The 110,843-nt window shown below is 64.7% G+C and carries 112 protein-coding genes and 1 tRNA gene (2 of these 113 running past the window's edge); 53 read left to right on the top strand and 60 right to left on the bottom strand.

Annotated features, from left to right (window positions below):
* The 6 genes from hfq to dusB all read right to left on the bottom strand — a co-directional run.
* Window positions 1-52 carry the start of an RNA chaperone Hfq gene (gene hfq, locus HMP06_RS05230; protein ID WP_176496151.1) on the bottom strand. The gene continues 440 nt to the left of window position 1, outside the view, so the window shows 52 of its 492 coding nt (coding positions 1-52); it begins with the start codon at window positions 50-52; its stop codon lies beyond the left edge, outside the window.
* A gap of 266 nt (window positions 53-318) precedes the next feature.
* Complete coding sequence (gene ntrX / locus HMP06_RS05225; protein WP_176496150.1) at window positions 319-1,692, bottom strand: nitrogen assimilation response regulator NtrX; 1,374 nt, start codon at window positions 1,690-1,692, stop codon at window positions 319-321.
* A 4-nt stretch (window positions 1,693-1,696) separates the two neighbouring features.
* Window positions 1,697-3,940 carry a sensor histidine kinase NtrY-like gene (locus HMP06_RS05220; RefSeq protein WP_176498369.1) on the bottom strand — a complete coding sequence of 748 codons (2,244 nt, stop codon included), beginning with the start codon at window positions 3,938-3,940 and terminating at the stop codon, window positions 1,697-1,699.
* Between the two features lie 95 nt (window positions 3,941-4,035).
* A complete protein-coding gene (gene ntrC / locus HMP06_RS05215; protein ID WP_176496149.1) occupies window positions 4,036-5,466 on the bottom strand; it encodes a nitrogen regulation protein NR(I) in 1,431 nt (476 codons plus the stop codon).
* Window positions 5,463-6,575, bottom strand: coding sequence for a two-component system sensor histidine kinase NtrB (locus tag HMP06_RS05210; RefSeq protein WP_176498368.1), 1,113 nt, complete (start codon window positions 6,573-6,575; stop codon window positions 5,463-5,465). Before HMP06_RS05210 ends, ntrC begins: the two co-directional genes overlap by 4 nt.
* Window positions 6,551-7,483 (bottom strand): tRNA dihydrouridine synthase DusB, encoded by a 933-nt coding sequence (gene dusB / locus HMP06_RS05205; RefSeq protein ID WP_443026509.1) that lies wholly within the window; start codon window positions 7,481-7,483, stop codon window positions 6,551-6,553. The genes HMP06_RS05210 and dusB overlap by 25 nt, the downstream gene beginning before the upstream one ends.
* A 168-nt stretch (window positions 7,484-7,651) precedes the next feature.
* On the opposite strand from dusB, the gene HMP06_RS05200 reads away from it, so the two are divergent.
* Together HMP06_RS05200 and HMP06_RS05195 are read left to right on the top strand one after the other, a co-directional pair.
* Entirely contained in the window at window positions 7,652-8,800 is a 1,149-nt protein-coding gene (locus tag HMP06_RS05200) for a bifunctional 2-C-methyl-D-erythritol 4-phosphate cytidylyltransferase/2-C-methyl-D-erythritol 2,4-cyclodiphosphate synthase (protein ID WP_176496147.1), read from the top strand.
* Window positions 8,800-9,333 (top strand): CinA family protein, encoded by a 534-nt coding sequence (locus tag HMP06_RS05195; RefSeq protein WP_176498367.1) that lies wholly within the window; start codon window positions 8,800-8,802, stop codon window positions 9,331-9,333. The genes HMP06_RS05200 and HMP06_RS05195 overlap by 1 nt, the downstream gene beginning before the upstream one ends.
* On the opposite strand, the gene HMP06_RS05190 is transcribed toward HMP06_RS05195, so the two are convergent.
* The gene (locus HMP06_RS05190; RefSeq protein WP_176496146.1) at window positions 9,261-9,752 is read right to left on the bottom strand and encodes a type II toxin-antitoxin system RatA family toxin; all 492 of its coding nucleotides are present in this window, start codon (window positions 9,750-9,752) and stop codon (window positions 9,261-9,263) included. The two genes, HMP06_RS05195 and HMP06_RS05190, sit on opposite strands and share 73 nt — an antisense overlap.
* Window positions 9,739-10,659, bottom strand: coding sequence for a lipoyl synthase (gene lipA / locus HMP06_RS05185; protein WP_176496145.1), 921 nt, complete (start codon window positions 10,657-10,659; stop codon window positions 9,739-9,741). The genes HMP06_RS05190 and lipA overlap by 14 nt, the downstream gene beginning before the upstream one ends.
* Before the next feature lie 65 nt (window positions 10,660-10,724).
* Here lipA and HMP06_RS05180 point away from each other — a divergent pair, with 65 nt between their 5' ends.
* Window positions 10,725-11,354 (top strand): carbonic anhydrase, encoded by a 630-nt coding sequence (locus HMP06_RS05180; protein WP_176496144.1) that lies wholly within the window; start codon window positions 10,725-10,727, stop codon window positions 11,352-11,354.
* 44 nt (window positions 11,355-11,398) lie between these two features.
* On the top strand, window positions 11,399-11,845 hold the full coding sequence (locus tag HMP06_RS05175; protein ID WP_176496143.1) for a hypothetical protein: 447 nt from the start codon (window positions 11,399-11,401) through the stop codon (window positions 11,843-11,845).
* 124 nt (window positions 11,846-11,969) lie between these two features.
* Here HMP06_RS05175 and HMP06_RS05170 read toward each other — a convergent pair whose 3' ends face one another.
* Both HMP06_RS05170 and aspS read right to left on the bottom strand, forming a co-directional pair.
* Window positions 11,970-12,743: a polyphosphate kinase 2 family protein gene (locus HMP06_RS05170; protein WP_176496142.1), complete on the bottom strand. Its 774-nt coding sequence runs from the start codon at window positions 12,741-12,743 to the stop codon at window positions 11,970-11,972.
* A gap of 110 nt (window positions 12,744-12,853) precedes the next feature.
* The gene (gene aspS, locus HMP06_RS05165; protein ID WP_176496141.1) at window positions 12,854-14,632 is read right to left on the bottom strand and encodes an aspartate--tRNA ligase; all 1,779 of its coding nucleotides are present in this window, start codon (window positions 14,630-14,632) and stop codon (window positions 12,854-12,856) included.
* 84 nt (window positions 14,633-14,716) lie between these two features.
* Between aspS and rnd the strand changes: the two genes are divergently transcribed.
* Complete coding sequence (rnd, locus tag HMP06_RS05160) at window positions 14,717-15,892, top strand: ribonuclease D (protein ID WP_176496140.1); 1,176 nt, start codon at window positions 14,717-14,719, stop codon at window positions 15,890-15,892.
* Between the two features lie 3 nt (window positions 15,893-15,895).
* Here the strand turns inward: rnd and HMP06_RS05155 are convergent, their stop codons facing one another.
* Genes HMP06_RS05155 through HMP06_RS05135 form a run of 5 tightly spaced genes read right to left on the bottom strand, consistent with a single transcriptional unit; the run spans window position 15,896 to window position 21,747 of the window.
* Entirely contained in the window at window positions 15,896-16,153 is a 258-nt protein-coding gene (locus tag HMP06_RS05155; RefSeq protein WP_176496139.1) for a hypothetical protein, read from the bottom strand.
* A gap of 1 nt (window position 16,154) precedes the next feature.
* Entirely contained in the window at window positions 16,155-17,651 is a 1,497-nt protein-coding gene (locus HMP06_RS05150) for a Ppx/GppA family phosphatase (protein WP_176496138.1), read from the bottom strand.
* Window positions 17,652-17,658: 7 nt separating this feature from the next.
* A complete protein-coding gene (locus HMP06_RS05145) occupies window positions 17,659-19,836 on the bottom strand; it encodes an RNA degradosome polyphosphate kinase (protein WP_176496137.1) in 2,178 nt (725 codons plus the stop codon).
* Window positions 19,833-20,456 (bottom strand): HdaA/DnaA family protein, encoded by a 624-nt coding sequence (locus HMP06_RS05140; protein WP_176496136.1) that lies wholly within the window; start codon window positions 20,454-20,456, stop codon window positions 19,833-19,835. Before HMP06_RS05140 ends, HMP06_RS05145 begins: the two co-directional genes overlap by 4 nt.
* A 19-nt stretch (window positions 20,457-20,475) precedes the next feature.
* The gene (locus HMP06_RS05135; RefSeq protein ID WP_176496135.1) at window positions 20,476-21,747 is read right to left on the bottom strand and encodes a heavy-metal-associated domain-containing protein; all 1,272 of its coding nucleotides are present in this window, start codon (window positions 21,745-21,747) and stop codon (window positions 20,476-20,478) included.
* 62 nt (window positions 21,748-21,809) lie between these two features.
* On the opposite strand from HMP06_RS05135, the gene purM reads away from it, so the two are divergent.
* From purM to HMP06_RS05115, 4 genes are all read left to right on the top strand, one after another.
* The gene (gene purM, locus HMP06_RS05130; RefSeq protein ID WP_176496134.1) at window positions 21,810-22,919 is read left to right on the top strand and encodes a phosphoribosylformylglycinamidine cyclo-ligase; all 1,110 of its coding nucleotides are present in this window, start codon (window positions 21,810-21,812) and stop codon (window positions 22,917-22,919) included.
* Window positions 22,920-23,048: 129 nt separating this feature from the next.
* On the top strand, window positions 23,049-23,612 hold the full coding sequence (purN, locus tag HMP06_RS05125) for a phosphoribosylglycinamide formyltransferase (RefSeq protein WP_176496133.1): 564 nt from the start codon (window positions 23,049-23,051) through the stop codon (window positions 23,610-23,612).
* Window positions 23,609-23,986 (top strand): MmcQ/YjbR family DNA-binding protein, encoded by a 378-nt coding sequence (locus tag HMP06_RS05120; protein ID WP_176496132.1) that lies wholly within the window; start codon window positions 23,609-23,611, stop codon window positions 23,984-23,986. Before purN ends, HMP06_RS05120 begins: the two co-directional genes overlap by 4 nt.
* Window positions 23,983-24,672: a hypothetical protein gene (locus tag HMP06_RS05115; RefSeq protein ID WP_232089870.1), complete on the top strand. Its 690-nt coding sequence runs from the start codon at window positions 23,983-23,985 to the stop codon at window positions 24,670-24,672. The genes HMP06_RS05120 and HMP06_RS05115 overlap by 4 nt, the downstream gene beginning before the upstream one ends.
* A 136-nt stretch (window positions 24,673-24,808) precedes the next feature.
* Here the strand turns inward: HMP06_RS05115 and HMP06_RS05110 are convergent, their stop codons facing one another.
* The 4 genes from HMP06_RS05110 to HMP06_RS05095 form a co-directional block, all read right to left on the bottom strand.
* On the bottom strand, window positions 24,809-25,336 hold the full coding sequence (locus tag HMP06_RS05110) for a GNAT family N-acetyltransferase (RefSeq protein WP_176496131.1): 528 nt from the start codon (window positions 25,334-25,336) through the stop codon (window positions 24,809-24,811).
* Window positions 25,329-25,751: a nucleoside-diphosphate kinase gene (gene ndk, locus HMP06_RS05105; RefSeq protein ID WP_176496130.1), complete on the bottom strand. Its 423-nt coding sequence runs from the start codon at window positions 25,749-25,751 to the stop codon at window positions 25,329-25,331. The genes HMP06_RS05110 and ndk overlap by 8 nt, the downstream gene beginning before the upstream one ends.
* Window positions 25,752-25,837: 86 nt before the next feature.
* Window positions 25,838-26,278 (bottom strand): DNA polymerase III subunit chi, encoded by a 441-nt coding sequence (locus HMP06_RS05100; protein ID WP_176496129.1) that lies wholly within the window; start codon window positions 26,276-26,278, stop codon window positions 25,838-25,840.
* Window positions 26,279-26,330: 52 nt separating this feature from the next.
* Complete coding sequence (locus HMP06_RS05095; RefSeq protein ID WP_176496128.1) at window positions 26,331-27,803, bottom strand: leucyl aminopeptidase; 1,473 nt, start codon at window positions 27,801-27,803, stop codon at window positions 26,331-26,333.
* Window positions 27,804-28,015: 212 nt separating this feature from the next.
* Between HMP06_RS05095 and HMP06_RS05090 the strand changes: the two genes are divergently transcribed.
* From HMP06_RS05090 to rsmA, 4 genes are read left to right on the top strand one after another with little or no spacing between them, the layout of a single operon-like run.
* Entirely contained in the window at window positions 28,016-30,253 is a 2,238-nt protein-coding gene (locus HMP06_RS05090) for an LPS-assembly protein LptD (RefSeq protein WP_176496127.1), read from the top strand.
* A 60-nt stretch (window positions 30,254-30,313) separates the two neighbouring features.
* Window positions 30,314-31,714, top strand: coding sequence for a peptidylprolyl isomerase (locus HMP06_RS05085; protein WP_176496126.1), 1,401 nt, complete (start codon window positions 30,314-30,316; stop codon window positions 31,712-31,714).
* A gap of 7 nt (window positions 31,715-31,721) precedes the next feature.
* A complete protein-coding gene (gene pdxA, locus HMP06_RS05080; protein WP_176498365.1) occupies window positions 31,722-32,720 on the top strand; it encodes a 4-hydroxythreonine-4-phosphate dehydrogenase PdxA in 999 nt (332 codons plus the stop codon).
* A complete protein-coding gene (rsmA, locus tag HMP06_RS05075) occupies window positions 32,717-33,556 on the top strand; it encodes a 16S rRNA (adenine(1518)-N(6)/adenine(1519)-N(6))-dimethyltransferase RsmA (protein WP_176496125.1) in 840 nt (279 codons plus the stop codon). Before pdxA ends, rsmA begins: the two co-directional genes overlap by 4 nt.
* Here the strand turns inward: rsmA and HMP06_RS05070 are convergent.
* The 3 genes from HMP06_RS05070 to guaB form a co-directional block, all read right to left on the bottom strand.
* The gene (locus HMP06_RS05070; RefSeq protein ID WP_176496124.1) at window positions 33,553-34,059 is read right to left on the bottom strand and encodes a tetratricopeptide repeat protein; all 507 of its coding nucleotides are present in this window, start codon (window positions 34,057-34,059) and stop codon (window positions 33,553-33,555) included. The two genes, rsmA and HMP06_RS05070, sit on opposite strands and share 4 nt — an antisense overlap.
* A 34-nt stretch (window positions 34,060-34,093) precedes the next feature.
* On the bottom strand, window positions 34,094-35,266 hold the full coding sequence (locus HMP06_RS05065; RefSeq protein ID WP_176496123.1) for an RsmB/NOP family class I SAM-dependent RNA methyltransferase: 1,173 nt from the start codon (window positions 35,264-35,266) through the stop codon (window positions 34,094-34,096).
* A gap of 105 nt (window positions 35,267-35,371) precedes the next feature.
* Entirely contained in the window at window positions 35,372-36,829 is a 1,458-nt protein-coding gene (guaB, locus tag HMP06_RS05060) for an IMP dehydrogenase (RefSeq protein ID WP_176496122.1), read from the bottom strand.
* A 183-nt stretch (window positions 36,830-37,012) separates the two neighbouring features.
* Between guaB and HMP06_RS05055 the strand changes: the two genes are divergently transcribed.
* The gene (locus tag HMP06_RS05055) at window positions 37,013-37,987 is read left to right on the top strand and encodes an SPFH domain-containing protein (protein ID WP_176496121.1); all 975 of its coding nucleotides are present in this window, start codon (window positions 37,013-37,015) and stop codon (window positions 37,985-37,987) included.
* The gene (locus HMP06_RS05050) at window positions 37,984-38,433 is read left to right on the top strand and encodes an NfeD family protein (RefSeq protein WP_176496120.1); all 450 of its coding nucleotides are present in this window, start codon (window positions 37,984-37,986) and stop codon (window positions 38,431-38,433) included. The genes HMP06_RS05055 and HMP06_RS05050 overlap by 4 nt, the downstream gene beginning before the upstream one ends.
* A 17-nt stretch (window positions 38,434-38,450) precedes the next feature.
* Here the strand turns inward: HMP06_RS05050 and HMP06_RS05045 are convergent, their stop codons facing one another.
* The 3 genes from HMP06_RS05045 to HMP06_RS05035 are packed head-to-tail and all read right to left on the bottom strand — an operon-like array spanning window position 38,451 to window position 40,932.
* Window positions 38,451-38,765, bottom strand: coding sequence for a hypothetical protein (locus HMP06_RS05045; RefSeq protein ID WP_176496119.1), 315 nt, complete (start codon window positions 38,763-38,765; stop codon window positions 38,451-38,453).
* A 37-nt stretch (window positions 38,766-38,802) separates the two neighbouring features.
* A complete protein-coding gene (locus tag HMP06_RS05040) occupies window positions 38,803-39,270 on the bottom strand; it encodes a hypothetical protein (RefSeq protein WP_176496118.1) in 468 nt (155 codons plus the stop codon).
* A 54-nt stretch (window positions 39,271-39,324) separates the two neighbouring features.
* Window positions 39,325-40,932 (bottom strand): phosphoenolpyruvate carboxykinase, encoded by a 1,608-nt coding sequence (locus tag HMP06_RS05035; protein WP_176496117.1) that lies wholly within the window; start codon window positions 40,930-40,932, stop codon window positions 39,325-39,327.
* 167 nt (window positions 40,933-41,099) lie between these two features.
* Between HMP06_RS05035 and HMP06_RS05030 the strand changes: the two genes are divergently transcribed.
* From HMP06_RS05030 to HMP06_RS04995, 8 genes are all read left to right on the top strand, one after another.
* Window positions 41,100-41,807 (top strand): response regulator transcription factor, encoded by a 708-nt coding sequence (locus HMP06_RS05030; protein WP_176496116.1) that lies wholly within the window; start codon window positions 41,100-41,102, stop codon window positions 41,805-41,807.
* Window positions 41,776-43,392, top strand: coding sequence for a sensor histidine kinase (locus HMP06_RS05025; RefSeq protein ID WP_176496115.1), 1,617 nt, complete (start codon window positions 41,776-41,778; stop codon window positions 43,390-43,392). The genes HMP06_RS05030 and HMP06_RS05025 overlap by 32 nt, the downstream gene beginning before the upstream one ends.
* Window positions 43,389-43,814: an HPr kinase/phosphorylase gene (locus tag HMP06_RS05020; protein ID WP_176496114.1), complete on the top strand. Its 426-nt coding sequence runs from the start codon at window positions 43,389-43,391 to the stop codon at window positions 43,812-43,814. Before HMP06_RS05025 ends, HMP06_RS05020 begins: the two co-directional genes overlap by 4 nt.
* Window positions 43,811-44,764 carry an RNase adapter RapZ gene (gene rapZ, locus HMP06_RS05015; protein ID WP_176496113.1) on the top strand — a complete coding sequence of 318 codons (954 nt, stop codon included), beginning with the start codon at window positions 43,811-43,813 and terminating at the stop codon, window positions 44,762-44,764. The genes HMP06_RS05020 and rapZ overlap by 4 nt, the downstream gene beginning before the upstream one ends.
* A 13-nt stretch (window positions 44,765-44,777) precedes the next feature.
* Complete coding sequence (locus HMP06_RS05010) at window positions 44,778-45,185, top strand: PTS sugar transporter subunit IIA (protein WP_176496112.1); 408 nt, start codon at window positions 44,778-44,780, stop codon at window positions 45,183-45,185.
* Window positions 45,185-45,457 (top strand): HPr family phosphocarrier protein, encoded by a 273-nt coding sequence (locus HMP06_RS05005; protein WP_176496111.1) that lies wholly within the window; start codon window positions 45,185-45,187, stop codon window positions 45,455-45,457. The genes HMP06_RS05010 and HMP06_RS05005 overlap by 1 nt, the downstream gene beginning before the upstream one ends.
* A 116-nt stretch (window positions 45,458-45,573) precedes the next feature.
* Window positions 45,574-46,368, top strand: coding sequence for a TrmH family RNA methyltransferase (locus tag HMP06_RS05000; RefSeq protein ID WP_176496110.1), 795 nt, complete (start codon window positions 45,574-45,576; stop codon window positions 46,366-46,368).
* A gap of 49 nt (window positions 46,369-46,417) precedes the next feature.
* Window positions 46,418-47,251: an AIM24 family protein gene (locus tag HMP06_RS04995; RefSeq protein WP_176496109.1), complete on the top strand. Its 834-nt coding sequence runs from the start codon at window positions 46,418-46,420 to the stop codon at window positions 47,249-47,251.
* A 2-nt stretch (window positions 47,252-47,253) separates the two neighbouring features.
* On the opposite strand, the gene HMP06_RS04990 is transcribed toward HMP06_RS04995, so the two are convergent.
* Complete coding sequence (locus tag HMP06_RS04990) at window positions 47,254-48,003, bottom strand: AAA family ATPase (RefSeq protein WP_176496108.1); 750 nt, start codon at window positions 48,001-48,003, stop codon at window positions 47,254-47,256.
* 1 nt (window position 48,004) lies between these two features.
* Complete coding sequence (locus HMP06_RS04985; protein WP_176496107.1) at window positions 48,005-49,471, bottom strand: DNA recombination protein RmuC; 1,467 nt, start codon at window positions 49,469-49,471, stop codon at window positions 48,005-48,007.
* 79 nt (window positions 49,472-49,550) lie between these two features.
* On the opposite strand from HMP06_RS04985, the gene HMP06_RS04980 reads away from it, so the two are divergent.
* Together HMP06_RS04980 and HMP06_RS04975 are read left to right on the top strand one after the other, a co-directional pair.
* Entirely contained in the window at window positions 49,551-51,212 is a 1,662-nt protein-coding gene (locus tag HMP06_RS04980) for a formate--tetrahydrofolate ligase (protein WP_176496106.1), read from the top strand.
* Window positions 51,213-51,367: 155 nt separating this feature from the next.
* Entirely contained in the window at window positions 51,368-51,646 is a 279-nt protein-coding gene (locus HMP06_RS04975) for a hypothetical protein (RefSeq protein ID WP_176496105.1), read from the top strand.
* Between the two features lie 3 nt (window positions 51,647-51,649).
* Here the strand turns inward: HMP06_RS04975 and def are convergent, their stop codons facing one another.
* Together def and recR are read right to left on the bottom strand one after the other, a co-directional pair.
* Entirely contained in the window at window positions 51,650-52,180 is a 531-nt protein-coding gene (gene def / locus HMP06_RS04970) for a peptide deformylase (RefSeq protein WP_176496104.1), read from the bottom strand.
* A gap of 306 nt (window positions 52,181-52,486) precedes the next feature.
* Window positions 52,487-53,083 carry a recombination mediator RecR gene (gene recR / locus HMP06_RS04965; protein ID WP_176496103.1) on the bottom strand — a complete coding sequence of 199 codons (597 nt, stop codon included), beginning with the start codon at window positions 53,081-53,083 and terminating at the stop codon, window positions 52,487-52,489.
* Window positions 53,084-53,139: 56 nt separating this feature from the next.
* On the opposite strand from recR, the gene fmt reads away from it, so the two are divergent.
* Together fmt and truA are read left to right on the top strand one after the other, a co-directional pair.
* Window positions 53,140-54,084 carry a methionyl-tRNA formyltransferase gene (gene fmt, locus HMP06_RS04960; protein ID WP_176498364.1) on the top strand — a complete coding sequence of 315 codons (945 nt, stop codon included), beginning with the start codon at window positions 53,140-53,142 and terminating at the stop codon, window positions 54,082-54,084.
* Window positions 54,081-54,821 (top strand): tRNA pseudouridine(38-40) synthase TruA, encoded by a 741-nt coding sequence (truA, locus tag HMP06_RS04955; RefSeq protein WP_176496102.1) that lies wholly within the window; start codon window positions 54,081-54,083, stop codon window positions 54,819-54,821. The genes fmt and truA overlap by 4 nt, the downstream gene beginning before the upstream one ends.
* A gap of 11 nt (window positions 54,822-54,832) precedes the next feature.
* Here the strand turns inward: truA and HMP06_RS04950 are convergent, their stop codons facing one another.
* The 6 genes from HMP06_RS04950 to HMP06_RS04925 form a co-directional block, all read right to left on the bottom strand.
* Window positions 54,833-56,011 carry a class I SAM-dependent RNA methyltransferase gene (locus HMP06_RS04950; protein ID WP_176496101.1) on the bottom strand — a complete coding sequence of 393 codons (1,179 nt, stop codon included), beginning with the start codon at window positions 56,009-56,011 and terminating at the stop codon, window positions 54,833-54,835.
* Complete coding sequence (locus HMP06_RS04945) at window positions 56,008-57,468, bottom strand: NAD(P)H-hydrate dehydratase (RefSeq protein ID WP_176496100.1); 1,461 nt, start codon at window positions 57,466-57,468, stop codon at window positions 56,008-56,010. Before HMP06_RS04945 ends, HMP06_RS04950 begins: the two co-directional genes overlap by 4 nt.
* Window positions 57,465-57,863, bottom strand: a complete 399-nt coding sequence (locus tag HMP06_RS04940) for a hypothetical protein (protein WP_332103022.1) — start codon at window positions 57,861-57,863, stop codon at window positions 57,465-57,467. Before HMP06_RS04940 ends, HMP06_RS04945 begins: the two co-directional genes overlap by 4 nt.
* Window positions 57,850-59,571, bottom strand: a complete 1,722-nt coding sequence (gene ilvD, locus HMP06_RS04935) for a dihydroxy-acid dehydratase (protein WP_176496098.1) — start codon at window positions 59,569-59,571, stop codon at window positions 57,850-57,852. The genes HMP06_RS04940 and ilvD overlap by 14 nt, the downstream gene beginning before the upstream one ends.
* Window positions 59,572-59,847: 276 nt before the next feature.
* Window positions 59,848-60,672, bottom strand: coding sequence for a 4-(cytidine 5'-diphospho)-2-C-methyl-D-erythritol kinase (locus HMP06_RS04930; RefSeq protein ID WP_176496097.1), 825 nt, complete (start codon window positions 60,670-60,672; stop codon window positions 59,848-59,850).
* A 241-nt stretch (window positions 60,673-60,913) separates the two neighbouring features.
* Window positions 60,914-62,551: an electron transfer flavoprotein-ubiquinone oxidoreductase gene (locus tag HMP06_RS04925; protein WP_176498363.1), complete on the bottom strand. Its 1,638-nt coding sequence runs from the start codon at window positions 62,549-62,551 to the stop codon at window positions 60,914-60,916.
* Window positions 62,552-62,710: 159 nt separating this feature from the next.
* On the opposite strand from HMP06_RS04925, the gene HMP06_RS04920 reads away from it, so the two are divergent.
* Genes HMP06_RS04920 through HMP06_RS04905 form a run of 4 tightly spaced genes read left to right on the top strand, consistent with a single transcriptional unit; the run spans window position 62,711 to window position 66,097 of the window.
* Window positions 62,711-63,463, top strand: coding sequence for a uracil-DNA glycosylase (locus tag HMP06_RS04920; RefSeq protein ID WP_176496096.1), 753 nt, complete (start codon window positions 62,711-62,713; stop codon window positions 63,461-63,463).
* The gene (locus HMP06_RS04915) at window positions 63,460-65,235 is read left to right on the top strand and encodes a lytic transglycosylase domain-containing protein (RefSeq protein ID WP_176496095.1); all 1,776 of its coding nucleotides are present in this window, start codon (window positions 63,460-63,462) and stop codon (window positions 65,233-65,235) included. Before HMP06_RS04920 ends, HMP06_RS04915 begins: the two co-directional genes overlap by 4 nt.
* 5 nt (window positions 65,236-65,240) lie before the next feature.
* Complete coding sequence (gene moaB, locus HMP06_RS04910) at window positions 65,241-65,768, top strand: molybdenum cofactor biosynthesis protein B (protein WP_176496094.1); 528 nt, start codon at window positions 65,241-65,243, stop codon at window positions 65,766-65,768.
* 2 nt (window positions 65,769-65,770) lie between these two features.
* Window positions 65,771-66,097, top strand: coding sequence for a hypothetical protein (locus HMP06_RS04905; RefSeq protein WP_176496093.1), 327 nt, complete (start codon window positions 65,771-65,773; stop codon window positions 66,095-66,097).
* 9 nt (window positions 66,098-66,106) lie between these two features.
* On the opposite strand, the gene HMP06_RS04900 is transcribed toward HMP06_RS04905, so the two are convergent.
* Window positions 66,107-66,445 carry a VOC family protein gene (locus HMP06_RS04900; RefSeq protein WP_176496092.1) on the bottom strand — a complete coding sequence of 113 codons (339 nt, stop codon included), beginning with the start codon at window positions 66,443-66,445 and terminating at the stop codon, window positions 66,107-66,109.
* 56 nt (window positions 66,446-66,501) lie between these two features.
* On the opposite strand from HMP06_RS04900, the gene HMP06_RS04895 reads away from it, so the two are divergent.
* Both HMP06_RS04895 and HMP06_RS04890 read left to right on the top strand, forming a co-directional pair.
* Window positions 66,502-67,575 carry a PA0069 family radical SAM protein gene (locus HMP06_RS04895; protein ID WP_176496091.1) on the top strand — a complete coding sequence of 358 codons (1,074 nt, stop codon included), beginning with the start codon at window positions 66,502-66,504 and terminating at the stop codon, window positions 67,573-67,575.
* Between the two features lie 62 nt (window positions 67,576-67,637).
* Window positions 67,638-67,931 (top strand): DUF167 domain-containing protein, encoded by a 294-nt coding sequence (locus tag HMP06_RS04890; RefSeq protein ID WP_176496090.1) that lies wholly within the window; start codon window positions 67,638-67,640, stop codon window positions 67,929-67,931.
* Between the two features lie 44 nt (window positions 67,932-67,975).
* Here HMP06_RS04890 and HMP06_RS04885 read toward each other — a convergent pair whose 3' ends face one another.
* The 8 genes from HMP06_RS04885 to HMP06_RS04850 all read right to left on the bottom strand — a co-directional run bounded on the left by HMP06_RS04885 (window position 67,976) and on the right by HMP06_RS04850 (window position 79,734).
* A complete protein-coding gene (locus HMP06_RS04885; RefSeq protein WP_176496089.1) occupies window positions 67,976-68,341 on the bottom strand; it encodes a PilZ domain-containing protein in 366 nt (121 codons plus the stop codon).
* Between the two features lie 80 nt (window positions 68,342-68,421).
* The gene (locus tag HMP06_RS04880) at window positions 68,422-70,002 is read right to left on the bottom strand and encodes a long-chain fatty acid--CoA ligase (RefSeq protein WP_176496088.1); all 1,581 of its coding nucleotides are present in this window, start codon (window positions 70,000-70,002) and stop codon (window positions 68,422-68,424) included.
* Between the two features lie 33 nt (window positions 70,003-70,035).
* Complete coding sequence (gene dnaE / locus HMP06_RS04875) at window positions 70,036-73,659, bottom strand: DNA polymerase III subunit alpha (RefSeq protein ID WP_176496087.1); 3,624 nt, start codon at window positions 73,657-73,659, stop codon at window positions 70,036-70,038.
* A 106-nt stretch (window positions 73,660-73,765) separates the two neighbouring features.
* Window positions 73,766-74,245, bottom strand: coding sequence for a glutathione peroxidase (locus HMP06_RS04870; protein ID WP_176496086.1), 480 nt, complete (start codon window positions 74,243-74,245; stop codon window positions 73,766-73,768).
* Window positions 74,242-74,844 carry a GNAT family N-acetyltransferase gene (locus HMP06_RS04865; RefSeq protein WP_176496085.1) on the bottom strand — a complete coding sequence of 201 codons (603 nt, stop codon included), beginning with the start codon at window positions 74,842-74,844 and terminating at the stop codon, window positions 74,242-74,244. The genes HMP06_RS04870 and HMP06_RS04865 overlap by 4 nt, the downstream gene beginning before the upstream one ends.
* Window positions 74,841-75,515, bottom strand: coding sequence for an ABC transporter ATP-binding protein (locus HMP06_RS04860; RefSeq protein ID WP_176496084.1), 675 nt, complete (start codon window positions 75,513-75,515; stop codon window positions 74,841-74,843). Before HMP06_RS04860 ends, HMP06_RS04865 begins: the two co-directional genes overlap by 4 nt.
* Window positions 75,508-76,758 (bottom strand): lipoprotein-releasing ABC transporter permease subunit, encoded by a 1,251-nt coding sequence (locus tag HMP06_RS04855; protein ID WP_176496083.1) that lies wholly within the window; start codon window positions 76,756-76,758, stop codon window positions 75,508-75,510. The genes HMP06_RS04860 and HMP06_RS04855 overlap by 8 nt, the downstream gene beginning before the upstream one ends.
* Window positions 76,759-77,301: 543 nt before the next feature.
* Window positions 77,302-79,734: a TonB-dependent receptor gene (locus HMP06_RS04850; protein WP_176498362.1), complete on the bottom strand. Its 2,433-nt coding sequence runs from the start codon at window positions 79,732-79,734 to the stop codon at window positions 77,302-77,304.
* A 261-nt stretch (window positions 79,735-79,995) separates the two neighbouring features.
* On the opposite strand from HMP06_RS04850, the gene HMP06_RS04845 reads away from it, so the two are divergent.
* The gene (locus tag HMP06_RS04845; RefSeq protein ID WP_176496082.1) at window positions 79,996-80,469 is read left to right on the top strand and encodes an Hsp20 family protein; all 474 of its coding nucleotides are present in this window, start codon (window positions 79,996-79,998) and stop codon (window positions 80,467-80,469) included.
* 69 nt (window positions 80,470-80,538) lie between these two features.
* Here the strand turns inward: HMP06_RS04845 and HMP06_RS04840 are convergent, their stop codons facing one another.
* The 3 genes from HMP06_RS04840 to secG all read right to left on the bottom strand — a co-directional run bounded on the left by HMP06_RS04840 (window position 80,539) and on the right by secG (window position 82,963).
* Window positions 80,539-80,766: a hypothetical protein gene (locus HMP06_RS04840; RefSeq protein ID WP_232089869.1), complete on the bottom strand. Its 228-nt coding sequence runs from the start codon at window positions 80,764-80,766 to the stop codon at window positions 80,539-80,541.
* Between the two features lie 63 nt (window positions 80,767-80,829).
* Window positions 80,830-82,464 (bottom strand): CTP synthase, encoded by a 1,635-nt coding sequence (locus HMP06_RS04835; protein WP_176496080.1) that lies wholly within the window; start codon window positions 82,462-82,464, stop codon window positions 80,830-80,832.
* Window positions 82,465-82,558: 94 nt separating this feature from the next.
* Complete coding sequence (gene secG / locus HMP06_RS04830; RefSeq protein WP_176498361.1) at window positions 82,559-82,963, bottom strand: preprotein translocase subunit SecG; 405 nt, start codon at window positions 82,961-82,963, stop codon at window positions 82,559-82,561.
* Window positions 82,964-83,200: 237 nt separating this feature from the next.
* Here secG and HMP06_RS04825 point away from each other — a divergent pair, with 237 nt between their 5' ends.
* From HMP06_RS04825 to eda, 8 genes are all read left to right on the top strand, one after another.
* On the top strand, window positions 83,201-83,551 hold the full coding sequence (locus HMP06_RS04825) for a MarR family transcriptional regulator (protein WP_232089946.1): 351 nt from the start codon (window positions 83,201-83,203) through the stop codon (window positions 83,549-83,551).
* 52 nt (window positions 83,552-83,603) lie between these two features.
* Window positions 83,604-83,864 (top strand): SH3 domain-containing protein, encoded by a 261-nt coding sequence (locus HMP06_RS04820; protein ID WP_176496078.1) that lies wholly within the window; start codon window positions 83,604-83,606, stop codon window positions 83,862-83,864.
* Window positions 83,861-84,790 carry an N-acetyl-gamma-glutamyl-phosphate reductase gene (argC, locus tag HMP06_RS04815; protein ID WP_176496077.1) on the top strand — a complete coding sequence of 310 codons (930 nt, stop codon included), beginning with the start codon at window positions 83,861-83,863 and terminating at the stop codon, window positions 84,788-84,790. The genes HMP06_RS04820 and argC overlap by 4 nt, the downstream gene beginning before the upstream one ends.
* 78 nt (window positions 84,791-84,868) lie before the next feature.
* Window positions 84,869-86,335, top strand: a complete 1,467-nt coding sequence (gene zwf / locus HMP06_RS04810; RefSeq protein ID WP_176496076.1) for a glucose-6-phosphate dehydrogenase — start codon at window positions 84,869-84,871, stop codon at window positions 86,333-86,335.
* A 39-nt stretch (window positions 86,336-86,374) separates the two neighbouring features.
* Window positions 86,375-87,094 carry a 6-phosphogluconolactonase gene (gene pgl / locus HMP06_RS04805; RefSeq protein WP_176496075.1) on the top strand — a complete coding sequence of 240 codons (720 nt, stop codon included), beginning with the start codon at window positions 86,375-86,377 and terminating at the stop codon, window positions 87,092-87,094.
* Between the two features lie 108 nt (window positions 87,095-87,202).
* Window positions 87,203-89,026 (top strand): phosphogluconate dehydratase, encoded by a 1,824-nt coding sequence (edd, locus tag HMP06_RS04800; protein ID WP_176496074.1) that lies wholly within the window; start codon window positions 87,203-87,205, stop codon window positions 89,024-89,026.
* Between the two features lie 5 nt (window positions 89,027-89,031).
* Complete coding sequence (gene glk / locus HMP06_RS04795; protein WP_176498360.1) at window positions 89,032-90,000, top strand: glucokinase; 969 nt, start codon at window positions 89,032-89,034, stop codon at window positions 89,998-90,000.
* The gene (eda, locus tag HMP06_RS04790) at window positions 89,997-90,608 is read left to right on the top strand and encodes a bifunctional 4-hydroxy-2-oxoglutarate aldolase/2-dehydro-3-deoxy-phosphogluconate aldolase (protein ID WP_176496073.1); all 612 of its coding nucleotides are present in this window, start codon (window positions 89,997-89,999) and stop codon (window positions 90,606-90,608) included. Before glk ends, eda begins: the two co-directional genes overlap by 4 nt.
* On the opposite strand, the gene HMP06_RS18070 is transcribed toward eda, so the two are convergent.
* The 7 genes from HMP06_RS18070 to fabD all read right to left on the bottom strand — a co-directional run bounded on the left by HMP06_RS18070 (window position 90,605) and on the right by fabD (window position 96,208).
* Complete coding sequence (locus HMP06_RS18070) at window positions 90,605-90,952, bottom strand: energy transducer TonB (RefSeq protein ID WP_176496072.1); 348 nt, start codon at window positions 90,950-90,952, stop codon at window positions 90,605-90,607. The genes eda and HMP06_RS18070 overlap by 4 nt on opposite strands.
* 35 nt (window positions 90,953-90,987) lie before the next feature.
* A complete protein-coding gene (gene mltG, locus HMP06_RS04780) occupies window positions 90,988-91,953 on the bottom strand; it encodes an endolytic transglycosylase MltG (RefSeq protein ID WP_176496071.1) in 966 nt (321 codons plus the stop codon).
* Window positions 91,954-92,067: 114 nt separating this feature from the next.
* The gene (gene fabF, locus HMP06_RS04775) at window positions 92,068-93,327 is read right to left on the bottom strand and encodes a beta-ketoacyl-ACP synthase II (RefSeq protein WP_176496070.1); all 1,260 of its coding nucleotides are present in this window, start codon (window positions 93,325-93,327) and stop codon (window positions 92,068-92,070) included.
* Window positions 93,328-93,471: 144 nt separating this feature from the next.
* Window positions 93,472-93,708, bottom strand: coding sequence for an acyl carrier protein (locus HMP06_RS04770; protein WP_010186338.1), 237 nt, complete (start codon window positions 93,706-93,708; stop codon window positions 93,472-93,474).
* Between the two features lie 111 nt (window positions 93,709-93,819).
* Window positions 93,820-94,386 (bottom strand): hypothetical protein, encoded by a 567-nt coding sequence (locus HMP06_RS04765; RefSeq protein ID WP_176496069.1) that lies wholly within the window; start codon window positions 94,384-94,386, stop codon window positions 93,820-93,822.
* 45 nt (window positions 94,387-94,431) lie between these two features.
* Window positions 94,432-95,172, bottom strand: a complete 741-nt coding sequence (fabG, locus tag HMP06_RS04760) for a 3-oxoacyl-[acyl-carrier-protein] reductase (RefSeq protein ID WP_176496068.1) — start codon at window positions 95,170-95,172, stop codon at window positions 94,432-94,434.
* Between the two features lie 100 nt (window positions 95,173-95,272).
* A complete protein-coding gene (fabD, locus tag HMP06_RS04755) occupies window positions 95,273-96,208 on the bottom strand; it encodes an ACP S-malonyltransferase (protein WP_176496067.1) in 936 nt (311 codons plus the stop codon).
* 198 nt (window positions 96,209-96,406) lie between these two features.
* Between fabD and HMP06_RS04750 the strand changes: the two genes are divergently transcribed.
* The 4 genes from HMP06_RS04750 (at window position 96,407) to rplI (ending at window position 98,241) form a co-directional block, all read left to right on the top strand.
* Complete coding sequence (locus HMP06_RS04750; protein WP_176496066.1) at window positions 96,407-96,772, top strand: RcnB family protein; 366 nt, start codon at window positions 96,407-96,409, stop codon at window positions 96,770-96,772.
* Between the two features lie 178 nt (window positions 96,773-96,950).
* Window positions 96,951-97,385 carry a 30S ribosomal protein S6 gene (gene rpsF, locus HMP06_RS04745; protein ID WP_176496065.1) on the top strand — a complete coding sequence of 145 codons (435 nt, stop codon included), beginning with the start codon at window positions 96,951-96,953 and terminating at the stop codon, window positions 97,383-97,385.
* Window positions 97,386-97,398: 13 nt separating this feature from the next.
* The gene (rpsR, locus tag HMP06_RS04740; RefSeq protein WP_010186331.1) at window positions 97,399-97,623 is read left to right on the top strand and encodes a 30S ribosomal protein S18; all 225 of its coding nucleotides are present in this window, start codon (window positions 97,399-97,401) and stop codon (window positions 97,621-97,623) included.
* Window positions 97,624-97,635: 12 nt separating this feature from the next.
* On the top strand, window positions 97,636-98,241 hold the full coding sequence (gene rplI / locus HMP06_RS04735) for a 50S ribosomal protein L9 (RefSeq protein WP_176496064.1): 606 nt from the start codon (window positions 97,636-97,638) through the stop codon (window positions 98,239-98,241).
* Between the two features lie 330 nt (window positions 98,242-98,571).
* Here the strand turns inward: rplI and mutL are convergent, their stop codons facing one another.
* The gene (gene mutL, locus HMP06_RS04730) at window positions 98,572-100,365 is read right to left on the bottom strand and encodes a DNA mismatch repair endonuclease MutL (RefSeq protein WP_176496063.1); all 1,794 of its coding nucleotides are present in this window, start codon (window positions 100,363-100,365) and stop codon (window positions 98,572-98,574) included.
* Window positions 100,366-100,522: 157 nt separating this feature from the next.
* Between mutL and HMP06_RS04725 the strand changes: the two genes are divergently transcribed.
* The 7 genes from HMP06_RS04725 to HMP06_RS04695 all read left to right on the top strand — a co-directional run bounded on the left by HMP06_RS04725 (window position 100,523) and on the right by HMP06_RS04695 (window position 107,116).
* Window positions 100,523-101,572, top strand: a complete 1,050-nt coding sequence (locus HMP06_RS04725) for a rod shape-determining protein (RefSeq protein WP_176496062.1) — start codon at window positions 100,523-100,525, stop codon at window positions 101,570-101,572.
* Window positions 101,573-101,709: 137 nt separating this feature from the next.
* Complete coding sequence (gene mreC / locus HMP06_RS04720) at window positions 101,710-102,633, top strand: rod shape-determining protein MreC (protein ID WP_176496061.1); 924 nt, start codon at window positions 101,710-101,712, stop codon at window positions 102,631-102,633.
* Window positions 102,630-103,139, top strand: coding sequence for a rod shape-determining protein MreD (mreD, locus tag HMP06_RS04715; RefSeq protein WP_176496060.1), 510 nt, complete (start codon window positions 102,630-102,632; stop codon window positions 103,137-103,139). Before mreC ends, mreD begins: the two co-directional genes overlap by 4 nt.
* Window positions 103,136-105,241 (top strand): penicillin-binding protein 2, encoded by a 2,106-nt coding sequence (gene mrdA / locus HMP06_RS04710; protein ID WP_176496059.1) that lies wholly within the window; start codon window positions 103,136-103,138, stop codon window positions 105,239-105,241. Before mreD ends, mrdA begins: the two co-directional genes overlap by 4 nt.
* Window positions 105,238-106,365, top strand: a complete 1,128-nt coding sequence (gene rodA, locus HMP06_RS04705; RefSeq protein ID WP_176496058.1) for a rod shape-determining protein RodA — start codon at window positions 105,238-105,240, stop codon at window positions 106,363-106,365. Before mrdA ends, rodA begins: the two co-directional genes overlap by 4 nt.
* 125 nt (window positions 106,366-106,490) lie before the next feature.
* Window positions 106,491-106,566 (top strand) — tRNA-Lys (locus HMP06_RS04700).
* A 94-nt stretch (window positions 106,567-106,660) separates the two neighbouring features.
* Window positions 106,661-107,116, top strand: coding sequence for a hypothetical protein (locus tag HMP06_RS04695; RefSeq protein WP_176496057.1), 456 nt, complete (start codon window positions 106,661-106,663; stop codon window positions 107,114-107,116).
* A gap of 125 nt (window positions 107,117-107,241) precedes the next feature.
* Here HMP06_RS04695 and HMP06_RS04690 read toward each other — a convergent pair whose 3' ends face one another.
* From HMP06_RS04690 to HMP06_RS04670, 5 genes are all read right to left on the bottom strand, one after another.
* Window positions 107,242-108,072, bottom strand: coding sequence for a hypothetical protein (locus HMP06_RS04690; RefSeq protein WP_176496056.1), 831 nt, complete (start codon window positions 108,070-108,072; stop codon window positions 107,242-107,244).
* A 112-nt stretch (window positions 108,073-108,184) separates the two neighbouring features.
* Window positions 108,185-108,646: a hypothetical protein gene (locus HMP06_RS04685; RefSeq protein WP_232089868.1), complete on the bottom strand. Its 462-nt coding sequence runs from the start codon at window positions 108,644-108,646 to the stop codon at window positions 108,185-108,187.
* 76 nt (window positions 108,647-108,722) lie between these two features.
* Window positions 108,723-109,379 carry a hypothetical protein gene (locus HMP06_RS04680; protein WP_232089867.1) on the bottom strand — a complete coding sequence of 219 codons (657 nt, stop codon included), beginning with the start codon at window positions 109,377-109,379 and terminating at the stop codon, window positions 108,723-108,725.
* Between the two features lie 177 nt (window positions 109,380-109,556).
* A complete protein-coding gene (locus HMP06_RS04675) occupies window positions 109,557-110,171 on the bottom strand; it encodes a hypothetical protein (RefSeq protein ID WP_176496053.1) in 615 nt (204 codons plus the stop codon).
* Between the two features lie 100 nt (window positions 110,172-110,271).
* On the bottom strand, window positions 110,272-110,843 hold the 3' portion of the coding sequence (locus HMP06_RS04670) for a 3'-5' exonuclease (RefSeq protein ID WP_176496052.1). The gene runs 448 nt beyond the window's last position; only the last 572 of its 1,020 coding nucleotides appear in the window; its start codon lies off the right edge, out of view — the gene reads right to left on this strand; its stop codon occupies window positions 110,272-110,274.

Here is a 110,843-nt window from a genome sequence, read left to right as displayed (position 1 = left end):
GGCGCAGCGCGTTCAGGAACAGGTCTTGCAGCGAGGTTTGCTTGTCGGCCATCGGTCGATCCTATGTTTTTGGCAGGTGGTTCCTGCGGTGCGCCGGTTCCGGCGTCGAGTTCGCGCGGTGTGCGCTGACCCTAATCTAGGGACGCAGGCGGGGTTCGTCCACTGTGCGAGGTGTTTGGCGGTACCCAAAGTCCCATAAGTGTCCCTCGAAAGGGGTGTTTGAGCTGTGGCGGCCGGGGCCTGAGGTCACAGTAAAGTCACACCAACGGTTCGCTACTCGGAAACCCACATCAAAAGGTGCTAGCGCATCGCAGCCCCCTACTCCTCCCGAACCTCGGTAATGCCCAGCAACTTCAACTTACGGTGCAGTGCCGAGCGCTCCATTCCGATGAAGTTCGCGGTGCGCGAGATATTTCCCGAAAAGCGACGGATCTGAACCCGAAGGTATTCGCGCTCGAAGGTTTCGCGTGCTTCGCGCAGCGGCGCGCCCATGATTGCGGTCGCGCCGCCGCCAATCTCGCCCGGATCGCCGAGGATCTCGGCCGGCAGCATGTCGAGGTCGATCTGGCCGACTCGATCCCCCGGTGCCATGATGATCACCCGTTCGACCACGTTGCGGAGCTGCCGCACATTGCCGGGCCATTCGTAATTCTGCAGCGCGACCATTGCCTCGGGCGTTACGGCGGGGGTCGGCACGCGGCGTTCGTTGGCGTAATGCGCCATGAAGTGATCGACCAAAGCGGGAATGTCCTCGCGCCGTTCGGACAGACCAGGGATGGCGACGGGGACGACGTTGAGACGATAATAGAGATCTTCGCGGAAACGACCCTCGCTGATTTCGTGGCTTAGGTCACGCGCGGTTGCGGATACGACGCGGACATCGACCTTGACCACGCGCTGCCCGCCGACGCGGCTGAAACTCTGCTCGGTCAGCACGCGCAGGATCCGGCCTTGCGTCGCGATCGGCATGTCGGCGATTTCGTCGAGAAACAATGTGCCGCCATGTGCTTGTTCGAGCAGGCCGGAGCGGACGAGTTGCCCCCCCTCCTCCACCCCGAACAATTCCTCTTCGACGCGTTCGGGGGTCATGCGCGCGGCGTTGACGACGATGAAGGGGGCCTCGGCACGCTGGCTCCAGCCGTGCAGGAGGCGCGCGGCGACTTCCTTGCCGACGCCGGCCGAGCCCATGATCAACACGCGGCTGCCGGTCGAGGCGACGCGCTTCAACGTGGCGCGCACGCCGTTGATCGCGCCCGAATTGCCGGTGAGATCGGTATCGCGGCCGACGACGGCGCGTAAGGAGGCCACTTCGCGGCGGAGGCGTTCGGTCTCGGTGGCGCGCGCGACCATCAGCAGCAAGCGCTCGGCCTCGAACGGCTTTTCGATGAAGTCGGCAGCACCGCGGCGGATCGCGGCGACGGCAGTGTCGAGATTGCCATGGCCCGAGATCATCAGCACCGGGATCGACGGGTCGCGCAGCTTGATTTCGTCGAGCAGTTCGAGCCCGTCGAGCCGCGACCCCTGCAACCACACGTCGAGCAGCACCAGAGAGGGGCGCCGGACCGAAATCGCTTCGAGCGCCGAATCGCTGTCGGCAGCGGTGCGGGCGCCATAGCCCTCATCTTCGAGGACACCGGCGACCAGATCGCGGATATCGCGTTCGTCATCGACGACGAGGATGTCGAGGGGCATGGGATCAGGTCCGGTTCTGCTGGAGTTCAGGGGTGCGCGCATCGGCAATGCCCCCATTGCCGTCGCTCTGGTCATCGCCGCTGCTGTCTAAATTGGCGAGCATCGCGGTATCAAAACTGGTGGTCACGATCGTGCCGCCGCCGGGCCGATCATCAAAGGCGATCGTGCCGAAATGCTCCTCGACGATCTTCTTGACGATCGCCAGGCCCAGCCCCGTCCCGCGCGCGCGCGTGGTTACATAAGGCTCGACGATGCGGTCGCGCGCTGCGGGAAGGCCGATGCCGGTGTCGGCGAGCGTGATGGTGATGCGACCGTCGGCTTCGCTCAGCGTCATCGCGATGCTCGCCTCGCTTGCGTCGAGATTGGCCTCGACCGCCTCGACCGCATTCTTGACGATGTTGGTCAGCGCCTGGCCGATCTGGCGGCGATCGCACACCAGCGTCGGGCCGGGATCGTCATGCGCCAGCGTGAAGGCGATGCCGGGATGCGCGACTTCGTGCAGGAACAGCGTCTGGCGCGCGATCTCGACCAGCGATTCAGCCCGGAACACGGGTTTCGGCATCCGCGCGAAAGAGGAGAATTCGTCGACCATGCGACGCAGATCACCGACCTGTCGGACGATCGTGTCGGTTAGGCGGGCGAAGGTCGTGTCCTCGGGATCGATCTGCTTGCCGTAGCGGCGTTGCAGGCGTTCGGCGGCGAGCTGAATCGGGGTGAGCGGGTTCTTGATTTCATGTGCAATACGGCGCGCGACATCGGACCAGGCGGCGCGGCGCTGATCGAGCAATTGGCCGGTGATGTCGTCGAAGGTCAGGATCGGCCCTTCCGCCGCGCGCGTGACCTTCACCGCGAGGGTGCGCGCTTCATTGCCCGCGCCGATCTCCACGATCGCCTCGCGCTCACCACTGTCGAGCAAGGTGGCGAGTTCGGGGGAAACAAAGGCGAGCGGTTTGCCCACCGGCAGATCCGTTGCGCCATCGAGCAATGCGACGGCGGAGCTGTTGATCAATCGGATCGTCCCATCGGCCGCAACCGAGATGATGCCGGCGGAAACGCCCGACATCACCGCCTCGATCAGCGCGCGCCGACTTTCAAGCGCGCTGGTTTGCGCCTGCAACCGCTCGGTCATCTGGTTGAACGCAAACCCCAGCGTTCCGATCTCATCCTTAACCTCCGGCGCGGGCACCCGCGCGGTCAGATCCCCGCCGGCGACACGCTGCGCCGCGCCGACCAGCTCGCCTACCGGGCGGACAAGGCGATCAGCGGCTTCCAGTGCAATCCACACCGCGATCGCGACGATCAGCAACGAGATCGCCAGCAAGGCGGCATTGAATTTCAACTGGAGCGATTGCGAGCGCACGAGCAGATCCCGGTAGCTCGACAGCAAGGCCACGCTGCGCCGCGATTGCGCCTCCATCACCCGCACGTCCGATATCGCCACGGTGAGATAAAAAACGTTGGTGGTCCCCGGCAGCATCGTCAGGGTCTTGATGCGATCGCCCTTCACGGTCGTGATGCTCGGCACCTCGCGCTCGACGCGCGCAATATCTGCGGGCGAGACTTCCTGCGCGAGATCGAGTCGGTCGGGATTGAGGCTCGCGATTTCCTGAAACTTTCCGCCTGGAGAATAGACGAAGATGAACCCGTCCGAGAGGCTGCGGAAAAAGATCTCGCGGTTGAAATAGGCGATGAATTGCGGCGATTTGGTCCGCTCGATGAAATCAGGGCCGACGAAATCCTGCGAGATCGCGCTGGCCGAGGTGACCGTCGCATCCTGCCAGCGGTGCAGCATCTGTTCGTACGACGTCGTCGCGATGCCGGTAGCATTTTCGATCATGCTTCGCGCCTGGTCGGAATACCAGAATTGTACGCCATATTGGAACAGCAGCGAGGCGAAGACGACAACGAATAGCGTCGGCACGGCGGCAATCACCGAGAACAGCGCGACGAGGCGGACATGGAGGCGTGCGCGTCCACCGATCGGCGAACGTGCCGCGCGCCGCATGGCGATCCGGCGCCCGATCAGCACCAGCAACGCAATGCCCGGCAGCAGGTTCGCGACGAGCAAGAGCGCGACCACCGGCGGAGCCAGAATTTTTTGCGGGCCGGTGCCGTCTGCGATGACGAAGTAACTCGCGATCGCGATCGCGGCGGCGATCAGCAGCACCCCGATTTCCGCAAAGGATGCGAGATTGGGGCGGCGCGGTCCGTCGCGCTGGTCCAAATTCGTAGCCGACGGAATATTCATCGTGACATTCCTACAACGCAACCGTTGCAGAGAAAACACACAATTGCGTCATCCGTCTTGGCAATGCGCCGTTCGACCGTTGCTGGGCCGCACATTCATGGATCTATCCCCAAATTATCGAGCCGTTTGCGCAGCGTATTGCGATTAATCCCGAGCGCCCGCGCCGCGCGGAGCTGGTTCTGGCCGTGGCGGGCGAGCAGCGCTTCGATCAGCGGGCGTTCTACCTCGGCGATGATCCGGTCGTAGAGCGTGCCGTCATCGAGTGCGGCGGGTTCCTCGATTGCCAGACGCTCGATCCGCGCGCGGATCGCGGCGTCGATTCCCGTGTCGCCAAGCGCAGGTGCCGGCGGCATGACGCCACCCGGCCCCCCGCCCAACATCGCGCGCACTTCTCCCGCATCGATTCGCTCGTCACGCGCGAGCACGGCGACCCGCCGCATCATGTTCTCAAGCTCGCGGACGTTTCCGGGCCAATCGTACGCCTCGAGCACGGCGATCGCATCCGGATCGAGTTGCTTGCGCGGCAAGCCATCCTCGGCGGCGCGATCGAGAAAATGGCGCGCGAGCAAGGCGATGTCCTGCCGCCGTGCGCGCAGGGCCGGTAGCGTGACCGGCACCACGTTGAGGCGGTAGAAAAGGTCTTCGCGGAATTGCCCATTCGTGACGAGCGTGGACAGCTCGCGGTTGGTCGCGGCGACGATCCGCACGTCGGCGCGAATCGTGCGCGCACCGCCGACGGTGGTGAACTCGCCGGATTGCAGCACGCGCAGCAGTCTTGTCTGCGCCTCCATCGGCATGTCGCCGATTTCGTCCAGGAACAGCGTGCCGCCGGCCGCTTGTTCGAAGCGGCCGGCCGAGCGCGCCTGCGCGCCGGTAAAAGCGCCGCGTTCGTGCCCAAACAGCTCGGCCTCGATCAATTCGCGCGGGATTGCCGCCATGTTGAGCGCGATGAAGGGGGAGCGGCGGCGCGGCCCAAGATCGTGGATCGCACGGGCGACCAATTCCTTGCCGGTGCCCGATTCGCCCGACACGAGGACGGTCAAATCGTTCGACACGACGCGCGCGATGATGCGGTACACGTCCTGCATCGCAGGGCTTCGCCCGATCAGCGGAAGCGCGGTGTCGTCCGCATCGATCGGCTCCATCACCCCGCCCGATCCGCGTGCGAGCGCGCTTTGCACGGTGCGCGACAGGGCATCCAGATCGAACGGTTTGGGCAGATAGTCGAACGCACCGACCTCGGTCGAACGGACCGCCGTCGTCAGCGTGTTTTGTGCGGAGAGGACGATGACCGGCAGCCCGGGATGCTGCCGCACGACCCGATCGACCAAGTCGAGGCCGTTGCCGTCGGGTAGCACGACATCGCTGATCAGCACGTCGGGCGGATTGGCGGCGAGTTGCACTTCAGCCTCGGCGATCGTCGCGGCGGTTGTGATGCGGTGACCATCCCGCTTCAGCGCCTGGCCCACGACGGTGCGAATCGCGGCATCATCATCGACGACCAGGATTCTCCCGGTGCGGTTCATGCCGTGCCGCCCGTCTCGCGGCCGCGCGGCAGCATGATTCGAAAGACGGTCATTGGCGGGGTTCCTTCGCGCGCGAACTGGATGATGCCGCCCATGTCGCGCACCAGTTTGTCGACGAGGGCGAGACCGAGCCCCTGCCCCTCGGGCTTGCCCGAGATGAACGGGTCAAAGAGGTGATCGGCAATGTCGGCGGGCGGACCGGGGCCATTGTCGATGACGCAAATCTCGATCGGCAGCGGGGTGCGCGGCTTGCCCGGCGCAGGCGCGATCGCCATGCCGTGGCGGTATGCCGTCGCCAGCGTGATGCGCGCGTCGGCCTGATCGCGCACCGCCTCGCTCGCATTCTTGAGCAGGTTGAGCACGACTTGCAGCGTGGCGTCGCGATCGAGCTGGACCGGCGGGAGCGAGGGATCAAAGCGCTCCTCGATCGCGACATGCCGTCCGAACCCGGCAAGCGCGACGCGGCGGGCATGGTCGAGCAAGGGGTAGATATTCTCCGGCGCCAGCTTCAACGGCCGCGTATCGGTAAAGTCCTGCATCCGGTCGATCAAGGCGGCGATGCGGTCCACTTCGGTGGTGATCAGCGTGGTCAGCTCCTCCGCCCCCTTCCCCTTCGACAGCAATTGCGCGGCACCGCGGATGCCCGAGAGCGGATTCTTGATCTCATGCGCGAGCATCGCCGCCGCGCCGATCGCCGCGCGGGCGGCGGCGGCGCGATCGGCGCTATGTCCCATCCGGCGCGAGGTGGCGGCATGATGCAGCGTGATCGTGCGCCAGCCGGGATGATCTGCGATCAGCGTCTCGATATAATCGACGCGGATCTTGCCGCCGCGCCGCAGCGCGATTTCGGTATCGAAAGCGGACAGGCCGTGATTGTCGCGCGGATTTTGTTCCTCGGGCGGTTGCATCACCGATCCCAGCGGTTGCCCGAGCATCGCGCGTTCAGACAGGTTGAGCAGCGCCTCGCACTCGGCATTGGCGTGCGCGATCCGGGTTTCAGGATCGATGACGAGCACCGCGACCGGGAGTGCGGCGAACAGATCGCCGAAATCAGGCGCGCCGACTCGGTCCACTCGCGCCCTGCTCACGCGGCGGCGCGGCTGCACCAGGGGGCGTAGAATTCGGCGAGCATCGCCTGCACGACCTTGTGATCGGGGATCTGATTGACCTTGTTGCGGAACTCCGCCGAACCGTGAAGGCCGCGCGTGTACCAGCCGATATGCTTGCGTGCCATATTGACGCCGGTTTCGATCCCATAGTGACTGAGCATCGCATCGTAATGTTCAGCGATTACGCCATATTGTTCCTCGATCGACGGGTCGGCGACGCGGCGGCCGTGGGCGAACCATTCCATCACCTGCCCGAGCAGCCACGGGCGGCCGTAGGATCCGCGCCCGATCATCACGCCGTCGGCGCCCGATTGCTCCAGCGCGGCCTCGGCATCCTCGATCGAGCAAATGTCGCCATTGGCGATCACCGGAATCGATACCGCATCCTTGACGGTGCGGATGAAGGCCCAGTCGGCATTGCCCTTGTACATCTGGTTGCGCGTGCGGCCGTGAACGGTGACGAGCTTTACACCGAGGTCTTGTGCAATCTGTGCAAGTTGTGGCGCGTTGAGGCTCGCGTGATCCCAGCCCATCCGCATCTTCAGCGTGACCGGCACGCTGACCGCATCGACCACGCCCTTGATGATCGCGCCCGCCATGTCGAGATCGCGCATCAGCGCCGACCCGGCATCGCCATTGGTGACCTTGCGCACCGGGCAGCCCATGTTGATGTCGATGATCGCCGCGCCACGATCCTCCGAGAGCTTCGCCGCTTCGCCCATTTCAAAGGGCGTGCAGCCAACGAGCTGCATCGAGACGGGGTCCTCGATCGGATGCCACGCCGCCTTTTGCAGCGACTGACGCGTCTCGCGGATCGCGGCCTGGCTGGCGACCATTTCGGTGACGTTGAGGCCCGAGCCGTAGCGGCGCACCAGCGTGCGGAACGGCATGTCGGTGACGCCCGTCATCGGCGCGAGGATCACCGGAGCGGCGATCGTCACCGGGCCGATCTTGAGAGGAGCGAGGGTCTGGGAGGTCACGGAGTTCGGTCTGCCTTAAAAACAGGCAGCCTATAGGCGAACTGGTCGGTTGCAGCAAGGCTGGCGGGCGCGTGCCGCTTGGGCTAGGCGCGCGGTATGACTAGGGGAAAGACCGCCGCGATCATCGTTGCCGCTGGGACCGGCGTGCGCTCGGGTAGCGCGGTGCCGAAGCAATATGCGCTGCTTGGCGGCAAGGCGGTGCTCGCACACAGTTTCGCGGCGCTCAGCGGGCATCCGGGGATCGACCATGTCGTGGTCGTCATCGGTGCCGGGCAGGTAGCGGCGTTGCAGGACGCGGTTGGCGCGGTCGAGTATGCCATTGGCGGCGCCACGCGGCGGATGTCAGTGCTGGCGGGGCTTGAGTCGCTCGGGGGGGACTTCGATCGCGTCCTGATCCATGATGCGGCCCGCCCATTTCTGAGCGCGGCGGTGATCGATCGGCTGATCGCAGCGCTGGATGATCATGACGGAGCAGTCCCCGCCGTTCCCGTCGCGGATACCCTAGCGCGCGGCGACGTCGCCTTGGGTGAGACGGTAGCCCGCGACGGTCTCCACCGTATTCAGACGCCCCAAGCCTTCCGCTATGCCGCCGCGCTTCAGGCGCACCGCAATTGGACCGGCGACGAGCCGACCGACGACGCGCAGATGGTGCGCGCCGGGGGCGGCGCAGTCGCTCTGGTTGAAGGTGATTCGATGCTCGAAAAAATTACCCACCCGGCCGATTTCGCCGCCGCCGAAGCGCGCCTCGCCGCTACGATGCGGTCGCGCACCGCGATCGGATTCGACGTCCACCGCCTAGAAGTGGGCGAGGAATTGTGGCTCGGCGGCGTGCTGATCCCGCATGACAAGGGCTTGTCGGGGCATAGCGACGCCGACGTCGCGCTCCACGCGATTACCGATGCGTTGCTCGGCACGATTGCGGCCGGCGATATCGGCACGCACTTTCCACCGAGTGATCCGCAGTGGCGCGGGGCCGATTCGGCGCAGTTTCTACGGCACGCCGCGTCGCTGATCACGGCACGCGGCGGGGTGATCGACTTCATCGACCTGACGCTAATTTGCGAGGCACCCAAAATCGGCCCGCATCGCAGCGCCATGCGCGATCGGATCGCGGCGCTCTTGCAGCTTTCTGCCGATCAGGTCAGCATCAAGGCAACGACGACCGAACGGCTCGGCTTTGCCGGGCGTGGCGAGGGTATCGCCGCACAAGCCGCCGCGACGGTGCGGGTTCCGGAGACGCGATGATGGATACGATCCTGCCCGCAGAACTGGTCGAGGCCGCACGCAAGGTGGTTGCGAGCAATCTTGCCGTCGGACGCCGCGTCACGCTGGCGGAAAGCTGCACTGGCGGGCTGGTCGCGGCGGCGATCACCGAAATTCCGGGGTCCTCCGAAATGTTCGAATGCGGGTTCGTAACCTATTCGAACGACGCCAAATTCGAGATGCTGAAGGTGAGCGGCGACGTGCTGGAAACGTTCGGCGCGGTGTCGGTCGCGACTGCGTGGAGCATGGCGCAAGGCGCGCTGGAAGCGAGCGGCGCAGACGTCGCCGTTGCGATTACCGGGGTGGCCGGGCCAGGCGGCGGGAGCGAGCGGAAGCCGGTCGGGACGGTCGTCTTCGCGCGCGCGGAACGCGGTGCGGACCCGGGCAATGTCGTCGCCGATCGCAAGGATTTCGGCGACCTCGGACGCGGCGGGGTGCGGCTTCAGGCCGCGCTGTGCGCGCTCGAACTGCTGATGGCGCCCGAACCCGAACCCGAGGCAGACGAGGCCCCGTAAAGCACGGCGGCGCGATCTTCGAACGCGCCGATCATCTTGCGCAAGGCGGTGCCGAACACTTGCCCTGCCAGCATTTCGAACACGCGGTTCTTGAACGCGAAATCGACGGTGAAGTCGACCGCGCAGCCGCCGGCCTCAGGCCGGAAGATCCAGTCGTTGCGCAGATATTTGAGCGGGCCGTCGAGGTATTCGACATGGATGCGGTTGGGCCGCTCCTTGTCGACCTTTGACGTGAAGGTTTCGCGCAAGCCCTTGAAACCAACGATCATGTCCGCGACCACCTGAGCATCAGTGCTCGACCGCACCCGGATCGCCGAGACCCAAGGCAGAAATTCAGGGTAACGCGCCACGTCTGCGACCAGATCGAACATCTGTTCCGGCGTGTACGGCAGTCGCCGCGTTTCGTTATGCCTTGGCAAGTTTCGCCTCGCGCGCCGCCCGCATTTTGGCGAAATCGTCGCCCGCGTGATAGCTCGACCGTGTCAGCGGCGACGCTGCGACGAGCAAAAAGCCCTTCGCGCGCGCGATGGCGGCATAAGCGTCGAACGTGGCCGGTGGAACGAAATCGATCACCTTGGCGTGGCGCGGGGTCGGTTGCAGATATTGCCCCATCGTCAGGAAATCGATCTCGGCGCTGCGCATGTCGTCCATCACCTGATGCACTTCCAGCCGTTCCTCGCCCAAGCCCAGCATGACGCCCGATTTGGTGAAGATCCGCGGATCGTGCCGCTTCACGCTTTCGAGCAAGCGCAATGATGCATAATAGCGCGCGCCCGGCCGGATCGTCGGATAGAGCCGCGGCACGGTTTCGAGGTTGTGATTATAGACATCGGGCCCCGCCTCGACGATCGATTCGATCGCGGCCTGTGCCTTGTTGCGGAAATCGGGCGTGAGGATTTCGATCGTCGTGTTCGGCGTGGTGCGGCGCAGCGCCTCGATCACCTTCACGAATTGCGACGCCCCACCATCGGGCAGATCATCGCGGTCGACCGAGGTGATGACGATATGTTCGAGGCCGAGCTCGGCGGCGGCGTCGGCGGTGTGCTGCGGCTCCAGCGCATCGACCGCGCGCGGCATCCCGGTCTTGACGTTGCAGAAGGCGCAGGCGCGCGTGCACGTGTCACCCAGGATCATCACGGTGGCGTGTTTCTTGGTCCAGCACTCGCCGATATTCGGGCAAGCCGCCTCTTCACACACGGTGTTGAGGTTGAGGCGGCGCATCATCGCCTTGGTCTCGGCAAAGGCGGTGCCGCCGGGGGCCTTGACCCGGATCCAGTCTGGCTTGCGCTCTCGTGGGAGCCGGGCGAGCGGGGACATCTCGTTCATGATGCGCAGATAGCGACTGATGCGCGTGCTTGCCAGCCCCTCCCTCGCACTCGTACAGCGCGGGCATGGCCGATTTCACCGAACTCCTCGCCGGCTATGGCCGGTTCCGCGACAATGACTGGACGCGCCAGCGCGACCGCTGGACACATTTATCGCAGGGGCAAAGCCCGAAGGTGATGATCATCGCCTGTTCGGATAGCCGGGTCGATCCAGCGCAGGTTTTCGATACATCGCCCGGCGAAATTTTCGTCGTGCGCAACGTCGCCAATCTCGTGCCGCCGTTCGAGCGCGACGGGTCGCGTCACGGCGTATCGGCCGCGCTCGAATTCGCCGTGACGCAGTTGCAGGTGTCCGAAATCGTGGTGATGGGACACGGATCGTGCGGCGGCGTGCATGCCGCGTTGACCCAGGCGTTCGATGGCAAGGCGCCGGGCGAAGGCGGTTTCATCGCGCATTGGGTCGACATGCTCGACGATGCGCGCGACCGGGTGATCGCGGCGCACGGTACGGGGCCAGAGGCGGTGCATGCGCTCGAGCTCGAGACAGTTCGGGTCAGCATTGCGAATCTGCGGACCTTTCCCTTTATTCCCGCGCGCGAGGCGGCGGGGACGCTGCGGTTGCGCGGGGCGTATTTCGCGATTGCCGACGGCGTATTGCACGTGATGGGGGATGACAGGGCGTTCGCCCCCGCCTGACCTGCGCGATTGCCGCATGGCGGGCGTTGGCCTAGCATGACGCCATGAGACCAAACACGCTCCGGCTGCTGCGGCGGTATCACCATTATCTCGGGCTGTTCTTCGCCCCGATGATCCTGCTGTTCGCGATCAGCGGGGCGCTCCAGACGTTCCGTTTGCAGGAGGCCAAGGGCTATGGCGGCCCGCCGCCGAACTGGATCGTCTGGCTGGCGAGCGTCCATAAGGACCAGGGCCCGCCGCGCGAGCCGCGCGCGGAGAAACCCAAGGTTGCAGGGGAGGCGGTGAAGCCGCGCGTCGAGGCCCGTGCGTCCGGACCGAAGCGCCCCTCCCCGTTGCCGCTCAAGATCTTCGTGGTGTTGCTGTCGATCGCGCTCGCCATTTCGACGATCATGGGAATCGTGATCGCGCTCGCCAACCGATCGATGCGGCGGGTATCGATCGTGCTGCTCGTGCTGGGGACCGTGGCACCGGTCGTCCTGCTGTGGGTTTGAGGTAGAGCATCAGGCAGTCCTAACCCCGTTCGGGCTGAGCCTGTCCAAGCCCTGGTCGCCACAACAGCCGCCGTTTCCTGGGCAAGCAGCCCTTCGACGGGCTCAGGGCGAACGGAAGGGACCGTTAAAGCCCCAAAGCCTCCCGCGCGATCTTCTCGACTTCAGGATCGAGCGCAGGCGGCGTCATGTCGATATGCGCCTCCAGCCGTTCGGCAATGGCGGTTAGCGCGGCGATACGGCCGGCTTTCTTGTCATTGCCGTCGATCACCACCCATGGTGCCCAGCGCGTGTCGGTGCGTTTGAACATGTCGTGCATCGCGTCGAGATAGTCCGCGCGCTTCTCGCGGTTGCGATAATCGTCCGCCCCGGTCTTCCAGCGCTTCCACGGATGTTCGAGCCGGTCTTGCAGGCGCTTGTCTTGCTGTTTCTGCGTCACATGAACGAACAGCTTGATAATCGTGGTGCCCGAATCGGCCTGTTGCGCTTCGAATTCATTGATCTCGTCATAGCCGCGCTTCCACTCGGCTTCCTTGGCATACCCCTCGACGCGCTCGACCAGCACGCGCCCGTACCAACTGCGATCGAACACCGCGATATCGCCATTGGCGGGCAGTTTTTGCCAGAAGCGCCACAAGAAATGGCGGTCCAGCTCATCCTGGGTTGGTGCCTTGATCGGCCAAACCTCGAAATTGCGCGGGTCCCAATCGGCGCAGAGCCGTTGGACGATGCCACCCTTCCCCGCCGCATCCCAGCCTTCGAACACTACCATCGCGCGCTTCTTGTGGACGATGTGTGCGACCTGGATATGCGCGAGGCGTTCCTGCAGCGCGGCAAGGTCGGCGTCATAATCGCCGGGGTATTTCTTGCCCGATTCGTAGTCGCAAAGTTCTAGCGTCAATTTCCCCTCCCGCTTGCGGGAGGGGTTAGGGGAGGGGCTGTAAACGCAAAGTTCGGCATCGCTCAGACATGCCCTCCCCCAGCCCCTCCCGCAAGCGGGAGGGGAGAGATTCAGCCGACCACCTTGATGTTAAGCTCCTTCAACTGCTTGGGCGTCGCGAAGTTGGGCGCACCCATCATCAGATCCTCGGCCTTTTGCGTCATCGGGAAGGTTATGACCTCGCGGATGTTGGGTTCGTCCGCCAGCAGCATGACGATCCGGTCGACGCCGGGGGCAGAGCCACCGTGCGGCGGGGCGCCGCATTTAAAGGCGTTGATCATGCCGGCGAAATCACGATCGACATCGGCCTGGGTGTAGCCCGCGATCTCGAACGCTTTGTACATGATCTCGGGCTTGTGGTTGCGGATCGCGCCCGACGACAATTCGATGCCGTTGCAGACGATGTCGTACTGGAACGCCAGGATGTCGAGCGGGTCCATCGTCTCCAGCGCATGCATTTCGCCCTGCGGCATGCTGAAGGGATTGTGGCTGAAATCGACCTTCTTCGCGTCCTCGTCATATTCGAACATCGGGAAGTCGACGATCCAGCAGAACTCAAAGCGTTTGTCGTCGATCAGGCCGAGCTGATCCGCGACGCGCGTGCGCGCTAGCCCTGCGAGCTTGGCCGCCTGCGCTGCCTTGCCCGCCGAGAAGAAGATGCCGTCATTCGGGCCGATGCCGAGTGCAGCGGCGATCGCCTGCATCCCTTCCTGACCGTGATTGTTGGCGATCGGGCCGCCGAACACGCCGTCCTTTTGCGTGGCATAGCCCAGACCGGGGAAGCCCTCGCTTTGAGCCCAGGAGTTCATCTCGTCGAAGAACTTGCGGCTCTTCTCATGCGTGCCGGGTGCCGGGATCGCGCGAACGACATCGCCGCCCTCGACCATCGACGCGAAACGGCCGAAGCCCGAGCCTTTGAAATGCTCGGACACGTCGGTGATCAGGATCGGGTTGCGCAGATCGGGCTTGTCGTTGCCGTATTTCAGCATCGATTCGCGGTAGGGGATGCGCTTGAACGGCAGCGCCGAGACCGTGCGGCCCTTGCCCTGCCAATTCGCGAATTCCTCGAACACGCCGTGAAGGACCGGCTCGATCGCCGCAAAAACATCATCTTGTGTGACGAAGCTCATTTCGAAATCGAGCTGGTAGAATTCACCTGGGCTGCGGTCAGCGCGCGCGTCTTCGTCGCGGAAGCACGGCGCAATCTGGAAATAGCGGTCGAAGCCAGCGACCATCAGCAATTGCTTGAACATCTGCGGCGCCTGCGGAAGCGCGTAGAATTTGCCGGGGTGGACGCGGCTCGGCACCAGGTAATCGCGCGCGCCCTCGGGGCTGCTTGCGGTGAGGATCGGGGTCTGGAATTCGGTGAAGCCCTGCCCGATCATGCGCTGGCGCAGCGACGAAATGACGTTCGAGCGCAGCAGGATGTTGGCGTGGAGCCGCTCGCGTCGCAAATCGAGGAAGCGATAGCGCAGGCGGATATCCTCGGGATATTCCTGCTCGCCGAACACCGGCATCGGCAATTCGTTCGCCGCCGATTGCACCACCACGTCGCGCGCACGGATTTCGATCTCGCCCGACGGCAGGTTCGCGTTCACCGTCTCGGCTGAGCGCGCCACGACATCGCCGGTGATCGTCACGACCGACTCGGCGCGAAGCTTGTCGAGCACCGCGTGCGTCGGGCTATCGCTGTCGGTGACGATCTGGGTGATGCCGTAATGATCGCGCAAATCGACAAACAGCAAATTGCCGTGGTCGCGCTTGCGGTGAATCCAGCCGCTGAGCTTCACCGAGGTGCCGACATCGGCGGCGCGGAGCTGTGCGCAGGTGTGGGTGCGATAGGTGTGCATGGTTTTTCTCGGGAAAATGTGGCCGTCCGCTTCCCTCCCTCATCCGCCTTTGTCAACCCGCGCGACCCTCGCTATGGGGTCGAGATGCACATCCACCCCCTCATCACCGACAGCGCCACGCTTGCCAATCTGTGTACGCGCTTGTCCCAGGCCGATTTCGTCTGCGTCGACACCGAGTTCATGCGCGAGAACACGTTCTGGCCGGAACTCTGCCTGATCCAGATCGCCGATGTGAACGAGGCAGCGGCGATCGATCCGCTCGCGCCGGGACTCGACATGAGTCCGCTCCTGCAATTGCTCGTCAACAATGAGGACGTGCTCAAGGTCTTCCACGCCGGTGGGCAGGACCTTGAGATCGTCTACAATTTGACCGGCACCACGCCGCACCCTTTGTTCGACACCCAGATCGCGGCAATGGCACTCGGGCAAGGCGAACAGGTCGGCTATTCCAATCTGGTCGATGCCTATCTCGGCTTCACGATCGACAAGGGTGCGCGCTTTACCGATTGGTCTAGGCGGCCGCTCGACGCGCGGCAGATCGAATATGCGATCGGCGACGTGACGCATCTGGCGGAGATTTTCCCGCGGATGCTGGAGAAATTGCGCCGCACCGGGCGCGGCGCGTGGCTCGACCAGGAAATGGAGCGGCTGGGCGACCCGAAAAACTACGCCAACGATCCCGAGGAAGCGTGGCGGCGAATCAAGGTGCCGAGCCGCAAGCCCGAAGTGCTCGGCCGCCTGAAGGCGCTGGCACGGTGGCGTGAGATCGAGGCGCGCGGCAAGGATCTTCCGCGCGGGCGGATCGTCAAGGACGAGACAATCGCCGATCTGGCGGGGCACGCCCCGAAACGACAGGCCGATCTTGCCAAGGTGCGCGGTCTGTCGGCGACCTGGGCGCAGAACGACATCGGCGCGCGGCTGATGCAGGCGCTCGAGGCTGCGACGCCAATGACCGCAGACGAAATGCCGTCGCGCGATGATCGCAAGCCCGGCATGGGCAAGGATGGTGCGCTGGTCGCCGATCTGCTGAAGCTGCTGCTCAAGATCCGCTCGAAGGAAATCGACGTGGCGGCGCGGTTGCTGGCGCGTGCCGACGATATCGATGCGCTGGCGGCGGGGCAGCGCAGCGGTTTGTCGATCCTGGAGGGGTGGCGCTTCGAGCAGTTCGGCTGCGATGCGCTCGATCTGGTCGAGGGGCGTCTGGCGTTCGCGGTGGTGAACGGCAAGCTCAAGATGACGCGGACCGAGGACGTGACCTAAGCGCTATGCGTCGGTGCGGGTGATTTCGACCATCTCGAAGACATAGCTTTTCCATCCGCGACTCGCAGCGGCCTCGATCGCGGCCGCGCGTTTCCGCTTGGCTTCGGCCAGCGATTTGGTGTGCCCCCAAAACACTTCGGTCTTGCCGTTTTCGAGGCTGGCGAGGATCCGCCAGTAATGCGTGAAGGCCGTCGTGGTCGGGCCGATCGTCTTGACATAACCGTCGGGCAATGTGGCGGTGAGATAGACTTTCCGCGCCATCCTAGTCGGTGATCAGTGCTTTACGCCCGAGCGCGGTCGCCAGCGAGGCGTGGCGGCGTTCGACGGTTTCGCTGTACAGCGCACGGTCGGAGGGCGCGACGTGCAGTGTGAGCGTCGCGCCGTCATCGGCGATCGACGTGCGTTGCAGCGGCCCGGCGAGACCCCCGCTCATCCGTTGCCCCAACCGCATCGCGAGGCCCCACTGAACCGCGCGCTTCAGGTCGGCCGGGCTGGCGAGTACGCCGATCGGAGCGGGCGTTTCGGTCCCGCCGCCAAGGCTGGTGTAGAGCGCCTGCGCGACCAGCGCGCGGCCGCGCGCATCGATCGCGACCCAATTGCCGTGGAGTGCGACCTCAACCCCGCGTTCGGCACGGAATTCGGGATTGGCGCGCCAGCCGACATCGGCAAGCAGGCAGGCCGCGAGCCGGAGCCGCGCCATCTCGGGCTCATCGCGCGTGAACAGCGGCGCGATCCAGCGGTCGAGCAGATCGCCATGCTCGGCAAAGCGCCCGTGGCGCCGGCCCTCGTCGCGCGCCGCGACGATCAGCGGGTCCTGCGCGCGCACCGCCGGATCAAGCGCGCCGTAGAGCAACCCCTCGCGCAGGCCGAAGGCGGAGACGATCGTGGTCTCGCTGCCGAGATGCTTGAGCAACACCGTGAGCAGCGCGGTGGCGTCGCCGAGGTTGGCCGATCGTGCCGCCGACAGGCCGGGAATCGCGCGCAGCCAGCTCTTGTTGACGTGGCTGATCGTGCGCCCCATCCGCGCGATCGCCTCTGCCGACATGGAATATTGGTGGATCACCGGCAGCGGATATTGCCCGAGATGCATGTCGAGCCGCGCGAGCGTGCGCCAGGAGCCGCCGACCAGATACAGCGGAAGCCCATGGCCCTTATGCAACCAGCCGGCCTCCTGCAGCGCCTTCGCGACATAGCGTTGAAGCGCGCCCTGCCCCTTCGCGCGCAGAGCCGCAATCCGCAGCACGCCGAGCGGAAAAGACACGCGCTCGTGCACCTTGCCGCCATGAACCCGGATCAGCTCAAGGCTGCCGCCACCGAGATCGCCGACGATGCCATCCGCCAGCGGAATAGCCGAAAGCACGCCGTAGCCGGCAGCGGTCGCCTCCTCCTCGCCCGAGAGCAATTCGACCTCAAGCGCGAGGTCGCGCGCGGTGTTGAGCAACACCTTGCCGTTCGAGGCGTCGCGCACCGCGGCGGTGGCGACGGTGCGAAGGCGGTTCACCTCCATCTCGCGCGCGACCGCAGCGAAGCGCGCGAGCGCGTCGGCCGCAACGTCGAGCGCGGAGGCGGCAATCGCCCCGGTCTCGGCAAGCCCGCGGCCCAGCCCGGCCATCACCTTCTCGTTAAAAAGGATCGCCGGCAGCCGCTCCGGCCCCTGATAGACAACCAAGCGAATCGAGTTCGAGCCAATATCGATGATGCCGGTGCGCGGCTCTACCACCGTCTCGGACTTGGGCTTGCGGAACAGGAGCGTCGCCATCAGGCGATCAACGCCGGTGACGCAGCGAAAGTTTCGGGACCGATCCGCTGACCGCGAGCGAGGCGCCACGCCCCGACAGCGACGGGTTGGTCATGAAATAGCGGTGCAGGTTGAACGGCCGGTCGCCGGGCTCGACGCGGATATAGGATCCATCCGCCTGCAAATCCCAGCTTTGTTCATTGTCGATGAGATTGGCGACCATCACCTGGTCGAGAATCTGCTGGTGGACGGTCTTGTTTTCGATCGGCAGCATATATTCGATTCGCCGGTCGAAATTACGCTGCATCCAATCGGCTGAGGAAATGAACACCTTCGCCTCGGCATTGGGCAGCGCCTTGCCATTGCCGAAGCACCAAATCCGGCTGTGCTCCAGAAAACGGCCGATCACCGATTTGACGCGGATGTTCTCGGACAGGCCCGGCACGCCGGGCTTAAGGCAGCAAATGCCGCGAATCACGAGGTCGATCTGAACGCCCGCCCCGCTTGCCTCGTACAATTTGTCGATCACGGCCGGATCGACCACCGAGTTCATCTTGGCCCAGATCGCGCCGGGTTTGCCCGCGCGCGCATTGGCGATTTCGCCGTCGATCAGCCGCATCAGGCGTGGGCGCAGATCACGGGGGCTGAGGCTGATCAGCGCCATATTCTCTGGCTCGACATAGCCGGTGATATAATTGAACATCTGCGCGGCATCGCGCCCCAGCCGCGGATCGGCGGTGAAGAAGCTGATGTCGGTATAAACTTTGGCGGTGATCGGGTGATAATTGCCCGTGCCGAAATGGCAGTAGGTGCGATACTGCCCGGCCTCGCGCCGCACGACCATCGAGACCTTGGCGTGGGTCTTCCAGTCGATGAAGCCGTACACTACTTGCACCCCCGCGCGCTCGAGCGAGGCAGCCCAGAGCAGGTTCTGCTCCTCATCGAACCGTGCCTTCAACTCGACCACGGCGGTGACCGATTTTCCGGCCTCGGCGGCGGCGATCAGTGCGTTGATGACGGCGGGCTGCTTGCCCGCGCGGTACAGCGTCTGCTTGATCGCGACGACATCGGGGTCAGCAGCGGCTTGCTTAAGAAAAGCGAGCACCACGTCGAACGTCTCGTACGGGTGGTGGACGACGATGTCCTTGGCGCTGATCGCGGCGAAGCAATCCCCGCCATATTCGCGGATGCGCTCGGGGAAACGCGGCGAGAAGGGGGTGAACTTCAAATCGGGGCGATCTTCATCGACGATCGCCTCTAGATCGCCGACGCCCAGGAACGCGCCGCTCTCCGTAACGAAGCAGTCCGATCCGCCAAGCTCGCCGCGCAGCACGGCGCCGAGGACCTGTGGCATCCCGCTTTCGAGTTCGAGACGGATCACGCGACCGCGGCGACGACGTTTAATCGCGTTGGCGAAGTAGCGGACGAGATCCTCGGCTTCTTCTTCGATCTCGATATCGCTGTCGCGCAGCACGCGGAACTCCGCCGCCCCGACGACGCGGTAGCCGGGGAAGACAAGCGAGGCGAAGCGCTTCACCAGCGATTCGACCGCGACGTAGCGTGCCTTTTCGCCAGGCAAGCGCACGAAGCGCGGCATTTGCGCCGGCAGCATGACGAGCTCGCGGATCGGTTGATCGTCCGACATGCGCACGAGGTCGAACATCACCGCCAGACCCTTGTTGGGCATGAACGGAAACGGGTGTGCCGGATCGAGCGCTTGCGGCGTCAGGATCGGGAAGATCTGTTCCCGAAATTGCGTTTCGAGCCAGTGGAGGTCTTCCGGTGACAAAGCCTCGTCGATCGTGCGCGAACTGAGCACGGCGATGCCCGTCTCTGCGAGCTGCCGGCGCAGGTCGCGCCACACATCGCGCTGGCTCGTCACCAGCGCGTCTGCTTCCGCCACGATCGCCGCGAGTTGCTGGCCGGATGTGAGACCATCGCTCGACAGCCGCGCGACGTCCTGCAATTGCTGGCCCTTCAAGCCCGCCACACGAACCATGAAGAATTCATCGAGGTTCGACCCAGAGATCGACAGGAAGCGCACGCGTTCCAGCAACGGATGCGCGGTGTTGCACGCTTCCTCCAGCACACGGCGGTTGAAGGCGAGCCAGGACAGCTCGCGATTGAAATAGCGATCGCTCCCCTCGCTGCCCGCGAACGGGTCGTCATCGATGTCCATACTCGCGAGATGGGCGGGGCGGGTCATGTGGTTTCCGTCGATTCGGGGGCGCGACCAGGGATCAGCCCGGCATCCTCCAATGTGGCGCGCGCGAGCGGAATCGACAAGCGTTTGTGGCGTGCGAGCACCGCCTGATCGAGCAGATCGACCGCGCGGAGCAACGCGACATGCGTCCGTTCGACCCGCACCACCAGCCATTGGATGACGTCCGCGCGGGCATCGATTCCGCGGCGCAGGAACTGGCGTTCGAAGATCGCGCGCATCAGCGCTTCGTCGGGATCGCCGATTCGTACCATCGGGCTGGCGGTCAGGCGCGAGCGTAGATCGGGCAGCTTGATCGTCCATTCCGGCGGCGGCGCGTCTGCGACGATCACGACCGGGCGGCGGTCCTCCTGCGCGCGGTTCCACGCGTGGAAGATCGTCGTCTCGTTTTGCCGTTCGGCATCGTCGATCAGCCCGCCACCGGTCTTGGCGGCGAAAATCCGCGCGAGTAAACTGCGCCCCGATTTGCGCGGGCCGGTGACCACGACCGCCATCACCGGCCATGTGCTCCAGCGTTCGAGCTGCTGCACGGCGCGCTCATTCGACGGACCGATCAGGAATTCGTCGTCGCGCGGATCGGCGGGCCAATCGAACGGGAGGGCCATTTGCGCTGGCTGCGCCATGTCAGCCGGTTGAATTGTCGGCGGGCGGCGGCGCCTGCCCGCTTTGGCTGGGTGGGCCCGAGCGGCGGATCCGGAGCGTCGACCCGCTCGCCCCAACGCTCCACCCGCGCGCCTCCAGTGCGGCGCGCAAAACCGCCGGGTCGCCGTCGAACGCCACGCGAAGCACCGACACGCCGCCGATCGCGAGGCTGGTGGTGATCGCGGAACGGACGCCGGGCACCACTTTCAGGGCGTTTTCGGTCGAGGTGACCGAGGAAGCGGTTGGCGTATCGACTTGCACCGTCACGACCGAACTTGTCGCGCCAGGGGGTGGCGGCGCACCGTCGATCCCGAGATCGATCGGCACTACGCCGGTCGGCGTCTCGGTCGGGGTTGGCGTCGCGACCGGTGGGACGAACGTAAGGCTCGGATCACCCGCCAGCATGCCCGAGCGCAACGCCGCCTGATAGGCGTCATCAAGCCGTTTGACCCCGGCGTCGAGCAGCACCGGCAGCGCATCACCGCGATCGACGCGCAAAGAGAATTGTGTGAGCAGCCGGTTGTCGGGGCCATGCCGTGCCTCGAACAGGCCGATGATCGGCCCGCCGGGCCATTCGCGGCGCAGCGTGACCTTCGGCACGAGGATGTCATTCGCCCCATATTGATCGAGCACGACGCGCCACCAACCGCGTCCCGGTCGTGCAGTCTGGCCGAAATTGAGCAACATCCCGTCCGCGCCGGTGCCGCTTGCGCGGACATAGTCGATCGCGCTGTTGCCGGTACGATAGCGCGTCCACGCGTCAGCCCAAGCGGTCTTGCGCTCGAACCCGGTCGCGCTGCCGCCACTGACTTCGATCGGAATCGTCAGCATCGGTGCCGAGCGTGTCGCGCCAACGGGAACGCCGAGGATTGCACCCGCCTTCGCGCGACTGAACAGCACACCTAGGCGGGCGATATACCGATTCGGGCCGATCTGTTCGTTCTCGACCACGATTCCCGACACGATGCTGTCGAGCGCGCCGTCGGACAGCGTTCCTCCGGCGACACCCATCCGCTGCGCGAGCATCGCCCAGCCTTTGCGCTGCGCGATCCGCCATCCGGCATAGCGCGCGGCATCGGCCGATTTGCCGGTGACATCGACCTCGACCCCACCGACCTCGAAACTGCCGGAACTGTCGGCCGGCGCGAGCCCCTGGTCGGGATCATCGACTTGCGCGATCACGAGCCCGCCGGTCGCAGCGAGCGCCAGCGCAGCGGCGAATTCGAAAGCACGGGAAAAGCGGCGGATTAGCATTGCGGCGCCCTTTTGGCGAAGGAGGCGTGGAAATCCAAGCAGGATATGGCTAGGCGACGATCATGAGCGATACGAAACCCGGCGATGAGCCTTATACCTACGCGCAAGCGGGCGTCTCGATAGCGGCAGGCAACGCGCTGGTCCGCGCGATCGGCCCCTTGGCGAAATCAACGCGGCGATCCGGCGCGGATGCCGAGCTTGGCGGCTTTGGCGGGTTCTTCGACTTGAAGGCGGCGGGTTTCGTCGATCCGTTGCTGGTCGCCGCGAATGACGGCGTCGGCACCAAGCTGAAACTCGCGATCGAGCACGACCGGCATGATGGGGTCGGGATCGACCTGGTCGCGATGTGCGCCAACGATCTGATCGTGCAGGGTGCAGAACCGCTGTTTTTCCTGGATTATTACGCCACCGCGAAGATCGATCCGGCGGTCGCCGAGCGCGTGATCGCCTCGATTGCGGAGGGCTGCCGCCAAGCCGGCTGCGCGCTGATCGGCGGCGAGACGGCGGAAATGCCGGGCATGTACGCCGCCGACGATTACGATCTGGCGGGCTTCTGCGTCGGCGCGGTCGAGCGCGATCGTGTGCTGACTGGGCAAGCGATTGCTGCGGGCGATGTCGTGCTCGGCCTCGCTTCGTCGGGGGTGCATTCGAACGGTTTCTCGCTGGTCAGGCGGCTCGCTGCGGACAAGGGGTGGAAGCTTGATCGCCCGGCGTTGTTCGATGCCGACGTGCTGCTGATCGATGCGTTGATGGCGCCGACGCGGATTTACGTGAAATCGCTGCTGCCGCTGCTCGCCGACGGCGCGATCAAGGGGCTGGCGCATATCACCGGGGGCGGCTTGCTCGAAAACATTCCGCGCGTGCTGCCCGAAGGCACGCACGCCCGGATCGACGCCGATGCCTGGGCGCAGCCGCGGCTGATGGCGTTCCTGCAAGCGCAGGGCAATATCGAGCCCGAGGAAATGGCGCGGACCTTCAATTGCGGGATCGGGATGGTCGCTGTTGTGAGCGCGGACCGGGTCGAAGCGGTGCTGGCGGCGCTCGAAGCGGCGGGCGAGACGGTCTTCACGATCGGCCAGATCGACGCGGGCGACCGCGGTTGCACGGTCTCCGGGTCGGACGAGATCTGGGGCGGGCGCTGTGCCTGGTCGGCGACGCATGTGCATGGGTAGGTTTCCCAGCAGCCCCCACCCCGGCGAAGGCCGGGGCCCAGTCGCGCAGGCCTACGCAAGTGAGTGCCATGCTCCCCGATTAAACGCTCGAAACTGGGCCCCGGCCTTCGCCGGGGTGGTGGCTTGGTGATGGCCGCACCCGTCACCAGAGTCGGCATCCTCCTATCCGGCCGTGGCTCGAACATGATGGCGCTGGTAGAGCAAGCCAGCGGCTACGAGATCGCCTTGGTCGCGTCCGATAAACCAGATGCCGCTGGGATCGGCTGGGCGCGCAAGCACGGCCTCGCTACCTTCTTTCAATCGCCCAAAGGCATCCCCAAGGCCGACTACGAAGCGGCGATCGACGCTGCACTCGACGCCAACGAGGTCGAAATCATCGCCCTCGCCGGCTACATGCGTCTGCTCTCCGACGATTTCGTAGCCCGCTGGCGGGGTAAGATCATCAACATCCACCCCTCCCTGCTCCCCAAATATAAGGGCCTCGACACGCACGCCCGCGCGATCGAGGCAGGCGATGCCGTCGCAGGCTGCTCGGTCCACGTCGTGACCGAGGAACTCGATGGCGGCGAGGTGCTCGGCCAGGCAGAGGTACCGATCCTGCCCGGCGACACGCCCGATACGCTCGCCACGCGCGTGCTAGCGGCGGAGCATCGCCTGTATCCCCGCGTTCTGGCCGAGTTTTGCGCACGATGAGTCCCGATCCGGAAGCCGTCCTCGCCAAGGTCCGCGCGCTGGCGCTGGCGCTGCCCGAGACGGCCGAGTGCCTGTCGCACGGCTCGCCCGGCTTCCACATCGCGAAGGGCAAGTTCTTCGCCTATTTCTGGCACAACCACCACAGCGACGGTGAGACTGTGGTGATCGTCAAGACCACCGGCCGCGACGAGCAGGCGATGCTGATCGAGATGGACCCGGACTGCTATTACAGCCCGCCATACATGGGTCCGTCAGGCTGGGTCGCGATGCGGCTTGACCGCGACGACGTAGACTGGGAGCGGGTCGGTGACCGGATCGCGATCAGCTGGGAATTGGTCGCGCCGCGGCGCTTGCTGGAGGCTGGCGGACGATGAACGACGAACCCGAGGTGCCGATCGAACCCGTCGCGGCCCCGCCCGCTGAACCCGCAAAGCCCGACCCGGCGCTGCAAGTCGCCGCCACCGAAGCCGTCGCCAAGGCGGAGGCCGCCGCGACGCGCCGCCGCTGGATCAACCTCGGCGAATTCATTGCGGTGGCGGGCCTGATCATCGCCTTGCTCGGCCTCTACCTCAATTGGTCGGACCGCCGCGAGGAAACGACGGAGAAGCAAGTCGCCACCGCCAAGGCCGAGCGCGAAAGCGCGCGTTTCGAACTCCGCGCCGTGCCGACCGCGAACGGCACGGCGCTGACGCTTCAACACGACGACCGCCACCCGATCCGCGATGCGACAGTCACTTTCCCGACAGAGTTGGGCGTGGAGCGGAAGGACACCGTGGCCGACCGGATCGAGCGCAACTGGTTCGAGCGCGCGCTGCTGAAAGCGACCGACGGCGGGCCGGATGCGCGCAGTGGGCGGCTGCCGGTGCTGATCGTGCTGACCTATTGGGATGGCGACACGCCGCGCACCACGCGCGGGCTTTACGACATCGGGTGGAAGACCGAGAAAGGTGTCTTTCCGTTTGGGCGCTCGCTGAAGCTGGAGAGTTTGCGGCTGCACGCGCTTGGCGGCGATCAAAAACGGCTCGACGCAGTGTGGGCGGCGGAGCGGCCGAAGGGGTAGAATATCCACCGGCTCCGTTCGGGCTGAGCTTGTCGAAGCCCCGCCTGCCACAATAAAAGCCGCGCGTGCGGCACGCAGCCCTTCGACAGGCTCAGGGCGAACGGGGTGGGGTGCGCCACATCACGCACACCATCGGTTATACGCTGCGCGCATAGACCAGATCGTCGTGCACGACACTGCCGACCTTGAATTCGCGCGTGCCGATCACCGTAAAGCCCTGGCGTTCGTAGAAGCGATGCGCGCGGTGGTTTTCGCCCCACACGCCGAGCACGACGCGGTCTTTGCCAAGGCGTGCGGCATCCGTCAGCGCCTGCGCCATCAGCGCGGCGCCAGCGCCAGTCCCATGCAACCGCCCCATGGCGTAGATGCGCCGAAGCTCGATATCGCCATCACGCGGCGCGATCGGTAAATCGACCGCCGTCAGGACGCTGTAGCCAAGCGGCGCATGGCCGGGCAGCGCCTCGGCCAGCGTGACCGCGCTCAGCGGATCGCTGGCCCACGCCGCGAATTTCTCGCGTGTATTGTTGGCGAGGCAATGCGCCACCATGTCCGCGCCGTCGAGCGACCCGGCATAGGTTTCCAGGAACGTGGCGGATGCGACGAGCGCGAGGGCATCGGCATCCGCCGCCCCCGCGCTGCGCAACCGCCAGACCGGATCAGCCAACGATTTCTTCGGGCTTGAAGAAATAGGCGATTTCGATCGCCGCATTCTCGTCGCTGTCCGAACCGTGGACGGTGTTGGCTTCGATCGATTCGGCCAGTTCCTTGCGGATCGTGCCGGGCTCTGCATTCGCCGGGTTGGTCGCGCCCATGATGTCGCGGTTGCGCTGCATCGCATTCTCGCCTTCGAGAACCTGCACGACGACCGGGCCGGAGATCATGAACTCGACCAGTTCACCGAAGAACGGGCGTTCCTTGTGGACGGCGTAGAAGCCCTCAGCCTGATCGCGCGTCATGTGGATGCGCTTCGAGGCGACGACGCGGAGGCCGGCTTCCTCAAGCATCTTGACGACGGCACCCGTCAGGTTGCGACGCGTCGCGTCGGGCTTGATGATCGAAAACGTACGGTTCGCGGCCATGACCGTGAAGCTCCTGTGTAAACATTGGGGGAAGTCGCGGCTCCCTAATCGGGGGGCGGCGCCGATGCAAGCCTTGGGATTGGGCCTCAGGCCGCCTGTTCCCAGCGACCGGCGTCGTTCTGCTTCCAGTAACGGCGCTCGATTCCGTCGCGATCCGCCAGCGCTTTCCACGCAATGCGCGCCTCGGCGATGCGCTCGCCGTCGAAAAAGTGGAAGGCGCGATCGAAGGTCAGCGCCTCGTCGCGCCACACCCCGTCGGCAAGCGCAATGTTGCGCGCGGCGTTGGCCGGGGCGGGGTCGGCGGCGATCAGGATCGGCTGTTGGGCGTCCGCTTCCCCGCCGGCAATCGCGTGCGGCAGGAAGCTTTCGGGCGCGTAGGTCCAGAGCAACCGGTCGATCGCGCTGCGCTGTTCTTCGCTCTCCGCGACGACGATCAACCGACCGCCGCCCTCCACCACGCGTTCGGCGATGCGGGGAAGGACGCGGTCGAGCGGTTGCGAAGTCAGGTGATAGAAATCGACTTGCATCGCGCGACAGCCCCTCCCCTAACCCCTCCCGCACGCGGAAGGGGGATATCCACTACGCCTCGAAGTTATCCGCGACGAACCGGTCGAGCAGCCGCACGCCGAACCCAGTCGCACCCTTGTCATAGGTCGCACCAGGCTTGTCGGCCCACACCATGCCCGCGATATCGAGATGCGCCCACTTCACGCCGCTGTCGACGAAGCGCTGGATGAATTGCGCCGCGGTGATCGATCCGCCACCGCGCGGGCCGACGTTCTTCATGTCGGCGATCGGGCTGTCGATCAGCTTGTTATACGCGTCCGAAAGCGGGAAGCGCCACAAATGGTCGCCCGAAGCCTTGCCCGCCGCAAGCAGTTGATCGGCCAACGCATCGTCATTCGCGAAGCACCCGGCATGTTCATTGCCCAGGCTGATGATGATCGCACCGGTCAGCGTCGCAAGATCGATGATCGTCTTGGGCCGATGCGTCCGCTGCACCCACGTAATCGCGTCGCACAGCACCAGCCGCCCTTCGGCATCGGTGTTAAGCACTTCGATCGTCTGGCCCGACATCGAGGTGAGGATGTCGCCCGGGCGGATCGCGTCGCCATCGGGCATGTTCTCGACCAGGCCGCACACGCCGATGACGTTGGCCTTCGCCTTGCGCAGCGCCAGCGCCTTCATCGCGCCGACCACGGCACCGGCACCGCCCATGTCCCACTTCATGTCTTCCATGCCGGGGCCAGGCTTCAGCGAAATGCCGCCGGTGTCGAAGGTAACGCCCTTGCCGACAAGCGCGAGATCGGGATCACCCGCCCCGGCCCCGCTCCACTTCAGCGCGAGCAGTTGCGCTTCCTTGGCCGAGCCCTGCGATACGCCGAGCAGGGAGCCCATGCCCAGTTCGCGCATTTCGGCTTCACCGAGCACGGTCACTTCGAGACCGAGCCCTTCGACTTCGGCCAGTACCTTCGCGACGAAGGTTTCAGGATAGATCACATTCGGCGGCTCGGCCACGAGCGTGCGGGTGAGTTCGAGCCCCTCGGTCAGCGCCTTTTGCTTGCTCCATTCGGCATCGGTGCCGTCGGGCGTCCCGTGCAGCACAACCGTCTTCAGCGTCGGCTTGGCCTTTTCGGACATTTTCGTACGGTAGATGTCATGCCGCCAGCCGCGCTGCGCGGCCGCAGCCGCAAAGCGCGCGGCGGCCTTCGGCGTCGCGGCGGCGCTCGCGAAATCGACGCTCACGCCTTCGACGCCCGAAGTAAGTAACCGCGCGGTCAGTGCGCCGCCAGCACGCTCGAAATCACCGTCACTGGCGGCTCCGACACCAATCAACAACACGCGACGAACACCTGTCGTTTCGGCGACAAAGGTTTCGACCACGCCCGCCGTCTCGCCCTCGAACCGGCTGGCGCGCGCGGCCGCCTTCACGAGATCAAGCGCGGCCGCGTCGATCAGACCAGTTTCCAGCCCCGCCAGCGCGTCCTTCTCCACAAGAAAGACGATGGCGGCGCTCGGCGCGGGTGCGCCGCTGGAAAGTTCGATGTGCATGGAGAAGCCTCGGTTACGACAAAACAGGGATGAGTCGTGGCTATGTAGGATGCCGAGGCCGTGCTGGCAAAGTGCGACGCTGCCAAAGCGAGCGCGGAACGCATTTTGGCGCAGCACGATTGCAGCATGCGGGCAGCGATGCGATAGGGCAGGACAACCAGCGGCATCGGGCAAGTGTTCCGGGCCTTTTTGCGCCAGGGTATTGTTCCGACGTGATACGTGCTTTCCTTCTTGCCACGGCCGTATCGCCGCTCGTGCTGATCGCCACTCAGGCGTCGGCGCAGGACCTGCAAACGCGCACCACGCCGCCCCCGCCGCCATCGGCCGCGCCGAGCGCGCGTGATGATCAGGTGCAATTCACTGCCGGCAACCTGCAATATGATCTGGAGGACGAGATCGTCACCGCGACCGGCGACGTCCGCATGTTTCGGAGCGGCGATCGGCTGCGCGCCGACAAACTCGTGTGGAACCGCAAGACCGGCAAGGTCGTCGCGACCGGCAATATCGCGATCGTCAATCCCGGCGGCGACACGGCCTATGGCGATTCGATCGAGCTGAGCGATGCGCTGAAGGACGGTGTGGTCGAGAACATGCTGCTCGTGCTGGAACGCGGCGGGCGGCTGGCGGCGCGCAAGGGCACGCGCTCGCTCAACGAAACCGTCGTGCTGGAGGACGCCGCCTACACGCCGTGCGCAGTGACCGGATCGGACGGCTGTGCGAAGGAACCGTCGTGGAAGATCACCGCCGTGCGCGTGATCTATCGCCCGGAACGCGGCCGGATTTACTACAAAGGCGCTCGGATCAATCTGTTCGGCTTGCCCACGCTGCCGCTGCCAGCCCTGTCCAATCCGATCGGCGGGGACAATAACAACGGCTTGCTCAGCCCCGACTTTCGCTATGGCCGCGTCAACGGCTTCGAATTCGCCCAGCCCTATCATTTCGCGCTCGCGCCCAATCGTGGCCTGACGATCACGCCGCGGATCTACAGTGCCGTCCTGCCGATGCTGCAGGCCGAATATAGCGCGCTCAACACCCTCGGGTCTTACAAGATTGCCGGCTATGCGACGGCCAGCCCGCGCAGCGGAGATCTGCTGACGCCTACCCCGCCGGGGACGCCCAATTTCTTCCGCGGCTACCTCGACGGCGTAGGTCGCTTTCAGCTTAGCCCGAACTGGAGCGCGACCGCCTCGGTCCGTCTGGTCACCGATCGCACCTTCCTGCGCCGCTACGACATCTCGACCGATGACCGGTTGCGCACCACCGCCAGCCTCGAGCGGATCGACCGCGACAGCTATTTCGCGATCACCGGCTGGTACGTCCAAACGCTGCGCGTCGGCGATCGCCAGGGGTTGCAGCCGATCGCCCTGCCCGAGATTGATTTCCGCAAGCGCATGAAGGACGGTCTGCTCGGCGGAACGTTCGAGTTCCAGGCCAACAGCCTCGCCATCTCACGCCCGGCGGGACAGGATACGCAGCGTGCGTTTGCCAGCGCGAAATGGGATCTGCGCAAGCTGACGCCATGGGGGCAGGAAGTCACTTTCACCGCCTTCGCGCGCGGTGACGTGTACAACGCCAACGACACGCTTGCGACGACGGTGGCGAGCTATCGCGGCAATGAAGGCATCAGTGCCCGCGCGATCGGCGCCGTGGCGGTCGACGTGAAATGGCCGCTGATCGGCTCCTTCCTGGGCGGCACGCAGCGGCTGACCCCGCGCTTCCAGATCGTCGCGGCACCGCAGACGACCAACCTTGCCGTCCCAAACGAGGATGCGCGCGCGGTCGATCTTGAGGATTCGAACCTATTCTCGCTCAATCGCTTCCCGGGCTATGATCGGTTTGAGGATTCGACGCGCTTCACCTACGGGCTCGACTGGTCGGTCGATTTGCCCGGGTTCGCCTTCACCACCAACGTCGGCCAGAGTTACCGCATCAACACGCGCGCAACGCTGTTCCCGGACGGCACCGGCCTGTCGCGGCGGATGTCGGACATCGTCGGCCGTACCGAGCTTCGCTACCATGATTTCGTGTCAGTCGTGCACCGCTACCGGCTCGACAAGGACAGTCTGGTGCTGCGCCGCAACGAGCTCGATGCGACGATTGGCTCGCGCCAGAGCTATGTCGTGGTCGGATACCTCCGGCTGAACCGCAAGATCGATCCCACCTTGGAGGATCTGCAGGATCGCGAGGAAGTCCGCCTCGGCGCGCGTGTGGCCTTCAGCAAATTCTGGTCGGTGTTCGGGTCGACTGTGATCGATCTGACCGATCGCCGCGAAGATCCGTTGATGCTCGCCGATGGTTTCGACCCCGTACGGCACCGGCTCGGCGTGCAATATGAGGACGATTGTCTCCGCCTTGGCGTCACGTGGCGGCGCGATTATCAGGACACTGGCGACGCGCGCAGCGGCAACAGCTATCTGTTGACGCTGGCATTCAAAAATCTTGGCCGCTAAGCACAGGTTCAGGCGGAGTGCCGCACTGGGCCGGGTCGGCCGTAGTGATGGCCTTGCGGGATGGGACTAAAGTACGTGAAGACTGAAATTGCAAAGACGGCCCGTGTCGGTCGTGCGCTCGGCCTTGGTGTGGCACTTGCCGCCTTGGTGTCGCTGACCGGAGCCTCGATCGCGCAGAGCGTTCCCGATAACGCTGTGCCCAAGAACAATCTCGACCTTCCATCAAACCCGCAGGTGTTTGGCAAGGTCGACCCTAACGTCCGCAAGCCGACCGCGCTCGTCAACGGCGCGGTGATCACGGGAACCGATGTCGATCAGCGGGTGGCACTGCTGGTCGCGGCGCGCGACCTGAAACTCAACCCGACCGAGATGGCGCAGTACAAGCTGCTCATCACGCGCCAGCTGATCGACGAGACGCTGGAGATCCAGCAGGCCAGGACGGCGGAGGTTAAGATCGCGCCTGAGGAAATCACCAAGACCTACGACTCGATCGTCGCGCGCAATTTCGGCAGGACCCCGGCCGAGATGCGCACCTATCTGCGCACGATCGGCTCCTCGGAACGCTCGCTTAAGCGTCAGATCGAGGCCGAGCTTTCCTGGAACAAATATCTGCGCCGCAAGGTCGACGTGAATGTCGGCGATGAGGAAGTGAAGGCGATCATCAAGAAGCTGACCGATGCGCAGGGCACGACCGAATATCACGTCCGCGAAATCTATCTGAAGGCCGATGCCGACCGCGCGCAGGAGGTCTTCAATCAAGGCAAGCAGATGATCGAGTCGATCCAGAAGCGCGAGAAGGGCGAAGACACGTTCGGCTATTATGCGCGCGGCTTTTCCGCTGCGACGACTGCCGCGACCGAGGGGGATCTCGACTGGCTGAGCGAAACCCAATTGGCGCAATTGCCGCCGTCGCTGGTCGAGGCGATCAAGTCGATGACGCCCGAACATCTCGCCGGGCCGATCGAGGTACCCGGCGGTTTCTCGATCATTTATCTGGTTGAAACGCGCAAGATCGGCGTGGCCGATCCGCTCGATGCGACGCTGACGCTGAAGCAAGTCAGCGTACGTTTCCCCGACGGGATCAGCCAGGCGCAGGCCGATATTCGCGTCGCCGATTTTTCCAAGGCGACCCAGGCAATTCGCGGTTGCGGTGAGGTTGCCAAGGTGGCGTCGTCGCTCGGCGCGGAAGTGGTCGACAATGCCTCGGTCCAGATCCGGCAACTGCCGGGCGCGCTGCGCGATATCATGCTGAAATTGCAGGTTGGCGAAGCCAGCCCGCCATTCGGATCGGTCAAGGACGGCATTCGCACGCTCGTTTTGTGTGGCCGCGACGAGGCGCGCGGTGGAAATCTGCCGGGCTTGGAACAGATGCGCGGCCAGATGGAAAGCCAGCGGACCAATTTGCGCGCAAACCAGTTGTTGCGCGATTTGCGGCGTGACGCGATCGTCGAATATCGCTGATCGCCCGATGCGCGCGCCGCTCGCCATATCGATGGGGGATCCGGCCGGGATCGGCCCGGAGATCATCGCCAAGGCCTGGGCGCGGCGCGCGGAGGCGGGCTTGCCGCCCTTCTTCGCAACGGGGGACGCGCGCGCGATCAGCGCGGTGTGGGACGGTCCAGTAGCGGCGATCACGCATCCCGAAATGGCCACGGCCGTATTCGAGGCTGCGCTCCCCATTCTGACCGTGGAGGATGGCGGTGAGATCGTCCCCGGATCACCCGATGTCGAAGGCGCGCGCTGTGCGCTGCGCGCGCTGGAACTGGCGGCGGGACTTGCCCGGTCGGGGGCTGCGCGCGCGCTGGTCACCGGGCCGGTGTCCAAGGTACAACTCTATCAGATCGGCTTCAGTTACCCCGGACAGACCGAGTTCGTGGCCGAACGCTGCGGCATTGCCGGTGAGAATGCAGTGATGATGCTCGCCGGGCCAGATCTGCGCGTCGTACCCATCACCACGCATGTGCCGCTCGCCGCCGTGAGCGGGTTGTTGTCGATCGACTTGCTCGTGGCCAAGGGCCGCGCGACGGCACGCGGGTTGATGCGCAATTTCGGGATTCTCAATCCGCGCATCGCCTTTGCGGGTTTCAACCCCCATGCGGGGGAAAGCGGCGCGATTGGGCGCGAGGAAATCGACGTGATCGCGCCTGCCGTCGCGCAACTGCGGGCGGAAGGCATCGACGCGAGCGGGCCGTTCGCCGCCGACACGATGTTTCACGCGCGCGCACGGGTAACGTACGACGCGGCCTTGTGCTGCTATCACGATCAGGCCCTGGTGCCGCTGAAGACGCTGTATTTCGATGACGGGGTCAACATCACGCTCGGCCTGCCAATCGTACGAACCTCGCCCGATCACGGCACCGCCTTCAACATCGCGGGCAAGAACGTCGCAGAACCGGGCGCGATGATCGCCGCGATCCGCATGGCGGGTGAAGCGGCCGAACGCCGTGCCGCCGCGGACGACGCGTGAGCACACCGCCAGCCGCGGCCACGCCGGATCTGCCCCCGTTGCGCGACGTGATCGCGCGCTATGGGTTGAACGCCAGCAAGGCGCTGGGCCAGAATTTCCTGCTCGATGCGCAATTGCTCGCCCGGATCGCACGCATCCCCGGCAACCTGAACGATGCCGAAGTGCTCGAAATCGGGCCGGGTCCGGGCGGCCTGACGCGCGCGCTGCTCGCCGCCGGTGCGCGGGTTACCGCAATTGAGCGCGACCGGCGCTGCATCCCGGCGCTGGCCGAACTGGGCGAGGCCTTCCCCGGCAAGCTGAAGGTGATCGAGGGCGATGCGCTCGAAATCGACGCCGCGCCCTTGTTTGAGGGCAAGCCGCATATTGCCTCCAACCTGCCCTACAACATCGGCACCGCGCTGCTGGTGCGCTGGCTGTCGGCCGAGTGGGTGCCGTGGTGGCAAAGCCTGACGCTGATGTTTCAACGTGAGGTCGCCGAGCGGATTGTCGCCCCAACCGATGGTGAGGCGTACGGGCGGCTGGCGGTGCTCGCGCAGTGGCGGTCGCGCGCCACGCTGGCGATGCCGGTGCACCGCTCTGCTTTCACGCCGCCGCCCAAGGTGATGTCGGCGGTGGTGCACATCGTTCCGATCGAGGCTCCTAAAGATGTGCGGTTTGCCACGCTGGAACGGCTGACCGCCGCCGCCTTCGGCCAGCGCCGCAAGATGTTGCGGCAAAGCCTGAAGGGCGTGAACGGCGCGTTGGATGCCCTGGAGCGCGTCGGGATAGACCCGACCCGGCGGGCCGAAACCGTCAGCGTGGCGGAGTTCGTCACCCTCGCCCGCGCGCTCGGTTAGTCCTTCTTTGGTACCGTCGTCGGGATCGCCGCCGAAGCGGTGATGATCGGCGGCCCCTTGGCGATCGATGCCGACAGGGCCGCGACCTCCGGACAAGCGCGCTTTCCGCACACGGTTCTGATCCGCGCGAGATTATCCTTGGCGCGCGACACGGCGCCCTTGGCGACCAGCGCCTCGCCCTGCCCGCGCAGGGCCGCGACATCGTTGGGATCGAGCGACAGCGCCTCGCGGTACAGGCGGATCGCCTTGCCAGGCAAGCTGCGGCTTTGCGCGACTTCCGCCAGCGTCACGAACGCATCACGGTTGCGCGGATCGACCGTAACTGCCGTCTCCAGCACATCGGTCGCCGCGTCGAGATTACCCGCCGCCTGCAACGTCTTGCCCTTGGCCAGCAACGCGAGCGAGCGCGCATCGACCGCCGGATCGCCGCGCTGGCCCTGCACCGCGGTGCCGACGGTCAGCAGCGTCAGCGCGGCAGCGACGGCAACAGACGTATAGCGCATGAGATACTCCAGTTTCGACACGGGTATGAGGCTATCACGCGTGTTGCAATCGCGCGACAAAAAAGCCGTCTGTTGCGTCATGCGCAGGGGTCAGGCGGATGCCGGGGCCGTGGGTGCGTCCCGCAGGCAGATTCGGGGCCTGCGCACGCCAGCCCGGATTGGCGGAGAGAAAGGCGGCAACCTGCCCCGCGCCCTCTTCGTCCAGCAGTGAGCAGACGATATAGACCAATGCCCCGCCTGGTTTGACCAGCGCCGCGCCGACTTCGAGTACCTTGCGCTGGGTTTCGACCAGCCGTTCGATCCGGTCGGGGGTAAGCCGCCAGCGCGCCTCCGGGTTGCGCCGCCAAGTCCCAGTGCCTGAACAGGGCGCGTCGATCAGCACGCAATCGGCACTGCCGGTCCAATCGTCGAGCATTTCGAGCTCGCGGCCAGGATTGATCAAGCGGCTCTCGATGATCCCGGCGCGCGCCCGCTCGGCGCGTGGGGCGAGCCGCGACAGGCGATTGCGATCGGTATCGGTAGCCAGCACGACGCCCTGCCCCTCCATCACCGCCGCCAGCGCGAGCGTCTTGCCGCCTGCGCCCGCACACAGATCGACGATCCGCTGGCCGCGCTGGGCCTTGGCGGCGAGCGTGACGATCTGGCTGCCGGCGTCCTGCACTTCGATCGCGCCGTGATTATAGGCGGGCAGGTTCTCGACATTGGTGCCAGTCGGCAGGCGAAGCCCGTCGGGCAGGCCGGGGATGGGTTCGGCGCCCTCGATCTCGATCGGCTCGTCAATCACGCGGTTGATCCGCACATCGAGCGACGCGCGATCGATCAACGCAGCGCATTCGGCCTCGTCCAGATCGGAGGCGTACAGCCGATCAACGATCCAGCGCGGCGCGATTCCGGTGGCGGCTGCGGTTTCCTTGGTTCCGATCGGCGCGGGACCATGGCCGACGCCGTCGAACGTAGCGGCGAGTTCAGGGTCGGTGGCGGCAACCGCCAGCATGGCGCTGCGGCCCGAGGCGGGACGCTCGCCCACCGCGCGGATCGCCGCGTAGACGAGCTCGCGCACCGCCCGGCGGTCCTTCGACCCGGCATAGCGGCGCGTGGCGAAATAGCGTGCGATCAACGTATCGGCGGCGGCGCCCGAATCGCGCGCAGCATCGATGATCTGATCGAGCAGTTCGATCGCGGCCTGGGTTCTAGCGGATGGGGTCATCGTGTTCTTTCCCCCTCTCCCGTAAAGGGAAAGGGTCGGGGAGAGGGGTAGTAGCGGAAGTTGGCGCCTGTAACTGCCCCGCTCCCCTGACGGGGAGAGAGAGAATTATCGCGTAGGATAGTTCGGCGCTTCGCGCGTGATATCGACGTCGTGGACGTGGCTTTCCTTGAGCCCTGCACCGGTAATCTGGACGAAGCGGGCACGTGCCTGCAGATCCTGCAGCGTGGCCGAGCCGGTATAGCCCATCGCCGCGCGGATGCCGCCGACGAGCTGATGGATCACGTCGCGCGCTGGCCCCTTGAAGGCGACCTGTCCTTCGATCCCCTCGGGCACCAGCTTCATCTGATCCTTGATATCGCCCTGAAAATAACGATCCGCCGACCCGCGGCCCATCGCGCCGACCGAGCCCATGCCGCGATACGATTTGTACGCGCGGCCCTGGAACAGGAAGGTTTCCCCCGGTGCTTCCTCGGTCCCGGCGAGCAGCGAACCGATCATGCACGCCGACGCCCCCGCCGCGAGCGCCTTGGCAAGATCGCCCGAAGTGCGCAGCCCCCCATCGGCGATGACCGGCACGCCGTGCTTCTGCCCGACCTCGGCACAGTCCATCACGGCAGTAAGCTGGGGCACGCCGACGCCCGCAACCACCCGCGTCGTACAGATCGACCCCGGCCCGATCCCGACCTTGATCCCGTCCGCACCCGCGTCGATCAACGCGCGCGTTGCCTCCGCCGTGGCGACATTGCCGGCGATGACCTGCACCGAATTGCTGAGCTTCTTCGCCCGCTCGACGGCGCGCGCGACGTCCTTATTGTGGCCGTGCGCGGTGTCGATCACGACCAGATCGAGCTCGGCATCGACCAGCGCCTCGGTCCGCGCAAAGCCCTTGTCGCCGACCGTGGTCGCGGCCGCCACGCGCAGGCGGCCAGCACCATCCTTGGTCGCATTGGGGTAGGTGACCGCCTTTTCGATGTCCTTTACGGTGATCAGGCCGACGCAGCGATAGGCCTCGTCGACAACGATCAGCTTTTCGATCCTGCGCTGATGAAGCAAGCGCCGCGCCTCCTCCTTCCCGACCCCGGCCGAGACTGTCGCCAGATTCTCGTGCGTCATCAGTTCCGACACCGGCTGATGCGGGTTTTCGGCGAAGCGCACGTCGCGATTGGTGAGGATCCCGACCAATTTGCCATCGGCCTCGACCACCGGAATCCCGCTGATCCGGTTGCGCAGCATCAACGCCTGCGCCTCGGCGAGCGTGGCGGAGGGGGCGATCGTGATCGGGTTGACGACCATGCCGCTTTCGAAGCGCTTTACCGCGCGGACGGCGGCGACCTGTTCGTCGATCTCGAGATTGCGATGCAGCACACCGATGCCGCCCAATTGCGCCATCACGATCGCCATGTCGGCCTCGGTCACGGTGTCCATGGCCGAGGAAAGGATCGGAATGTCGAGCGAAATCCCGCGCGTTACGCGCGTCGCGGTGTTTGTCTGGCTCGGTACGATGTCGCTTTCCGCCGGGACAAGCAGGACATCGTCGAATGTGAGGCCGAGGCGAATGTCCATGGGTGCCGTGTCCTGCTGGGGAGCGAGTCGTGGCGGTCCATGTAACCGCCGCTCCCCGGTGGCGCTAGGGGGTGGGCTTGGTGCGCGGTTGCGTGTCGCATTTTGCTATGACACCGTAACCGATCTGCTAAATATGAAGCGAGCGCCGCATCCCTGCGGTGGCAGTTCGAGGACTTTGTTTCCATGGGCTTTATTCTCGCCGGTCTGCTCGTCCTGCTTGTCCTGCTCTATCTCGCACTCGGCATGAAGGTGGTGCGGCAGGGATATCAGTATACCATTGAAAGATTTGGGAAGTTTACCGCCGTGGCGCAGCCGGGGCTGACCTTCATCGTGCCCTTGTTCGACCAGATCGGGCGCAAGGTGAACATGATGGAGCAAGTGCTCGACATTCCGGGGCAGGAGATCATCACCAAGGACAATGCGATGGTCGCGGTCGACGGGGTGGTGTTCTTCCAGGTGCTCGATGCGGCCAAGGCGGCATATGAGGTGAGCGATCTGTATCTGGCGATCATGCAGCTCACCACGACCAATTTGCGCACCGTGATGGGATCGATGGACCTCGACGAATTGCTGTCGAAGCGCGACGAAATCAACGGCCGATTGCTCGCCGTGATCGACAATGCGACCGAGGCATGGGGCGTCAAGGTCACCCGCGTCGAATTGAAGGACATCCGCCCGCCCGCCGACATCGTCAACGCAATGACGCGGCAAATGAAGGCGGAGCGCGAAAAGCGGGCGACGATCCTCGAATCCGAGGCCGCGCGGCAAAATGAGATCAACCGCGCGGAAGGGCTGAAACAGGCGCAGATCCTTGAGGCCGAGGGCCGCCGTGAAGCCGCCTTCCGCGATGCGGAGGCGCGCGAGCGCTCGGCCGAGGCCGAGGCCCAAGCGACCAAGGTGGTGTCCGACGCGATCAGCGGCGGCAGCGTGCAGGCGATCAACTATTTCATCGCGCAGAAGTATGTCGAGGCGATCGGCCTGTTCGCGACATCGCCCAACGCCAAGACGATCCTGTTCCCGGTCGAGGCGACGCAATTGATGGGGACGCTGGGCGGGATTAGCGAATTGGCAAAGGAAGCGTTTCGCGACGGTCCTGCCCCTACCCCGCCCGCGCCGACGCGTCCGCGTGGGCCGTTCGAGGGGGGTGGCACGCAATGAGCGCGTTCGGAATCGCCTGGAGTATCGGCGCGCTATGGCTGGCCGCGGCGCTCGTGTTACTCATGGCCGAGATGGTGCTGCCAGGGTTTTTCCTGATTTTTCTCGGCGTGGCGGCGGCGTTGACCGGGGTGTTCGCGCTCATCGTGCCGGGAGTACCAATCCTGCTGCAGGCGCTGATATTCGCCGTTCTAACCGGCGGCGCGGTCGCGATCGGATGGCGCTGGTATCGTGGGAGCGATCAGTCGTCGAGCGCCCCCCACCTCAACGACCGCGCTGCTCGGCTGATTGGTAAGCGCGTAGAAGTGTGCGACGCGATCGTGGGTGGCGAAGGCCGAGTAAAAGTCGGCGACGGTGCTTGGAACGCGACCGGGCCGGATGCCGGGGTCGGCACGAGCGTGCGGATCGTCGGCGCGACTGGGGGCGTCCTGCAGGTCGAACCCGCCTGACGCGCCCCTTGGCGTGCTTACTTCTTGCCGAAAAAGCCTTCGGCAAGCCCGCCGAGCTGGCCGAGTATGCCGCCCTGCTGTCCCAGCAGCGAGGCGAAATTGCCGAGCGCGCCTTCGCCGCCGATGTGCGCGATGATCTGCTGCAATGTTTCCGCCGACAGACCGGTACTGGCGGCTGCGGTCGAGACGGTGTCGGTCGGCGCGGTATGCGCCTGGGCAAGGGCTGCCACCGCCGATTCGATTTGTTCCGGGGTCAGGCCAACCTTGGCGGCGAGGTTCTTTACGTCGACATTTTCAGTGACTTGAGCGAGCAGTCCGTCGAGCAATCCCATCGTCTTATCCCCTTTGCGGTGAACACGCGCGGCGATGCTAGCACGGCACCGGAAAGGGCGCGAGGTCGGGCGGCACGAAGCCACGTCGCGCCGCGACCGAGAAGAGCAATTCGCGGCTGTAAAAGCGCAGCGGCCAGTCACGCTGCCCGGCCGGAGATTCGAGCAGCGCGTTGACGCAGGCGGCGGTCGGTTCGCTGCTATCGCGCCGAGCAAGATGCGCGCGGATACCGGCGACGAAGGCGCGGGTGATCGTGTCGTGATAGCCGCCCATGTCGCCATTCACGCCGCCGACGGATTCATTGTAGGTCGAAATGATCGTGGCGACGTCGCGGTCCACGTCGATATCGGGCCGATTCCGCAGCAGCCATGTCGTCGCGGCAAGGTGCGCCTCGTGCGTCCAGTCGGCGCGCGGCAAGGTATGTGCTAGCAGCCCCTCCCCGATCCGTACGATCGCGGCATCATCGGGGAAGAGGCGCGGGGCGGTCGGTCGATCGGGTTCGGACATTTTACGGTTTCCTCGGGATCGGATCTTTACGCCCGATCCCGAAGACGCCCGGGGTCAGGCAGTGGCGTGCACCTTGGGCGCGGATTGTCGCACGCCTTCATCGACATGGTCGGCGAATTGCGCGAAATTCTCCACGAATTGGTCGACCAGCTTCGCCGCGGTCGCGTCATAGGCCGCCTTGTCCGCCCAGGTTTCGCGCGGGTCGAGGATGGTCGGGTCGACGCCCGCCACCGACACCGGCACCTTGAAGCCGAAATTGGGATCGGTGCGGAATTCGGCGGCCTTCAGGCTGCCGTCGAGGGCGGCGTTGAGCAACGCGCGCGTCGCCTTGATCGGCATGCGGCTGCCGACGCCGTATTTCCCGCCGGTCCAGCCGGTGTTGACCAGCCAGCAATCGACCCCGCCCTTGGCGATCCGCTCTTTCAGCAGATTGCCATAAACGGACGGGTGCCGCGCCATGAACGGCGCGCCGAAGCAGGTCGAGAAGGTCGCGTCGGGTTCGGTCACGCCGATCTCGGTCCCTGCGACGCGCGCGGTATAGCCCGAGAGGAAATGGTACATCGCCTGTTCGGGCGTCAGCTTCGAGATCGGCGGAAGGATGCCGTACGCGTCCGCCGTCAGGAAGATCATGTTGCGCGGCACCGGGCCCATATTGTGCTCGGACGCATTGGGAATGAAGTCGATCGGATAGGCGCCGCGGCTGTTCTCGGCGAGGCTCGCATCGTCGAGATCGAGCACGCGCGTGACTTGATCCATCACGACATTCTCAAGGATCGTGCCGAAACGCTTGGTCGTAGCGAAAATTTCTGGCTCGGCGTCCGCCGAGAGTCGGATCATCTTCGCGTAGCAGCCGCCTTCGAAATTGAAGACCGCCGTGTCGGACCAGCCATGTTCGTCATCGCCGATCAGCGTGCGGCTGGCGTCGGCGCTGAGCGTCGTCTTGCCGGTGCCCGACAGGCCGAAGAAGACGGCGGTGTCGCCGTTCGAACCCATGTTGGCCGAGCAATGCATCGGCATCACGCCCGTCGGCGGGAGCAGATAGTTGAGCAGGCTGAACACCGACTTCTTCATTTCGCCGGCATATTTGGTGCCGCCGATGAGAATCAGTTTGTCGGTGAAGTTGACCGCGATGATCGTCTCGCTGCGGCAGCCGTGACGCGTCGGATCGGCGCGGAAGCTCGGCAGATCGATAATCGTGTAATCGGGCACGAAACCGCGCAGTTCGGATTCCGTCGGCCGCACCAGCATCGTGCGAATGAAGCTGTTGTGCCACGCCAGTTCGTTGACGACGCGCACGTTGACGCGGTGCTCGGGCTGTGACCCGCCGAACAGATCCTGCACGAACAAATCTTCTTTGTCCTTCAGCGCGGACAGGAAATCGGCCTTCAGGACAGCAAAATGCTCCGGCGACATCGCCTTGTTGGTCTTGCCCCACCATACGGTGCTCTCGGTTTCGGCATCGCGAACGATGAATTTATCCTGCGCCGAGCGGCCGGTGTGTGCGCCGGTTTCGACCACGAGCGGACCATCCGCCGACAGCTTCCCCTCGCCGCGTGAGATCGCCGCCTGGATCAAGCGCGCTGTCACGAGGTTCCAATGCAGATTGGCGCGGGTTTCGATGCCTTGCGTTTCAAGACCGGCGGCGGGGATTCGTTCGCTCACGGCAATGTCTCTCCTGGATTGTCGCGCGGGCCATTTCGCTCCGCATACGTATGCCGTGCGCATATCGAGCGGATGTCCCACGGTCAAACGCCGTCGTTCAGCTTCCATTGAGCACGCAGGCGTAATGGATTAGGCGATATTACGAACGATAAGGATTGCTCCGGCCGATGACGGCAACGATCGCTTTGGTCGACGATGACCGCAACATTCTCACCTCCGTTTCGATCGCGCTGCAGGCGGAGGGGTTCGTCACACGGCTCTATTCGGACGGCGAGACGGCGCTCAAGGCGTTGATCGATAATCCTCCCGACATCGCGATCCTGGACATCAAGATGCCGCGGATGGACGGGCTCGAACTGTTACGGCGCCTGCGCGAGAAGAGCATGGTGCCGGTGATCTTCCTCACGTCGAAGGACGACGAGCTCGACGAGGCGCTCGGGCTGGCAATGGGGGCGGACGACTATATCGCCAAGCCCTTCTCGCAACGGCTGCTGATCGCCCGCATCCGCGCGATCCTGCGGCGTACCGAGGTTTCCGCCGGCGGTGCCGGGGCGGACGAGGCGGCGGCCGAGACCGAATTGGTGCGCGGTCGGCTCGCGATGGATACGGCGCGGCACCGCGTCACCTGGGGCGGCGTGGCGGTGGTTCTGACCGTCACCGAGTTCCTGATTCTGGAAACGCTGGCGCAACGCCCCGGCATCGTGAAGACGCGAAACCAGTTGATGGACGCGGCCTATCATGACGACATCTATGTCGACGACCGCACGATCGACAGCCACATCAAACGCGTCCGCCGCAAGTTCCGGCAGATCGACCCGGCATTCGATGCCATAGAGACGTTATATGGAGCCGGGTATCGATTCTCCGAGGAATGACGGCGGCGGTGCTCTCGGCGGCGACGGCGTGGAGCGTGGCGACGAGGATGCCCGCGCGCTATCGCTACGCTGGTCGGCGCGCGTCTCGCTCACCCCGCGCATCCTGTTCGTCAACGTCTTTGCGCTCGGGCTGCTCGCGGGTGGCTTTTTCTATCTCGATTCCTACCGCAGCCGGATCGTCGATGGGCGGGTGACGCAATCGATCCGCGAGGCGCGGCTTATCGCCGAGGCGCTCGTTTCTGTGCCGGAAGCGCAACGCCCGGATCTTGCGCTGCGGCTGTCGCGGGACATGGGCGCGCGGGTGCGGGTGTATGATCCGGCGGGCAAGCCGCTGATCGACACGCGGCGGCTTGGCCTGCGCAATGTCGTGCTGCAGGACCCGGACAAGCAGGATTGGCGGCAAGCCTCGGCACGCTTCCTCGATGCGGTGATCGACACCGTCGTCGGCACGCCGCGTGCGCCGTTGTACCGCGAGCATGACGACGGGCGCGCTTGGCCCGACGTGCGCGCTGCGCACGATACGCCGACCGTGTCAGCGACGGTGTGGCGCGCGCCTGATCGTACCCCCGTCATCACCGCCGCCTCCCCCTTTCCCGGTGGTGGGGTCGTGATGACGACGATCAATGCGCGCGAAATCACGCAGACCGTGCGGCTGGAGCGCTTCCGCTTGGGAGTCGTGTTGCTGGTCGTGTCGATCGCCTCGGTGCTCTTGTCGCTCTTTCTCGCGCGAACGATCGTGCGACCGCTGCGCAAGCTCGCCCGCGCGGCGGTGCGCGTGCGGATGGGGCGTGCGCGCGAAGTGATCGTGCCGCGCTTGCCCGAACGCCGCGATGAGATCGGGATGCTCGCGCGTGCCCTGTCCGACATGAGCCTCGCTTTGCGCGCGCGGATCGATGCGATCGAGGCGTTCGCCGCGGATGTGACGCACGAGATGAAGAACCCGCTCGCCTCGCTTCGCTCCGCGGTCGAGGGGATGACGATGGTCAAGGATCCGGCGTTGCAAGCGCGGCTGCTGGCGATCGTGCGCGACGATGTGCAGCGGCTCGACCGACTGATCACCGACATTGCCGAGGCATCGCGGCTCGACGCGCAACTCAGCCGGACCAAGTTCGAACCGGTCGATCTCGGCGCGATGATCGCCGCGTTAATCGCCAGTCGCGAGGCACGCGGGGTCGAGCGCGGGGTGCGGCTGCAGTTCGTCCGGCGCACCGACATGCCGCTGATCGTGCCGGGCGAAGGCGCAAGGCTGGAGCGCGTGCTTGAAAATCTGATCGAAAATGCGATCTCCTTCTCGCCCGATGCAGGGCTGATCGTGCTGAGCGCGACGTGCGATCATGACGTCGTGGTCATTGGAATCGAGGATCAAGGCCCGGGCGTGCCAGAGGATGCGCGCGAACAGGTGTTCCGCCGTTTCCAGTCGCTGCGCCCCGAAGGCGAGGCGTTCGGGAAGCATTCGGGCCTCGGCCTCGCGATCGCGCGGACGATCGTCGAGGCGCATCAGGGAAGCATCGTGGCGACCGCGCGGACCGACGGCGCGGGCGGCGCGCGCTTCGTGATCCGCATACCGACTGCGGATGCGCGGTGACGCCGCTCCTGCTTCACGCCACGTCGGTGGCGATCGGGCGGCATTGCGTGTTGCTGATCGGTCCGTCGGGCGCGGGAAAGTCCGACCTCGCGCTGCGGCTGATCGATCGTGGTGCGATGTTGATCAGCGACGATCAGACCGTGCTGACGGTACTCGATGGTCGCCTGCGGGCAGCGGCACCTCAGACGATATCGGGTATGATCGAGGTGCGTGGGGTGGGCATTCTTGCGGTGGCGTCGGTCGCCGATATCCCGGTCGCTCTGGTGGTTACGCTCGGCGGGCCGGTGGAGCGAATGCCGCCGGAAGGCGTCATGCAGGAGATTGCAGGCATCCCCCTGCCCGTGGTCGCGCTTGCCGCGTTCGAAGCCTCGACGCCAATCAAGGTGGAATTGGCGCTCGCCCACGCTATTGAGGGCGTATGAAACGCGACCCCAAGGACATTCTGCTCGTCACCGGCATGTCGGGCGCCGGCAAATCGACCGTGTTGCGCACGCTCGAGGATCTCGGCTGGGAGGTGGTCGACAATCTCCCGCTCTTGTTGCTGGATCGCTTGCTCAGCGCGCCGCTGCCCGAGGGGGCGGCGCGATCGACCCAGCCGCTTGCGCTCGGCATCGGGGCACGGACCCGCGATTTCGATCCCGAGCGGATCGTCCAGCGGATCAAGCAATTGCGCGAGGAGCACGGCCATGACATCGGCACGCTGTTCCTCGATTGCGCGGGCGGCGAACTGGAGCGGCGCTATTCCGAGACGCGGCGGCGGCATCCGCTGGCGCTTGATCGACCGGCGTCGGACGGTATCGCGCGTGAACGCGAACTGCTCAGCCCGCTGCGGCGCTGGGCGAACCGGTTGATCGACACGACCGATCTGACCGCGAACGAGCTGGCGCAGCAGATCCGCGCGACCTTTTCGGGCGAGGGTCTGGGCAAGCCGACGCTATCGGTGACGTCCTTCGGCTTTTCGCGTGGCGTTCCGCGCAATGCCGATCTGGTGTTCGACATGCGCTTCCTGCGCAACCCACATTGGGTGCCGGATTTACGGCCCGGGACCGGGATGGACGCGGATGTCTCCGCGTACATCGCGGGCGACCCCGCCTATGAGGCGGCGGTGGGGCAGATCGAATCGCTGCTGTTGCTGTTGCTCCCGCGCTACAGGGCCGAGGGGAAATCGTATGTGACGGTGGCTTTCGGCTGTACCGGCGGGAGACACCGCTCGGTTCATGTCACCGAACGCGTTGCCGCACGGTTGCGCGACGCGGGATTTTCGCCCACGGTCTCGCACCGCGATCTCGCCGCCGCACCCCAGGACTCGCTGGAGGGGGTGCAGGACGAGACAACCGACAAGACAGATGACGATGGGGCGCAAGCTACATGATGTGGGCGGAACGATGATCGGGCTGGTTCTCGTGACGCATGGTCGGCTGGCCGACGAATTCGTCACCGCGATGGAGCACGTCGTCGGCAAGCAGGAACGCGTTGCGACGGTCAATATCGGCCCCGAGGACGATATGGAGGCGCGCCGCAACGACATTGCCGAAGCCATCGCGCGAGTCGATGACGGGCGCGGGGTGATCCTGCTGACCGATCTGTTCGGTGGCACGCCCTCCAACCTTGCCATATCGCTGATGCAGCGCGGGCGGATCGAAGTGATCGCGGGGATCAATTTGCCGATGCTGATCCGGCTCGAATCGGCGCGCAAGAAAATGAAAATCGTCGATGCCGTCGCCGCCGCGCGCGAGGCGGGCCGCAAATATATTTCGGTCGCGTCCGAGGTTCTTGGCGAGGCTGCCGCCTGATGTCGGTGTCGCGCTCAGTGCTGATCACCAACAAGCGTGGGCTGCACGCACGGGCGAGCGCGAAGTTCGTGACGCTGGCCGCCATACAGCCGTGCGAAGTGCAGGTCGAGAAGGAAGGCGCCGGATCGGTCACCGGCACCTCGATCATGGGCCTGATGATGCTCGGCGCGGCGATGGGCGATACGATCACGATCTCGGCCGAGGGCGAACATGCCGAGGCCGTCGTCGGTACGCTGAGCGAATTGGTCTTAGGCAAGTTTGGCGAGGACTAACAATCTCGCCCGATATCGTCATGCCAGCGTAGGCTGGCATCTCGTGGTTCCAGCGGGCTCCCCTACCCATTAAGCCTCCAGCTTTCGCTGGGGTGACGGATTGGGTAGAGCGACCCATGCCCCGCGAAATCACTGCCTACTCCAACCCCCTCATCAAGCGCATCCGCTCGCTCCGCGAGAAGCGCCACCGGCGCGACGAAGGGCTGTTCCTGGCCGAGGGCCTGCGCATCCTGACCGAGGCGCGTGAGGCGGGGCGGATTCCGCAATATCTGTTCTTCGCGCGTGACAGCGCGGCGCATCCGTTGGTGCTTGCGCTGGTGGAGGCGGTCGAGGCGGCGGGTGGTGAGGCGATCGAGACCGTACCCGACATCCTCTCCAAACTGTCGGGCAAGGACAATCCGCAAGCCGTAGTCGGCGTGTTCGCGGAGTTCACACGGACGCTCGACAGCCTCGACCGCACCAGCGCAACCATCTGGCTGGTCGCCGAGCGGCTGCGCGATCCCGGCAACCTCGGCACGATCCTGCGCACCGGCGACGCGGTTGGCGCGGGTGCGCTGATCCTGATCGGCGAATGCGTCGATCCCTTCTCGGTCGAGGCGGTGCGCGCGAGCATGGGGGCGCTGTTCACGGTGCCGGTGGTGCAGTGCGACTGGGCCGCGTTCTTACCGTGGTTGCGCGGTGGGGCGGGGCAATTGGTCGGACTCAGCCTGGATACCGACACGAACTACCGCGCCGCGCATTATGTCGCGCCGACCTTCCTGCTCACCGGAAACGAAGCGCAGGGGATGCCGGACGATTATGCCGCCGCGTGCGACCTGCTGGTCAAGATCCCGATGCTCGGCAAGGCCGACAGCCTGAACGCCGCCGTGGCGACGGCGGTGATGGCGTATGAAGTGCTTTCGCGGCGGTAGCGAATCGGGATAGGATCGCACGCGTCGATCCTCTTTTAGGAGAAAACCCATGCCCCCGCCCAGCCCCTGGCAGCACAGCCGCAGCGCCGGAATTGCCGACGATATCGACTTCGAGATCAAGGGCCAGGAGCTGCAATTCGTCGAGATCGAGCTCGATCCCGGCGAGAGCGCGGTGGCGGAGGCAGGTGCATTCGTCTGGAAGGATGCTAGCATCGGCATGACCACCGTCTTCGGCGACGGCAGCGACGCGCAGGGCGGCGGGTTCATGGGCAAATTGCTTGGCGCGGGCAAGCGGTTGGTGACGGGCGAGAGCCTGTTCACCACGGTCTTCACGCACAATGGCAGCGGCAAGGCGCGCGTCGCATTCTCCGCGCCGACGCCGGGTGCGATCCTGCCGCTTCGGCTCGGCGATTATGGCGGCACGCTGATCTGCCAAAAGGATGCGTTCCTCGCGGCGGCCAAAGGCGTGTCGATTGGCATCCAGTTTCAACGCCGCGTGATGACCGGGCTGTTCGGCGGCGAAGGCTTTATCATGCAGCGGCTCGACGGCGATGGTTGGGTCTTCGTCCAGATGGGCGGCACCGTGGTCGAGCGCGAACTGAAGGCAGGCGAAGAGCTGCACGTCGATACCGGCTGCCTTGCCGCCTATACGCCGAGCGTCGAGTTCGATCTCGTCGCGGCGGGGGGCGTGCGCAGCATGGTGTTCGGCGGCGAAGGCGTGTTTTTCGCGCGGCTGACCGGCCCGGGGCATGTGTGGATCCAGTCGCTCCCCTTCTCGCGGCTGGCTGGGCGCATCGTCGCGACGGCGGGCGGCGCGGGGCAGAATCGCGGTGAGGGATCGGTGCTTGGCGGGATTGGAGATTTGATCGGCGGGAATCGGTAGGGCTATTCGTCGAGCATCGCCTCGACGAAGCCGTGGGGATCGCCGGTGAATTCGCGCATGATGCGGTAATGCTCGGTTTCCTCGAGCATGACCGGTTCAAGCCCATACTTTCCCATGCGCAATAGACTCGCATTGGGTAGCGCCATCAGGATCGGCGCGTGCGTGGCGACGATAACCTGGCTCTGACCGCCCTGCTGCATCCGCCGCAGCAGCTTGAGGAAATCGAACTGGCGGTTGGGGGAAAGCGCCGATTCGGGTTCGTCGAACAGGAAGATGCCGGGTCGGTCGCAGCGTTCCTCGAAGAAACGCATGAAGCCCTCGCCGTGCGAATGCGACAGAAAATCCGCACTGGGCGAACCCGCTTCGTCGAGATAGCGCGCGACCGAAAAGAAGCTTTCGGCGCGGAAAAACCAGCCTTGGCCGACTTTCGGTAGCCAGCTTGCGCGCAGCGCATCGGCGAGACGTCCGCCGCCGACCTCGGCCGCGCGCGAATGATCGATTGCACGATAGCCCGGCCCGCCGCCGCCTTCGTCGAAACCGGCGAGGACCGCGATACCCTCGATCAACGTCGATTTGCCGACGCCGTTTTCGCCGACGATGATGGTCACGGGAGAATCGAAGCCGAGATCGAATTCGTCCCGGAACAGCGGCAAGCAAAAGGGATAGGTGCGCCGATCGACCTCCGCTGCCGGGTCGAGCCAGACGCGCTTGAGATAGGGCGGCGGCAGCGCCGTATGGCGTTGCTTTGCCATGCTATTCCGCAGCTTCCTGCGTCGGCGCTTCGATCAGCGGCACGGCCTCGCCGTAGCGCGCGAGCGCCTCAACCGGGGGCACGTCTTCGATCTCGCGCGCGCCGGTTTCGATATTCAGATCGCGGAACTTGCGCGCGGTGACCAGCGCACGGCTCTCAAAAGATGAGACGAAGCTGTTGTAATTGTTGACCGCGCTGGTCAGCCCGCCGCCGACCTTGCGCAGATCGCCCGCCGCCTTGGCGAGGCGATCGTACAATTCCTTGCCGAGCTCGCCGATCTGGCGTGCTTCCTTGGCGAGCTTCTCCTGACGCCATACCGCCGCAACGGTGCGCGCGATCGCGACGAGATTGGTCGGCGTTGCCAGCAGCACGCGCTTTTCGAAAGCGTAGTTCCACAAATCATGATCATGTTCGAGCGCGGCGGCGAGGAAGTGTTCGCCGGGGACGAACATGATGACGTAATCGGGCGCATCGGCGAACTGGCTCCAATAGGCTTTGTTTCCCAGCCCATTGATGTGCGCGCGCATCGAGGCGGCGTGTGCGGCGAGGCCGACGGTCCGCTCGGCATCGTCGACCGCGCCGAACGCATCCTGATAGGCGTTGAGCGACACCTTGGCGTCGATGATGAGGCTGCGCCCGCCAGGGATCGTCACGATCGCATCCGGGCGCAGCCGCGCGCCCTCTTCGGCGACCGCGACGGATACTTCGGTCTGGAAATCGGTATGCTCGGCAAGGCCGCAGCTTTCGAGCACATTCTTCAATTGCTGCTCGCCCCAGCGGCCGCGTGATTTGGGGGCGTTGCGGAGCGAATTGACGAGCTTCGCCGCCTCGCTCGACACCTTCTCTTGGCCGATCCGCATGGCCTCGATCTGGCCCTTCAATTCGCTGAACGCACCCTTGCGCTCGCTTTCGACGGCGGTGACGGCCTGCTCGTATTTCAGCAGGCGATCACTGACCGGCTGGAGCATCGATTTGAGGTTCTGCCCTGCGGTTTCCTCGGACTGGCGGAAGCGTTCGTCGGCGCGCTTGAGGAAGCTTTCCTGCGCGTCGCTCAGCAATTTGTTCGAAACCTCGGCGAATTGCGTGGCGAGCAATTCCTTGGCGTGGAGCAATTCGGCGATCCGCGCCTCCTGCGTTTCGCGCACCATTTTCAGCCGCGCCTCGTCGGTTTCGCGCAGTTCGGCGAGGCGTGCTTCGAAGTTTGCGGCGTGGGTGCTCAGCTCGATCGTCTTCAGCCGCGCGACGTCGCGTTCGTCGCGGACGCTGGCGAGATCGTAGCGGAGTTGTTCGGCGGCCTTGGCGCGTTCTTCGGCACCGGCGAGATCGACGATCGCACGCTTGAAATCGACTTCGCGCGCGGCGGCATCGGCGCGTGCCTGCGCCACGCCGCGCCCCCCGAGGAACCAGCCGACGCCCAAGCCGATCAGGAGCGCGGCGATCGTGAGGAGGGAAATCGTCGATCCGGTCATTACACGCCTCGTTGGAACATTGCGGGAACTTGTAGCGGGCGGGATTGTGTTGCGCCAGCCCTTGGCTAGGACTGTCGCCATGCTCACCGATATCGAAATCTCGCGCGCCGCAACTTTGCAACCGATCGGCGCCATCGCCGCCATCGCTGGGATCCCGCCAGAAGCGGTCGAGCCGTATGGACATTTCAAAGCGAAGATCGACCTCGCCGCCCTTCCCGCCGCCACCGCGCAGGGCAAGCTCATCCTCGTCACCGCGATCAACCCCACCCCTGCCGGGGAAGGCAAATCGACCACCTCGGTGGGCCTCGCCGATGCGCTCAACCGCACCGGGCGCAAGACGATGCTGGCTTTGCGTGAACCGAGCCTCGGCCCGTGCTTCGGTACCAAGGGCGGCGCGACCGGTGGGGGCTATGCGCAAGTGGTGCCGATGGAGGACATCAACCTCCATTTCACCGGCGATTTCCATGCGATCACCAGCGCACACAATCTGCTCGCGGCGATGATCGACAACCATGTCCACTGGGGCAATGCGCTCGACATCGATGTGCGGCGGATCGTGTGGCGGCGCGTGATGGACATGAACGACCGGGCACTCCGCGACATTGCCCAGTCGCTCGGCGGCCCGGCGAACGGTTTTCCGCGCGAGAGTGGGTTCGACATCACCGTCGCCTCCGAAGTGATGGCGATCCTGTGCCTGGCGAGCGATCTGCATGATCTGGAGGCGCGGCTCGGGCGGATCGTCGTCGCCTATACGCGGGGCAAGCAGCCGGTGACGGCGCGCGACCTCAAGGCCCATGGCGCGATGGCGGTGCTGCTGGCGCAAGCGATCAAGCCCAACCTCGTCCAGACGTTGGAGGGCACGCCCGCCTTCGTCCACGGCGGACCGTTCGCCAATATCGCGCATGGCTGCAATTCGGTGATCGCGACGCGCGCGGCCTTGGGGCTGGCCGATTATGTGGTGACCGAAGCCGGGTTCGGCGCGGACCTTGGCGCGGAGAAGTTTTTCGACATCAAATGCCGTCAGGCCGGGTTGAAACCCGCCGCCGCAGTGATCGTCGCAACGGTGCGCGCGCTGAAGATGAATGGCGGCGTCGCCAAGGCCGATCTGCGCGAGGCGGATACCGAGGCGGTGCGGCGTGGTGGCGTCAACCTTGCGCGGCATATCGAGAATGTGCGGAGTTTCGGCGTGGGCGTCGTGGTGGCGATCAACCGTTTCGATGGCGATACGCCGGAGGAAATCGCGGTGATCCGAGAGATTGCGGCGGCGCAGGGGTGCGAAGCGGTGTTGTGCTCGCATTGGGCCGATGGCGGCGCGGGCGCGGTGGAACTGGCCGAGAAGGTCGCGGCGCTGGCGGATGCGCCGTCGCAATTCGCGCCGCTTTATGCCGACGATCTGTCGTTGTTCGACAAGATCAACACCGTCGCGACGCGCATCTATCGCGCCGAGGAAGCCGTGGCCGATCCTTCGGTGCTGGCGCAGCTCGCGCGGTTCGAGGCGGCGGGGTTCGGGCATTTGCCGGTGTGCATGGCGAAGACGCAGTACAGCTTCTCGACCGACCCGGCCAAGCTCGGCGCGCCGACGGGGCATGTCGTGCCGGTGCGCGAGGTGCGCCTCAGCGCGGGCGCGGGGTTCGTGGTGGCGATCTGCGGGGAGATTATGACGATGCCGGGGCTACCGAGGGTGCCGGCGGCGGAAGGGATACGGTTTGGGGCTGGGGGTGAGATCGAGGGGTTGTTCTGATGCCGAGCCAATCAAATCATACGAAGCTCTGCGTCGCACTTGTGGCTTTCATTTGGACAAGCGGCTGCTCAAAGTCAGACGAGCTCGCTCACGCATGCACCCCGCCACTCGCAAGCTGGGGTAAGCCCCACCTGCACATTGGTCCCGGCGGTCTCATGTTTCGCGTATCGCTCGATCACGAAGGCGTTCTCTACATGTCTGGCAAACGGTCAGACTTGAAGAGCTTTGAAAGCGAAATGGCGAAAGTGCATCGCATTGGTCCGCCCGAGCCAGTGGTTATTCTTGAGACCGAGATGGGCGCGCCATGCGAGGCGCTCGACGCAGTTCGAGCGATCATGGATCGGAAACTTGCGTGCGCTCACGATGGTCATTGCGACGAAGGGGTTCAGACCATCTGGGACAAGCTTCCCTATACCGGCGCTGGCGTCCCGTAGCGCTCAACCCGCCTTACGCATCTTCGTCAGTTTCTTCATCAGCATGTCGCGCTTGAGCTTCGAGATGTGGTCGATGAACAGCACGCCGTTCAGATGGTCGATCTCGTGCTGAAGCGCGGTGGCGAGCAGGCCGTCGAAATCGCCCTCATGCGCCTCGCCTTGCTCGTCGAGCCAGCGCGCGCGGCAGGCGGCGGGGCGTTCGACCTCGGCATATTGCTCGGGGATCGAAAGGCAGCCTTCGCTGTAGAAATTGGTTTCCTCGCTGACCGAAATCAGCTCCGGGTTGATATAGACGAGCGGCGTGCGGACGGCCTTGGCCTCTTCGCCCTCCCCCACCGTCTCCTGCAGATCGATCACGACGATGCGCTGCTCGATCGCGACTTGCGTCGCGGCGAGGCCGATGCCGCGTGCGTCGTACATCGTGTCGAACATGTCGGCGACGATCTTCCGCACCGAATCATCGACCGTTTCGACGGGCTTGGCGACGGCGCGGAGGCCGGGGTGCGGGACTTCGAGGATTTCTAGAACAGCCATGTTCGCGAGCTAGGAAAGGTCGTGGCGTGCGTCAAGTTTTAGAAGAAGGGTTCACGCGAAGGCGCAAAGAGAAGGAAAGGCCGCAAAGAGAAGAAAGGTTGGTTCACGCAGAGGCACTGAGGGCGCAGAGGTTGTTCGGATGCAAGGATCGCCCGCGTCAGCGGGCAGCTGAAGCACCGCTTTTGACGTTTTTTTGAGGGCCGCTGCGCGGCAGGCCCACCCTCTTCGCGCCCTTCCCTTCTCTTCGCGCCTTCGCGTGAAACCCTTCTTCCTTTTGCTCCGCGCCTCCGCGCGAACAAACCCTTTTTAACTCACCGGGCGCCGCGCGCGCAGCGCCTGCGCTAAAGTCCCCTCATCGAGATAATCGAGCTCACCCCCGACCGGCAGACCATGCGCAAGCTGGGTAATCCGCACCGGAAAGCGCTCGATCCGTTCGGCGATGTAATGCGCGGTAGTCTGCCCCTCCAGCGTGGCGTTCATCGCCAGCACGACCTCGTCGATCCCGCCCTCGGATATGCGCCGCACCAGCGAATCGATCGCGAGATCCTCGGGCCGCACGCCCTCCAGCGCCGAAAGCTTTCCGCCGAGCACGTGGAAGCGCCCCGGAAACAGCCGCGAGCGATCCAGCGCCCACAGATCGGCCACCTCCTCCACCACGCACAGCGCGCGCGCGTCGCGGCGCGGATCGGCGCAGACCCCACACGGGTTGGTCGTGTCGATATTTCCGCAAATCGAGCATGTTGAGAGGCGTTCCTCGACCGCCATCAGCGCATTGAGCAACGGCCCCAGCGCCGCCTCGCGCTTCTTGAGCAAATGCAGCACCGCACGCCGCGCCGAACGGGGTCCAAGCCCCGGGAGCCGGGCCAGCGCCGTCGTGAGCGCTTCGATTTCGGGAGAGGCCATGGCGGAACAGATAGGGGGTTGCGTTGCGCCTGCGCAAGCGGCCAGAGCATGTCGCCATGCGGATCATTTTCATGGGAACACCCGACTTTTCGGTGCCGGTATTGCAAGCGCTGGTCGATGCCGGGCATGCCGTCGTGGCGTCGTACAGCCAGCCGCCACGGCGCGCCGGGCGCGGGAAGGCGCTGACACCCTCCCCGGTTCAGGCGCGCGCCGAGGCGTTGGGGATTGCCGTGCGCACGCCGGTGTCGCTCCGCGATACCGATGCTCAGGCGGACTTTGCAAGCTTCGGAGCGGATGTCGCGGTGGTGGCGGCGTACGGCCTGATCCTGCCGCGCGCCGTGCTGGATGCGCCGGTGCGCGGGTGCCTCAACGTCCACGCCTCGCTGCTGCCGCGCTGGCGGGGTGCCGCGCCGATCCAGCGGGCGGTTCTGGCGGGGGATGCCGAGACGGGCGTTTGCATCATGCAGATGGAAGCCGGACTCGATACCGGGCCGGTACTGCTGCGGGAGGCAACGGCTGTTGGCGGCAAGACGGCTGGGGTTTTGACCGGCGAGCTGAGCGCGATGGGCGCGCGATTGATGGTCCGGGTGTTGGCCGATTTCGACGGTTTTCCGCCTTGTGAGCAACCCGAAGAGGGCGTGACCTATGCCGCGAAGATCGACAAGGCCGAGGCCCTGCTGGATTTCTCGCAGGACGCCGAAGCGGTCGAGCGACAAGTGCGCGCGTTCAATCCGGTGCCTGGGGCGTTCTTCGAGGTGGCGGGCGAGCGGGTGAAGGTGCTTGCGGCTCAAACCTTCCCCGGCGAAGGCCGGGGTCCAGATGTAAGCGACCCGCAACTGGGCCCCGGCCTTCGCCGGGGAAGCGTGATCGATGATGTGCTGACGATTATGTGCGGCACTGGCGCGATCCGCCCGACGCTGCTGCAGCGCGCAGGGCGCGGCGTCATGACCGCCGCCGAGTTGCTGCGTGGCTTCCCCATCCCCGCTGGAACCCAGCTTTGACGCGCTTTGCGCTGACGGTGGAATATGATGGCCGCCCGTTTGTCGGATGGCAGCGTCAGGACAATGGCCCGAGCGTGCAGGCCGCGATCGAGCGCGCCGTCCACGCGATCACGACCGAAACCGCGCAGGTTCATGCCGCCGGGCGGACCGATGCCGGGGTGCATGCGCTAGGGATGCGCGCGCACGTCGATATCGCGCGCGAGATCGCGCCGTTCCGGTTGATGGAAGCGCTCAACGCCAAGCTGCGGCCCGATCCGGTGGCAATCGTCGGGTGCGAGATCGCGGCCGACGACTGGCATGCGCGCTTCTCCTGCCTGGCGCGACATTATGAATATCGCATCGTCGTGCGCCGCGCGCCGCTGACGTTCGAGCGCGGGCTGGCGTGGCGGGTGGCGCTGCCGCTTGACGCGGTGGCTATGGCAGAGGGCGCCAAGCGACTGATCGGGCGGCATGACTTCACCACTTTCCGATCGGCGCATTGCCAGGCCGACAGCCCTTTGCGCACGCTCGACCGGCTCGATGTGGTGCGCGATGGCGACCGGATCAGCGTGTTCGCTTCGGCGCGGTCGTTCCTGCATCATCAAGTGCGGTCGATGGTCGGGTGCCTGTCGCTGGTCGGCCTTGGCAAATGGTCGCCCGACGACATGGCGGCGGCACTCGCCGCGCGCGACCGGGCTGCGCTGGGGCTTAATGCGCCGTCGGACGGGCTGTATTTTCTGCGGGCGGATTACCCTTAGAGGTTTTGGCCCTAACGGCTGAAGCGTGCCGCCAGTTCGACATGCGTAGACCAGCGAAATTGGCCGACCGGTTGCACCCAATCGAGCGCATAACCAGCCTTGCACAAAATATCCGCATCGCGCGCGAAACTGCTCGGATTGCACGAGACATAGGCGATGACTGGTACTTTCGATCCGGCCAATTGCGCGACCTGTTCCTTTGCGCCAGCGCGCGGCGGATCGAGGATGATCGCCTGAAAGCGATCACATTCCGCGGCCGTCAACGGGCGGCGGAACAGGTCGCGGTGCTCGGCGAAAACGGTGCGGCCTGCGCGCGACGCTCCGGACTGCAGCGCGAGGATCGCGTCCCGCCCGGCCTCTGCCGCATAGACCTTGCCCGGCAGCGAAAGCGCGAAGGTGCCGAGGCCCGAGAAAAGATCGGCGCAGAGCGTCGCGCCGCTGATCGCCTCGCGCACGGCAGTAACCAACGCGCCCTCGCCCTCGCGCGTGGCTTGCAGGAACGATCCGGCCGGGAACGGCACCGCCACGCCGCCAAGCGTGATCGTCGTGCCTTCGGGCTCCCAGCGCGTCTCCGGGCCGATTCCGTCATCGATCGCCAGCCGGGCAATGCCGTTAGCCCCGCAGAAGGCGGTGATCGCCTCGACCGCGGCCAGGCTATCGGTGATCTTTCCCTCGATCAGCACATCGACCCCCTGGTCGAGTTCCGTGAGGTGCAGCCGCGCCCGGCCCTTTAACACTCGCGCGAACAGTTTGCGGAGCGGCGCGATCAGCGCGAACAGGCCCGGCGTCAGGATCCAGCATTCCCGCAGATCGACGATCGCGTGGCTCGCGCCTTCGCTGAAGCCGAGCGTGACGGTGCCGCCCTTGGACTCGGCGTGTAGCGCGGCGCGGCGACGAGTGCGCGGCGGGGAGAGCGCGGGCGAGCGGATCGGCGCGGTCAGCCCCTGCGCGGCGAGTGCTCCCGAAATACGGTCGGTGAGGAAGGCCGAATAGCTCTCGTCGTCGAGATGCTGAAGCTGGCACCCGCCACAGTTCGGAAAGTGGCGGCATGGCGGCGTCTGGTGATGCGGGCCCGGAAGAACGGTGTTGTCGGGGCTCAGCGTGTCCCCCGGCGCCGCGAAGGCCGCGTGGCGTCCGTCAGCGGTCACCCCCTCCCCGCGCGCGGCGACGCGGACGATCAGATCGGTCATAATGCGGCTCGTACCTTCGAAAGTTCGCGCGCGAGGTCGTCGGCGATGAACGCCCCGCCGAGGCGACGCGCGGCCTCGGCGTGCATCCAGACGGCGGCTTCGGCCGCCCCAAGGACGGAGCCGAACAGCATAGCGCCGACCACCCCGGCCAGCACGTCGCCGGTGCCGGCGGTGGACAACCATGCGCTGCTCGCCAATGCGACATTGGTGTGGCCGTTTGGGTGGGCAATGACGGTATCGGGCCCCTTGAACACTAATGTCGCGCCGCAATGCCGGGCGGCGGCGCGTGCGGCTTCAATTTTGGATCCGCTCCAGTCGCCGAACAGCGCCTTGAACTCGCCTGCGTGCGGCGTGAGGATCACGCGCCGGTCACGGTCCTGCACGGTCGCGCGGCGGCGGAATATTTCGAAATGGCGCTCCTCCAGCAGATGGAGCGCGTCGCCATCGATGACGATCGGTCGGTCACAGGCGATGGCGGCGTCGAGTTTCTCGACGGCGCGATCGTCCCGTCCCAAACCGGGGCCGATCACGATCGCGACCTTGGGTTTACCCGCGATGGCCTGGGTCAGCGTCTCGACCGACCAATCGCGGCGCACGATGGCATGCGGCATATCAGCCACCGGATCGGCGAGCAGCAGGCCATAGCCAGCGCCCGACCGCATCGCGGACTGGACCGCCAGCGCAGCGGCACCCGGCATAACGCCACCGATCACCACCACCATGCCGCGCGTGTATTTGTGCGCCCAGGCCTGTGGGGCGAGCAAATGCGGACGCGCGATCGTCTCGTCCGGGCTGACATGCTCGCGCGGCGATCCGATCTCGTCGAGACCCAGGCCGATATCGATCAGCCGGACTGCCCCGCACAAACTGGCCGAGGGTTGCAGGACGTGCGCTGGCTTGAGCGCGCCGAGTGCGAGGGTCAGGCTGTATTCGGGGAGTTGTAGCGGGTTGAGCTCCGCACCCGTATCGGTGTCTACACCGCTGGGGAGATCGACCGCGACGGATAGGTGCGCGCACTGGACCAGCGCGTCGATGGTACGTGCAACGTCATCATCGAGCGGGCGGGACAGGCCAGTGCCGAACACCGCATCCACCACCACCGGCGCGAGGACATGTTCGTCCGGCAGGGCGTCGGGAAAGGGCTCGACCGCCTCGCCCCATGCCGCCCGCGCAGCCATCGCGGCCTCGGTCTTCGGCGTGCCCAACGCCGCGACCCGAACCTCCACCCCATTGGCGCGTAACAACCGCGCCGCGACATAGCCGTCACCGCCATTATTGCCCGGCCCGCACAGCACCAGCACCCGGCTTCCCGCCGCCAGCCGACGCACGGCCTCCGCCGCGCCACCGCCTGCGCGCTCCATCAGGCTTTCGACGCTCGCACCGTCGGCAATCGCGCGCGCTTCCGCCGCGCGCATCCGAGCGGCGGTCAGGATCGGTTGGCCCTCGATCGGCTTCACGACGCTTTCGCAGGCTTGCCCTTGACCGTGGCGGGCAGGCGGTAGCGGTCTCCGCCCAGCGCTACTTCGATCTCGCCCGTGCCGATGACGGTGACCGTCACACGCTCCGCGCCATCGGCAGCGACCACGCCGCGCCCGTCCTTGGTGACCAGCAAGCGGTGGAACGCGCCGTCGGGATGGCGCACCGTTAGGATCAGCCCGGCATCGCTATCGGCGCGGTCGATCGTGCAGGTGCGCGCGAAATCGGCCGATCCGCGCTGCGCGCAGACGATCTTGCCACTATCATCCTGCGTCTTGCGCTGCTCCGCTTCAACCTTGGCGAGCATCGCCGTATCGGTGCGCTGTTCGCCGCACGCGGCCAAGGCCAGCAGCAGGACTGCGCTAGATATCCGCATAGACATGAGTTTCGGCCGCTGCTCCCGGGTGCGTGACCGCCCCCTTATAGGCGGGGCCGACCGTCTGGGAATAGCGCCACAATGCGCCCGACTGGTAATCGTTGGTGCGTCGGACCCAGGCGGCGCGGCGTGCGGCGAGAATTGCCTCGGGAACATCGAGGTCAATCGTGCCGACCTCGGCATCGATCCGGATCGTGTCGCCATCCACGATCAGCGCGATCGGCCCGCCATCGGCTGCCTCGGGCCCGACATGGCCGATGCAGAAGCCGCGCGTCGCACCCGAAAAGCGCCCGTCGGTGATGAGCGCGACCTTCTCGCCAAGGCCGAGGCCGTAGAGCGCCGCGGTGGTCGAGAGCATCTCGCGCATGCCAGGCCCGCCCTTTGGCCCTTCGTAGCGGATCACGATCACTTCGCCCTCGTTGATCGACCGCGCCTCGACCGCGGCGAAGCAATCCTCCTCGCAATCAAACACGCGCGCCGGGCCGGTGAATTGCAGCCGGTGCATCCCCGCGACCTTGACGATCGCGCCATCGGGCGCGAGCGACCCGCGCAGGCCCACCACGCCGCCGGTCGGGCTGATCGGTGTCTTCACGTCGTAAATGACCTTCTGATCGGGGTTCCAAGTGACCTGATCGATATTTTCGCCGAGCGTCTTGCCGGTGACGGTCAGGCAATTGCCGTCGAGGAAGCCGCCGCCCAGCATCGTCTTCATCAGCATGTAGACGCCGCCCGCCTCATACATGTCCTTCGCGACATATTGCCCACCGGGTTTGAGATCGGCGATGTAAGGCGTTGATTTGAAAGCATCTGCTACGTCGAACAGGTCGAACTCGATGCCCGCCTCGCTCGCCATTGCGGGCAGATGCAGCGCAGCATTGGTCGATCCGCCGGTGGCCGCGACGACGCGCGCGGCGTTGATGAAGGCCGCGCGCGTGCAAATGTCGCGCGGGCGGATGTTGCGTTCGAGCAACTCCATCACCTGATACCCTGCTGCGACAGCAATCTGTTCACGCGTCGAATAGGGTGCGGGCACCATGTTGCTGTTCGGCAAGGACAAACCGATCGCTTCGCCGACGCATGCCATAGTATTGGCGGTAAACTGCCCGCCGCACGCACCGTGGCCGGGACACGCGACTTTTTCCATCTCGTGCAATTCGCTGATCGGGCACGTTCCCGCCGCAAAGCGCCCGACCATTTCGAACACATCGACGACGGTGATGTCCTTATCCTCGAACCGGCCCGGCAGGATCGATCCGCCATAGACGAAGATGCTCGGGATATTGAGCCGTAGCATCGACATCATCATGCCGGGCAGCGATTTGTCGCAACCCGCAAAGCCGACCAGCGCATCGTAGCAATGCCCGCGCACCGACAGCTCGACCGAATCGGCGATCACTTCGCGGCTGACGAGCGAGGATTTCATCCCCTGATGCCCCATCGCGATGCCGTCGGTGACGGTGATCGTGTTGAAGCGGCGCGGCATGCCGCCATTCTGGATCACGCCCGCCCGTGCGGCATCGGCCTGCACGTCGAGCAGCGTGTTGCACGGCGCGCTGTCGTTGCCGGCGCTGGCGAGCGCAACGAACGGCCGGCCGATCTCCTCCTCGGTCAGGCCCATCGCATAATAATAGCTGCGATGCGGGGCGCGTTCGGGGCCGACCGACACGTGGCGGCTGGGCAAGCGGGATTTGTCGAAGCGATTGGTCATGGCGACAGCCTATGTCGCCAAAGCGCGATTCGGCGCAAGTCTGTTGCGATATTGCGTGAAATCGGGGTCGTATTTAGGTGTGGGGACGACGAAGTTTCCCTCGTCGTCCCGCAGTTTGGATGGCGCGCGGGGGGACCGTGGACCATCGACGAGCGCTCCGCTGGGGGCGGCGGACTCGTTCGGGTCCGAACACAGCAAGAGCGGGGCCAATGGCGGATTTCCGGCGTTTTCACACGAACACGCCGACATCGCATCCCGCAGCGGGACGCAAAAGTGTTACGCGAGTCGCGTTTCGAGACACCACCAACCGGGTTGCGTCGCGCGAATGCGCGCGGCGGCGGCGACACGATCCGGCACGTTGGCATACAGTGCGAAGCATGTCGCGCCCGAGCCCGACATCCGCGCGAGGATCGGCGCACCTTCCCCCAGCAGCGTCAGTACATCATCGATCACGGGTGCGAGGCGGCGCGCGGGCGCTTCCAGATCGTTGCGCCCGGCAAGCGCGAGCGACAAGGCATCGCCATCGGGCATTGCGCCACGATCGACCCCATCCCATGCCTTGAATACCGCGGCGGTCGATACCGCGACGCCAGGATTGACCAGCAGCGTGGCCATCCCGGTTGGGCCATCCAGGGGATAGAGCCGTTCGCCCCGCCCTTCCCCCAGCGCGGTGCGCCCGAGCAGACAGGCCGGAATATCCGATCCGAGCGTGGCGGCGATCTCGAACAGCCGTGGGTCGTCGATCGGAACGGCGTTCGCCTTGGCCAGCGCGCGGAGCGCCGCCGCCGCATCGGCCGAGCCGCCGCCGATGCCCGAGGCGACAGGGAGGTGTTTGTCGAGGGTGAAGGCACCGGTTTCGGGCTTGTCGAACGCCACCGCAAAGGCACGCGCGGCGCGGAGGATGAGGTTGTCACCCTCCCCGCTAAGCCCTGCGGCGAACGGTCCAGTTACGGCAAGCGACAGTGGCCCCGGCGCGAGCGTCACCGTGTCGCCGTCGCGCACGAAGGCGAACAGCGTTTCGAGCTCGTGATAACCGTCGGCGCGGCGCGCACGGACGTGAAGCGCGAGGTTGATCTTGGCTGGGGCGGGTTCGGTGATCATGCTGCTCTGACGTCCCAACGCACCACCCCGGCGAAGGCCGGGGCCCAATAGCGGGCGGGTTGATGGCGAGGACAGCGCTTCATTACGGCAACCTTCGCAACTGGGCCCCGGCCTTCGCCGGAGAAGGATTGATGGCGAGGAGCGCCGCGGCGAAGCCGCGTCGTCGGACGGGGCTGCTAGCCCCGCCGGCCGGACGCGCCTTGAGGCTTGGCGCAGCTTCGCTGCACCTTTGCCCGGCGCGTCACATATTCGGGTAATTCGGCCCGCCGCCGCCCTCGGGCACCACCCAATTGATGTTCTGCGTCGGGTCCTTGATGTCGCACGTCTTGCAGTGGACGCAGTTCTGCGCGTTGATCACGAACTTAGGATCACCCGTTTCCTCGCCGACGATTTCGTACACGCCCGCCGGACAATAGCGCTGCGCCGGTTCGTCATACATCGGCAGATTGTATTTTACCGGAATGTCCGGGTCCTTCAGCGTCAGATGGACCGGCTGATCCTCCTCATGATTGGTGTTCGAAATGAACACCGAGGAGAGGCGGTCGAAGGTCAGCACGCCGTCGGGCTTGGGATACTCGATCTTGCGCGCCTGATCCTTGCGCCACAGGCTTTCATGGTCGGGATGGTGCTTCATCGTGAAGGGCATCTTCAGCCCGAAATATTCGAGCCACATGACGATGCCCGACAGCATCGTGCCCAGTACCTCGCCGAATTGCTTGACCAGCGGCACGACGTTGCGGACGATCGAAAGCTCTTTGTACAGCCAAGACGCCTCGAACGCCTTGGGATAGGCGGTGAGTTCGTCATGCTGGCGCTGCGACAGGATCGCGTCGGCGGCGGCCTCTGCCGCCATGATGCCCGATTTCATTGCGCCATGCGTGCCCTTCAGGCGCGGCACATTGAGGAACCCGGCCGAACAGCCGATCAGCGCCCCGCCGGGGAACACCAGCTTCGGAATGGATTGCAGCCCACCGTCGTTGATCGCGCGCGCGCCGTAGGACACGCGCTTGCCGCCCTTGAGGATCGACGCGATTTCCGGATGCGTCTTCCAACGCTGCATTTCGTGGAACGGCGACAGATGCGGGTTCGAGTAATTGAGCCACGTCACGAAGCCAAGGCTGACCTGACCATTGGCCTGATGGTACAGCCACGATCCGCCATTCGCATCGTCGCCGAGCGGCCAGCCTTGCGTGTGGATGACGCGGCCCGGGCTGTGCAGCGCGGGATCGATGTCCCACAATTCCTTGATGCCGATGCCGTAGACCTGCGGTTGCGCATCCTTGGCGAGATCGAAGGTGCGGATCAGTTGCTTGCTCAAATGCCCGCGCACACCCTCCCCGAGGAAGGTGTATTTGGCGTGAATTTCCAGTCCCGGCGTGTAATCCGGCTTGTGCGTCCCGTCGCGCGCCACGCCCATGTCCCCGGTCGCAACGCCTTTGACCGAGCCATCGTCATTGTAGAGAATCTCGGCCGCGGCAAAGCCCGGGAAAATCTCTACGCCCAGCTCTTCAGCCTGCGTCGCGAGCCAGCGACACAAATTACCCAAGCTGCCGGTGTAAGTGCCCTTATTGTGCATGAACGGAGGCATGATGAAATGCGGCAGGGTGAATTTGCGCTTCGCCGTCAGGACCCAGTGCAGATTCTCGGTGACCGGCACCTCGGCGAGCGGACAGCCCTTCTCGCGCCAGTCGGGGATCAGTTCGTCGAGCGATTTCGGATCGATCACCGCGCCCGACAGGATATGCGCGCCGACTTCGGAACCCTTTTCAAGCACGCAGACCGACAGCTCGGCGTCCTTCTCGGCCGCCAATTGTTTCAGCCGGATCGCCGCCGACAGGCCCGCCGGGCCAGCTCCCACGATGACCACATCATAGGGCATGGATTCACGCTGGTTCTCACCGCCAGATTCAGTGCTGCTCACGTCTCGTCTCCACCGGGGACGCCGCGTGCGCATACTCGTCGCGTGCGCGGCACGTCCTGTCCATCTGCGCGTGCCAGCGAATTGACCTTCGCGTCAACATGCTAGCTTAAGAGAGATATGGGGGCTGATCAGAATTTCGACTGGCAATTGGCGGCCGCGAGCGCGCTCGAATGGTGGCGCGACGCCGGCGTCGACACGCTGGTGGATGAAGGGCCGCGCGACTGGACCGCTGCACCCCCAGCACCTCCGGAGCCACCCAAACGCCGCAGCGGCGCGCAAGCCGTAACGGAAGTCGTCGTCGCGGCCTTGCCCGAGACGCTCGCCGAATTCACCGCATGGCGCTCCGGCCCCGATGCGCCCGAAGCGGGATGGTCAGGCACGCCGATCGCGGCGAGCGGGGATCCCAGCGCGGATATCATGATTCTGGTTGATCTGCCCGACCGCGACGACAGCGATTCGGGCGGGTTGCTCAGCGGTCCGGCGGGGCGATTGTTCGACCGGATGTTTGCCGCGATCGGTCAAAGCCGCGAGTCGGTCTACCTCGCGCCGATGTGCAGCGTACGCCCACTGTCGGGCCGAATTGCGCCGGAAATCGAAGCGCGACTGGTCGAGGTCGCACGCCATCACGTGGCGTTGGTTTCACCCAAGCGCTTGCTCGTGCTGGGAAATGCGCCGAGCCGTGCGTTGACCGGGGTGGATGTGGCGCGGGCACGCGGAAGTTTACACGCGATTAACCTAGACTGTCGGAAGACCATAGCGACGGTCGATGTGGTGGCCAGTTTCCATCCGCGCCTGTTGCTCGAACGGCCCGCCGAAAAGGCCCGTGCCTGGAAGGACTTACAGATGCTGATCGCAGGATTGCGCGCATGAAGCTGACAATCGCCGGTGTGGCTGCTTTGGCCCTTGCCCTACCGGTCGCCGCGCATGCCGCAGGCGAACCGCCCGCCTCGGTTCAGGCCGCCCCACGCGACATCATCCCGCCGCAGCTCGATCCCGAACAGCGCGCCGGATATCGCGCGATCTTTTCGAACATCCGCGAGCAGAAATGGCAGGACGCGCAATTGCAGCTTACCGCGCTCAAGCCCGGTCCGCTGCATGCGATCGCGCTAGCCGAGATCCTGACCGCCAAGGGATCGCCCAAGGCCGAGCTCGATCCGCTCGCCAAGTTGCTCGCCGAGGCGCCCGAATTGCCGCAGGCACGCCAGATTTTCACGATGGCGGCCTCGCGCGGCGGCGTCGGCCTGCCCCCATTGCCCGAGGCGCGCGCGCTAACCTGGATCGACGGTGCCCCGGCGCGCAAGCGTGCCAAGAGTATCGGCAATGGCGACATGATCGCGGTCGAACTGGCGCTGAAGATGCAGCCGTTCATCAAGGCCGACAGTGGCAGCGACGCGCAAGGCTTGCTCGAATCGACGCAGGGGCTTTCGCCTGAATCGATCACCGAATGGCAACGCAAAATCGCGTGGATGTATTTCCTCGCCGGCGACGACAATAATGCGCGGGCGATGGCGGCAAAGGCGGCGAGCGGATCAAGCGACTTCGCGGTCGAGGCGGTGTGGGTCGGCGCACTGGCGGCGTGGCGGCAGCACGACTGTTCGGCGGCCGGCACGGCGTTCGAAACGGTGGCCGCACGCGCACGCGACACCGATCTGCGCGCGGCGGGCCTGTATTGGGCGGCGCGTGCCGACATGCAGTGTGCACGGCCCGACCGGGTCGAGGGCCGCCTCAAGACCGCAGCGCAATATCGCGAGACGTTCTACGGACTGCTGTCGCGTCAGGCGCTCGGCATCAAGGATGCGGCCACGCGCCCGTCCGCCGCGTCGATCACGGGCGACTGGCTGACACTGTCGCGCCGTCCCAACGTCCGCGTTGCGGCGGCACTTGCCGAAATCGGCGAGAATGCGCTGGCCGACGAAGTGGTCAAGCAACAGGCGCGGATCGGCGATCCGTCGGAATATCCCGCTTTGGTGCGGCTGACGTCAGCACTCGATCTGCCGAGCACCGTGGTGTGGCTGTCACATAACGGCCCGGTCGGCGCGACACCGCCGGTCGAATCGCGCTTCCCCGCGCCGAACTGGACTCCCGATGGCGGCTGGCGCGTCGATAAGGCATTGGTATTCGCCCACACGCTACAGGAATCGCGCTTCCGCACCGATGTGGTGAGCCCGGCCGGCGCGTTCGGCCTGATGCAGGTGATGCCGCGCGCCGCGACCGACATTGCGCGCAAGCAAGGCCGCAGCTTCGATCGCAGCGCGCTCGCCCGGCCCGGCACCAACTTCGAGGTCGGCCAAAGCTATCTTGAGCAGCTCCGCGACCAGCATTGCACCGACGGCCTGCTGCCCAAGGTGATCGCCGCGTACAATGCCGGACCGGGCCCGGTCGAGGCATGGAATGCGGTCGCGCGCGATGGCGGCGATCCTTTGCTCTACATCGAATCGATTCCGTATTGGGAAACGCGCGGCTACGTCACCACGGTGCTGCGCAATTACTGGATGTACGAAGCGCAGACCGGCAAACCTGCGTCGGTCAGCCGGGCGGCGCTGTCGCAAGGTTTGTGGCCGCGCTTTCCGGGTCTGCCGGGGGCGACATCGGTCCGGCTCACGGCGCATCCACGCGGACAATCGCTCGCCAGTGTGAACTGATTACGGTGCCGATCGACCAAAGTGCCGTTTTGCTGCCGGTGCGGATCGCGGTGCTGACTGTGTCCGACACGCGCGGGCTGGCCGAGGATCGTTCGGGCGACACGCTGGTCGCACGGCTAACCGACGCGGGCCACGTTCTGGCGGCGCGCGAGATCGTTCGCGACGACGTGGCGTTGATCGTCGGCACGCTGCACCGCTGGATCGACGATCCAGAGGTGGATTGCATCATCACCACCGGCGGCACCGGCGTAACCGGCCGCGACGTAACGCCCGAAGCGATCGAGCAGGTCGCCGACAAGCTGATCCCCGGCTTCGGCGAACTGTTTCGCTGGCTCAGCTTCCAGACGATCGGCACGTCCACCGTCCAGTCGCGCGCCTGCGCCTGCGTGACGCGCGGCACCTATATCTTTGCGCTTCCCGGATCGACCGGCGCAGTGAAGGATGGCTGGGACGGCATCTTGGCGAGCCAACTCGACAGCCGCCACAAGCCCTGCAACTTCGTCGAACTAATGCCGCGCTTGCGGGAGCGGTAAGCATGCCCACGCCGGTGCCGCAGACCGGCCGACGCTGGATCACCGGCTGCGCGATGGTCCTCGGTGCGCTTGCCCTATTTGGCGCGGGGATCCTGCTGGGCCGTCAGAATGGAGGCGCCGACCGACCCACAGAACCGTCACGCGCGGCCTCCCGCCCGTCGGCCAAAGCCCTCGTCCGCAACGTCTTTTCGCCGACCGTCGTAGCCGACCCGTATGTCCTGGACGAGCAGCGCAAAGTGGCCGACGCGCTCGACCGGTCGTGTCGGCTACAAAACGACCATTGCGACACCGCCCGAAAGGCGCGCGCCTATCTCGACTCGCGCAGGTAGACGCCGCGATCAACCATCGGCCTGCATCACGGCCAATTCATGCCCCGCGACATCACGAAAATGGAAGCGCCGCCCGCCTGGGAAAGCGAAGATCGGTACGGTGATTTCGCCACCTGCGGCGCGAACCTTCGCTTCGACCGCCTCGAGATCGTCGACGTCGATCACCGGGAGCAGCTGTGCAGTCCACTGCGTCGCGTCGCCATTGATGCCCATGTCGGTGTCGCCGCTCGTCGTGGCGCTATAGTCGGGGCCGAAATCGGTAAAGTCCCAACCAAAAGCCAGGGCGTAAAACGCCCGCGTTCCGGGCACGTCGCGTACCGGAAGCTCGACATAGTTGAAACGCGCCATCGTTATCCTCCCCTAATGTTCTTGGTCCGTTCTTATTGTTGCGCTAGTGTTTGTCAATGGCCGACAAACGTCCCCAACGCGGCGCGACGCTCAATCGTGCGAGCGACCGCTTCAAGCTGCCCGAACGCGCGGCGGATGGCGACTGGCTCGACGATCAGGGCGTGATCGACGGTGAGCCACTGCGCCTGCGCACCACCGTCACGGTCGAGCGCGCGCGCACGATCATCAGTCGCAACACATCCCCTGACATCGGATTCGATCGTTCGATCAACCCGTATCGCGGGTGCGAGCATGGCTGCATCTATTGCTTCGCGCGGCCCAGCCACGCGTTTCATGATCTCTCGCCGGGGCTCGATTTCGAGAGCACGCTGTTCGCCAAGCCGGATGCCGCCGCCTTGCTACGCACCGAACTGGCGAAGCCGGGGTATAGCGCGCTACCGATCGCGTTCGGCACCAACACCGATCCGTATCAGCCGATCGAGGCCGACTGGCGCATCACGCGCGGCTGCATCGAAGTCCTCAGCGAGACCAACCATCCGCTGACGATCACGACGAAATCCGATCGTGTCGTGCAGGATATCGACTTGCTTGCACCAATGGCGGCGAAGGGGCTGGCGGCGGTAGCAATGTCGATCACCTCGCTCGATCCGCGGATCGCGATGACGCTGGAGCCGCGAGCCCCTGCGCCGGAGAAGCGGCTGGCGGCGGTGCGGAAGCTGGTGGCGGCGGGCATTCCGACGCATGTGTCGATCGCGCCGGTGATCCCGGCGATTACCGATCACGAAATCGAACATCTGGTCGAACGGGCGGCGGAGGCGGGGGCGCGGTCGGTGTCCTTCATTCCGGTACGCCTGCCATGGGAAGTGGCGCCGCTATTCCGTGCCTGGCTGGACGAACATTTTCCCGACCGTGCGGCAAAGGTTATGGCGATCATCGCCTCGGTCCGCGACGGTCGCGACAATGATCCCGGTTTCTTCACCCGCATGCGCGGCAGCGGGCCATGGGCCGATTTGCTCCGCACGCGTTTTCACATCGCGTGCCGCAAACATGGCTTGAATCAGGAACGCATCACGCTGCGCAGCGATCTGTTCCGGCCACCGGCGGGTCCCCAAGGCGAATTGTTTCTCTGAAGCCCGGTCTTATTTGCACCGCAGGATTCGGCGTCCGGCCGCAAGGTTGCTAGGGCATCGGCATGAGCCGCATGAGAACCGCCCTGACGCCGCGCGCGGATCTCGAACGCTTGATCGACGCGCAGGGATATCTGACGATCCGTGCGACACCCAATGCGGCGGCGAACGAAGTTCGCTTGCCTGCCCCAGGAGCGGCGGGCGGGGTGAACCTGCGCACCACCGCGACGCCCGAAGACGGCAAGGCCAATGACGCGGTGCTGGCGTTGTTGGCGAAGGCGCTGGGCTGCCCGCGCTCGGCGCTTACGATCGTGCGGGGGGCGACCGCGCGCAACAAGGTCATTCACGTCGCGCGCTGAACGCGCCGGTGACGCTCCCGCCCGCACACAACCGGGCCGCCTATTTACGCGCGGAACATCGCGATTTCGGGGAGCGCGGGGACGAAACCATAAATTGCGACGAGCTGATCCAGCACCGCTTCGAACAACGGCTCGTCGAACGCGCAACCGGCGTGGTAATCGTCGGACCAGACGATACGGGCGCGGCGCGCTGGTTGTCCCGGCAACGTCAGCATGACGACCGAGTGCGGCGCCAGCGCCTGATAGGTTTCCAGCCGTGCACCTGCGATCGACAGGTCGGATACGCGACAAACGGACCGTATCCCGTCGTCGCCGACCCGCCCCGGCATTTGCACTTCCGATCGCGCGACACCGCGCCGGGCACCCGCCTTCACTGCGCTTGGGACCAGCGAAATCTGCACCGAGAACATCAAATCACTCCGACTTTATGCCGGTCGGGATAGGGCGTGATCGGTTAACGGGGCGGTGACCGAACGATCATCAATTAGTATCAGGCGGTCAGCACATGATCCTTGAAGCGGGCGCGCAGCTCAGTCTTGAGCAGCTTGCCGGTCGCCGTGTGCGGCAGTTCGTCGACGAAGACGATCTCGTCGGGCAACCACCATTTCGCGACATGCTGGGTCAGGTGCGCGGTGATATCCGCCGGCGTGACCGCGCTGTCGGGCTTGCGTACGACGATCAGGATCGGCCGCTCATCCCATTTGGGGTGATAGATTCCGATCGCCGCCGCCTCCGCCACACCGGGACAGCCGATTGCGGCATTCTCGAGGTCGACCGAGGAAATCCATTCGCCGCCCGATTTGATCACGTCCTTCGCTCGGTCGGTGATCTGCATCGTGCCGTCGGTGTGGAGAACCGCCACGTCACCCGTGTCGAACCATTGGTCGGCATCGACCGCATCGGCATCGCCACGGAAATAGCGTTTGACGACCCACGGCCCGCGCACCTGCAGCCGCCCCGAGCTCGTTCCGTCGCGGGGCAGTACGACATTCTCGTCGTTCACGACCTGTAGCTCGATCCCGAACGGAATTTGTCCCTGCTTGCCGACATGGTCGAGCTTGGCGTCGTGGCTCATTTCCTCCCATTCTGGCGGCGGGAAGCCGGCGGTGCCGATCGGTGAGGTTTCGGTCATGCCCCACAGATGCTTGACCGTGACGCCCATCCCCATGATCCGCTCGATCATCGCGCGCGGTGCTGCGGACCCACCGATCGTCACCTGCTCGAGGAAACGCGGCGCTTCGCCGGTCGCGTCGATATGGCCGAACATCGCCAGCCAAACCGTCGGCACGCCGGCGGTGTGCGTGACCTTTTCCTGGTTCATCAGGCGGCACAGTACCGCCGCATCGTTGACCTGCGCATAGACGCATTTCGCGCCCGACAGCGCGCAGGCGAAGGGCAGCCCCCAGGATGCGGCGTGGAACATCGGCACCACGGGCAGCACCACCGCACTCGGGCTGAGATTGAAGATCCACGGCGCGACTTCGGCCATCGCGTGGATCACGGTGGAGCGGTGCTCGTACAACACGCCCTTCGGGTTGCCGGTCGTGCCGCTGGTGTAACACAGCATGCAGGGGTCACGTTCTGGCCCCTCGACCCAGGCATAATCGCCGGTTTCAGCAGCGATCACCTCTTCGAACTGACCGTCATCGAAACAAATATAATGATCGATGCTGCTCCACTGCGGCTTTAGTCGATCGACCAGCGGCTGGAATTGCTTGTCGTACAGCAGAACGCGGTCTTCGGCATGGTTGGCGATATAGACGAGCTGCTCGTCAAACAGACGCGGGTTGATCGTGTGGATCACCCCGCCCATCCCGATCGCGCCGTACCATGCGACGAGGTGGCGGGCATGGTTCATCGCCAGCGTCGCCACCCGATCACCCGGCTTCAGCCCAAGCTTTTCAAGCGTCTGCGCCAATTTCTTCGCATCGCGTGCGATCCCGGCCCAATCGGTGCGGGTCTCGGTTCCATCGGCCCAATAGGTAACGATTTCGCGTTTGCCATGTTCACGCGCGGCGTGATCCAGCAAACGCGGCACCCGCAATTCGAAATCCTGCATTCCGCCGAGCATTGTCACTCCCTCGCCATGTGGTGGCGGGGCGACTTACCCCACCAGTGCCAGCCGCGCTTCGGCGGTTCTCAGCACTACGTTCGAAACACCCTGCAAGTCTTCGATCCGCGCGGCAAGTTCTCCGTCGAGGAGAAAGTCCCGTCCGAGCAAGATTCGGGCGGTCTTGCCGGGCGCGATCGGCACCGTCGCCCACACTTCACCGCGTGCTCCCCGCGTATCGGCCAGCATCGCGGCGAGCGCTGCCATGGCGGCGGGCGTCCCTACGCTGAGCTCGACACAGAAACGCGCATTGCTGGCGAGCGCTTCGAACGGCTGGATCCGCTTGACCGTCACGCGCGGCGTTTCCTCGCCCGGGCGCCGGTCGAGTTCGACCGTGACCAGGCCACACCCGCCGTTGCGCGCCGCTTCTTCCAGGTCGGCAGCGACCGCATCGTCGAAACATGTCGCGACAAACTGGCCCGATTGATCGGACAGCGTCGCCATCAGATAGCGTTTCCCGCGCGCCGAGGTCCGCCACTTCGCATCCTCGACCAGCGCCGCCATCGTCGCCCCGGCGCGGCTGCCATCGTCGGGAATGTTCAACTCGCCGAGCGTCGCGTAACTGCGCGCGCCGTGCAGCTTGGCGAGATGGCTGTGGCGGTCGACCGGGTGCGCGGAGAAATAGAAGCCGAACGCCTCGCGCTCCTGCTCCATCCGCTGCGCCATCGTCCACGGTGCCGATTTCGGCAGCTTGATCGGCGGCTCGGCCGCCTCGGGCGTACCGAACAGGCCACCCTGCCCGCTCGTTTTCTGCTCGGTGATCCGCGCCGCGGTCGCCAGGATCGTCTCGGCGCAGCCGAAGATCCCGGCGCGATTGTCATCGAGCGCATCGAACGCCCCCGCCGCCGCCAGCGTTTCGAGCTGGCGCTTGTTCATCATGCGCGGATCGACCCGACGCGCGAGATCGTCGATCGAGCTGAAGTGCCCATGGTCATCGCGCTCCGCGACGAGCTTTTCCATCGCCCCCTCACCCACCGATTTCAGCGCAGCGAGCGCGTAGCGCACCGCGAGGCCGTCGGCGGATTCCTCGACCGAAAAGTCCGCGCCGCTCCGGTTGAGATCGGGTGCGAGGATCGTGACGCCAAGCCGCCGCATGTCGTCGACGAAGACGCCGAGCTTGTCGGTAAGGCCGGAATCGAAGCACATCGATGCGGCATAGAATTCGTGCGGATGGTGCGCCTTCAACCACGCCGTCTGATACGCCAGCAACGCATAGGCGGCGGCGTGCGATTTGTTGAAACCGTAGCCGGCGAATTTGTCGATCAAATCGAACAACTCGTTGGCCTTGGCCTCGGCAATGCCGTTGACCGTCTTGCAGCCCTCGACGAACCCGGCGCGTTGCGCGTCCATCTCGGACTTGACCTTCTTGCCCATCGCGCGGCGCAGCAAATCGGCGCCGCCCAGGCTGAATCCGGCCAGCACCTGCGCCGCCTGCATCACCTGTTCCTGATAGACGAACACGCCGTAGGTTTCAGACAATATCCCTTCGAGTAGGGGATGCGGATAGGTAATGTCCTCCTGCCCGTTCTTACGCCTGCCGAACATCGGGATATTGTCCATCGGGCCCGGGCGGTAGAGCGAAACGAGCGCGATGATATCGCCGAAATTGCTCGGCCGGACGGCGGCCAGCGTGCGCCGCATCCCCTCCGATTCGAGCTGGAACACGCCGACCGTGTCGCCCTTTTGCAGGAGCTTGTAGACGCCCTCATCATCCCATTCGAGCGCGTCCAGATCGATCACCACGCCGCGGCTGGCGAGCAGATCGAGCGCTTTTTTGAGCACCGACAGCGTCTTCAGCCCGAGAAAATCGAACTTCACCAGCCCCGCGCCCTCGACATATTTCATGTCGAATTGCGTGACGGGCATATCTGAACGCGGATCGCGGTAGAGCGGGACCAGATCGGCGAGCGGACGATCGCCGATCACCACACCCGCCGCGTGGGTCGAGCTGTGGCGCGGCAAGCCTTCCAGCTTCATCGCCAAGTCGAGCAGATGCCGCACGCCGCTATTGGTCTTATATTCGCTGTGCAGTTCGGACACGCCATCGATCGCGCGTTTCAGCGTCCATGGGTCGGTCGGATGGTTCGGGATCAGCTTGGCAAGCCGGTCGATCTGGCCATAGCCCATCTGCAGCACGCGGCCGGTGTCCTTGAGCACTGCGCGCGCTTTCAGTTTCCCGAAGGTGATGATCTGCGCGACCTGGTCGGTGCCATATTTCGCCTGCACGTAGCGAATGACTTCGCCGCGCCTGGTTTCGCAGAAATCGATATCGAAATCGGGCATCGACACGCGTTCGGGGTTGAGGAAGCGTTCGAACAGCAGCCCCAATTTCATCGGGTCGAGATCGGTGATCGTCAACGACCAGGCGACGACCGAGCCTGCGCCGGAGCCACGGCCCGGGCCGACCGGAATGTCATGATCCTTCGCCCATTTAATGAAATCGGCGACGATCAGGAAGTAGCCGGGGAAGCCCATCTGGATGATGACGTCGAGTTCGAAATCGAGGCGGGTACGGTAGGCATCGAATCCATCGCGGATTGCCCCGTCTACCGAAGTGGCCCCACTTTCCGTTCGTGCTGAGCTTGTCGAAGCATTGCTCGCCACATGCGCGCGGTCGGCTTGCTGCACCGGCCCTTCGACAAGCTCAGGGCGAACGGAGGTTGGGATCACGAAACGGTTCAATTCTTTGATCCGCTTGATGCGCGCCTCCAACCCCGCATGCGCATCCGCCCGCAGCTTCGCCGCCTCCGCCGTCGGATCGCCCGCCAAGCTCGGCAGGATCGGCGCGCGCTTGGGTGCTGCGACGCCGCAGCGCTGCGCGACGATCAGCGTATTTGCGATCGCCTCGGGCAAATCCGCGAACAGATCGCGCATCGTCTTGGCCGGTTTCATCCACGCATCGGGGGAACTGCGCGGGCGGTCCTCGGTGGCGATGTAGGTCGAGCTGGCAATGCACAGCAAAGCATCATGCGCCTCGCTGAAATCCTCCTCGGCGAAGCAGCACGGGTTGGTCGCGACCAGCGGCAGATCGCGCGCATAAGCGAGGTCGAGCAGCGCCCCCTCGGCCTTGCCTTCGATCTCATCGAGCCGCCGCGTAAGCTCGATATAAAGCCGGTCGGGGAACAACGCCTGCAACCGATCGGCATAAGCCTGCGCCCGATCAGGCTGATCCTCGGCAAACAACCGCGCGAGGCCCCCTTCCCTACCTGCGGTCAGGGCGATCAGGCCGTCGGTGCGCCCGGCAAGCGAAGCGAAATCGACATGCGGCGCAAGATCGAGTGGGCGACTGAGATGCGCCATCGACACGAGCGCGCACAGATTTTGATACCCCGCCTCATCCTGCGCATAGAGCGCAATCCAGTCGAGCACCGGGGTCGCGGTCTCGGGCATATCGGGCCGGCACACGCCCAGCATCGTGCCGATCACCGGCTGCACCCCTGCCGCGCGCGCCGCGTCCGAAAACGCCATCGCGGCGTACAGCCCATTGCGATCGGTCAGCGCGGCAGCGGGGAAACCGAGCTCCTGCGCGCGCTTGGCGATGGCCTTGGGCTCGATCGCGCCATCGAGCATGGTGTAGGACGAGAAGATGCGGAGGGGCACGAAGCCGGAATGGGGCATCGCGGTACTATGGGGCGTGTGTCGAATTCAGGGAAGCCGGTGACTCACAAAATGCGGTGGATATCGTCAACCCCGCGGTAAGAAGAGCGCTCCCGTGGAGACGAAACTATAGCAGCTTCGCGATATCCGCCGTGATGTCCTCTGGCTTGGTCGTCGGCGCGTACCGCTCGACCACTTTCCCGTCCTTGCCGACCAGGAATTTAGTGAAGTTCCACTTGATCCCTTCGGTGCCGAGGAAACCGGGGGCCTGCTTCTTCAACTCCACGAACAGCGGGTCGGCGTTCGATCCGTTGACATCGACCTTTGCGAACATCGGGAAGGTCACGTCGTAGGTAAGCGAGCAGAAATTGGCGATTTCGGCGGCATCGCCCGGTTCCTGCGCACCGAACTGGTTACACGGAAAGCCGAGCACTTCGAACGGTTGCCCGGCGAAATTGCGGTGCAACGCCTCCAGCCCCTCATATTGGGGGGTAAAGCCGCATTTCGAGGCGGTGTTGACGATCAGCAGGACCTTGCCCGCATAAGCGGACAGATCGGCAGGCGTGCCATCGGCGGCCTTTACGGTCAGATCGGTAATCGCGGTCATTGTCCGTCCCCCTCATGGCGCGACAGCAGGAAATGCAGGTTCTGCCGCACGCCCGGCCATTCGCTGGCGATGATCGAATAGACCACAAGATCGCGGACGCGGCCATCCATCACTTGATGGCTGCGCAACACGCCGTCGCGCTTGGCGCCGAGCCGTTCGATCGCGGCTTGCGAGCGTTTGTTGAACCAGTCGGTACGGATCTGCACGACATTGCAGCCCATCGCCTCGAAAGCGTGGGTCAGCAGCAGCAGCTTGGCCTCGGTGTTCACGCCGCTGCGCTGCACCGATTTGGCGTAGAACGTCCCGCCGATCTCGAGCCGCTTGTGCGGTGTGCTCATCCGCATGTAGCGGGTGAGGCCGACAAGCTTGCCGTCGGGCGTCTCGACCGCAAACGGCATCGCCCGCCCGAAATCGCGCTCCTTGAAGGTGGCGGCCATGAAGGCGTCGGGGTCGTTGAGACCCGCGACGTTGGTGAAAAATAGGTCGGTCAACCCGCCCTCCGCCGCCGCCGCGATCAGCGCATCTCGATCGGCGTGGACGAGCGGGCGGAGCGCGACGTGCTGCCCGACGAGCGTGGGTTGATGATCCCACGCGGTCAAGCCAACCGCCCTTCGTGCAACCGCACGACGCGGTCCATCTTCAGCGCCATGCGTTCGTTGTGCGTCGCGATCAGTGCGGCCGAGCCTTCGCCGCGGACCAAGCGGAGGAACTCGGCCAACACCACGTCGGCGGTCGCCTCGTCGAGGTTGCCGGTGGGTTCGTCCGCCAGCACCAGTGCCGGCCGGTTGGCGAGCGCGCGGGCGACCGCGACGCGTTGTTGTTCGCCACCCGAAAGCTGGCTCGGGCGGTGGGTCAGGCGGTGGCCGAGGCCGAGCGCCGTGAGCAACTCGCCCGCGCGTTCGCTCGCCTGCGCGCGCGTGGCGTCGCGGATCAGCATCGGCAGCTCGACATTCTCGCTCGCGTTGAAATCGGGCAGCAGGTGGTGGAATTGATAGACGAAGCCGAGCTTGTCACGGCGCACCCGTGTGCGACCATCGGCGTTTAGCCGTGCGGCTTCCTCGCCGGCGATCTTGATCGATCCGCCGAACCCGCCTTCGAGGAGCCCGACTGCTTGCAACAGCGTCGATTTGCCCGAGCCCGACGGGCCAAGCAACGCGACGATCTCGCCGGGGCCGACATGCAGGTCGAGTCCGCGCAGCACTTCGATCGTTTCGCCGCCTTGGCTGAAGCTGCGCGTCAAGCCGGTGACGTCGAGGACGGAATTAGTCATAACGCAGCACCTGAACCGGATCAGTGCTCGCCGCCTTAAACGCGGGGTAGAGCGTCGCGAGGAAGGTCAGCAGCAGCGCGATCAGGACGATCGCGACCACTTCGACCGGATTGGTCTTGGACGGCAACTCGCTCAGGAAGCGCACTTGCGGGTCCCAAATGTTCTGGCCGCTGATCCGCTGGACAAGATCGACCACGCCCTGCCGGAAGGTCAGCGCGATGGCGGCGAGGATCAGCCCGAGCACGATGCCGAGCGATCCGATCGTCGTGCCGACAGTCATGAAGATGCGCAGCAAGCCATTCCGCGACGCGCCCATCGTCCGCAGGATCGCGATGTCACGGGTCTTGGCGCGCACCAGCATGATCAGCGAAGATGCGATGTTGAACGCCGCGACCAGGATGATCAGGCTGAGCAGGCAGAACATCACGACGCGCTCGACGCTCAACGCCTCGAACAATTGCGCGTTCATCATGCGCCAGTCCTGCACGACGCCGCGATTGCCGATCTTGTCGGACAGCGGGGCCAGAATCTGGCCGACGCGGTCAGGGTCAGTGGTCTGTAGCTCGATCATCCCGACCGAATCGCCGAGCATCAGCAGCGTCTGCGCGTCCTCCATCGGCATAATGAGGTAGATCTTATCATAGTCCGACACGCCAATCGTGAAGATCGCGCCGACCGTATATTGAACAATGCGGGGGACGGTGCCGAACGGCGTCGTCTGGCCTTGCGGGCTGATCAGCGAAATCTGGCTACCGACGACAGCGCCGAGCGCATCGGCGAGGCCCGATCCGATTGCGATCCGCCCGCTGCCCGGCGTCAGCGACGCGAGCGAACCCATCACCACCTTGCTGCCGATCGTCTTGTTGGTGCGGATGTCGGCGACGCGCATCCCGCGCAGCAACACGCCTTCGACGCGGCCGTTATAGGTGGTCATGAGGGGCTGCTCGATCAGCGGGGTCGCGCTGGTCACCCCTTTGGTGGCCTCGGCCAGCTTGGCTATGTCGCGCCAATCGCGCATCTGGCCGCCATACGCCTGCACCACGGCATGGCCGTTGAGCCCGACGATCTTGTCGAACAATTCGGCGCGGAAGCCGTTCATCACGCTCATCGTGACGACCAATGCGAAGACGCCGAGCGTCACCGCACCAAGGCTGAAGGCAGCGACGATCAGGATGAACGCCTCGCCCTTACCGGGCAAAAGATAGCGCCGGGCGATCATGCGTTCGTAGCGGGACAGGATCATGCCCCGCGCCTTAAGGTTCAAACCCGATCGCGGCAATGCCCGTCATCACCTGCCGGGTGGCAGCTGCGTGGTGCGCAATCGTTGCTGGCGTGTTGCGCAATCGCCACAGCAGCGCCGCAATCGGTTCGCCCCGGCCATATTCCCGATGACAAGCGGCGCAAGCGCACTTAACACTTTTGTCACTGACACACAGGCAACGGCCGTGGTTCGGGGAATGCTTTCAGCGCCGCCTGTTAGGCTGGATGCGGAAGCGAAATTGGGGGCTGACGAGCGATCGTCACGCAGGCGTCCGGGTCGGAAACGACCCGGACGTTTGCATTTGGGCGAAGGAGCGCACGCTGTGCGCCGGTCTGCGCAGCAGATCGCCCAAACCGGACGGCAAACGCGCCAGCGATCCGGCCGACGGCGGCTTTGCAGACCGGTGCTTCCCGCCGACCAAAACAGACGCCGGCAAAGCCGTCGTCGATCGGGCGACGTGTCGCCCGTCGGCCGATCGAGGCGACGCGCGGTGCGCGGTGCGCACCGGCGCGGACGTCGCCTCGATCAAAAGTTCTTCGAAAGCGTCACCCCGTAGGTCCGCGGATCACCCGGCTGCCCAACGATCAACCCGGTGCTGCCCGACTGGGTCGATAGCAGCTCGAAATACTCCTGATCGAAGGCGTTGCGGACCCAGCCGAAGACATTGAAGTCCTTCTTCCGATAGCCGGCTCGAAAATTCGAAAGCGCATAGCCATCGATCCACGTATAAGCCGACGGCGACGGGTTGGACGAGAAGCTGGTGCGATAGCTGCCGTCATAGCCGACATAGATTTGTCCGTCCTTGCCGCCAACGGGCAGGCTATATTCGCCGCCATAGGACAGGGACCATTTAGAAATGCCCGGCAGACGCTGGCCGGAAATGTCGCAGACGACCGGACTGAGCGCGCCGGGCACTCCGGCGGGGCCGGGCGTACCGGTCGTGACGGTCCCGCCCGAAAGCTCGGGCGGGCACGGCGCGTTGGTGAAGCGCTTGTAGATCGCGTCGGTATAGGCTCCGTTGAAGTAGAGATTTACCCGCTTGCTCGGGCGGAAACTCGAGTCGAACTCGAACCCGCGCGAGCGGACCTTGCCGGCATTGGCGAGATAGCCCCGGATCACGGTCAATTGGCCGTTGTTCACGGTCGCCTGATAATCGCCGATCTCGGTCCAGAATGCCGCCACGTTGAGGGTCAAGCGACGATCGAGAAATTGCGTTTTCAGGCCCAGTTCGAAGGCATCGACCTTCTCGGGCTTCACGGTCTGCGTGGTCAGGTCGACCGCCGTGCCCGCTGCATTCAGCGGCAAGCCGGACAGATTGATCCCGCCCGATTTGAAGCTCTTCGCATAGGTCGCAAAGCCATGAACGTCGGGCGTAAAATCATAGGATAAGGTGATATCGCCAGAGACGTTCCACGCGCTGAAGCGGGGCGAATAGCTCTGCGGGGCAAGCGTCGCCGCCTGATCCGCATTCAACGTCGTGCTGCCGCTGCCCGTGGTGACGACCGAGACATATGAACCGCTCTTTTTGTCATAATTGACGCGCAAGCCCGGCTGGACGTGGAAATTCGAGAACGCCTCCCAATTCAGCTTCCCGAACACGGCAAAGCTCGTGTTGTCGAAGCGGATCGTGTTGGTCGAGGTCAGGCCGTTCAGAACCGCAGGGTTAGTAGCGTTGCAGGGGAGTGTCGCGGCGGCGATGCAGTTGGGGTTCAGCAGATAGCGGCTCGCCGCCGGGCCCTGTATTTGCGACCCCTGCGTGTTGATGCGTTGGTTGAAGAAGAAGGCACCGACCGTATAATCGAGCCGGTTTTTGCCGGCCGAGGCCAGCCGAACCTCCTGCGAATATTGCCGCTGCTGCGACGGATTCTGCGACACGGTCGTGATCGGCAACCCAATGAAATCGCGATCATTGGCCGGCTGCCAATCCCAATAGCGCCACGCACTGACCGAGGTCAGCGTGGCAGGCCCCAGATCCCAATTGGCGACGAGCGAGGCACCGCCAATTTCCTGACGCGAGTTGATCTTGGCATCGAGATCGATCACGCGGTCGAACGGGTTCAGGCTTGGCGGGGTGTAGCCGAAAGCCGCCGCCAAGGCCGGGTATTGGCGGTTGAGCGGCCGCTGCGTCGTGCCGACACGCGCATAATATTGCACGCAGCACAGCGGGTTCTGCACGTTGAAGTCGCCCGACAGTGTCAGATCAAGGGCATCGGTTGCTTTCCACAACAATTGCCCGCGAAAGCCCAGATTGCGCTGGCGATGCAGGTCGGTGTTGCTCGCGATGTCGTAGATCGTCCCATGACGTGTGGTCGCCGAACTCGACAGCCGCACCGCGAGCGTGTCGGTGATCGGGCCGGAGACCGACGCCTTCGCCTGAACAAAATCGTGATTTCCGTACGTCACCTCACCGCGCGCTTCGGCCGTGAAGCTCGGTGCCCGGGTGGTGATGTTGAGAGCGCCCGAGGTGGTATTCTTGCCGTACAAGGTTCCCTGCGGCCCGCGCAGCACCTCGACGCGATCGACGTCTACGAAATCGAACGTCGAAGCGCCGATGCGGCCGATATAGACGCCGTCGACATAAAAGCCCACGCCTTGCTCGATCCCATCATTGGTGAGACCGAACGGCGCGCCGAGACCGCGAATGTTGATCGCCGAATTGCGCGGGTTGCTCGAATAGAATTGCAGGGACGGAATCTGCTGCTGCACGCGATTGACGTTGAAAGCACCGCTGTCAGACAGGGATTTGCCGCTGAGCACGGACAGTGAGATCGGTACGGTCTGCTGCGTCTCCGCACGTCGGCGCGCCGTAACCACGATATCGCCGGAAGTCGGCGCGCCGGGCGTCGCCTGCGCCTCCGCAGCGGCCGGGGTAGGATCCGCCGCCGGTGGGTCCGACGGTGCCGGAACACCGGCGAGCGTGGTGGAAGCAAGCAGAAGTCCAGACAGGTGCGCGAGCATGACAATCCCCTTGGTCGGGGCCATCCCCCCGGAGTAACCTATAATGCCTACCATTTCGGGGGATTATCACCGTGAGGGATTCTTTAGGACGCAAAAGCCGGACTTTAGGCCTGCGGAAATCTGCCATTTCACCTCTTGAACCAACGATGAAACGAACCAGATTTGCGCTGTGCGGCGCCAAAACGGGCTGCACCGGGCGGGTCGCACACAGGTGGGCCGCCGCCCGCAGAAGCAAACTCGCTTGTGTTGAGGAGACTATCAATGCGTCAGTTCGATTTGACCCCCTATCGCCGCTCGACCGTGGGGTTCGACCGGTTGTTCGATATGCTTGAGGCCAATGCCCGGCAGGCCAGTGCCGACAATTACCCGCCGTTTAACCTTGAGCGACTCGATGGCGACCATTTCCGCATCACGCTCGCGGTCGCTGGTTTTTCCCGCGACGAGATCGAGATCGTCGCGCAGCAGAACCTGTTGCAGGTGAAGGGCCGCAAGGATGCAAGCGAAGGAAACGCCGCGTCGTTCCTGCACATCGGCATCGCCAATCGCAGCTTCGAGCGCCGCTTCGAACTCGCCGATTTCGTGCGGGTCGAGGATGCGCGGCTGAATGACGGATTACTCGTGATCGACCTGATCCGCGAAGTGCCCGAGGCAATGAAGCCGAAGACAATCGCGATCAAAACCGGCGCACCGCTCGTCGCGGTCGACGATACGCCGGGCGAAGCGCAGGCAGCGTGAGAATATCGTAAACGGGGCGCCCGGAGCGATCTGGGCGCCCTATTGGTAAAACATGCGTAAACTGAAGATTTAGTTCTGTTTGTCATCGATCGCGTTGTTGATGATCGATTCGACCGCGGCTTCCCCAAGTCGTCGCGCGGTTTCCAGCGCCGCTCGTGGGGTCAACAAGACGTCGACATCGGCAGGCCCCTGAACGTGGACGGCATTGTCGCCTGCTTCCACCTGGCTCGCTTCATCCTGGACCCGCTTTTCATCCACGAGGTACGCCCTGTTTTGATCGACAGGAATGTCCCACATTTCGCATAGCTGCACAAACGGATCATTCCGTTTGTTCTTCGAGACTTGCCTAAAACAGGAAAATCAGACCAGCCGAGATTGTCTGACCGCCGCGCCGATAAAGCTAGCAAAGAGCGGGTGCGGGTCAAACGGCTTGCTCTTCAGTTCGGGATGGAATTGCACGCCGACGAACCAGGGATGATCGGGACGTTCGACGATTTCGGGGAGCATACCGTCGGGGGACATGCCGCTGAACACCAGCCCACCCCTTTCCAGCGCCTCGCGATACGCGGTGTTGACCTCATAGCGGTGGCGGTGGCGCTCGGAAATGTCGGTGCCGCCGTAGATGCTGGATACGACCGAATTTCCGTCCAGCGTGGCAGGATAAGCGCCGAGCCGCATCGTCCCGCCGAGATCCCCTCCAGCCTCGCGGGTTTGGACGCCCTCGGCGGTCATCCATTCGGTGATCATGCCAACCACCGGCTCCTCCGTCGGGCCAAATTCGGTCGACGATGCGTCCGCAATTCCCGCCAGGTCGCGTGCGCCTTCGACGCAGGCCATCTGCATTCCGAAGCAAATGCCGAAATACGGAATGTCACGTTCGCGCGCGAAGCGCACGCTGGCGATCTTGCCCTCCGCACCCCGCTCGCCGAACGCGCCGGGCACGAGGATTGCGTGCAGCGGCTCAAGCCGCGCGGCGATGTCCGCGTCATCGGCCTCGAACAGCTCGGCGTCGATCCACTCGATATTGACCTTCACCTTGTTGGCGATGCCACCGTGCACCAGCGCTTCGTTGAGCGACTTATAGGCATCCTGCAGGCCGACATACTTGCCGACGACGCCGATCGTGACCTCGCCCTCGGGGTTGGTCACCCGGTCCATGATATCGGTCCAGCGTGAAAGATCGGGAGCGCTGCCGGGCAGGATGCCGAACGCATTGAGGACGGCATCGTCGAGGCCCTCCTCGTGATATTGCACCGGCACCGCGTAGATGCTCTTTGCATCGAGCGCAGGAATAACCGCTTCCTTGGGCACGTTGCAGAACAACGCGATCTTGGCGCGGTCGCTGTCGGGCAAAGGCTGTTCGCACCTGCATACCAGCACGTCGGGCTGCACGCCCAGCGCCGCGAGTTCGCGCACGGAATGCTGCGTCGGCTTGGTCTTCAATTCGCCAGCGGCAGCGATGTAGGGCACCAGCGTGACGTGAATGCTGACCGAATTGCCGCGGCCGAGATCATTGCGAAGCTGCCGGATCGCCTCGATGAAGGGGAGCGATTCGATGTCGCCGACCGTCCCGCCGATCTCGCATAGCACAAAATCGAGATCTTCGGTTTCGGCCTGGGCAAATTCCTTTATCGCGTCGGTCACGTGCGGAATCACCTGCACCGTGGCGCCCAGGTAATCACCGCGCCGCTCACGCGTGATGATCTGTTGGTAGATTCGCCCCGAAGTGACATTGTCCGACTGCCGCGATGCGACGCCGGTAAAGCGCTCGTAATGGCCGAGATCGAGATCGGTCTCCGCGCCGTCATCGGTCACATAGACTTCGCCGTGCTGATAGGGCGACATCGTCCCAGGATCGACGTTAAGGTACGGATCGAACTTGCGAATTCGGACGCGATAGCCGCGCGCTTGCAGCAATGCCGCGAGGCTCGCCGCCATGAGACCCTTGCCGAGCGAGGAAACCACGCCGCCGGTGATAAAAATGAACCGCGCCATGGGAGCAAAGGCCTAGCGTCAAGCGGGGTGGCACGGCAAGCGTGCGACTCCGTCTATTGTGGAAAACTACGCGGCTATCTGAGCCGCGCGCGAGTTACTGAGCGAGCGGCACCGAACCATTGTCGGCCGGCGGGGCGGCCTGATTCTGCAACGCGCTTCGTGCGCCGGCCGAGAATGGCGCGGCATTGGGGTCCCCTGCCGGGGCCGCCGGCAGGACCGGTGCGGTCGCGCGAGCGCCGCGCGCAAGCGACGTGTCGATCTTGGTGCTGCGTCCCTGCGCGGCCAGCACCGCCAGCACGATGCTGAGAAGGATGAACGACGCGCCGAGAATCGAGGTGGCACGCGTTAGGAAATCGGCAGCGCCGCGTGCCGACATCAGGCCCGCGGGGCTCCCGCCCATGCCAAGCCCGCCGCCTTCGGACTTTTGGACGAGAATGACGCCGACGAGTGCAGCCGCGATCACGGCATGGACGACGAGGAGAAACTGAAAAAGAAACATGAAGCGGGCTGAATCCTTGATGCTGCGTACAGCGAAGCCGGGCACATAGGCGAGGTGCCGCGTGCGATCAACCGCCGCAACGACCGGATGGGTTAATCGACATTTCGCCACCGTATTGAAACCCGACGGCATTCGGCGCGTTAAGGCGTCAGGAATGTCCCCGATTGTGGGGATTTACCGAGTTATTTACGGACACTAACCGTGGCTTTAACCTCCGATCACGCCCTTACCGAATGGATGCGAACTCTCGTGGATTATGTCCGTTCGGGTGAACCCGACCTGACCAACCGTCAAATGGCCCTGCTTCTCGTCGTGTATCTAAAACCGGGTCCGCACACGGTGCGCGGATTGGCGGCGATGCTCAACGTATCGAAGCCGGTCGTCACGCGCGCCTTGAACAGGCTCGGCACCCTGGGCTATCTGCGCCGTCAACGCGACGATAATGACAAGCGCAACATCTTCGTCGCACGTACCGCCGAGGGGGCAGAGTTTCTTGACGACTTCGGACAGTTCATCGGCGACAGCACGCCACAACCAACCAACGGACGCAGCGCACCCGCTCGCGTCGTCCGCAGCGCCTCCGCGTAACAGCTTCGCGCTGCGCGGCGCGTCGGTGCGACTCGATCCATTGCACAATGCGGTGCGGCGCGATCTGGCGGACATTCGGCTCGCGGATCAGGTTTTTGCGCCGCATTACGCGGCTTCGGTGCCGCGCATCGTGGTGGCGGCCACGCCCTTGCGCCAGGGCACGGATTTGCAATCGGGCGATCTGGCCGAGCTTGCGGTGGGCGACGTTTTCGAGGTGCTCGAGTTTGTGAAGGGACGCGCCTGGGGTCGGTCGCCGGCGCACAATCTGGTCGGCTATGTAGACGCCGATGCCCTTTCCTGGCCAAGCGCATGAGCGTATCGCTTTTCATCGACGGGGCCGCCGGAACGACTGGCCTTGAGATTCGCGAACGGATGGCGGGACGTAGCGACGTCACGCTGATCGAACTCGACGATGCGCGGCGCAAGGACTCCACCGCGCGGGCAGAAGCGCTCAACGACAGCGACTTCGTCATTTTGTGCCTGCCCGACGATGCCGCGCGAGAAGCCGTCGCGCTGATCGCCAACGACCGGACCCGGGTGATCGACGCATCGACCGCGCACCGCACGGCGGATGGCTGGACGTATGGTTTTCCAGAACTGGAACCGTTCCAGACAGCGGCCATCACGGACGCGAAACGCGTAAGCAACCCCGGTTGCTATCCGACTGGCTTCCTGGCCTTGATCCGGCCGTTGGTGCGCGCCGGTCTCGTGCCTGTCGACTGGGCAGTCTGCGTCAATGCCGTGTCGGGATATTCGGGCGGCGGCAAGGCGATGATCGCCGACTTCGAAGGCGTGAACCCGCCCCCAGCCGCGCACGCCTATGCGCTCGGCCTGGTCCACAAGCATGTGCCGGAAATGCAGAAGCATTCGCGGCTCGCGCACCCGCCGATCTTTATGCCGTCGGTTGCCAACACGTATCGCGGGATGATCGTCGAAATCGGCCTTCCGCTGCACATGTTCACGCGACGCCCGACGCTGCACGTGTGCGAGGCGGTACTGCGCGAGGCCTATGCCGACAGCAAAGTGATCCGCATCGCATCGGGAGCAGATGCCGTCGTGCAGATCGAGGATGACGCCGGGACCGACCGGCTGACGCTGCGCGTGTGCGGCAATGCCGATACCGGCCAGGCGCGCCTGATCGCGACGCTCGACAACCTCGGCAAGGGCGCGGCGGGCGCGGCGGTTCAGAACTTCAATATCATGGCCGGACTCGATCCCGTCGCAGGTTTGACGCTTTAGGGTCGAAACCTACGTATTCACCTTGGCGGCACGCGTCTGCCTGATTAGGGAAACCCTTCCCCAGGAGGTCGCCTCGCAATGCATGTCCGCACGCCCGTCGCCAAGCTGTTGCTCTTCGGCGCGACCGGAGACCTTGCCCAGCGCATGCTGCTGCCGTCGCTCTATGGCCTGCACGCCGATGGATTGTTGCCCGATGGGCTAACGATCACGGGCACCGCGCGGTCCGAACATAGCGATGCAAGTTATCGCAAGTTCGCGAAGGCCGCGCTGGACGAGTTCCTGCCGGCCGACCGCAAGGACGAGAAGGCGACCAAGAGCTTTCTGGAACGCGTCCAGTACCAAGCGCTCGATGCAACCGATCTCGCGCACTACCAGCAGTTGGCGGAGAAGGTGGGCGACGTTTCGGGCGGCCTGGCGATCTTCCTGTCGACGGCGCCGTCATTGTTCGAAGCGGTGATTCGCGGCCTCGATTCGGCGGGGCTTGCTGGGGAGACGGTGCGGATCGGTCTGGAAAAGCCGCTCGGCTACGATCTAGCGTCGAGCAAGGAAATCAACGACACTGTCGCCTCAGCCTTTTCGGAGGACCGCACCTTCAGGATCGACCATTATCTCGGCAAGGAAACCGTCCAGAACATCCTCGCCTTGCGCTTCGGCAACAGTTTCTTCGAGCCGGTGTGGAATGCGCGCGGCATCGACAATATCCAGATCACGATTTCGGAAACGGTCGGGCTGGAAGAGCGCGCGGCTTATTATGACGGCGCGGGTGCTTTGCGCGACATGGTCGCCAATCATATGCTCCAGCTGCTCGCGTTGATCGCGATGGAACCCCCTGCCAGCTTCGACGGCACCGCGATCCGCGACGAGAAAGCCAAGGTGTTCCGCTCGCTTCGCGCAATCGAACCTGCGGACGCGCCGCTGATGTCGGTGACGGGGCAGTACGCCGCGGGCGCGAGCGGCGGCGAGATCGTCAAGGGCTATATCGACGAACTCGGCAAGCCATCGACCACCGAGACCTTTGTCGCGATCAAGGCGCATGTCGACAATTGGCGCTGGCAGGGCGTGCCGTTCTACCTGCGTACCGGCAAGCGCATGACCACGCGGCGCAGCGAAATCGCGATCCAGTTCAAGCCGGTGCCGCATTCGATGTTCTCGAACCGGGGCGGCCTGCTCCAGCCCAACGTCTTAGTCATCCGCTTGCAGCCCGAGGAATATGTCCAGATGCTGATGATGGCCAAGGAGCCGGGGCTCGACCGCGACGGTATCCGCTTGCGCGAAGTGCCGCTGAACCTCAGCCTCGACGCTGAATTTGCCGGACGCCCGCGCCGTATCGCCTATGAGCGGCTGCTGCTCGATCTGATCGAGGGCGACCAAACGCTGTTCGTGCGGCGCGACGAGGTCGAGGCGCAATGGAGCTGGATCGACGCAATCCGGGCCGGCTGGGTGGCGAACGACATGAAGCCCAAGAATTACGCCTCGGGCAGTTGGGGTCCAAGCGCCGCGATTGCGCTAACCGAGCGTGACGGGGTTACCTGGCAGGACGATTGATTTCGTGCCGCCCGAATTTTACAGATTTTGGAGAGTGTGATGAGCGACGACGACCACGAAATCGAATGGTGGGATTATGAGGATGCCGAGGAGATGGCCGAGGCTGTCGCGGGCGACATCGGTTTCATCATCGACAGCGCGATCGATGCGCGCGGTGCGGCGGTGATCGCGCTGTCGGGTGGCAAGACGCCGATCCCGATCTATGCGAAGCTTGCCGCCGCCAAGCATGACTGGAAGCGCGTCACGATCGTGCCGGTGGACGAGCGCATCGTGCCGCTGGGTGATCCGCTGTCGAACGTGACGATGATCGCCAAGGCGTTTCTGCCAAAGGGCGCGCGGGTCATGCCGATCGTTCCCAACGCGACCGCCGATTACAAAGCCGCAGGGCGCTCGGCCGATGCGCTGATGCAGGATCTGCACTGGCCGCTCGACCTGTGCCTGCTCGGCGTCGGCGCGGACGGGCACACCGGATCGATCTTCCCCGGCCCCGATTATGACGAGGCACTGGCCGGCCCGAAGGAGCGGCGTGCGCTGGGCGTGATGCCCGATCCGATGCCGAAGGACGCGCCCGTCGCGCGTGTGACGCTCAGCCGCGAAGCGATGATTTCCGCGCGCGCGCTGATCATTGCGGTGACCGGTGACGCGAAGAAGAAGGTGATCGAGGACGCGATCAAGCAGGGTCCGTCGTCGAAATACCCGATCGGACGCGTGCTCGCGGATGTGGAACTGCCGGTGGATATCCACTGGGCGGCGGAATGATGCAAACCCCGTTCGCCCTGAGCCTGTCGAAGGACCCGTGCCACGCGAACAGGCCCGGTTTGCTGCACGCTGTGCTTCGACAAGCTCAGCACGAACGGAGTTAGGGCTATGACCACCCTTCACCCCGAAATCGCCGCCGTCACCGACCGGATCATCGCCCGGTCGAAGCCCACCCGTGATGCGTATCTCGGGCTGATCGCGCGCGCGCGCGACACGCATATCGCGCGGCCGGCGATGGGCTGCGCCAACGCCGCGCACGCTTATGCCGGGACCGAGGAAGACCGCGCGACGCTGGTCACGGGTCAGGCGATGAACATCGGCATCGTCACGTCTTACAACGACATGCTCTCGGCGCACGCGCCCTATTACCGCTATCCCGAACAGATGAAGGTGTGGGCGCGCGAGGCCGGGGCGACCGCGCAAGTCGCGGGCGGCGTGCCGGCAATGTGCGACGGCGTGACGCAGGGCTATGCGGGGATGGAATTGTCGCTGTTCAGCCGCGACACGATCGCCCTGTCGACCGCGATCGCGCTCAGCCACGGCACGTTCGAGGGTGCCGCCTTGCTCGGCATTTGCGACAAGATCGTGCCGGGCCTGCTGATGGGCGCTTTGCGCTTCGGCCATTTGCCGATGGTGTTCATCCCGGCAGGACCGATGCCCTCGGGCCTCGCCAACAAGGCCAAGGTCGCGGTGCGCGAAGCGTTTGCGGAGGGAAAAGTCGGTCGCGACGCGCTGCTTGAGGCCGAGATCGGCGCTTATCATTCCAAGGGCACCTGCACCTTCTACGGCACCGCCAATTCCAATCAGATGATGATGGAGATGATGGGGCTGCACATGCCCGGCGCGGCGTTCATCAATCCCGGCACCAAGCTGCGCCAGGAATTGACACGGGCAGCGGTGCATCGTTTGCCGCAGATCGGATGGAGCGGTGATTCGTACCGTCCGCTCGGGCTGTGCGTGGATGAGAAGGCGATCGTGAATGCCGCGATCGGGCTGCTCGCAACTGGCGGATCGACCAACCATCTACTGCACTTGCCCGCTATCGCGGCGTGCGCGGGCATCGTGATCGACTGGGAGGATTTCGACCGCCTCTCCAAGGCGATCCCGCTCGTCGCGCGGGTCTATCCCAACGGGTCGGCCGATGTGAACGGGTTCGAGGGTGCGGGCGGGATGGCGTTCGTGATCCGAGAACTGGCCGATGCCGGGCTGCTCCACCGCGATTTGCTGACCGTCGCGGGCGAAGACATGACCGATTATGGACGCAAGCCGGTGCTGGATAACGCAGAGGCGCTTGCCTGGACCGATCCGGGTGCGAGCGGCGATGACTCGATCCTGCGCGCGCCAGCGACACCGTTCGCCCCCGAAGGCGGCTTTCGGATCCTTGCCGGCAACTTGGGCCGCGCCTGCATCAAGGTATCCGCGGTCGAGCGGGATCGCTGGACGATCGAAGCACCCGCGCGTGTCTTCGAGGATCAAGCGGCAGTGCTAGCCGCATTCCAAGCGGGCGAACTCGACCGCGACGTCGTCGTCGTGGTGCGGTTCCAAGGACCGCGCGCCAATGGCATGCCCGAATTGCACAAGCTCACGCCCGCGCTCGGCGTGCTGCAGAACCGCGGCTTCCGCGTCGCGCTGGTCACCGACGGGCGCATGTCGGGCGCGAGCGGCAAGGTTCCCGCGGCGATCCATTGCTCGCCCGAGGCATTAGGCGACGGGCCGCTGTCGCGCGTGCGCGACGGCGACGTGATCCGGCTGGATGCCGACGCAGGCGAGTTGTTCGCGCGCGTGGACCCGGCGGAATGGGCGGCACGCATCCCCGCCACCGCACCGCCCGAAGCCGAGGGCATGGGCCGCGAGTTGTTCGGCCTGTTCCGCGCGAACGCCAATGAGGCCGAGCGCGGGGCCTCACCGCTGCTGACGGGAATGGGCTGGTGAGCGCAATGCAGTTGGTGAGCGTAGATCTTGGCGGCACCCACGCGCGCTTTGCGCTGGCCGAGGTAGCCGAGGGCCGCGTCGTGTCGCTTGGCGAGCCTGCCACCCTCAAGACTGCCGAATTCGCCAGCCTGCAAACCGCGTGGCAGGCATTCGAGCAGCAGGTCGGCAGCCCCCTGCCCCGCGCCGCAGCGATCGGCATCGCGTCGCCGATCGGCGGCGAGTTGATCAAGATGACCAACAATTCTTGGATCATCCGCCCGGCGCTGATCTCGGAACGGCTCAATGTCGATACGTACGTCCTGATCAACGATTTCGGCGCGATCGGCCATGCGGTCGCGCAAGTCGCGCCCGAGCATTTCACGCACGTGTGTGGCCCGGACGTGGCACTGCCGGAAAGCGGCGCAATCACCGTCTGTGGCCCCGGCACCGGCCTTGGCGTAGCACAGGTGTTGCGCGCGAAGGACGGCTATCACGTCATCGAGACCGAAGGCGGGCATCAGGATTTCGCGCCGCTCGACGGGATCGAGGATGCGCTGCTCAAGCGGCTGCGTAAGACCTTCACGCGCGTCTCGATGGAGCGCGTCGTGGCAGGGCCGGGGATCGTCGCGATCTACCAGACGCTCGCCGAAATCGAAGGCCGCGCGATCCAGCAAATCGACGACAAGGCGATCTGGACGCTGGCGCTGGAAGGCGGCGACAGCCTCGCGCTCGCCGCGCTCGACCGTTTCTGCCTCGCGCTGGGGGCAGTGGCGGGCGATCTGGCGCTGGCGCATGGTCCGACCGCTGTCGTCATCGCCGGTGGCCTCGGCTTGCGGCTCAAGGACCGGTTGCTGCAATCCGGCTTCGAACAGCGCTTCACCGCCAAAGGCCGGTTCCAGGGGCTGATGAAATCGGTTCCGGTTAAGATCATCACCCACCCGCAGCCCGGCCTGTTCGGCGCGGCGGCAGCCTTTGCACAGGAACATGCCCAATGAGTATCGAAACCGTGATGCGCACCAGTGCGGTCATCCCCGTGCTCGTGATCGACGATGCCGCGACCGCGCGACCGTTGGCCGAGGCGCTGGTCGCGGGTGGCCTGAAGGTGCTCGAAGTGACGCTGCGCACCCCCGCCGCGCTCGACGCGATCCGCGAGATGAAGAAGGTCGCGGGCGCGATCGTCGGCGCGGGCACGGTCGTGAACCCCGATCAGTTCGCGCAGGCAATGGACGCCGGTGCCGAGTTCATCGTTTCACCCGGGCTGGCCGAGCGGATTGCGCAGCCGATCATCGCCAGCGGCGTGCCGTTCCTTCCCGGCATCGCCAACGCCGCCGACATCATGCTGGGGCTCGATCTCGGCCTGACCCACTTCAAATTCTTCCCGGCCGAGGCGAATGGCGGGCTGAAGGCGCTGAAAGCCCTCGCCGCGCCGTTCTACCAATGCCGCTTCTGCCCGACCGGCGGCATCACCGAAGCGAGCGCGGCCGAGTGGCTGGGGTTCGCGCCTGTGCTGTGCGTAGGTGGAAGCTGGGTGACGCCCAAGGACGCGAGCATGGCCGAGGTGGAAGCCATCGCGCGGGCGGCGAACGCGTTGCGGGTAAACTAGCGAGGCAACCGCCAAGCGAATTTGCGCGATTGTTGCGAAGCTATGGGCTTGCCGAGCCGGTCGAACGCCGGAGTGTATCGCGCCCGAAGCGTCATGGCTTTGCAAGTCGCTTCATCCAGTAAGGGATGACCACTAGATACCACGATCTTGCAATCGGATACACGACCGTCTGTACCGATTGTCCAACTCGCCGTGACATCCCCTTCCTCCCCCGCGCGAAGCGATTCCGCAGGGTAGTCGCTGTCGCTAATCCAAACCGTGGTTTTCGATTGGGTGTTCTGGCCCCAGGCTGGGACGGTGCAGATCGGTACAAGAAGAGCGCATGCGATTGACAACTTGACCATGGTACGTGTCCTTTCCGCTCGATATTTCTTCGGCGTCAGATCCCCTTCTCCGCCCGATACGCGCGCCACTTCGCGACATTCGCGTTATGCTGTTCCAGCGTATCGGCGAACACATGTCCGCCCGACCCATCCGCCACGAAATACAGCGCGCTGGTCTTGGCGGGATTGAGCACCGCATCGATGCTCGCGCGGCCAGGATTGCAGATCGGGCCCTTGGGCAGGCCGACCATCGCATAGGTGTTGTAGCCATTGACCTCGCTCACCCACAGCCCCGGAATGCGGCGGCCAAGCGGGCGACCTGCGGTGTGGGGATACAGAATCGTCGGGTCGGCTTGCAGCTTCATCCCTTGCTTCAGCCGGTTGGAATAGACTCCGGCGACCATCGTGCGTTCGCTTGGCTTGCCGGTTTCCTTCTCGACGATCGAGGCGAGGATCAGCGCTTGCTCAGGGCTGGTCACCGCGATCCCTGGCTTGCGTGCGGCCCAGGCCTTGGCGAGATAACGCGTCATCACACTTTGCATCCGCTGGACCATGAACTCCCGCGTGTCGCCGCGCTGGAAGGCGTAACTGTCGGGCAGGATGCTGCCCTCGGCCGCGACGGTAATCGTGCCGGTCAGGCCGCTGGTCTTGTCGATCGCGTCCTTGACCTGAACTGAGGCCCAGCCTTCGGGAATCGTGACGAAGCGCTGGATCGTCTTGGTGCCTTGCAGCACCTTCAGGATATCGGCCTGACTGAGATGCGCCGGGATGCGATATTCGCCCGCCTTGATCGGCGCGTCGGATCCAAAGACCTTCGCGAACATGCGGAAATTGCTCGCCGAGGAGATCGCCCCGGCCTTTTCGAGTTGAACCGATGCGCTGGCCAAGCTGCTGCCAGGCGCGATCTGGACACTGATCGGCCGCGCCAGCGGACCGCGACCGCCCCACATCTGGACGACGAAGAACACCCCCGCGATCGCCGCGAGCGCCAGGATCAGACCAAGGCAGCCGAACTTGCGCATCTCAGAATCCCGTTCGTACTGAGCTTGTCGAAGCACTGCCCTCCACGATGACCGGCGTCGCAGCTGGAAAGCAGCCCTTCGACAGGCTCGAGGCGAACGGATCGGGGTTCACGCTTACATCGCCTTCATGACGAGGCTGGCGTTGGTGCCGCCAAAGCCGAAGGAATTGTTGAGCACGGCCTTCACGCTGCGCTTCTTCGCGACGTGCGGCACGAGGTCGACGCCCGCGCAATTGTCGCTTGGGTTGTCCAGATTGAGCGTCGGCGGCACGATCTGGTCGCGCATCGCCAGGATGCAGAAGATGCTCTCGACCGCGCCGGCACCGCCGAGCAAATGCCCGATCGCTGACTTGGTTGAGCTCATTGACATCGTTGCGATATTGTCCCCGAACAGGCGACGCACTGCGTTCAGTTCAAGCTCGTCGCCCAGCGGCGTCGAAGTGCCGTGCGCGTTGACATAGTCGATGTCGGAAAGTTGCAGCCCGGACTTGCGCATCGCCATTTCCATCGACCGGAACGCGCCGGAGCCTTCCGGGTGTGGCGCGGTGACGTGATACGCATCGCCCGAAAGGCCATAGCCGATTACCTCGGCGTAGATCTTCGCGCCACGCGCCTTGGCATGCTCATATTCCTCGAGGCAGACGACGCCAGCGCCCTCGCCCATCACGAAGCCGTCGCGATCCTTGTCGTACGGGCGGCTGCCACGTTCGGGCGTGTCGTTGAAATTGGTCGAGAGCGCGCGCGCCTGGGCAAAGCCGGCGATACCCAGCGGACAGATCGCGCCTTCGGACCCTCCCGCGAGCATCACGTCGGCGTCATCCATCGCGATCATCCGCGCGGCATCACCAATCGAATGCGCGCCCGTCGAGCAGGCCGTCACCACTGCATGGTTCGGTCCCATCAGACCATATTTAATCTGCACCTGACCGGTGATCAAATTGATCAAACGACCATGCACGAAATGCGGCGAGACGCGGCTCGGACCCTTTTCGTGCAGCACGATCGATTCGGACGCGATCCCTGGAAGTCCGCCGATACCGGCGCCGATCGAGCACCCTGCGCGATATTTCTGCTCCTGTGTCATGTCGAGGAGCCCGGCGTCTTCCAGCGCCTGCCCAGCCGCATCGATGCCAAAGATGATGAACGGATCGACCTGACGCTGAACCTTGTGGTCCACGCGCTTGTTCGGATCGAAGCCATAAGGGTGATCGGCCGGCTTCACTTCGCACGCGATCCGACACTTATAGTCGGTCGCGTCGAAGCGCGTGATCGGGCCAGCGCCCGACTTCGAGGCGAGAAGATTCGCCCAAGCTGTCTCCACATCGGCACCCAGCGGCGTCACAAGCCCCAATCCGGTTACGACAACACGCCGCATGGCGATCTCCGATCCTGTAAGTCTTCAATGAAAGTCGGGTAAAACGGGAACGGCCCCCTGCCCCCGGTCTTTGCCTGGGACGGGGAGCCGTTCTGAGTGTTCGACTGCTCGGCTATGCCAGCGGCCCAACCAAAAGCGGAATGCTCAGCTCTTGTGCTCGTCGATGAAGGTGATTGCGTCCTTCACGGTCGTGATCTTCTCGGCGGCATCGTCGGGGATCTCGACTTCGAATTCCTCTTCGAACGCCATCACCAGCTCGACGATGTCGAGGCTGTCTGCGCCCAGATCGTCGATGAAGCTCGCGTCCTCGGTCACCTTGTCGGCTTCTACGCCGAGATGCTCGACGACGATTTTCTTAACGCGGTCTGCGGTCTCGCTCATTGTATCGTCCCTCTGAATATGGGGGTTTTTGGAATTCCTGAACGCACGTAGAACGCGCGTGGTGCGGGCGCAAGAGGCTGGCGGCTCTGGCGGGTGTTGCAAATGGTACGGCTATTTGCCGGCATAAGCCTTTTCGGCATTCGCCTGACCAACGCGCGTGTAGATCGCCATGTTGAAGGCCTTGCCCAGCGCTTGAATCTCCTCGGGCTTCATCGTTGCGACTGGCACGCCGGACTTTTCGAGATGGGCAAAGGCCGCACGGTTGAGCTCGGGGGTAACCTTGCCGGTCGCATAGGTGGCAGTTGCTTCGGCGGTCAGCGCCGAAACGTAATTGGCCAATGTCGGTTCGGTCAGTCCGAAGCGCATGCCCTGCTCGATCGCAGCGTCGTGCAGCACGCGCATCGCGAAATACTGCATCGCCGCGTCCTCGCGCGGTTTCGACCAGCCGTACGAGCGGCGGCACCCTTGGACGACCTGCCCGACCGTCATCATGCTCGCCTTGCCGCTCTTGCTGGTCGGCGCGAACCCCGATTGCACCAGTTCGACCAGATCGGCGCGCGGCAATCGCTCGGTGCGCGACAGGATGCAGCCGACCGGAGGCAGATTCTCGAAGGCCGCATTGGCCGGAGCGGCCCCGGCCACCGCGGCGACCAGCGCCAGAGGTATTACGATACGCATAATTTGAAAGTCTCCCGGTCTTGATCTCGAACATCTACGCGATGATCAGATCATCGCCATCCCGCCATTGACGTGCAAGGTCTGGCCGGTGACGTAGCCGGCTTCGCGGCTCGCGAGATAGACCACCGCTGCACCGATGTCAGCGCCCTCGCCCATTTTGCCCATCGGGATGCGCGCGTTGAGCGCATCCTTTTGCGCATCGGGCAATCCGTCGGTCATCGGCGAGGCAATAAAGCCGGGCGCGACGCAATTGACGGTGATTCCGCGACTGGCGAGTTCCTGCGCCAGTGCCTTGGACATCGCGGTCAAAGCGCCTTTGGACGCAGCATAATTGGCTTGGCCCGGGTTGCCCGTGGTGCCGACGACCGATGTGATTGAGACGATCCGCCCGAAGCGCGCCTTCATCATCGGCCGCGCGGCCGCGCGAGCAAGGCGGAACGCGGCTTCGAGGTTTACGCGGATCACCGCATCCCATTCCTCGTCCTTCATCCGCATGACGAGATTGTCGCGCGTGATGCCGCCATTGTTGACGAGGATATCGAGCTTACCACCGAGGGCTTCGACAGCGGCCGGCACGAGCGCATCGACCGCCGCGCCATCGGAGAGGTCGCACGGCAACGCGACATGATCGCCGCCCAGGCTGTCGCGAAACGCCTCAAGCTTTGCGACATTCGAACCGGAAACAGCTAGCCGCGCTCCCTGCGCTGCCAGCGCGTGTGCGATCGCCGAACCGATCCCTCCCGAAGCGCCGGTCACCAGCGCGGTCATGCCTGTCAGATCGAACATTCTCTTCTCCTGTTCGCCACCTCAGCAAAAGCTGAAGAATCACGCCGTAACGGCGCGCGGTACGATCGCCGACCCCCGGCTTTCGACAAGTTACGCGGTGTTAAAGGGTTTTAACCAATGCCTCGACATCGTCCATCGTTACCACGCTGGTCCCTGCAGCATCTGGCGCGATGCGCTTGACCATCGGGGTCAGCACCTTTCCGCCGAATTCGACGAAGCGATCGACACCAGCCGCGTGCATCGCCAACACCGATTCGCGCCAACGCACCATGCCAGTGACCTGCTCGACCAGAAGGCGCCGGATCGTGTCCGCATCAGCGACCGGTGCCGCCGTGACATTGGCGAAAAGCGGCACCAGGGGTGCGGCAATCCGCGCCTCATCCAACGCCTTTTCCATTGCATCCGCGGCCGGCTGCATCAGCGGGCAGTGGAACGGGGCGGAGACTTGCAGCAGCATCGCGCGCTTGGCCCCCATGTCCTTGGCAATCGCGACCGCGCGTTCAATTGCGCCGCGATCGCCCGACAAGACGACTTGCGACGGATCATTGTCATTGGCGACGGTGCACGTTTCGCCTTTGGCTGCCGCCTCGGCGATCGCGCGCGCCTTGTCGAGATCGGCACCAAGCAACACGGCCATAGCGCCAAGGCCGACCGGCACGGCCGCCTGCATCGCAAGCCCACGATGCTTCAGCAGCCGCGCCGTCGTCGCCAGATCGATCGCACCCGCCGCGCACAAAGCGGTATATTCGCCGAGCGAATGGCCCGCGACATAGGCCGCCTTGTCGGCCAGACGAACGCCGCCTTCCTGTTCCAGCACGCGGAGCGTTGCGATCGCGTTCGCCATGATCGCGGGCTGCGCATTCTCGGTCAGTTCAAGCGCATCCGTCGGACCCTCGGTCATCAGGCGGAAAAGGTTCTGGCCGAGCGCATCATCGACCTCCTGAAACACAGCGCGCGCGGCCGGGCTTGCGGCGGCGAGCGCTTGACCCATGCCGACCGACTGACTCCCTTGCCCTGGAAAAATGAACGCTCGCATCCGCTGAAACTCCTTCGGCGCGGCGGTTAGGCGCGCGCGGTGCGTGCCGTCAACCTGCCCTCCCAACCTGAACCGGACCGATGCGGCCGGGACACTTTGTGACGCATTAGGGTTTCGGCCGGTACGGGTGTGCGACAACCGCACCCCAGATAGGATGCGACGCCGGGAGCATGGCGCCGTTAGGTAAGGAATTGAACCATGAAGAAACTTTTCATTGCATTGCTCGCGACCGCTGCCGTCGCCAGCCCGATCGCCGCGGAAGCGCAGCAGAATCGCAACGACCGCCAGACGACGGTCATCCGCCAGCAGCCAAACGGCCGTACCGTCGTCACCAAGCGGACCGTCACGCGCCCCAACCATTATCGCAAGTGGAACAAGGGCCAGCGCTTCGACCGCCGCTATGCGCAGAATTACCAGGAAATCCGCGATTGGCGGCAGTATCGCGGGCGTCGACTCTATGCCCCGCCGCGCGGCTATCGCTGGGTTCGTTCGGGCAATGACGCGGTACTGATCGCGGTTACGGGTGGCCTGATCGGCGCAGTGTTGGGCGGCGCGTTCAGATAAGACGGCCCGATCCGGGCGGCAGGCTTGCCTTCTGTCCGGATTTCGCTAAGGAAGCAGCCATCGGGGTGGAAGGCGCACGCTTTCCGCCCCGGTCGCTATTTCAGCGGAAGACGATAGCCGGAGGGGCGTTTCGCATGGTGCGGGCGTCAGCGATCGGCCAAGAATGAGAGAAAGCAACATGGCTCTATACGAGCACGTGTTCCTTGCGCGCCAGGATCTGGCACAGGCGCAAGTGGACGCACTGGCCGAAATGGCCGCCGGAATCATCAACGGCAATGACGGCCGCGTCGTCAAGACCGAGAATTGGGGCCTGCGCAGCCTCGCCTACAAAATCGCGAAGAACCGCAAGGCGCACTACGTGATGCTTGAGATCGATGCCCCGGGCAGCGTGATCGCAGAGCTGGAGCGCCAGGTTCAGATCAACGAAGACATCATTCGCTACATGACCGTCAAGATCGACGCTTCGGAAGAAGGCCCGAGCGTCATGATGCGCAAGTCGGACCGCGACCGTGAGCGTCGTGGCGACCGCGAAGGTGGCCGTCCTGACCGTGGCGACCGCCCCGATCGTGGTGACCGCGAAGACCGCCCGCGTCGCAGCTTTGACGGCGAATAAGGAGCTATAGACCATGGCACGCCCATTTTTCCGCCGTCGCAAGTCCTGCCCTTTCTCGGCCAAGGATGCCCCCCGGATCGACTATAAGGACGTCCGTCTGCTGCAGGGCTTCGTGTCCGAGCGTGGCAAGATCGTCCCGAGCCGCATCACTTCGGTGAGCGGCAAGAAGCAGCGCGAACTCGCCCAGGCGATCAAGCGTTCGCGCCATCTGGGCTTGCTGCCCTACATCGTTAAGTAAGGAGCGCACCCCATGGATATCATCCTGCTGGAGCGCGTCGAGAAGCTCGGTAACATTGGCGATGTCGTCAAGGTGAAGGACGGGTTCGCCCGCAACTTCCTGCTGCCGAACAAGAAGGCGCTTCGCTCCAACGAAGCCAACCGCAAGGTCTTCGAAAAGAACCGCGAGAAGATCGTGGCCGACAATGCCGAGCGTCGCGGTGAAGCCGAGACCGAAGCAAAGACGATCGACGGCATCACGCTGACGCTGATCCGCCAGTCGTCCAACACCGGCCAGCTTTACGGTTCGGTCGCGGTGCGCGATCTGATCGACGCGCTTGAGGCCGATGGCCACAAGCTGCCGAAGTCGGCAATCGCGCTCAACAAGCCGATCAAGGCGATCGGCCTGTACGACGTAAAGGTTGCTTTGCATCCCGAAGTCACCGTCACGATCAAGGTCAACGTCGCACGTTCGCCCGAAGAGGCGAAAATGCAGGCCGATGGCGTCAACGTCATGGAAGCGATGTTCGAAAAGGACGAAGCCGGCTTCGTCGAGGCGTACGATCCCAATGCAGAGCCGGGCGCGACTGCTGAAGTCAGCGGCGACGACACCCAGGCCGAGGCACAGCCCGAAGCCTGAGCGTTACCGCTCGCTATAACGTAAAAGGGCCGCCCGGAGTGATCCGGGCGGCCCTTTTCGTGTGTCGCCGCCCCGAGATTTGGGGGGGCTGGAGCGGAGAGGGGTTACCCCGTCACAACGCACGCACTCACCAAAGCCGCGAACGGGATGAGAGCGAGGAAAACGGGAAGAACCTTGGTCATTGGGGCGTCACTTTGTGCTGGGGGTCTGAAAACCAGAACCGTCCACCTTCAAATGCGTATGCGCCCAAATGGTTTCAATACGATGAGTCGTTTTATTTTAGCGGCGAATCGTTGAAAGCGTGCGCTTGGTTTAATCAGCCTGAAAGACTTACCGGCGTCCGAACAGCTTTTCGATATCGCCATGCGCCAGCTTCACCCAGGTCGGGCGACCGTGGTTGCACTGGCCCGAATGCGGCGTGACCTCCATTTCGCGGAGCAGCGCGTTCATCTCGGCGACCGACAGCACCCGCCCGGCGCGGACCGAACCGTGGCACGCCATCGTCGCGGCGACATGGTCGAGGCGTTCTTTCAAGCTCAACGCTTCGTCGAAGGCGGCGAGTTCGTCGGCGAGATCGGTGACGAGACCGATCACGTCGCCCTGCCCCAACATCGCGGGCACGCCGCGCACCAACATCGCGCGCGGGCCGAAGCGGTCGAGGTCGAGCCCGAACTCGCTCAGCTCCGCCGCGCGCGCTTCCAGCCGGTCGCATGCCGGTTCGTCGAGTTCGATCACTTCGGGGAGCAACAGCGCTTGCGACGCCACGCCACCGTTCGCCATCGCCTTGCGCATCCGCTCCAGTACGAGCCGTTCGTGCGCGGCGTGCTGGTCGACCAGGATCAGCCCGTCGGGGCTTTCGGCGACGATATAGGTCTTGGCGACCTGTCCGCGTGCGACGCCGAGCGGGTAATCAGTGGTTTCGGGGGGCGGCGCATAGGCGGGTTCAGCGCGCGCTTGCGGCGGTGGGGTGAAGAAGGTGCGACGTTCGTTGAGCGCGTATGGATTGGTCGAGCGGGGTGTTTCCCACTCCCTCTCTCCCCGGCCCTCTCCCCATAAGGCGGGAGAGGGAGACGGTGTAGCCGCTTCCAGCGGTTCGCTACTCCACGCCGCCATCGCCTCTTTCGGTGCGTGCTGCGACCGGTGCCCGGCCTCATCGAGCGCGCGCCGCAAACCACTGACGATCAGCCCGCGCACCAGCGCCGGATCCCGAAAGCGGACCTCGGTCTTGGCCGGATGCACGTTCACATCGACCGCATCGGGCGGCACGTCGAGGAACAGCGCGACCACCGCATGGCGATCACGCGGCATCATCTCCGCATAGGCACCGCGAATCGCGCCGATCAGCAGGCGGTCCTTCACCGGGCGACCATTGACGAACAGATATTGGTGATCCGCCACGCCGCGGTTGAAGGTCGGCAGGCCCGCAATCCCGCCCAGCCCGATGCCTTCGCGCACGAAATCCACCCCGACGCCATTGTCCACCAGCCCGCGGTCGGTCAGCGCCGCGACCCGGTCGGGCAAGCTTTCGCCGCCCGTCACGCCGAGCGAGCGCCGCCCGTCATGCTCGACCGAGAATCCGATATCGGGCCGCGCCATGGCGAGACGCTTGACGACATCGATACACGCGGCGAATTCGCTGCGGGGTGAGCGCAGGAACTTGCGCCGCGCCGGCACGCGTTCGAACAGCGCCTCGACCCGGACCCGCGTACCGGGGGGAATCGCGGCAGGCCCTTCCGACACCAAGACGCCATTATCGACCACCCGCGTCCAACCCTCGCTCCCGCGTGGCCGACTCTCCAAGGTCATCCGCGCGACACTCGCAATCGAGGGTAACGCTTCGCCGCGAAATCCGAGCGTTGCGACGTTTTCGATGAATTCGTCGGGCAGCTTCGATGTGGCATGCCGCTCCAGCGCGAGCGCCATGTCGGACGGCGTCATGCCGGACCCGTCGTCGGTCACCTCGACAAGATCGGTGCCACCTCCGCCAAGGCGTATCGCGATGCGGGTCGCGCCTGCATCGATCGCGTTTTCGACCAGTTCCTTCAACGCGCTGGCGGGCCGTTCGACCACTTCACCGGCTGCGATGCGATTGACGAGATGTTCGGGCAGGCGGCGTATTGACATAGGTTTTTCTCTAGCCCAAGCGACGGCATCCCGCGACCCGCATTCAACCGAATATCAGAGCGTGGCTATCCCGCCCTGAACGCCCCGGATGTAAGCGACAACGGTAATTGTGCGACCTGTCGGCATCTCTCAAGTCCGACGTGAAACGGAACGATCCATGGGCTTTTTCTCGAATCTCTTCCGTTTTTCATCCCATGACATGGCGATCGATCTCGGAACTGCGAACACTGTCGTATATCTGCGCGGCAAGGGCATTGTGCTCAACGAACCTTCCGTGGTCGCAATCGAAACGATCGACGGCGTGAAGCGCGTCAAAGCGGTCGGCGATGACGCAAAGCTGATGATGGGCAAGACCCCCGACAGCATCCAGGCGATCCGTCCGCTTCGCGACGGCGTTATCGCCGACATCGATGTCGCCGAGGACATGATCAAGTACTTCATTCGCAAGGTGAATGACGGCAAGAAGCCGATGCCGTGGGCGCATCCCCAAATCGTGATCTGCGTGCCATCCGGCTCGACCAGTGTCGAGCGCCGCGCGATCCGCGATGCCGCATCGAATGCGGGCGCGAGCCAGGTGTGGCTGATCGAAGAACCGATGGCAGCCGCGATCGGTGCGGACATGCCGGTGACCGAGCCGATCGGTTCGATGGTGGTCGATATCGGCGGTGGCACGACCGAAGTCGCCGTGCTGTCCTTGCGCGGCGTCGCCTATTCTACCTCGGTCCGGGTTGGCGGCGACAAGATGGACGAGGCGATCGTCTCTTACGTCCGTCGCAACCACAACCTCCTGATCGGTGATGCCACGGCAGAGCGGATCAAGCAGGAAGTCGGCGTCGCAAAGCCGCCGGCGGACGGCATCGGCCTGACGATCAACGTCAAGGGCCGGGATCTGGTCAACGGCGTACCCAAGGAAATCCAGATCAACCAGGGCCAGATCGCCGAGGCGCTGAGCGAGCCGGTCGGTCAGATCGTCGAGGGCGTCCGCATCGCACTTGAGAATACCGCGCCAGAATTGGCGGCGGACATCGTCGATCAGGGCATCGTGCTCACCGGCGGCGGCGCGTTGCTCAAGGGAATTGACGAGGTGCTGCGCGACGAGACTGGCTTGCCTGTCACGATCGCCGACGATCCCCTCACCTGCGTCGCGCTCGGCACCGGGCGAGCGCTCGAGGATCCGGTGTTCCGCGGCGTCCTGCACAGCGCGTAGTCAATACGGTGCGGCGCGCACCGATCTGAAACGTGGATCGCGCGGAACCACGGGTTCCCCCTACTCACGCCGCTCTACATCGCGTACAGCGGACAGACGTTTTTTTGGCGGCCCTCGGGCTTTAGGATGGGGGTAGAATGGCGCCGCCTCGCACTCGGCGCCCGGGTTTTTCGCGGCGGGCGCAATACAGCCTCTTTTTGGGATATGTCATCGCGGTGGCGGGCGCGCTCGTCAGCGCGGTCCTGCTCGCGCTTTCGACACTCGATCCGCCCGCCTTTGCCGCGCTGCGCGCGAGCGTCGGCGAGGTGACGACGCCGATCTCTTCGGGCATTTCGGGCGTTGGACGCTGGTTCGGGTCGATCCCCGGCGGCATCGGAGAGTATCTCGCGGTGCGCGATCAGAACAAGGTCTTGCGCAAGCAACTCGCCGATCAACATGCGCTGTTCATGCGGGCACGGACCTTGTCTTACGACAATCGCCGCTTGGTGACGTTGCTGCGCGTGCGGGAACGCATCGCGGAACCGGTGGTTACGGCGCGGCTGGTAAGCTCCTCGGCCTCCAGCACGCGGCGCTTCGGCGTGCTCAACGCCGGATCTTGGCAGGGGGTGGAGCCGGGGCAGCCGGTACGCGGCCCGGAGGGTCTGATCGGGCGCATTCTCGAAACCGGGCCGAACAGCGCGCGCGTGCTGTTATTGACCGACCCCGAAAGCGTGGTGCCGGTGCGCCGCACGCGCGATGGCATGCCGGCGCTCGCCACCGGGCGCGGCGACGGGCTGATGGACGTCAAGTCGGTTGCCTTCGCGACGACCGATTTCGGGCCGGGCGATGTGTTCGTCACGTCCGGGATCGGCGGGATCTATGCGCCCAACGTGCCGGTAGCGCGGATCATCCGACGTGGTCGCGACGCAGCGATCGGCCGCAGCTTCGCGCAGCCGGACACGGTCGATTACGCGATCGTGCAACGCGCTTTTCTGCCATCGCCCGCGCCGTCCCCTGCTCCTGATCTTGCCCCTGCCGCTGCGCCGCCGGTAATGCCCCCGGCCGGCAGGCCCGCGCAATGAGGACGGTGCGCGGCCGTTTCGACGAGGCGCCCGACCGTAGCTTCGCGCGCTTCGTGCCCGCCCTGACCGTCTTGTCCGGATCGGCGCTCACGCTATGGCCGATCATTGCGAGCGTGCAAATTCTGCCGCCCTTCGGCTTGTTGATGCTGCTCGGATGGCGATTGACGCGGACCGAAAGTTTGCGCGTCTGGGCACCGCTCCCGCTCGGCCTTTTCGACGATCTTGTCAGCGGGCAGCCTTTGGGCAGTGCGATGCTGTTTTGGACGCTCTGCTTTTTCATGATCGACTTGATCGACCAACGCGTCGTCTATCGCGATTTCTGGCAGGATTGGCTGATTGCCGCCGGGTCGATCGGCTTTTGCCTGATCCTCGGACGCCTCGTCACCACGCCGATCTATGCGCATGTCGATACGGTGCTCCTGTTCCAGTTTGCGATATCGGTCCTGCTGTTCCCGCTCGCCGCCCGGCTTTGCGCGATGCTTGTCGGCGCTGAGGATGACACATGAACAGCCCGCTGTTCGGTCAATCCCAGCGCTTGGTGACCGAAGCATCGCAAAGCTACAGCTTCTCGCGGCGCACGTTCGCGCTCGGCGCGGCCCAGGCGGTATTCGGGCTGGCGCTCGCGGGGCGGATGGGCTGGCTCGCGATCGTTCAGAATGAACAATACACGCTCAAATCCGAAAGCAACCGCGTCAACATGACGCTGGTGCCGCCACGGCGCGGCTGGATCGTCGATCGCAACGGCGCGCCGATCGCCAATAACCGGACCGATTTCCGTGTCGATATCATCCCCGATCGGCTCGAGAATAAGGAGGAGGTACTCGGCCTGCTGCGCGACATTCTCAAGCTACCGCCCGAGGAAATGGAGCGCATCGCCACCGATTTGAAGCATGCGGCGGGGTTCCAGCCAGTGCAGGTCGCCGAAAATCTCGATTGGGAGCGCTTCGCCGCCGTCAGCGTGCGCATCCCGGAACTGCCGGGCGTCGCCCCCACCCGCGGTTTCTCCCGCAGTTACCCGGCCGGTGCCGCGGTCGCGCATCTCACCGGCTATGTCGGCGCGGCGTCGGCCGAGCAATTCAAGCAGACGCGCGACCCACTGATGGTCACGCCTGGTTTCAAGCTCGGTAAGGATGGGCTCGAAAAGACACTCGAAGCAACCCTGCGAGGGGTCGCAGGGCAAAAGCGCGTCGAGGTCACCGCGCGGGGCAAGCTCGTCGCCGAGCTCGCGACTAAGCCCGACGAACCTGGCAAGAACGCCCGGCTTACGATCGACATCGGCTTGCAGGATTATGCGGCGCGACGGCTCGGTACGCAATCGGGATCGGTCGTGGTGATGGATTGCCACACCGGCGAGATGCTCGCGATGGTATCGATGCCGGCATACGATCCGAACAGCTTCTCCGACGGGATCAGCCATCTCGAATGGAAAATGCTGTCGGATAACGACCATATCCCGCTGATGAACAAGGTTCTGCAGGGCCTCTATCCGCCCGGCTCGACGGTCAAGCCGATGAACGCGCTCGCCTTGCTCGAAGCGGGGGTGAGCCCGGACCAGCGCGTTAATTGCACCGGCGCGCTGCGCGTCGGCACGGGTGTCTTCCACTGCCACAAGCGGAACGGGCACGGCGCGCTCGATATGAAGACGGCAGTGATGCAAAGCTGCGACATCTACTTCTACGAAATGGTCCGCCGGCTGGGTTACGATAACATCGCGCCCACCGCGCGATCGCTCGGATTGGGTCAGAAATTCGAATTGCCGTTCGGGTCGCAACGCTTCGGCACCATGCCGGACACTGCCTGGAAATTGCGCAAGTACAAGACCGGCTGGACCGTCGCGGATTCGCTCAACGCTTCGATCGGCCAAGGCTATGTCCTGGCCAATCCGTTGCAACTTGCGGTCATGGCAGCCCGTCTTGCCTCAGGGCGCGCGGTGCAGCCGAGCATTCTGGCCGACCATGTCCACCGCAATCCGCCGCCGCTTTCGGTGTCGCCGGACCATCTGCAGCTCGTCCGGAACGCCATGTACGGGGTGGTGAACGAAGGCGGCACAGGTGGGGCGGCGCGGCTTCTCGTTCCCGGCGTAACGCTCGCCGCCAAGACCGGCACCGCGCAAGTCCGCCGCATTTCGATGGCGGAACGTGGGTCCGGCGTGCTCAAGAACGCCGCTTTGCCCTTTAAACTGCGCGATCACGCGCTGTTCGTCTGCTTCGCGCCGGCCGATGCGCCGCGCTATGCCGCCGCCGTCGTGCTGGAGCATGGCGGGCACACCGTCCGTAACCTCGACACCCCGCTGATCGGTCGCGACATCATGACCTATCTGTTCGACAAGGAACGCGCGCTCGCATCGCTCGCCGAGGCCGAACCGACCTGGGGTGGCGATATCAAGACGCGCATGGCGGCCGAGAGCGCCGCGTACCGCGCGGCCGCCGGCGCACCACCGCTCGCCGTCGGTGCGCAGACCGAGCTCAACGCCACCGCGCCGACCGACGCCCCCGCCGTGCGCGCCGCCACCGCGGCAGACGTTGCTGCGTCCGAAGCGCTCGCCAATACCGCCGCCCCGGGCAATACCGTTGCCGAGGATGGAACGACCGAAAGCGATCCGCGATGAGCACCCGCCCCGCCAATGGGCTAGCCTTCGTGCCAGCGCCGCTGGCTCAGCTCCCGTGGAAAATCCTCCTGCTGGTTCTCGCGATCGGCTGCTTCGATCTGCTCGTGCTCTATTCTGCGGCGGGGGGAAATATTCGACCCTGGGCGTTGTCGCAGGGTGTTCGCTTCTTCATCTTGCTGGCGGGTGCAATCGTGCTCTCGCGTGTGCGAGAGGACATGTGGGGCAAGATCGCCCTGCCCGCCTACGGCGTCCTGTGCGTGATGCTGGTGCTGGTTGAGTTGGTCGGTGCGGTGCGCGGCGGCGGGCAACGCTGGCTCGATGTCGGATTCATCCGCTTGCAGCCGTCCGAGCTGATGAAACCGTGCATCGTGCTCGCCTGCGCCAAATTCTACGACATGCTCCCCCCCAATGAAACGCGCCGCTTCGGGGCGATTTGGCCCGCGGCACTCCTCATCATGCTGCCGGCCGCGCTGGTGATGAAGCAGCCCGACCTTGGAACTGCGCTGATGATCACGATCGGCGGCGTGACCGTGATGTTCCTGGCGGGCGTGCCGCTGCGCCTGTTCATTGCCGGTGCTCTCGCGCTGGGCGCGGCGATCCCGCTTGCGATCAATTTCGTCCTCCACGACTATCAGAAGAACCGCATCCTCGTGTTCCTCGATCCCGAGAGCGATCCGCTCGGCACCGGCTATCACATCAGCCAGTCGAAGATCGCGATCGGATCGGGCGGCATTTTCGGCAAGGGCTTCCTGAACGGTACGCAAAGCCACCTCGATTACCTGCCCGAAGGTCATACTGATTTCGCGCTCGCCACGATGATGGAGGAATGGGGCCTGGTCGGCGGCGTGCTGTTGATCCTGGCCTTCTTCGTGATCGTGCAATGGGGGCTGGCCGCGGCATTGCAGGCACAATCGCGCTTCGCAAAGCTGACCGCAGCGGGGCTTGCCGCGACGATTTTCTATTATGTGTCGATCAACATGGCGATGGTGATGGGCATGGCGCCGGTGGTTGGCGTGCCGCTGCCGTTGATCAGCAACGGTGGATCGAGCCAGATGACCTTCATGCTGTGCCTCGGCATCCTGATGTCGATCGACCGCGGCAACCGCAAGACGCCCGGCTGGTAAGGCACGGGATACGTCGAATTCGTACCGCAATGCAAAAAAAGGGTTTGCATCGGGCGACGACGCTGCTAACCGACCGCCTCCCGAAGCGGTCGCGCCACCACGCGCCTCGTCAGACTGCAGGGTTCGGACGCATAGCTCAGTTGGTAGAGCAGCTGACTCTTAATCAGCGGGTCCTTGGTTCGAGCCCAAGTGCGTCCACCATGTTTTCAATGACGCTGGCACAACCTGACATTGTCATTCGGACAACCTATGGTGTCATTCGGCGGATTTCTGCCATTTCTTCGGCGCTAGGGATATGAAAATTCTACCGCAATTAACCACCCTGGGGCAGTTCCGAATGCCCCTCCGGCGCTGGCTGAAGCGGAGTTGCACGATCCCCAACTGCCAAAAGGCCAATAACGCTTTCCCGGTCCATCTCGATTATAGCCGGGTCATACCAACTCTGAACGCAATGACGCTGCCGCAACCAACGCATTTGCAGGAGTTAAAGGGCATCGTCCTCGCCTCCTACCGCCGAGCCTGGCCCTTCCCCACGCTCCTGAAGAACCGATGCCTTGGACAGAAGCAGGCGGGCATCAACATCTACGGCCCAGATATCATCGGCGAAAGTACCGGCATCCAGTGCAAGCGCCACGACACTTTCTCGCTCGGCGTGGTCAAGGCAGAGATCGGCAACGCCGGCAAATTGAAGGGGCATCTGTCCACGCTCCGCATCGTCACGACGGCTGACCACGATGCGAAATTACATTAGGAAGTCCGCATCCTTTCCGACGCCCGCGTCGCGGCCGGCCTTCACAGTCGGTCTGCTATTCTGGAGGAGGTCGTGGCCGACCTGCACCTCAACACCGCGATCCGCACGACGTTCTACCCGCAAATTCACGGGTCCCCGCCCGGTGGTGCCGCGCACCCGACCGCGTCATCGACGGACGGGAAGCTCTTCCCCTCGGCCGCGTCAGGACCCACGCCCGCGAGCGCCTTCGCTGCCTCAGTCATCCTCACCTGATCCTGGAACCATGCTTCGTAATGAGCTTTCAGACGCTTCAGCGTCGATGGCATTCCCGGCAGCCTCACCGGCTTCGCTTCCGGGGCAAGCAGCATGCGGGCGGCGTTCAGGCGTTCCACGAGGAGCCATACCCGGACATGCTCCTGAGCGACAAAGTTGCTGGAGCCTTGCAGGGGATTTTCCCGCCAGACCTTCTCAACGAGCACGTCCATCACCGCATGGTTGGACCTGCCGATCATGAGGTCGATCGCCAACACGTCCGCATCGTCGCCTTGGTAGAACCCGGCCGGGCGCGCCGCCGTCGCCTCCTCCACCTCCAGGGCCCGGGCGCGAAACTCCCCATCGGTCGGCTTCAGCACGGTGTTCGCCGCCTCGGCGAAGGCGACCGCCACGGCGACCCGCTGGCTAAAGGTCAGACCGGGCAAAACATGACCCGGATCGTCGTCAAAACGGGACGCCGCGAGCCAAGACGGAAAATTGGTCTCCCTCGCGCTGCGCCAACACCAGTTGCTCAGCAGATGCCCGACGTCGCGCATCCCGCCCACCGCGTAAACGGCTCCGAAGCCGACACGCTTGTTCCAGTCCCGCGACGGAGGCCGATACAGCCGTCCGGCCTCGTCCCTCACCTCGCGGAACTTCGCGTAAGACCGCGCCAGGATCCGCTCATGCTGCGGATACCCGAGATCGAAAGGAGGCCTCTTCACAGGACGATACTCCCCGCTACGCCCGGAGCGCCCCAAGGACGCGAAGCTCCGAGACGACGTGGAATGCCGCCGGAAGGCCCGCGATCGCGCCCGATCCGCTTCGGCCGCGCCATCATGCAGCACTCTTCTGAAACCGTCGGGCGATCGCCGGCGGCCATGGCTGCTCCGTCAGCCCGAACGCCGCCTCCCACGGTCCGGCCGTGAAGCCGATCAGCCGATCGACCCCATCGGTCCGCGAGATGGACACCACCTTTCCGACGGTCCCCCAGTAGACGTCGATGCACTGGTCCGGGGTCTCGGGCGGTTTCAGTCCGGCGACCGTCGACGCGTGGAGATCGTCCCCGCGCAGGACGGGCGCGGGACGGGTGAACCGCGTGTCGACCAGAGCCGTCCAGCCCTGGCCGGAGTCGACCGTCCACACGCGGTTCGTCCGGTCCTGATCGGCGGCGCCCAGCTGGAGCTCCTCCCAACGGCCATGGGTCGGCGAGATCGCGAGGACAGCCTCGCGAACGACGCGGGCGCGCTCGAGGCGCGTCATCGGCCGACCAGCCTCCATCTCCCTGGACTTCTTCATTCTCTCTCCTCCTCGTTGTTCGACGATGTCGCAGCCGGCACCGGCCCGCCGTGTCAGCCGGAACCCGGGGATGTCGTCAGGGTATGCGGAAATCATCGCCGTCATCGACGAAGGCCGGATTGCGGCCTCCGGCCCATCCGTGGCGGAGGTCCAGCTCTTTCAGCCGCCTGCGGATCGTCGAGATGGAAGGCGGCAACAGTTCCGTCCGGCCCGCGGAGACCCGTTTCGGGTTGAGGCGGCCGAGCTCGTGGCGCGTGCGGACCTCGAGCCGGTCAGCGACGATCAGCGGCGTCCTGACCCCGAGCCAGAGGTATTGATCCTCGACGATCGCATCGACGATGCTGCGCCCATCCTCGCCGCGCACCCACGCGTCGGGCTGCCGGGAGACCGCGCGGGGAAAGAAGGCGCCATCAGCGCGATCGAACATGAGCCGCAGGTCGTCGACGTAGTGCTTGGCGACGAAGTGGGCGAGCGTGAGCGGCGCCGACTGCGGGAGCGTGACCGGATCCTCGATGAAGAGTAGACCCTTGGGGAGACCAATCGCCTCGTGGTCGGGAAGCGACGCCCAGCCGTCCACGTCGAGCAAGTCTCGAAGGCGCGGCGATGCGTTCATCAGGTAGCAGCGGCCGGCGCCGATTCGCGGATCCGCCATGATCTCCGCGTTACCGATGCAGTTGTCGCGCATCAGCTCGAGCGCCAGATGGAGACCCTCGAAAAGATCCTCCGGCGGCATTGCAAACGGGTCGAAAGCGGCAGCGCTCCGATAGTCCTTGTGCCTGGGTTCCATCTCTAGTCTCCCCTGAGCGCCGCGAGTCGCCGCGACGCGGTTCGAAGTCATTCCGGTCCTAGCCGGTCATTCGTTCAACAAATCTGAAGCGTCCTTCGCGCGGCCCGCGCCGCCGGTTCGGCATCAGGCGCCCCATGGCAATTTCAGGGGCTCCTGGCCGGTCGCGAAGACCAGCGTCGAGAACCCGGTGCCATGGCGGGAGTAGTCGATCCGGTCGACGGTCCAGCCCTGGCCGCAGAACAACGGATGGTCGACGAGCCGATGCACGGGGCTTCCGATGCAATCGTCGGCGAGCGTCCCGGCGCGGCGACCATCGATCCTCAGCAAGCCGAGGCCGTGCACGCTGGTCAGCAGAAACGGGCCGACGTCCATCACGACCTCCAGGGAATCGCCGTGCACTCGGACTTTTGGCAGTCCAGCCGGGCGACCCGACGCCCATCGGACCGCGAGGCCTGCGCCGGAGCGGTGGACGGTCGGATCCACGGACCGGTCCGGACGCAGCCACGGACCGGGTGCACCGACTTCGGGGGGAACCCGGTCCCGATCGACCGCGGTCGCACGGGCGTGTCGGAGCTCGTGCGCCGTTCCGACGGGCCAGGGCCATCCGGCGGGCGGCCGCAGGCGTCCGACGACCTCGTCGAGCCGCAATTGCTCCAGCTCCAGCGCGCGGAGGAGGATGGGCGAGACCAGACGCACCGTCGACCGGAGATACGAGCGATACGCCCGCAGGATCCGCACGTCAGCGAGCCGTCGGATCGCGCCGACCTGGGATCGCGCGCGCTCCAGCGCAACACGGCCGGAGGCGTCAGCGGCGGACCCGTCGCCGGGATCCTGACGGTCATCGATGGCGCTCGAACCTCGTCATGCGGACGAAGTCCGGGCCGAGCGCCTTCGGGTTCGCCTCGGCGGAATAGACGTGGCCGGCGAGCCAGAACTCCTCCTGCATCCGGTCGGCGTCCGAAACCTCGCGCCACCACAGCTTGCGCTCGGCGTCCCAGCGGTAGCCGCGCAGACGCAGCAGATCCTTGACCTCGAACGCGGCGCCGCGCGCGCGGAGGACCCACGAATTCGCGTCTGCCCGCTCGACCAGAGCCGCAAGCGCGGTGCGGCCGTCGGCGAGACGGTGCCCTAGCAGCGCGATCACCCCGTCGACGTCCTCGCCGGCGCGGTGGCCGTCGTGGAACCAGCCGGCCTGGCCGAGCAGCCAACCGAGCGCCCGCCCGTCGAACCCCGAGCCGCGCCAGTCGATCTCGTTGCAGCTGCAGGCCCAGGCCAGGCCCGCGGCGTCAGGCAGACGGCGCTCGACGAACTTCCTGTCGAAAGCGGCGTTGTGCGCCACGATCACGGTTGCGCTCCGGAGAAGACGCACCGCCGCATCATCGTCGATGGACTGGTTCTCCAAGACGGAAT

It is taken from the genome of Sphingomonas sp. HMP6 (assembly GCF_013374095.1).
In the GTDB taxonomy this organism is placed as follows: Bacteria; Pseudomonadota; Alphaproteobacteria; order Sphingomonadales; family Sphingomonadaceae; genus Sphingomonas.
This window is presented reverse-complemented; position numbering and strand designations above follow the sequence as displayed.

What these genes read in the sequence shown, in the direction of transcription:
- eda (WP_176496073.1), top strand. Translation starts at nt 89,997, where the DNA reads ATGAGTATCGAAACCGTGATGCGCACCAGTGCGGTCATCCCCGTGCTC.
- HMP06_RS04840 (WP_232089869.1), bottom strand. Translation starts at nt 80,766, where the DNA reads ATGTGGGACATTCCTGTCGATCAAAACAGGGCGTACCTCGTGGATGAA.
- HMP06_RS05005 (WP_176496111.1), top strand. Translation starts at nt 45,185, where the DNA reads ATGTCGGTGTCGCGCTCAGTGCTGATCACCAACAAGCGTGGGCTGCAC.
- HMP06_RS04925 (WP_176498363.1), bottom strand. Translation starts at nt 62,551, where the DNA reads ATGCCCTATGATGTGGTCATCGTGGGAGCTGGCCCGGCGGGCCTGTCG.
- HMP06_RS04680 (WP_232089867.1), bottom strand. Translation starts at nt 109,379, where the DNA reads ATGCCGCCGGAGGATCTTTTCGAGGGTCTCCATCTGGCGCTCGAGCTG.
- HMP06_RS05040 (WP_176496118.1), bottom strand. Translation starts at nt 39,270, where the DNA reads ATGTCCGAACCCGATCGACCGACCGCCCCGCGCCTCTTCCCCGATGAT.
- mrdA (WP_176496059.1), top strand. Translation starts at nt 103,136, where the DNA reads ATGAACAGCCCGCTGTTCGGTCAATCCCAGCGCTTGGTGACCGAAGCA.
- fabG (WP_176496068.1), bottom strand. Translation starts at nt 95,172, where the DNA reads ATGTTCGATCTGACAGGCATGACCGCGCTGGTGACCGGCGCTTCGGGA.
- mreC (WP_176496061.1), top strand. Translation starts at nt 101,710, where the DNA reads ATGGCGCCGCCTCGCACTCGGCGCCCGGGTTTTTCGCGGCGGGCGCAA.
- ntrC (WP_176496149.1), bottom strand. Translation starts at nt 5,466, where the DNA reads ATGAACCGCACCGGGAGAATCCTGGTCGTCGATGATGATGCCGCGATT.
- HMP06_RS04940 (WP_332103022.1), bottom strand. Translation starts at nt 57,863, where the DNA reads ATGCGGATATCTAGCGCAGTCCTGCTGCTGGCCTTGGCCGCGTGCGGC.
- edd (WP_176496074.1), top strand. Translation starts at nt 87,203, where the DNA reads ATGACCACCCTTCACCCCGAAATCGCCGCCGTCACCGACCGGATCATC.
- HMP06_RS05195 (WP_176498367.1), top strand. Translation starts at nt 8,800, where the DNA reads ATGGATACGATCCTGCCCGCAGAACTGGTCGAGGCCGCACGCAAGGTG.
- secG (WP_176498361.1), bottom strand. Translation starts at nt 82,963, where the DNA reads ATGTTTCTTTTTCAGTTTCTCCTCGTCGTCCATGCCGTGATCGCGGCT.
- HMP06_RS05120 (WP_176496132.1), top strand. Translation starts at nt 23,609, where the DNA reads ATGAGTCCCGATCCGGAAGCCGTCCTCGCCAAGGTCCGCGCGCTGGCG.
- rpsF (WP_176496065.1), top strand. Translation starts at nt 96,951, where the DNA reads ATGGCTCTATACGAGCACGTGTTCCTTGCGCGCCAGGATCTGGCACAG.
- rnd (WP_176496140.1), top strand. Translation starts at nt 14,717, where the DNA reads ATGCACATCCACCCCCTCATCACCGACAGCGCCACGCTTGCCAATCTG.
- HMP06_RS04950 (WP_176496101.1), bottom strand. Translation starts at nt 56,011, where the DNA reads ATGACCGATCTGATCGTCCGCGTCGCCGCGCGCGGGGAGGGGGTGACC.
- HMP06_RS05030 (WP_176496116.1), top strand. Translation starts at nt 41,100, where the DNA reads ATGACGGCAACGATCGCTTTGGTCGACGATGACCGCAACATTCTCACC.
- HMP06_RS04855 (WP_176496083.1), bottom strand. Translation starts at nt 76,758, where the DNA reads ATGATCCTGTCCCGCTACGAACGCATGATCGCCCGGCGCTATCTTTTG.
- ilvD (WP_176496098.1), bottom strand. Translation starts at nt 59,571, where the DNA reads ATGACCAATCGCTTCGACAAATCCCGCTTGCCCAGCCGCCACGTGTCG.
- HMP06_RS04975 (WP_176496105.1), top strand. Translation starts at nt 51,368, where the DNA reads ATGTTTCGCGTATCGCTCGATCACGAAGGCGTTCTCTACATGTCTGGC.
- HMP06_RS05175 (WP_176496143.1), top strand. Translation starts at nt 11,399, where the DNA reads ATGAGACCAAACACGCTCCGGCTGCTGCGGCGGTATCACCATTATCTC.
- HMP06_RS05220 (WP_176498369.1), bottom strand. Translation starts at nt 3,940, where the DNA reads ATGAATATTCCGTCGGCTACGAATTTGGACCAGCGCGACGGACCGCGC.
- fmt (WP_176498364.1), top strand. Translation starts at nt 53,140, where the DNA reads ATGCGGATCATTTTCATGGGAACACCCGACTTTTCGGTGCCGGTATTG.
- HMP06_RS05140 (WP_176496136.1), bottom strand. Translation starts at nt 20,456, where the DNA reads ATGGCCCTCCCGTTCGATTGGCCCGCCGATCCGCGCGACGACGAATTC.
- argC (WP_176496077.1), top strand. Translation starts at nt 83,861, where the DNA reads ATGAGCGTATCGCTTTTCATCGACGGGGCCGCCGGAACGACTGGCCTT.
- fabD (WP_176496067.1), bottom strand. Translation starts at nt 96,208, where the DNA reads ATGCGAGCGTTCATTTTTCCAGGGCAAGGGAGTCAGTCGGTCGGCATG.
- lipA (WP_176496145.1), bottom strand. Translation starts at nt 10,659, where the DNA reads ATGAACGAGATGTCCCCGCTCGCCCGGCTCCCACGAGAGCGCAAGCCA.
- HMP06_RS05025 (WP_176496115.1), top strand. Translation starts at nt 41,776, where the DNA reads ATGGAGCCGGGTATCGATTCTCCGAGGAATGACGGCGGCGGTGCTCTC.
- HMP06_RS05045 (WP_176496119.1), bottom strand. Translation starts at nt 38,765, where the DNA reads ATGGGATTGCTCGACGGACTGCTCGCTCAAGTCACTGAAAATGTCGAC.
- HMP06_RS04980 (WP_176496106.1), top strand. Translation starts at nt 49,551, where the DNA reads ATGCTCACCGATATCGAAATCTCGCGCGCCGCAACTTTGCAACCGATC.
- HMP06_RS04880 (WP_176496088.1), bottom strand. Translation starts at nt 70,002, where the DNA reads ATGCTCGGCGGAATGCAGGATTTCGAATTGCGGGTGCCGCGTTTGCTG.
- HMP06_RS05085 (WP_176496126.1), top strand. Translation starts at nt 30,314, where the DNA reads ATGGGACTAAAGTACGTGAAGACTGAAATTGCAAAGACGGCCCGTGTC.
- recR (WP_176496103.1), bottom strand. Translation starts at nt 53,083, where the DNA reads ATGGCCTCTCCCGAAATCGAAGCGCTCACGACGGCGCTGGCCCGGCTC.
- HMP06_RS04985 (WP_176496107.1), bottom strand. Translation starts at nt 49,471, where the DNA reads ATGACCGGATCGACGATTTCCCTCCTCACGATCGCCGCGCTCCTGATC.
- HMP06_RS04850 (WP_176498362.1), bottom strand. Translation starts at nt 79,734, where the DNA reads ATGCTCGCGCACCTGTCTGGACTTCTGCTTGCTTCCACCACGCTCGCC.
- zwf (WP_176496076.1), top strand. Translation starts at nt 84,869, where the DNA reads ATGCATGTCCGCACGCCCGTCGCCAAGCTGTTGCTCTTCGGCGCGACC.
- purN (WP_176496133.1), top strand. Translation starts at nt 23,049, where the DNA reads ATGGCCGCACCCGTCACCAGAGTCGGCATCCTCCTATCCGGCCGTGGC.
- HMP06_RS04990 (WP_176496108.1), bottom strand. Translation starts at nt 48,003, where the DNA reads ATGGCAAAGCAACGCCATACGGCGCTGCCGCCGCCCTATCTCAAGCGC.
- HMP06_RS05150 (WP_176496138.1), bottom strand. Translation starts at nt 17,651, where the DNA reads ATGGCGACGCTCCTGTTCCGCAAGCCCAAGTCCGAGACGGTGGTAGAG.
- HMP06_RS18070 (WP_176496072.1), bottom strand. Translation starts at nt 90,952, where the DNA reads ATGGTCAAGTTGTCAATCGCATGCGCTCTTCTTGTACCGATCTGCACC.
- pdxA (WP_176498365.1), top strand. Translation starts at nt 31,722, where the DNA reads ATGCGCGCGCCGCTCGCCATATCGATGGGGGATCCGGCCGGGATCGGC.
- HMP06_RS05070 (WP_176496124.1), bottom strand. Translation starts at nt 34,059, where the DNA reads ATGCGCTATACGTCTGTTGCCGTCGCTGCCGCGCTGACGCTGCTGACC.
- aspS (WP_176496141.1), bottom strand. Translation starts at nt 14,632, where the DNA reads ATGCACACCTATCGCACCCACACCTGCGCACAGCTCCGCGCCGCCGAT.
- HMP06_RS05115 (WP_232089870.1), top strand. Translation starts at nt 23,983, where the DNA reads ATGAACGACGAACCCGAGGTGCCGATCGAACCCGTCGCGGCCCCGCCC.
- HMP06_RS04695 (WP_176496057.1), top strand. Translation starts at nt 106,661, where the DNA reads ATGAAAATTCTACCGCAATTAACCACCCTGGGGCAGTTCCGAATGCCC.
- HMP06_RS04905 (WP_176496093.1), top strand. Translation starts at nt 65,771, where the DNA reads ATGCCCACGCCGGTGCCGCAGACCGGCCGACGCTGGATCACCGGCTGC.
- ndk (WP_176496130.1), bottom strand. Translation starts at nt 25,751, where the DNA reads ATGGCCGCGAACCGTACGTTTTCGATCATCAAGCCCGACGCGACGCGT.
- def (WP_176496104.1), bottom strand. Translation starts at nt 52,180, where the DNA reads ATGGCTGTTCTAGAAATCCTCGAAGTCCCGCACCCCGGCCTCCGCGCC.
- guaB (WP_176496122.1), bottom strand. Translation starts at nt 36,829, where the DNA reads ATGGACATTCGCCTCGGCCTCACATTCGACGATGTCCTGCTTGTCCCG.
- HMP06_RS05010 (WP_176496112.1), top strand. Translation starts at nt 44,778, where the DNA reads ATGATCGGGCTGGTTCTCGTGACGCATGGTCGGCTGGCCGACGAATTC.
- HMP06_RS04900 (WP_176496092.1), bottom strand. Translation starts at nt 66,445, where the DNA reads ATGGCGCGTTTCAACTATGTCGAGCTTCCGGTACGCGACGTGCCCGGA.
- mutL (WP_176496063.1), bottom strand. Translation starts at nt 100,365, where the DNA reads ATGTCAATACGCCGCCTGCCCGAACATCTCGTCAATCGCATCGCAGCC.
- HMP06_RS04915 (WP_176496095.1), top strand. Translation starts at nt 63,460, where the DNA reads ATGAAGCTGACAATCGCCGGTGTGGCTGCTTTGGCCCTTGCCCTACCG.
- HMP06_RS04890 (WP_176496090.1), top strand. Translation starts at nt 67,638, where the DNA reads ATGAGCCGCATGAGAACCGCCCTGACGCCGCGCGCGGATCTCGAACGC.
- HMP06_RS05065 (WP_176496123.1), bottom strand. Translation starts at nt 35,266, where the DNA reads ATGACCCCATCCGCTAGAACCCAGGCCGCGATCGAACTGCTCGATCAG.
- HMP06_RS04860 (WP_176496084.1), bottom strand. Translation starts at nt 75,515, where the DNA reads ATGACTAATTCCGTCCTCGACGTCACCGGCTTGACGCGCAGCTTCAGC.
- dnaE (WP_176496087.1), bottom strand. Translation starts at nt 73,659, where the DNA reads ATGCCCCATTCCGGCTTCGTGCCCCTCCGCATCTTCTCGTCCTACACC.
- HMP06_RS04835 (WP_176496080.1), bottom strand. Translation starts at nt 82,464, where the DNA reads ATGGCGCGGTTCATTTTTATCACCGGCGGCGTGGTTTCCTCGCTCGGC.
- glk (WP_176498360.1), top strand. Translation starts at nt 89,032, where the DNA reads ATGCAGTTGGTGAGCGTAGATCTTGGCGGCACCCACGCGCGCTTTGCG.
- dusB (WP_443026509.1), bottom strand. Translation starts at nt 7,483, where the DNA reads ATGACGGGCGTCACCGACATGCCGTTCCGCACGCTGGTGCGCCGCTAC.
- HMP06_RS04885 (WP_176496089.1), bottom strand. Translation starts at nt 68,341, where the DNA reads ATGTTCTCGGTGCAGATTTCGCTGGTCCCAAGCGCAGTGAAGGCGGGT.
- HMP06_RS04765 (WP_176496069.1), bottom strand. Translation starts at nt 94,386, where the DNA reads ATGCGTATCGTAATACCTCTGGCGCTGGTCGCCGCGGTGGCCGGGGCC.
- HMP06_RS05155 (WP_176496139.1), bottom strand. Translation starts at nt 16,153, where the DNA reads ATGGCGCGGAAAGTCTATCTCACCGCCACATTGCCCGACGGTTATGTC.
- ntrX (WP_176496150.1), bottom strand. Translation starts at nt 1,692, where the DNA reads ATGCCCCTCGACATCCTCGTCGTCGATGACGAACGCGATATCCGCGAT.
- rpsR (WP_010186331.1), top strand. Translation starts at nt 97,399, where the DNA reads ATGGCACGCCCATTTTTCCGCCGTCGCAAGTCCTGCCCTTTCTCGGCC.
- HMP06_RS05135 (WP_176496135.1), bottom strand. Translation starts at nt 21,747, where the DNA reads ATGCTAATCCGCCGCTTTTCCCGTGCTTTCGAATTCGCCGCTGCGCTG.
- mltG (WP_176496071.1), bottom strand. Translation starts at nt 91,953, where the DNA reads ATGCGCAAGTTCGGCTGCCTTGGTCTGATCCTGGCGCTCGCGGCGATC.
- HMP06_RS05180 (WP_176496144.1), top strand. Translation starts at nt 10,725, where the DNA reads ATGGCCGATTTCACCGAACTCCTCGCCGGCTATGGCCGGTTCCGCGAC.
- HMP06_RS05000 (WP_176496110.1), top strand. Translation starts at nt 45,574, where the DNA reads ATGCCCCGCGAAATCACTGCCTACTCCAACCCCCTCATCAAGCGCATC.
- HMP06_RS04845 (WP_176496082.1), top strand. Translation starts at nt 79,996, where the DNA reads ATGCGTCAGTTCGATTTGACCCCCTATCGCCGCTCGACCGTGGGGTTC.
- HMP06_RS04930 (WP_176496097.1), bottom strand. Translation starts at nt 60,672, where the DNA reads ATGATCACCGAACCCGCCCCAGCCAAGATCAACCTCGCGCTTCACGTC.
- fabF (WP_176496070.1), bottom strand. Translation starts at nt 93,327, where the DNA reads ATGCGGCGTGTTGTCGTAACCGGATTGGGGCTTGTGACGCCGCTGGGT.
- HMP06_RS05055 (WP_176496121.1), top strand. Translation starts at nt 37,013, where the DNA reads ATGGGCTTTATTCTCGCCGGTCTGCTCGTCCTGCTTGTCCTGCTCTAT.
- HMP06_RS04770 (WP_010186338.1), bottom strand. Translation starts at nt 93,708, where the DNA reads ATGAGCGAGACCGCAGACCGCGTTAAGAAAATCGTCGTCGAGCATCTC.
- mreD (WP_176496060.1), top strand. Translation starts at nt 102,630, where the DNA reads ATGAGGACGGTGCGCGGCCGTTTCGACGAGGCGCCCGACCGTAGCTTC.
- HMP06_RS05100 (WP_176496129.1), bottom strand. Translation starts at nt 26,278, where the DNA reads ATGCAAGTCGATTTCTATCACCTGACTTCGCAACCGCTCGACCGCGTC.
- rplI (WP_176496064.1), top strand. Translation starts at nt 97,636, where the DNA reads ATGGATATCATCCTGCTGGAGCGCGTCGAGAAGCTCGGTAACATTGGC.
- HMP06_RS05050 (WP_176496120.1), top strand. Translation starts at nt 37,984, where the DNA reads ATGAGCGCGTTCGGAATCGCCTGGAGTATCGGCGCGCTATGGCTGGCC.
- rodA (WP_176496058.1), top strand. Translation starts at nt 105,238, where the DNA reads ATGAGCACCCGCCCCGCCAATGGGCTAGCCTTCGTGCCAGCGCCGCTG.
- HMP06_RS04870 (WP_176496086.1), bottom strand. Translation starts at nt 74,245, where the DNA reads ATGACCGCGATTACCGATCTGACCGTAAAGGCCGCCGATGGCACGCCT.
- purM (WP_176496134.1), top strand. Translation starts at nt 21,810, where the DNA reads ATGAGCGATACGAAACCCGGCGATGAGCCTTATACCTACGCGCAAGCG.
- HMP06_RS04920 (WP_176496096.1), top strand. Translation starts at nt 62,711, where the DNA reads ATGGGGGCTGATCAGAATTTCGACTGGCAATTGGCGGCCGCGAGCGCG.
- pgl (WP_176496075.1), top strand. Translation starts at nt 86,375, where the DNA reads ATGAGCGACGACGACCACGAAATCGAATGGTGGGATTATGAGGATGCC.
- HMP06_RS05145 (WP_176496137.1), bottom strand. Translation starts at nt 19,836, where the DNA reads ATGACCCGCCCCGCCCATCTCGCGAGTATGGACATCGATGACGACCCG.
- HMP06_RS04725 (WP_176496062.1), top strand. Translation starts at nt 100,523, where the DNA reads ATGGGCTTTTTCTCGAATCTCTTCCGTTTTTCATCCCATGACATGGCG.
- rapZ (WP_176496113.1), top strand. Translation starts at nt 43,811, where the DNA reads ATGAAACGCGACCCCAAGGACATTCTGCTCGTCACCGGCATGTCGGGC.
- HMP06_RS04825 (WP_232089946.1), top strand. Translation starts at nt 83,201, where the DNA reads ATGCGAACTCTCGTGGATTATGTCCGTTCGGGTGAACCCGACCTGACC.
- HMP06_RS04750 (WP_176496066.1), top strand. Translation starts at nt 96,407, where the DNA reads ATGAAGAAACTTTTCATTGCATTGCTCGCGACCGCTGCCGTCGCCAGC.
- HMP06_RS05200 (WP_176496147.1), top strand. Translation starts at nt 7,652, where the DNA reads ATGACTAGGGGAAAGACCGCCGCGATCATCGTTGCCGCTGGGACCGGC.
- HMP06_RS04685 (WP_232089868.1), bottom strand. Translation starts at nt 108,646, where the DNA reads ATGAAGAAGTCCAGGGAGATGGAGGCTGGTCGGCCGATGACGCGCCTC.
- HMP06_RS04995 (WP_176496109.1), top strand. Translation starts at nt 46,418, where the DNA reads ATGCCCCCGCCCAGCCCCTGGCAGCACAGCCGCAGCGCCGGAATTGCC.
- HMP06_RS04895 (WP_176496091.1), top strand. Translation starts at nt 66,502, where the DNA reads ATGGCCGACAAACGTCCCCAACGCGGCGCGACGCTCAATCGTGCGAGC.
- HMP06_RS05095 (WP_176496128.1), bottom strand. Translation starts at nt 27,803, where the DNA reads ATGCACATCGAACTTTCCAGCGGCGCACCCGCGCCGAGCGCCGCCATC.